Annotated in this window: 97 protein-coding genes and 3 tRNA genes (2 of these 100 cut by a window edge); 49 read left to right on the top strand and 51 right to left on the bottom strand. The window is 32.3% G+C overall.

Annotated elements, in window-relative coordinates:
• Positions 1 to 817, top strand: the 3' portion of a protein-coding gene (locus P0R33_RS08585) for an FAD-binding oxidoreductase (RefSeq protein ID WP_276175048.1). The gene continues 257 nt to the left of window position 1, outside the view; only the last 817 of its 1,074 coding nucleotides appear in the window; the start codon falls outside the window, past its left edge; the stop codon is at positions 815 to 817.
• Here the strand turns inward: P0R33_RS08585 and P0R33_RS08580 are convergent.
• Positions 798 to 1,181, bottom strand: coding sequence for a DUF983 domain-containing protein (locus tag P0R33_RS08580; RefSeq protein WP_276175047.1), 384 nt, complete (start codon positions 1,179 to 1,181; stop codon positions 798 to 800). The two genes, P0R33_RS08585 and P0R33_RS08580, sit on opposite strands and share 20 nt — an antisense overlap.
• 64 nt (positions 1,182 to 1,245) lie before the next feature.
• Here P0R33_RS08580 and abc-f point away from each other — a divergent pair, with 64 nt between their 5' ends.
• Entirely contained in the window at positions 1,246 to 3,159 is a 1,914-nt protein-coding gene (gene abc-f / locus P0R33_RS08575) for a ribosomal protection-like ABC-F family protein (protein WP_276175046.1), read from the top strand.
• Positions 3,160 to 3,421: 262 nt separating this feature from the next.
• On the opposite strand, the gene P0R33_RS08570 is transcribed toward abc-f, so the two are convergent.
• The gene (locus P0R33_RS08570; protein ID WP_276175045.1) at positions 3,422 to 4,384 is read right to left on the bottom strand and encodes an App1 family protein; all 963 of its coding nucleotides are present in this window, start codon (positions 4,382 to 4,384) and stop codon (positions 3,422 to 3,424) included.
• A gap of 60 nt (positions 4,385 to 4,444) precedes the next feature.
• Here P0R33_RS08570 and P0R33_RS08565 point away from each other — a divergent pair, with 60 nt between their 5' ends.
• On the top strand, positions 4,445 to 5,314 hold the full coding sequence (locus tag P0R33_RS08565; RefSeq protein ID WP_276175044.1) for a diacylglycerol kinase family protein: 870 nt from the start codon (positions 4,445 to 4,447) through the stop codon (positions 5,312 to 5,314).
• Positions 5,315 to 5,319: 5 nt separating this feature from the next.
• Here the strand turns inward: P0R33_RS08565 and P0R33_RS08560 are convergent, their stop codons facing one another.
• Positions 5,320 to 6,465: a GNAT family N-acetyltransferase gene (locus P0R33_RS08560; RefSeq protein ID WP_276175043.1), complete on the bottom strand. Its 1,146-nt coding sequence runs from the start codon at positions 6,463 to 6,465 to the stop codon at positions 5,320 to 5,322.
• 115 nt (positions 6,466 to 6,580) lie between these two features.
• The gene (locus P0R33_RS08555) at positions 6,581 to 7,069 is read right to left on the bottom strand and encodes a DUF1761 domain-containing protein (protein WP_276175042.1); all 489 of its coding nucleotides are present in this window, start codon (positions 7,067 to 7,069) and stop codon (positions 6,581 to 6,583) included.
• A gap of 525 nt (positions 7,070 to 7,594) precedes the next feature.
• Between P0R33_RS08555 and P0R33_RS08550 the strand changes: the two genes are divergently transcribed.
• Complete coding sequence (locus tag P0R33_RS08550) at positions 7,595 to 7,900, top strand: hypothetical protein (RefSeq protein WP_276175041.1); 306 nt, start codon at positions 7,595 to 7,597, stop codon at positions 7,898 to 7,900.
• A 106-nt stretch (positions 7,901 to 8,006) separates the two neighbouring features.
• On the opposite strand, the gene P0R33_RS08545 is transcribed toward P0R33_RS08550, so the two are convergent.
• The gene (locus P0R33_RS08545) at positions 8,007 to 9,101 is read right to left on the bottom strand and encodes an exopolyphosphatase (protein WP_276175040.1); all 1,095 of its coding nucleotides are present in this window, start codon (positions 9,099 to 9,101) and stop codon (positions 8,007 to 8,009) included.
• Between the two features lie 296 nt (positions 9,102 to 9,397).
• On the opposite strand from P0R33_RS08545, the gene P0R33_RS08540 reads away from it, so the two are divergent.
• Together P0R33_RS08540 and P0R33_RS08535 are read left to right on the top strand one after the other, a co-directional pair.
• Positions 9,398 to 10,027 carry a hypothetical protein gene (locus P0R33_RS08540; RefSeq protein ID WP_276175039.1) on the top strand — a complete coding sequence of 210 codons (630 nt, stop codon included), beginning with the start codon at positions 9,398 to 9,400 and terminating at the stop codon, positions 10,025 to 10,027.
• Between the two features lie 53 nt (positions 10,028 to 10,080).
• Positions 10,081 to 10,368, top strand: coding sequence for a hypothetical protein (locus tag P0R33_RS08535; RefSeq protein ID WP_276175038.1), 288 nt, complete (start codon positions 10,081 to 10,083; stop codon positions 10,366 to 10,368).
• Here the strand turns inward: P0R33_RS08535 and P0R33_RS08530 are convergent.
• The 6 genes from P0R33_RS08530 to P0R33_RS08505 form a co-directional block, all read right to left on the bottom strand.
• On the bottom strand, positions 10,359 to 10,877 hold the full coding sequence (locus P0R33_RS08530) for a hypothetical protein (RefSeq protein ID WP_276175037.1): 519 nt from the start codon (positions 10,875 to 10,877) through the stop codon (positions 10,359 to 10,361). The two genes, P0R33_RS08535 and P0R33_RS08530, sit on opposite strands and share 10 nt — an antisense overlap.
• A 329-nt stretch (positions 10,878 to 11,206) precedes the next feature.
• Positions 11,207 to 11,587, bottom strand: coding sequence for a hypothetical protein (locus P0R33_RS08525; protein WP_276175036.1), 381 nt, complete (start codon positions 11,585 to 11,587; stop codon positions 11,207 to 11,209).
• 228 nt (positions 11,588 to 11,815) lie between these two features.
• A tRNA-Met gene (locus P0R33_RS08520) sits at positions 11,816 to 11,888 on the bottom strand.
• 91 nt (positions 11,889 to 11,979) lie between these two features.
• A complete protein-coding gene (locus P0R33_RS08515) occupies positions 11,980 to 12,504 on the bottom strand; it encodes a DUF4269 domain-containing protein (RefSeq protein WP_276175035.1) in 525 nt (174 codons plus the stop codon).
• A 3-nt stretch (positions 12,505 to 12,507) separates the two neighbouring features.
• Positions 12,508 to 14,034 (bottom strand): glycosyltransferase family 39 protein, encoded by a 1,527-nt coding sequence (locus P0R33_RS08510; RefSeq protein WP_276175034.1) that lies wholly within the window; start codon positions 14,032 to 14,034, stop codon positions 12,508 to 12,510.
• A 144-nt stretch (positions 14,035 to 14,178) separates the two neighbouring features.
• The gene (locus tag P0R33_RS08505) at positions 14,179 to 14,727 is read right to left on the bottom strand and encodes a DUF4494 domain-containing protein (protein ID WP_276175033.1); all 549 of its coding nucleotides are present in this window, start codon (positions 14,725 to 14,727) and stop codon (positions 14,179 to 14,181) included.
• 407 nt (positions 14,728 to 15,134) lie between these two features.
• Between P0R33_RS08505 and P0R33_RS08500 the strand changes: the two genes are divergently transcribed.
• The gene (locus tag P0R33_RS08500) at positions 15,135 to 15,380 is read left to right on the top strand and encodes a hypothetical protein (protein ID WP_276175032.1); all 246 of its coding nucleotides are present in this window, start codon (positions 15,135 to 15,137) and stop codon (positions 15,378 to 15,380) included.
• A 180-nt stretch (positions 15,381 to 15,560) separates the two neighbouring features.
• Positions 15,561 to 17,033 (top strand): glycoside hydrolase family 130 protein, encoded by a 1,473-nt coding sequence (locus P0R33_RS08495; RefSeq protein WP_276175031.1) that lies wholly within the window; start codon positions 15,561 to 15,563, stop codon positions 17,031 to 17,033.
• Between the two features lie 4 nt (positions 17,034 to 17,037).
• On the opposite strand, the gene P0R33_RS08490 is transcribed toward P0R33_RS08495, so the two are convergent.
• Both P0R33_RS08490 and P0R33_RS08485 read right to left on the bottom strand, forming a co-directional pair.
• The gene (locus P0R33_RS08490) at positions 17,038 to 17,814 is read right to left on the bottom strand and encodes a TIGR03915 family putative DNA repair protein (RefSeq protein ID WP_276175030.1); all 777 of its coding nucleotides are present in this window, start codon (positions 17,812 to 17,814) and stop codon (positions 17,038 to 17,040) included.
• The gene (locus P0R33_RS08485; protein WP_276175029.1) at positions 17,814 to 19,079 is read right to left on the bottom strand and encodes a putative DNA modification/repair radical SAM protein; all 1,266 of its coding nucleotides are present in this window, start codon (positions 19,077 to 19,079) and stop codon (positions 17,814 to 17,816) included. Before P0R33_RS08485 ends, P0R33_RS08490 begins: the two co-directional genes overlap by 1 nt.
• A gap of 296 nt (positions 19,080 to 19,375) precedes the next feature.
• Between P0R33_RS08485 and P0R33_RS08480 the strand changes: the two genes are divergently transcribed.
• Complete coding sequence (locus P0R33_RS08480; RefSeq protein ID WP_276175028.1) at positions 19,376 to 19,621, top strand: hypothetical protein; 246 nt, start codon at positions 19,376 to 19,378, stop codon at positions 19,619 to 19,621.
• 146 nt (positions 19,622 to 19,767) lie between these two features.
• On the opposite strand, the gene P0R33_RS08475 is transcribed toward P0R33_RS08480, so the two are convergent.
• The 4 genes from P0R33_RS08475 to P0R33_RS08460 all read right to left on the bottom strand — a co-directional run bounded on the left by P0R33_RS08475 (position 19,768) and on the right by P0R33_RS08460 (position 22,954).
• Positions 19,768 to 20,967, bottom strand: coding sequence for a PQQ-binding-like beta-propeller repeat protein (locus P0R33_RS08475; protein WP_276175027.1), 1,200 nt, complete (start codon positions 20,965 to 20,967; stop codon positions 19,768 to 19,770).
• A 114-nt stretch (positions 20,968 to 21,081) separates the two neighbouring features.
• Positions 21,082 to 21,153 (bottom strand) — tRNA-Glu (locus P0R33_RS08470).
• Positions 21,154 to 21,437: 284 nt separating this feature from the next.
• Positions 21,438 to 22,427 (bottom strand): hypothetical protein, encoded by a 990-nt coding sequence (locus P0R33_RS08465; RefSeq protein ID WP_276175026.1) that lies wholly within the window; start codon positions 22,425 to 22,427, stop codon positions 21,438 to 21,440.
• Between the two features lie 11 nt (positions 22,428 to 22,438).
• A complete protein-coding gene (locus tag P0R33_RS08460; RefSeq protein ID WP_276175025.1) occupies positions 22,439 to 22,954 on the bottom strand; it encodes a hypothetical protein in 516 nt (171 codons plus the stop codon).
• Positions 22,955 to 23,082: 128 nt separating this feature from the next.
• On the opposite strand from P0R33_RS08460, the gene yiaA reads away from it, so the two are divergent.
• Together yiaA and P0R33_RS08450 are read left to right on the top strand one after the other, a co-directional pair.
• Positions 23,083 to 23,556: an inner membrane protein YiaA gene (yiaA, locus tag P0R33_RS08455; protein ID WP_276175024.1), complete on the top strand. Its 474-nt coding sequence runs from the start codon at positions 23,083 to 23,085 to the stop codon at positions 23,554 to 23,556.
• Positions 23,557 to 23,778: 222 nt separating this feature from the next.
• A complete protein-coding gene (locus tag P0R33_RS08450) occupies positions 23,779 to 24,237 on the top strand; it encodes an SRPBCC domain-containing protein (RefSeq protein WP_276175023.1) in 459 nt (152 codons plus the stop codon).
• Between the two features lie 60 nt (positions 24,238 to 24,297).
• On the opposite strand, the gene P0R33_RS08445 is transcribed toward P0R33_RS08450, so the two are convergent.
• Together P0R33_RS08445 and P0R33_RS08440 are read right to left on the bottom strand one after the other, a co-directional pair.
• Complete coding sequence (locus tag P0R33_RS08445; RefSeq protein WP_276175022.1) at positions 24,298 to 24,834, bottom strand: porin family protein; 537 nt, start codon at positions 24,832 to 24,834, stop codon at positions 24,298 to 24,300.
• An 88-nt stretch (positions 24,835 to 24,922) separates the two neighbouring features.
• Positions 24,923 to 26,059 (bottom strand): helix-turn-helix transcriptional regulator, encoded by a 1,137-nt coding sequence (locus P0R33_RS08440; protein ID WP_276175021.1) that lies wholly within the window; start codon positions 26,057 to 26,059, stop codon positions 24,923 to 24,925.
• 268 nt (positions 26,060 to 26,327) lie between these two features.
• On the opposite strand from P0R33_RS08440, the gene P0R33_RS08435 reads away from it, so the two are divergent.
• Entirely contained in the window at positions 26,328 to 28,340 is a 2,013-nt protein-coding gene (locus P0R33_RS08435; RefSeq protein WP_276175020.1) for a M13 family metallopeptidase, read from the top strand.
• A gap of 117 nt (positions 28,341 to 28,457) precedes the next feature.
• Here the strand turns inward: P0R33_RS08435 and P0R33_RS08430 are convergent, their stop codons facing one another.
• On the bottom strand, positions 28,458 to 29,753 hold the full coding sequence (locus P0R33_RS08430; RefSeq protein WP_276175019.1) for a nucleoside hydrolase-like domain-containing protein: 1,296 nt from the start codon (positions 29,751 to 29,753) through the stop codon (positions 28,458 to 28,460).
• A gap of 389 nt (positions 29,754 to 30,142) precedes the next feature.
• Between P0R33_RS08430 and P0R33_RS08425 the strand changes: the two genes are divergently transcribed.
• The 5 genes from P0R33_RS08425 to P0R33_RS08405 all read left to right on the top strand — a co-directional run bounded on the left by P0R33_RS08425 (position 30,143) and on the right by P0R33_RS08405 (position 35,243).
• Positions 30,143 to 30,970, top strand: coding sequence for a hypothetical protein (locus P0R33_RS08425; protein WP_276175018.1), 828 nt, complete (start codon positions 30,143 to 30,145; stop codon positions 30,968 to 30,970).
• Positions 30,971 to 31,873: 903 nt separating this feature from the next.
• Positions 31,874 to 32,215: a hypothetical protein gene (locus P0R33_RS08420; RefSeq protein WP_276175017.1), complete on the top strand. Its 342-nt coding sequence runs from the start codon at positions 31,874 to 31,876 to the stop codon at positions 32,213 to 32,215.
• A gap of 2 nt (positions 32,216 to 32,217) precedes the next feature.
• Positions 32,218 to 32,790, top strand: a complete 573-nt coding sequence (locus P0R33_RS08415) for an ABC-three component system protein (RefSeq protein WP_276175016.1) — start codon at positions 32,218 to 32,220, stop codon at positions 32,788 to 32,790.
• Positions 32,777 to 33,298: an ABC-three component system middle component 5 gene (locus tag P0R33_RS08410; RefSeq protein WP_276175015.1), complete on the top strand. Its 522-nt coding sequence runs from the start codon at positions 32,777 to 32,779 to the stop codon at positions 33,296 to 33,298. The genes P0R33_RS08415 and P0R33_RS08410 overlap by 14 nt, the downstream gene beginning before the upstream one ends.
• The gene (locus P0R33_RS08405) at positions 33,288 to 35,243 is read left to right on the top strand and encodes an AAA family ATPase (RefSeq protein ID WP_276175014.1); all 1,956 of its coding nucleotides are present in this window, start codon (positions 33,288 to 33,290) and stop codon (positions 35,241 to 35,243) included. The genes P0R33_RS08410 and P0R33_RS08405 overlap by 11 nt, the downstream gene beginning before the upstream one ends.
• Positions 35,244 to 35,489: 246 nt before the next feature.
• On the opposite strand, the gene P0R33_RS08400 is transcribed toward P0R33_RS08405, so the two are convergent.
• From P0R33_RS08400 to P0R33_RS08380, 5 genes are all read right to left on the bottom strand, one after another.
• On the bottom strand, positions 35,490 to 35,954 hold the full coding sequence (locus P0R33_RS08400; RefSeq protein WP_276175013.1) for a JAB domain-containing protein: 465 nt from the start codon (positions 35,952 to 35,954) through the stop codon (positions 35,490 to 35,492).
• 183 nt (positions 35,955 to 36,137) lie between these two features.
• A complete protein-coding gene (locus P0R33_RS08395; RefSeq protein ID WP_276175012.1) occupies positions 36,138 to 36,986 on the bottom strand; it encodes a restriction endonuclease in 849 nt (282 codons plus the stop codon).
• A gap of 135 nt (positions 36,987 to 37,121) precedes the next feature.
• Positions 37,122 to 37,835: an endonuclease/exonuclease/phosphatase family protein gene (locus P0R33_RS08390; RefSeq protein WP_276175011.1), complete on the bottom strand. Its 714-nt coding sequence runs from the start codon at positions 37,833 to 37,835 to the stop codon at positions 37,122 to 37,124.
• 69 nt (positions 37,836 to 37,904) lie between these two features.
• Positions 37,905 to 40,778: a type I restriction endonuclease subunit R gene (locus P0R33_RS08385; protein ID WP_276175010.1), complete on the bottom strand. Its 2,874-nt coding sequence runs from the start codon at positions 40,776 to 40,778 to the stop codon at positions 37,905 to 37,907.
• A 100-nt stretch (positions 40,779 to 40,878) separates the two neighbouring features.
• A complete protein-coding gene (locus tag P0R33_RS08380) occupies positions 40,879 to 41,805 on the bottom strand; it encodes a site-specific integrase (RefSeq protein ID WP_276175009.1) in 927 nt (308 codons plus the stop codon).
• Between the two features lie 73 nt (positions 41,806 to 41,878).
• On the opposite strand from P0R33_RS08380, the gene P0R33_RS08375 reads away from it, so the two are divergent.
• Entirely contained in the window at positions 41,879 to 42,949 is a 1,071-nt protein-coding gene (locus P0R33_RS08375) for a restriction endonuclease subunit S (RefSeq protein WP_276175008.1), read from the top strand.
• A 4-nt stretch (positions 42,950 to 42,953) separates the two neighbouring features.
• Here P0R33_RS08375 and P0R33_RS08370 read toward each other — a convergent pair whose 3' ends face one another.
• The 3 genes from P0R33_RS08370 to P0R33_RS08360 all read right to left on the bottom strand — a co-directional run bounded on the left by P0R33_RS08370 (position 42,954) and on the right by P0R33_RS08360 (position 46,497).
• A complete protein-coding gene (locus tag P0R33_RS08370) occupies positions 42,954 to 44,240 on the bottom strand; it encodes a restriction endonuclease subunit S (RefSeq protein ID WP_276175007.1) in 1,287 nt (428 codons plus the stop codon).
• 47 nt (positions 44,241 to 44,287) lie between these two features.
• Positions 44,288 to 45,847 carry a type I restriction-modification system subunit M gene (locus P0R33_RS08365; protein WP_276175006.1) on the bottom strand — a complete coding sequence of 520 codons (1,560 nt, stop codon included), beginning with the start codon at positions 45,845 to 45,847 and terminating at the stop codon, positions 44,288 to 44,290.
• Positions 45,848 to 46,089: 242 nt separating this feature from the next.
• Positions 46,090 to 46,497, bottom strand: coding sequence for a helix-turn-helix transcriptional regulator (locus tag P0R33_RS08360; protein ID WP_276175005.1), 408 nt, complete (start codon positions 46,495 to 46,497; stop codon positions 46,090 to 46,092).
• Between the two features lie 173 nt (positions 46,498 to 46,670).
• Here P0R33_RS08360 and P0R33_RS08355 point away from each other — a divergent pair, with 173 nt between their 5' ends.
• Genes P0R33_RS08355 through P0R33_RS08335 form a run of 5 tightly spaced genes read left to right on the top strand, consistent with a single transcriptional unit; the run spans position 46,671 to position 49,408 of the window.
• Positions 46,671 to 47,537, top strand: coding sequence for a hypothetical protein (locus tag P0R33_RS08355; protein WP_276175004.1), 867 nt, complete (start codon positions 46,671 to 46,673; stop codon positions 47,535 to 47,537).
• 8 nt (positions 47,538 to 47,545) lie between these two features.
• Positions 47,546 to 47,896 carry a hypothetical protein gene (locus P0R33_RS08350; protein WP_276175003.1) on the top strand — a complete coding sequence of 117 codons (351 nt, stop codon included), beginning with the start codon at positions 47,546 to 47,548 and terminating at the stop codon, positions 47,894 to 47,896.
• Between the two features lie 12 nt (positions 47,897 to 47,908).
• A complete protein-coding gene (locus P0R33_RS08345; RefSeq protein WP_276175002.1) occupies positions 47,909 to 48,448 on the top strand; it encodes a hypothetical protein in 540 nt (179 codons plus the stop codon).
• A gap of 1 nt (position 48,449) precedes the next feature.
• Positions 48,450 to 49,010, top strand: a complete 561-nt coding sequence (locus P0R33_RS08340) for a hypothetical protein (RefSeq protein ID WP_276175001.1) — start codon at positions 48,450 to 48,452, stop codon at positions 49,008 to 49,010.
• A 56-nt stretch (positions 49,011 to 49,066) separates the two neighbouring features.
• The gene (locus tag P0R33_RS08335) at positions 49,067 to 49,408 is read left to right on the top strand and encodes a hypothetical protein (RefSeq protein ID WP_276175000.1); all 342 of its coding nucleotides are present in this window, start codon (positions 49,067 to 49,069) and stop codon (positions 49,406 to 49,408) included.
• Positions 49,409 to 49,652: 244 nt separating this feature from the next.
• Here the strand turns inward: P0R33_RS08335 and P0R33_RS08330 are convergent, their stop codons facing one another.
• Positions 49,653 to 50,810 carry an IS3 family transposase gene (locus P0R33_RS08330; RefSeq protein ID WP_276174999.1) on the bottom strand — a complete coding sequence of 386 codons (1,158 nt, stop codon included), beginning with the start codon at positions 50,808 to 50,810 and terminating at the stop codon, positions 49,653 to 49,655.
• A gap of 2 nt (positions 50,811 to 50,812) precedes the next feature.
• Entirely contained in the window at positions 50,813 to 51,949 is a 1,137-nt protein-coding gene (locus tag P0R33_RS08325; RefSeq protein ID WP_276174998.1) for an IS3 family transposase, read from the bottom strand.
• A gap of 391 nt (positions 51,950 to 52,340) precedes the next feature.
• Between P0R33_RS08325 and P0R33_RS08320 the strand changes: the two genes are divergently transcribed.
• The 3 genes from P0R33_RS08320 to P0R33_RS08310 all read left to right on the top strand — a co-directional run bounded on the left by P0R33_RS08320 (position 52,341) and on the right by P0R33_RS08310 (position 53,735).
• Positions 52,341 to 52,517 carry a hypothetical protein gene (locus tag P0R33_RS08320; protein ID WP_276174997.1) on the top strand — a complete coding sequence of 59 codons (177 nt, stop codon included), beginning with the start codon at positions 52,341 to 52,343 and terminating at the stop codon, positions 52,515 to 52,517.
• Between the two features lie 152 nt (positions 52,518 to 52,669).
• On the top strand, positions 52,670 to 53,104 hold the full coding sequence (gene mobA, locus P0R33_RS08315) for a conjugal transfer protein MobA (RefSeq protein WP_276174996.1): 435 nt from the start codon (positions 52,670 to 52,672) through the stop codon (positions 53,102 to 53,104).
• Between the two features lie 370 nt (positions 53,105 to 53,474).
• A complete protein-coding gene (locus tag P0R33_RS08310; RefSeq protein ID WP_276174995.1) occupies positions 53,475 to 53,735 on the top strand; it encodes a hypothetical protein in 261 nt (86 codons plus the stop codon).
• A gap of 1,622 nt (positions 53,736 to 55,357) precedes the next feature.
• On the opposite strand, the gene P0R33_RS08305 is transcribed toward P0R33_RS08310, so the two are convergent.
• A tRNA-Met gene (locus tag P0R33_RS08305) sits at positions 55,358 to 55,430 on the bottom strand.
• Between the two features lie 117 nt (positions 55,431 to 55,547).
• Here P0R33_RS08305 and era point away from each other — a divergent pair.
• The 3 genes from era (at position 55,548) to P0R33_RS08290 (ending at position 60,910) form a co-directional block, all read left to right on the top strand.
• The gene (gene era / locus P0R33_RS08300) at positions 55,548 to 56,429 is read left to right on the top strand and encodes a GTPase Era (RefSeq protein ID WP_250833917.1); all 882 of its coding nucleotides are present in this window, start codon (positions 55,548 to 55,550) and stop codon (positions 56,427 to 56,429) included.
• A 256-nt stretch (positions 56,430 to 56,685) separates the two neighbouring features.
• Positions 56,686 to 57,996 (top strand): ribosome biogenesis GTPase Der, encoded by a 1,311-nt coding sequence (der, locus tag P0R33_RS08295; protein WP_229354261.1) that lies wholly within the window; start codon positions 56,686 to 56,688, stop codon positions 57,994 to 57,996.
• Positions 57,997 to 58,162: 166 nt separating this feature from the next.
• Positions 58,163 to 60,910: an outer membrane beta-barrel protein gene (locus P0R33_RS08290; protein WP_276174994.1), complete on the top strand. Its 2,748-nt coding sequence runs from the start codon at positions 58,163 to 58,165 to the stop codon at positions 60,908 to 60,910.
• Between the two features lie 241 nt (positions 60,911 to 61,151).
• Here the strand turns inward: P0R33_RS08290 and P0R33_RS08285 are convergent, their stop codons facing one another.
• The 9 genes from P0R33_RS08285 to P0R33_RS08245 all read right to left on the bottom strand — a co-directional run bounded on the left by P0R33_RS08285 (position 61,152) and on the right by P0R33_RS08245 (position 69,362).
• Positions 61,152 to 61,907 carry a DUF2490 domain-containing protein gene (locus P0R33_RS08285; RefSeq protein WP_276174993.1) on the bottom strand — a complete coding sequence of 252 codons (756 nt, stop codon included), beginning with the start codon at positions 61,905 to 61,907 and terminating at the stop codon, positions 61,152 to 61,154.
• 133 nt (positions 61,908 to 62,040) lie between these two features.
• Positions 62,041 to 64,587 carry a TonB-dependent receptor gene (locus tag P0R33_RS08280; protein ID WP_276174992.1) on the bottom strand — a complete coding sequence of 849 codons (2,547 nt, stop codon included), beginning with the start codon at positions 64,585 to 64,587 and terminating at the stop codon, positions 62,041 to 62,043.
• A 257-nt stretch (positions 64,588 to 64,844) separates the two neighbouring features.
• Positions 64,845 to 65,258, bottom strand: a complete 414-nt coding sequence (locus P0R33_RS08275; protein ID WP_276174991.1) for an Rrf2 family transcriptional regulator — start codon at positions 65,256 to 65,258, stop codon at positions 64,845 to 64,847.
• Positions 65,259 to 65,268: 10 nt separating this feature from the next.
• Positions 65,269 to 66,048 carry a tetratricopeptide repeat protein gene (locus tag P0R33_RS08270; protein WP_276174990.1) on the bottom strand — a complete coding sequence of 260 codons (780 nt, stop codon included), beginning with the start codon at positions 66,046 to 66,048 and terminating at the stop codon, positions 65,269 to 65,271.
• A gap of 35 nt (positions 66,049 to 66,083) precedes the next feature.
• Positions 66,084 to 66,917, bottom strand: a complete 834-nt coding sequence (locus P0R33_RS08265) for a TPM domain-containing protein (RefSeq protein WP_276174989.1) — start codon at positions 66,915 to 66,917, stop codon at positions 66,084 to 66,086.
• Positions 66,918 to 66,920: 3 nt separating this feature from the next.
• A complete protein-coding gene (locus tag P0R33_RS08260; protein WP_276174988.1) occupies positions 66,921 to 67,358 on the bottom strand; it encodes a TPM domain-containing protein in 438 nt (145 codons plus the stop codon).
• 31 nt (positions 67,359 to 67,389) lie between these two features.
• The gene (locus tag P0R33_RS08255; protein WP_276174987.1) at positions 67,390 to 67,971 is read right to left on the bottom strand and encodes a LemA family protein; all 582 of its coding nucleotides are present in this window, start codon (positions 67,969 to 67,971) and stop codon (positions 67,390 to 67,392) included.
• A gap of 33 nt (positions 67,972 to 68,004) precedes the next feature.
• Positions 68,005 to 68,337: a MerR family transcriptional regulator gene (locus tag P0R33_RS08250; protein WP_125722513.1), complete on the bottom strand. Its 333-nt coding sequence runs from the start codon at positions 68,335 to 68,337 to the stop codon at positions 68,005 to 68,007.
• A gap of 47 nt (positions 68,338 to 68,384) precedes the next feature.
• Positions 68,385 to 69,362: a M23 family metallopeptidase gene (locus P0R33_RS08245; RefSeq protein ID WP_276174986.1), complete on the bottom strand. Its 978-nt coding sequence runs from the start codon at positions 69,360 to 69,362 to the stop codon at positions 68,385 to 68,387.
• Between the two features lie 278 nt (positions 69,363 to 69,640).
• Between P0R33_RS08245 and alaS the strand changes: the two genes are divergently transcribed.
• Positions 69,641 to 72,283 carry an alanine--tRNA ligase gene (gene alaS, locus P0R33_RS08240; protein ID WP_276174985.1) on the top strand — a complete coding sequence of 881 codons (2,643 nt, stop codon included), beginning with the start codon at positions 69,641 to 69,643 and terminating at the stop codon, positions 72,281 to 72,283.
• Between the two features lie 285 nt (positions 72,284 to 72,568).
• Here the strand turns inward: alaS and P0R33_RS08235 are convergent, their stop codons facing one another.
• Entirely contained in the window at positions 72,569 to 74,314 is a 1,746-nt protein-coding gene (locus tag P0R33_RS08235) for an ABC transporter ATP-binding protein (protein WP_276174984.1), read from the bottom strand.
• Between the two features lie 295 nt (positions 74,315 to 74,609).
• Here P0R33_RS08235 and P0R33_RS08230 point away from each other — a divergent pair, with 295 nt between their 5' ends.
• The 4 genes from P0R33_RS08230 (at position 74,610) to P0R33_RS08215 (ending at position 83,965) form a co-directional block, all read left to right on the top strand.
• Positions 74,610 to 75,569, top strand: a complete 960-nt coding sequence (locus P0R33_RS08230; protein WP_276174983.1) for a GSCFA domain-containing protein — start codon at positions 74,610 to 74,612, stop codon at positions 75,567 to 75,569.
• 175 nt (positions 75,570 to 75,744) lie between these two features.
• A complete protein-coding gene (locus P0R33_RS08225; protein WP_276174982.1) occupies positions 75,745 to 80,856 on the top strand; it encodes a translocation/assembly module TamB in 5,112 nt (1,703 codons plus the stop codon).
• The gene (locus P0R33_RS08220; protein WP_276174981.1) at positions 80,840 to 83,155 is read left to right on the top strand and encodes a BamA/TamA family outer membrane protein; all 2,316 of its coding nucleotides are present in this window, start codon (positions 80,840 to 80,842) and stop codon (positions 83,153 to 83,155) included. The genes P0R33_RS08225 and P0R33_RS08220 overlap by 17 nt, the downstream gene beginning before the upstream one ends.
• 180 nt (positions 83,156 to 83,335) lie before the next feature.
• On the top strand, positions 83,336 to 83,965 hold the full coding sequence (locus tag P0R33_RS08215) for a DUF4230 domain-containing protein (protein WP_276174980.1): 630 nt from the start codon (positions 83,336 to 83,338) through the stop codon (positions 83,963 to 83,965).
• A 185-nt stretch (positions 83,966 to 84,150) separates the two neighbouring features.
• Here P0R33_RS08215 and P0R33_RS08210 read toward each other — a convergent pair whose 3' ends face one another.
• A complete protein-coding gene (locus P0R33_RS08210) occupies positions 84,151 to 85,914 on the bottom strand; it encodes an aromatic amino acid hydroxylase (RefSeq protein WP_276174979.1) in 1,764 nt (587 codons plus the stop codon).
• 114 nt (positions 85,915 to 86,028) lie between these two features.
• Positions 86,029 to 86,415, bottom strand: a complete 387-nt coding sequence (locus tag P0R33_RS08205) for a group III truncated hemoglobin (protein WP_276174978.1) — start codon at positions 86,413 to 86,415, stop codon at positions 86,029 to 86,031.
• Positions 86,416 to 86,794: 379 nt separating this feature from the next.
• On the opposite strand from P0R33_RS08205, the gene P0R33_RS08200 reads away from it, so the two are divergent.
• Positions 86,795 to 89,212, top strand: a complete 2,418-nt coding sequence (locus P0R33_RS08200; protein WP_276174977.1) for an RICIN domain-containing protein — start codon at positions 86,795 to 86,797, stop codon at positions 89,210 to 89,212.
• Positions 89,213 to 89,299: 87 nt separating this feature from the next.
• On the opposite strand, the gene ilvA is transcribed toward P0R33_RS08200, so the two are convergent.
• The 5 genes from ilvA to P0R33_RS08175 form a co-directional block, all read right to left on the bottom strand.
• Positions 89,300 to 90,544 (bottom strand): threonine ammonia-lyase IlvA, encoded by a 1,245-nt coding sequence (ilvA, locus tag P0R33_RS08195; RefSeq protein ID WP_276174976.1) that lies wholly within the window; start codon positions 90,542 to 90,544, stop codon positions 89,300 to 89,302.
• 256 nt (positions 90,545 to 90,800) lie between these two features.
• A complete protein-coding gene (locus P0R33_RS08190) occupies positions 90,801 to 91,340 on the bottom strand; it encodes a DUF4136 domain-containing protein (protein WP_276174975.1) in 540 nt (179 codons plus the stop codon).
• A 133-nt stretch (positions 91,341 to 91,473) separates the two neighbouring features.
• Positions 91,474 to 93,450, bottom strand: a complete 1,977-nt coding sequence (locus P0R33_RS08185; protein WP_276174974.1) for a urocanate hydratase — start codon at positions 93,448 to 93,450, stop codon at positions 91,474 to 91,476.
• A 496-nt stretch (positions 93,451 to 93,946) separates the two neighbouring features.
• Positions 93,947 to 94,921, bottom strand: a complete 975-nt coding sequence (locus P0R33_RS08180) for a D-glycerate dehydrogenase (RefSeq protein WP_276174973.1) — start codon at positions 94,919 to 94,921, stop codon at positions 93,947 to 93,949.
• 11 nt (positions 94,922 to 94,932) lie between these two features.
• On the bottom strand, positions 94,933 to 95,112 hold the full coding sequence (locus tag P0R33_RS08175; protein ID WP_095928730.1) for a DUF5522 domain-containing protein: 180 nt from the start codon (positions 95,110 to 95,112) through the stop codon (positions 94,933 to 94,935).
• A gap of 115 nt (positions 95,113 to 95,227) precedes the next feature.
• On the opposite strand from P0R33_RS08175, the gene P0R33_RS08170 reads away from it, so the two are divergent.
• The 4 genes from P0R33_RS08170 to hemL all read left to right on the top strand — a co-directional run bounded on the left by P0R33_RS08170 (position 95,228) and on the right by hemL (position 98,769).
• Entirely contained in the window at positions 95,228 to 95,554 is a 327-nt protein-coding gene (locus P0R33_RS08170; protein WP_276174972.1) for a hypothetical protein, read from the top strand.
• 75 nt (positions 95,555 to 95,629) lie between these two features.
• Positions 95,630 to 96,538 (top strand): pyridoxal-phosphate dependent enzyme, encoded by a 909-nt coding sequence (locus tag P0R33_RS08165; RefSeq protein WP_276174971.1) that lies wholly within the window; start codon positions 95,630 to 95,632, stop codon positions 96,536 to 96,538.
• Positions 96,531 to 97,430, top strand: a complete 900-nt coding sequence (locus P0R33_RS08160) for a glucosaminidase domain-containing protein (RefSeq protein ID WP_276174970.1) — start codon at positions 96,531 to 96,533, stop codon at positions 97,428 to 97,430. Before P0R33_RS08165 ends, P0R33_RS08160 begins: the two co-directional genes overlap by 8 nt.
• Positions 97,431 to 97,482: 52 nt before the next feature.
• Positions 97,483 to 98,769, top strand: a complete 1,287-nt coding sequence (gene hemL / locus P0R33_RS08155) for a glutamate-1-semialdehyde 2,1-aminomutase (protein ID WP_276174969.1) — start codon at positions 97,483 to 97,485, stop codon at positions 98,767 to 98,769.
• A gap of 54 nt (positions 98,770 to 98,823) precedes the next feature.
• Here hemL and P0R33_RS08150 read toward each other — a convergent pair whose 3' ends face one another.
• Positions 98,824 to 99,264 (bottom strand): hypothetical protein, encoded by a 441-nt coding sequence (locus P0R33_RS08150; RefSeq protein WP_276174968.1) that lies wholly within the window; start codon positions 99,262 to 99,264, stop codon positions 98,824 to 98,826.
• Positions 99,265 to 99,493: 229 nt separating this feature from the next.
• Between P0R33_RS08150 and P0R33_RS08145 the strand changes: the two genes are divergently transcribed.
• A complete protein-coding gene (locus tag P0R33_RS08145) occupies positions 99,494 to 100,507 on the top strand; it encodes a 2-hydroxyacid dehydrogenase (protein ID WP_276174967.1) in 1,014 nt (337 codons plus the stop codon).
• Positions 100,508 to 100,522: 15 nt separating this feature from the next.
• Positions 100,523 to 101,119 (top strand): hypothetical protein, encoded by a 597-nt coding sequence (locus P0R33_RS08140; RefSeq protein WP_276174966.1) that lies wholly within the window; start codon positions 100,523 to 100,525, stop codon positions 101,117 to 101,119.
• Between the two features lie 208 nt (positions 101,120 to 101,327).
• Here the strand turns inward: P0R33_RS08140 and lysS are convergent, their stop codons facing one another.
• Complete coding sequence (gene lysS / locus P0R33_RS08135) at positions 101,328 to 103,031, bottom strand: lysine--tRNA ligase (RefSeq protein ID WP_276174965.1); 1,704 nt, start codon at positions 103,029 to 103,031, stop codon at positions 101,328 to 101,330.
• A 278-nt stretch (positions 103,032 to 103,309) separates the two neighbouring features.
• On the opposite strand from lysS, the gene P0R33_RS08130 reads away from it, so the two are divergent.
• The 5 genes from P0R33_RS08130 to P0R33_RS08110 all read left to right on the top strand — a co-directional run bounded on the left by P0R33_RS08130 (position 103,310) and on the right by P0R33_RS08110 (position 107,574).
• On the top strand, positions 103,310 to 104,035 hold the full coding sequence (locus P0R33_RS08130) for a hypothetical protein (protein WP_276174964.1): 726 nt from the start codon (positions 103,310 to 103,312) through the stop codon (positions 104,033 to 104,035).
• A 57-nt stretch (positions 104,036 to 104,092) separates the two neighbouring features.
• Complete coding sequence (locus P0R33_RS08125) at positions 104,093 to 104,896, top strand: hypothetical protein (protein ID WP_276174963.1); 804 nt, start codon at positions 104,093 to 104,095, stop codon at positions 104,894 to 104,896.
• Between the two features lie 68 nt (positions 104,897 to 104,964).
• Entirely contained in the window at positions 104,965 to 105,717 is a 753-nt protein-coding gene (locus P0R33_RS08120) for a hypothetical protein (RefSeq protein WP_276174962.1), read from the top strand.
• Positions 105,718 to 105,722: 5 nt separating this feature from the next.
• Positions 105,723 to 106,421: a lipoyl(octanoyl) transferase LipB gene (lipB, locus tag P0R33_RS08115; RefSeq protein ID WP_276174961.1), complete on the top strand. Its 699-nt coding sequence runs from the start codon at positions 105,723 to 105,725 to the stop codon at positions 106,419 to 106,421.
• Between the two features lie 301 nt (positions 106,422 to 106,722).
• The gene (locus P0R33_RS08110; protein WP_276174960.1) at positions 106,723 to 107,574 is read left to right on the top strand and encodes a nuclear transport factor 2 family protein; all 852 of its coding nucleotides are present in this window, start codon (positions 106,723 to 106,725) and stop codon (positions 107,572 to 107,574) included.
• Positions 107,575 to 107,646: 72 nt separating this feature from the next.
• On the opposite strand, the gene P0R33_RS08105 is transcribed toward P0R33_RS08110, so the two are convergent.
• Positions 107,647 to 108,312 carry a ribonuclease HII gene (locus tag P0R33_RS08105; RefSeq protein ID WP_276174959.1) on the bottom strand — a complete coding sequence of 222 codons (666 nt, stop codon included), beginning with the start codon at positions 108,310 to 108,312 and terminating at the stop codon, positions 107,647 to 107,649.
• A 590-nt stretch (positions 108,313 to 108,902) separates the two neighbouring features.
• Between P0R33_RS08105 and P0R33_RS08100 the strand changes: the two genes are divergently transcribed.
• The 3 genes from P0R33_RS08100 to P0R33_RS08090 form a co-directional block, all read left to right on the top strand.
• Complete coding sequence (locus P0R33_RS08100) at positions 108,903 to 112,016, top strand: TonB-dependent receptor (protein WP_276174958.1); 3,114 nt, start codon at positions 108,903 to 108,905, stop codon at positions 112,014 to 112,016.
• A gap of 9 nt (positions 112,017 to 112,025) precedes the next feature.
• Complete coding sequence (locus P0R33_RS08095) at positions 112,026 to 113,606, top strand: RagB/SusD family nutrient uptake outer membrane protein (protein WP_276174957.1); 1,581 nt, start codon at positions 112,026 to 112,028, stop codon at positions 113,604 to 113,606.
• Positions 113,607 to 113,786: 180 nt separating this feature from the next.
• Positions 113,787 to 115,343, top strand: partial view of a putative porin gene (locus P0R33_RS08090; RefSeq protein WP_276174956.1) — the 5' portion only. 417 nt of this gene lie beyond the right edge of the window; only the first 1,557 of its 1,974 coding nucleotides appear in the window; the start codon lies at positions 113,787 to 113,789; its stop codon lies off the right edge, out of view.

Genomic DNA, 115,343 nt, shown 5'->3' with positions numbered 1-115,343 from the left:
TATTCTTAGAAAGTTTTTTTCAATTGAAGAACAGAATAATTGGTTTGCTGCTTCAGATAAAATAAATTTAGCTCCTTTTTTATCAACCAAATTAATCACCAAAAAATATCAAAGTATTGATTCTCCCCATGATTATGGAGAAGTTCTGCATACAGGTTATGTTAAAACTAGACAATTATTAGAAAGCTACAAAGAATATTTAAAGGAGAATAATTTACTTCTGGAAGAATCTTTCCATAGTTCTTTCTTAGAGATTCTTGATTCAGGAATTCAATATAAAAATATTAAAGCTCGTCATATCATATTTGCGGAAGGTTTTGGATTGCACAAAAATCCTTATTTTAATTATCTTCCTTTGGATGGAACGAAAGGGGAATTGTTTTTAATAAAAGCACCTGATTTGAAATTAGATCTGATTGTTAATACAAGTGTTTTTATTCTGCCAGTTGGAGGCAGTTTGTTTAAAGTTGGAGCGACTTATAATTGGCATGATAAAACAGATCTTCCTACCGAAGAAGGAAAAAAAGAACTTGTAGACCGCATTAAGGAAATCATCACTTGCGATTTTGAAATTGTAAAACATTTTGCTGGCGTAAGGCCAACAGTTGCAGACAGAAGACCTTTAATTGGTACGCATGAAGCTTATAGCTCAATTCACGTTCTAAACGGATTAGGAACGCGAGGAGTGATGCTAGGTCCTGCATTGGCAAAAATGCTATATGAAAGTATTGAAAACGGAACGCCTATAGACCGTGAAGCAGATATTAAACGTTTCCATAAAAGATATTTGAAATCTCTTATTCCCGACCGGCATTAGGATCATAAGAAACAAACATATTAATATATAAGTTTCTTGATAAGCGAAGGACAAAAGGAAACAGAACCACAAGCGTTAAAATAATAGCTAAAAACGATTGTTCGATTGTAGCGCAAAAAAAAACAAAAGAAACAATAAATGCTGCAATTCCAACTGCTACATTCAATGCGTAACTAACATACATTGCACCGTAAAAAAATGAAGGTTCAATTTGATATTTGAATCCGCAATGGCTGCAATTTTCATTCATTTTTAGAACTTTAGTCAAATGAAGCGGATTTTTGTCTTCATACATGCTTTCTTTTTGGCATTTTGGACAACTTCCTGTTAAAATGCTATTTAGTTTCGATCCTTTTTTTAACATTTGCAAAAATTTTATCAAAGGTACATTTTTACACCTTTATTTCTTGTAACAACAGTCACAAATTATGCTTAATATACACAATCTTTCGGTTTCTTTTGGAGGAACATATTTATTTGAAGAAGTTACTTTCCGTTTAGGAGCTGGAGACCGAGTTGGTCTTGTTGGTAAAAACGGAGCGGGTAAGTCTACAATGCTAAAAATGTTGGCTGGAGATTTTAAACCAGACTCTGGAGTTATTTCTCAAGAGAAAGATATCAAAATGGGTTTTTTACGTCAGGATATTGATTTTGAACAAGGAAGAACTGTTTTAGAAGAAGCTTATGAAGCTTTTACAGAAATTAAAGTTGTAGAAAAAAAACTTGAAGAAATCAATCATCAATTGGTTACTAGAACCGATTACGAAAGTGAAGAATACGGACAAATCATTGAAGATTTATCTGATTATACACATCGTTTTGAGCTTCTAGGTGGTTACAATTACGTAGGAGATACAGAAAAAATCCTTTTAGGTTTAGGTTTTAAAAGAGAGGTTTTTAATAATCAAACCGAAACATTCTCTGGAGGTTGGAGAATGCGTATAGAACTTGCAAAACTTTTATTGCAGTCTAATGATGTGTTGCTTCTGGATGAGCCAACGAACCACTTAGATATTGAAAGTATTATTTGGTTAGAAAGTTTTCTTAGAAATTATCCAGGAGTTGTGGTAATCGTATCACACGATAAGATGTTTTTGGATAACGTTACTAATAGAACAATCGAAATCTCATTAGGGAAAGCATACGACTTCAATAAACCGTATTCGCAATATTTAGAATTGCGTCATGAAATTAGAGAGAAGCAATTAGCAACTCAAAAAAATCAGCAGAAAAAGATTGAAGAAACAGAAAAATTAATTGAGAAATTCCGTGCCAAAGCTTCAAAGGCTTCCATGGCACAATCTTTAATTAAAAAATTAGATAAAGTTGAAAGAATCGAAGTTGACGAAGATGATAATTCGGTTATGAATATCTCTTTTCCTGTTTCGAAAGAACCTGGAAAAGTAGTAATCGAAGCAGAAAATGTTACCAAAGCGTACGGCGACAAAACGATTTTAAAAAATATTAGTTTATTAGTAGAAAGAGGAAGTAAAATTGCTTTTGTTGGACAAAACGGACAAGGAAAATCGACTTTCATTAAAGCTTTAGTAAATGAGTTTGAGTATACTGGAAATATCAAATTAGGACATAATGTACAGTTAGGATATTTTGCTCAAAATCAAGCAGAATATTTAGACGGAGAAATTACTTTGCTTCAAACAATGGAAGATGCGGCAACCGACACAAACCGTATGAAAGTACGTGATATGTTAGGTTCGTTTTTATTCCGTGGAGATGATGTAGAGAAAAAAGTAAAAGTGCTTTCTGGAGGTGAACGTAACCGTTTGGCACTTTGTAAATTGTTGTTACAGCCAATTAACGTATTGCTGATGGATGAGCCTACGAATCACTTAGATATTAAATCTAAAAATGTTTTAAAGGCTGCACTTCAAAAATTCGGAGGAACATTATTATTGGTTTCTCACGACAGGGATTTTCTTCAAGGAATGTCAAACATCGTTTACGAATTTAAAGATCAAAAAATTAAAGAGTATTTGGGTGATATTAATTTCTTTTTAGAACAGCGCAACCTTGAAAATATGCGCGAAGTAGAGAAGAAAGATGTTGTAAAAGCTACTGCAACAAAAGAAAACACGAAAACTTCTTATGAAGATCAGAAAAAAGGGAAAACGCTTCAAAATAGATTGAGTAAAATTGAAAGTCAAATTCAACAATTAGAAAAGCAAATTCAGCACGACGATAAAATGCTGGAAACCAACTATGATAAACACATAGAAGACGCTTCATTCTTTACCGCTTACAACAAAAAGAAAGCTGATTTAGACCAATTGTTGACTGACTGGGAAATCGTGCAGGAAGAGATCGATAATTTTAATGCTTAATTTTTTGTTTCAGGTTTCAAGTTTCAAGTTTTGAACTGAATCATATTTTAACGCAAAGCACGGTAAGTTTTTTTGACTTGCGAGGTTTTTTAAAAACATAAAGTTCGCAAAGCTTTTATTGATAAAGCTTTGCGAACTTTGCACATTGTAAATACAAGGTATAAAAAATTTAGCGTGCTTTGCGTTAAAATTTACTTGTCAATATGAAACCTGAAACCTGAAACCTGAAACCTGAAACCTGAAACCTGAAACCTGAAACAAACTACTTAATAATCCCGATAGATCTAGAATGTTCAATTGCTTGGCTGCTGTCTTTAAAATAACAAACAGAAACATTTAAACTTTCTAAATTTTTTAAAATTTTAGTCACTTCTTTTTTCTGAGATTTACCAGTTTGTCTAATATAAACCGCTATAACAGTTACTGGAAATATTTTGCAGATTCGCTCGTACAAAACTGGATCGTGTTGCGAATCGTCGCCCATTAAAACGTATTTCAAAGTAGGATAAAATTCTACAACATGTTTTATTTTCTCATATTTATGATCATGGTTTCCTCTGCCACTCATAAAAAAATCGGTAATTCCTCTTTTAATATCTTTCAGTAGAAAAACAGCCTTTGGCAATTTGTTTATTTTAGTAAATTTTGCAATAAATCGGTACAAATTCCATTCACTGCTTGAGATGTAGAAAAAAGCATTCACTTCTTCTGTATTCTGACGTCCAGCGGAACTCAATGCTTGATAATGCGAAACAACATCTTTAAAAACTTTTCGGTCGTTTACATTTCTAAACAATAAAATGTAAATTTTTTTGAAAAAGTTATTCGTGTGTGAAATCAAAAAAGTATCATCAATATCCGATATAATTCCGAGTTTTCCTTTGTGAGGCCGAATAAAACTGCCTTTACAGATTGTAGTTTCATTGTTGTATTTTAGACTTACTTCGTACGGCATCCATCCAAAATGAGTTTCTTTCTCTAACGGAATACAAAAATTGAAATAACCGTCTTCTAAAGTTTTAGTATGAATTGTTTGGTCATTATAATGAAGATAAACGTCAAAGTTTTTAATGGTTTTTATTCTGAATAAATTGAGAATTGAGCGGGCATTTTTTAAGTTTTTCCTCTGAAAATCATAATTGTTTTCTCTTCTTAAAACGTGTCCCATTACAATTAATTCTTGTTCATTAGCATAACCTCGATATAATTGTAGAATTGGTTTCATTTACGTACATTTATGTATACTGTAATTTACTCAATTTAAATTATTTTTAAAAATAAAATTTTGAAAAAGAATATCCTATTTGTTGTCAATCCGATATCGGGTGACCTTGATAAAACCGATTTAATTGGTTCTGTCGAAGAATTTGCAACCACAAATCATTTTGATCTGGAAGTTTATGAAACGACTGGAAAAAATGATATTAAAAATATTCAGACGCTTTATGATAAATTCCTCCCAGAGCGAATTATTGTCGCTGGTGGAGACGGAACTATCAAAATGGTTGCTGAAGCTGTTGAAGAACATGATGTTATTATCGGGATTTTACCGGCCGGTTCGGCAAACGGGCTTTCGGTAGACTTAAATCTTCCTGAGGGAATTGAACAAAATTTAAAAGTTGCCTTTTTAAATCATTACATCGAAATGGATATGATTTGTATTAACGGCAAAAAAAGCATCCATTTAAGCGATCTTGGTTTGAATGCCAACTTGGTTAAAAACTACGAGGAAAGCGATGTTAGAGGCTTTTGGGGATATGCCTTGCAAGCTTTTACGACACTTAAAGAATCAGAAGAGCCTTTTGTGGCAACTATTTCTGCCAATAATAAAGTTGTAGAACATACAGCAAGAATGATCGTTGTGGCTAATTCGCAAAAATACGGAACTGGCGTAATCATAAATCCAAACGGTTCTATGAATGATGGAAAGTTTGAATTGGTGATTTTAAAAAGTCTCGATTTATTATTAATCGGAAAAATTATTACTGGCAATATGCCAATTGATTCAGACGATATTATCATTATTTCGACAGATAAAGCAGAAATAAAAACCGATTATCCTGTAAATTTTCAAATCGATGGCGAATATTGCGGAGCACAGAAATCTTTAGAAATTCATATTTTACACAAACAAATGAAAATCGCTGTGCCTTAGATTTTTTATTTAAATGGATTTCTTTCCTGCCATTCTGTTTTCGGTTCCAAATAATTAAAAAACCTAGAAATGTTATGGTTAATTAATGCATTACTGTGCGTAATTAAACCATACATTTTTACTGGTTTTGCTCCAACAGAACTTTTGATTTCTAGCGCTGTTCTGGCAAAAACAATTTCTCGAAAGCCTTTTTTAATAGAATAGGCGATCATATCGTACAGCATATTTAAATAAAGCATTTTTTCGCGCTGAACACTTTCGTCATAACCTAAAAAATAAGTATCCATTACGTCGCCGTTTTTTATCAAAGTATTGAAACCAATTAATTTTTCATCTAAAAAATAACCGTAAAGAAGAAAACTTTCTCCCATAATTTCTTTGAAAAAACTAAAGTGATTTCTAGCTAGAAAAAAAGTATTAAAAGGCGCATTTTTAGCCACATGAAAGTACAAATCATAAATAATATCTTCGTATTGCTTAATATCAGAAAGAGACAATTGCTGTTTTACAATCCCTTCCGATTTTTTTCGTGCACGTTTGTATTGATCTCGGTATTTTTTAGACAAAGCATCAATGTAATCTTGCTCTGTTTTCCAGTTTTCATTGATGTCAAAAATCATATTTGGCTGAGTTGAAAACGTATAATTGTTTTTAAATTCAGCTTGTAAAGGTTCGATTTCTTTTGCAGTAAAATCTTTTATACTCGTTATATGAACTTTTTTTCCGCTTTCTTTTAAATCTTTCTTCAGTTGATTAATTGCTTTATGAAGAGTTTTAATCGCCTTTGATTGCTTGATTTTTGGATCAAAAACAAAAGCGTTCTGTCCAGTTAGCATATTATTACCAACAAATAAAACATGCGATGCGAAGTTCTTTAGAGCAAAATTACGAACAGACGTTTTTAAGCATTTATCGCGCTCTCCAAAAGATTCTAGTTTTTCAGCAAATAAAAATTGCGTTAGAACAATTCCGATCAGTTTTGTTTCTTCAAAAATTCCAATAAAATGGCAAGTCATATTTACTGGAGAAGAGTTTTCCAGAACTTCAAGATATTCTCTTGTCAAAAAGATATTATTTTCAGCAAGCGAATTCCATTCTGTAGGCAGCAGAGAAGCGCTTTTGTAAATTTGGAAAGAAAAAGTTGTGTTCAAGAGAGTCGACTAATTTCGTCAAAATTAGATAATAATTGCAATAACTAACTTTCTTTAAGTTATTATTAAGAAAAACTCGTTCGATTCTTAAACCAAACGAGTTTCTATATTTAGTTTATGCGAAAGCGCAGATAATTCCGCCCATTAATGTTAGTGAAACCATCCAATATCCTGCGTGAATGAAAATATATTTCCAAGATTTTCTTTCGAATAATCCATTAATTCCGATAAGCGGAAAAGCAAAAAACAATCCAGACATAAATCCGTGTAAAGCTCCATGTTTGAATGTTCTGTAAGCGGTGCCATAATCTGCCATAAAAGCAGCAAAAGAAGGTTTAGCGCTTGCTATCAATGGCGGTCCGCCAACCATTCCTACTGCTCCAGATTGATGAATTGTCAAAGACATTAAAGTCATTGAAATCATTAAAGCAAAAATGTACGTAAACCCAAAAATTTTGAGCATATTTCCGCTTCTTAATTCTTCTTGTGTGAAGTTGTTTTCTCTCATCCAGATTGTTCCGAACACTTTTGGGTTGTACCAGATAAAACCAATAACAAGCGTTACGACAGCCGAAATTAAGAATGCGTAAAAGTTAATTTCCATAATGTGAGGTTTTTAGAATTAGTTAGTCAAATGTAGTTAAAAATAGATTATGTTGAATATGTTTATAAAAGTAAGTTAAAGACTGTTAAATATTTTTTTATTAACAGATTGTCGACATTATGAGTATTATATCTATGAAATCCATAATTTAGCCTACGAATTAAGAGACAAAATCGTTCTGTGGAAAATCTCGATATTTTTCTAAACGAAAACAAAAGCAGAAATGTCTTTTAGCACAAACATAACCAAAAAAATAAATTACAATTGTTACCCAAAATTAATCGTGCTTATGAATGAATTTTACACTCGTTAAAAAAGTTGATTAAATATATTTAGTTAATTGCAAAACCGTAACTCGTTTACGGTTTTTTGTTTTTTTAGAACGCATGATATTTCAAAAAAAATAACATTTAATTTAGAAAGGTTTTTTTATGTTTGTCTAAAAATTTTATAACTTTAATATAAACATTTAAGAGAGAAAGCCGAGTGATCGGCTGTATTACTAACCAATAAAAAACAGAAATTATGACACTACAATATCAAGGTGAACAATACGGAAAATCTGCAATTTTTACGATTAGAATTATTGGTAATAATTTATCAAAAAGTAGTTCAAATTATCAGATTGATCTTTTGGTAAACGATAAAAAAGTACCAACTTTTACAACTGAAATTCACCAAAGTCTTTCAAATTGCTTAAAAGAAATTTATTTGTTTAGAAAGCACAACGGAATCAAATTTGACGAATCATCAGAAAAGATTGTTTCGCTTTATGTTCCTTATGATAGAGTTTTGTTCAACCACAATAAATATGCTTTATTCAGAGCATAATTTTTCTCAAAATAAGATTTAAAGACCATCTTAAAAATGGTCTTTTTTTATATAAAAAAAGCTTCAGAGAAATCTGAAGCTTTTTAATTTATGATAAGACAAATACTTAAAAATTAGTATTTACTTTTTTAGAACGATCTGCGATATAAGAAATCAGCCAAGTAACTTGTCCGTCTTTTACGAAGTATACTTTCTTTGCATTTAAATTTGGAATACCTTCAAGACAAGTTGTCAAAATATTGTTTGCCGAAATAAGATATGCCTGATCATACGTTTTTAAAACTCTCTCTGCTTCTTTATTCGTTTTAGCAAGGTTGGTAAACTTGTTAAAATTATTCTTTAAAATAGCATCATAATTAATGATGTCTTCCATTGTTAAAGTAATATAATGTTCTTTTACGTTTTCATTATAATACAACGTTGAAAAAGCCCAAACAGCTCCACCAGATAAATAAACTTTATCTTTTTTAGCCAAAAGCGGATTTGCATCAATCATTTCTTTTACTTTTTTGCGAAGAATCGGATTAAAATCAAAAGATTTTTCCTGATATGTTGACATATCATTTGCTTGATTTGGATTTACAACCGTTTTCTTTACAGCATCTGTAAGTGTCATCGTTCCAAAATCTAGTTCTAAAGGAACAAACTCTAATTTGTTATCCTCAAGTTCATCAATATAACCGCCTTTTGTAGTTTGAGCTCCAATATCTAAAAGGAAAGCGTTAGCATAATCAACAGGAGGCATAGCGCCTTTTACTAACGTTTTAGCTTCTTCATTAACATTTAAAACATCAAGATTTTTGTCTGTCAACATTTTGATTTTGTTTTTCAAAACATCAACATTGCTTGCAGAAGCAAAAACGGGTGCCGCAACGATAAAGATATTTTCGTCAAGAATTTTATAATCGGTTCTAATTTTCTTCAATTGATCTACAACAATAACACTTGTTTTGTTGATGTCTTCTGGAGTCAATTGACCGTTAGCACCGATATGATCTGCAAATGGAATTCTATCTGTCCAGAAAGAAAGAATTTTGTAATCGGCTTTTCTGATATTATTTACATCAAGAACAGAAACTTTTATAGCTCTACGTCCGATTTCAATTCCAGCATAAATGCTTTTTTGAGAGAATGAATGAATAGAAACAAAGAAACTTGCTAGAATAAAAAGTAAAATTTGGGGTTTGTTTTTTGTAAGCATTGTGTTATAATATAATTTAAAATAAAGAATGTTCAGTAGGTATTTTCGAGCGCAAAGATACTCATACCAAATCATTTTTTAAATGCTCCTTTTTTAAAATAACGCAAAAAGTTTGCGATTTCTCTGAAACTTAACATTGAAGAATGAAAAATCAAAAAAATCATGTTCGATTATGGGAGTTTTTTTATGAAATTTGTGATGTGAGTTAAATAGATTCTGAAGTTAATGATTAGTTGTAAATTAACGTGATGCAAATAATGTATTGGTTAATAAACAAATGCAAGGATATAATAATTATGCAAACAATCAAGAAATACTCGGTTTTGATATGTATGGTCATTTCAATTATTTTGATAGTAATAGCCGCTTCACTTTATCCAGGAGGTTCATTACTCGACAAAAATTCTATTGGATTTGGCTGGTCAAAAAATTATGTTAGCAATTTGTTTGCGACAAAAGCCATAAATGGTCTAGAAAATCCTGGTAGAGTTTGGGCGATTATCGGAGTGGCTTTTCAGTCAGTTGGTTATGGCGTATTTTTTATTCATATGTCAAAAAAAATAGTTTCAAGTTGGGCTAATATTTTAAAATATATAGGTTTTGCTAACATCTTATTTATTTTTTTGATAGCAACACCTTTGCACGACGTAGGAACAATATCGATTGTTTTAACCTTGATAGGCTTATTTATAATTACTATACTTATGCTAAAGTCAAAACTTCATTTTCTTAAATTTTTTTGCATTATTTGCTTATTGACTTTTTACTGTTTCTTTATCTTATTTGGATTTGGTTATTTGGCTTGGGCTATCATAATGCAGAAAGTATATAATGCAAGTGCCATACTTTTAGTTTTAGGATTAGAGTATTTTACTAAATCTGAAGACTTTGTGCAAATAAAATCGACAGAGCAAAAATTGAAGTAAAAACATTTGCTAGCGCGAACAAAGGATTTTTAAAATTGTAAAAGAATTAAGACATGAGATTAATCAAAGTTATCGATATAATAATTATTCTTCTAATTGGTATTGTTTTGTATCCTATCGTTATATATGTTGTTGAAAATTATCTTATTTTCGGTAGCTTACCATTGTTGCCATATCACTATTATATTCAAGTTTGGTTATGTTCTCCGTTATTAATTTTATTTGGTTTATTAGAAGTTTTTGAATTTAAAAGAAAAATCTTCGGAATGAGTATTGTGATTATTGGGATTACTTGGTTTTTAATTATTCTTTTTGAAATTTACGGTAAAAGTTATTTGTAAATGTAATCTCCAACTATTTTGACAACTTCCCATTTGCTTTTGTTTTTTTTCATAATAACAACTTGAGAAGTTCCACTGCTTTCAAAATATATTTTTAGATAATAAAAAATTATGTATTTTTTATTCCTGTAATGCATTGGTTCTGAAAGGATAATCATTTCATTAATTCTACTATCCTTATGCTTTCTTAGAAAAGATTCTTTTAAAGTTAAACCGGTTCCTTTTTCTAAAATGAAATTGTAATGAGGAAAATCTTCCTTTTTCCAATATTTTTTTATAGTATCACCAGCATATTCTTTATACATTTTCTTCCAGTGTTTTTCGACAAATAAACCGTCTGTATAGTCTATGGAATCTGTTGGATAAGTAATATGTTTGCTTCCTTCACCGCCGTTAAAAATTCTTAGAGCTTGTTTGTTTAATTCTTTATCACTCTGTAAAATATACACTTTATTCTTATTCAGATTTTGAGTGTCTAAAAATGCATTTATGGAATCATAATTTTCCACGTATAATCTGCTAGAACAAGATATGAGGAGAAAAGGAATTACTAAAAATATTTTTTTTAGGCATGTCATATATTTACTTTTTGCAACGTGTTCCTATTGGCGCATTTTTGCCATATTATAAATACCAGCTCTCTGAAAAGTGTCTTATGAAAAGCTGTGCGAATGTCTCCGACTTCGCACTCGCAATCTGCATCAAGCTTAAGTAAAAATCTAAGATAAACAAAAAAGCTCCAGATTTCTCTGAAGCTTTTACTTAGTAGCCTAATGGGACATTTTCAGGATGATTTATATAAAATAAATATCAAACAATATTAAATTAGGTTCGAATATTATTCAAGTAATAGGATGATTTTTTTATTACCTTTTATAAGAGTTAATGTGTCACTATTTTTATTTTTATAAATTTCAAAAGGAGCAGAAATGTCGGATATACTAGGTATGTATTTTTTATTTGTAGGTCTCCAAATAGCCTTGTCTTTAGATATCGAATAGTCATTTCCTAAAATATGAGTATCGCTACGGACAAAAAACTTATCATTTAAAATATAAATTCCTCGTTCATTGTATGCAACTTTTATTTTCATTTTGACACTAGTTGCAGTGTTAATTTCAATTAATTCTTTTTGTGATTTTGAATCTGCTGACAAAAAATATATTGAGAAAATAAGTCCCAATATCATCATTATAATTACAATCTTACTATTTTTCATAGTCTATTATCGTATTTGTTTATTTCCTTTGCTCGCTTGAGCGTCCCGCTCGTGAGCAGATTGAAATCATGATTGTTAAGATAAACAAAAAAAGCCCCGCTCTTCGAGGAGTTTAATGAAAGCGCTGTGCGAATGTCTCCGACTTCGCACTCGCAATCTGCATCAAGCTTAAGTAAAAATCTAAGATAAACAAAAAAGCTCCAGATTTCTCTGAAGCTTTAGTCTGTGTAGCGGGAACAGGACTCGAACCTGTGACCTTCGGGTTATGAGCCCGACGAGCTGCCTACTGCTCTATCCCGCGATGTTTCGGGTGCAAAGATACACACTAAATGCGGTTTTGCAAGCTATTTTTGTATTTTATTTTTTAGAACAGCTCAAAAACGTGATTTTTCTTAGACTTTATAATCTAATAATTCCTCGTAAACATTTCCGTTTAAGCCTAGTAACAAACCAAAAGCAGGTTCCGTTTTTATGCCGCTTTCTTTCAATTTAATGATTTCTAATCGGAAGTTTTCGTCTTTTGACTGAAGAATTTGAGCTTCAACAAGCATATGTCTGTAACCATTTTGCGCCTGAGTAGGAATGTTTTGTCCGAAAATTTCAATTTCAAAACCGTCAATATGGAAGTTTGTAATAACAGATTCTTGATTATTAATTAGATTTTCTCGAATGGTAAAATGGCTTTCTTGCGCAAATAAACCTTTAATTTTTTCTATGAATTCTGATTTGTTTTTCCAGCAACAGATAATATCCAAATCGCTATTTTCTACGTCGATATTTATCGGAATTGTACCGACTAGAATAGGATCAAAATCTGTAAGATTTTCTAAAACACGGTATTTCGTTAAAACCGCAAATGCCGATTGCTGTTTCTGATTTCCTGTTTTTAAATAAGAAATGTCGGTGAAATCAATCATTTATTACTTTTTATAATTTTTCTCTTCTTTAATTTCTTGTTCCAATCGTTTATTGATGTCGATTTTAGCATTCGTAAAAACAAAAATTGTTGTTCCGTATTCTCTTGCATATTGGTTTGTAATCTGACCGCCAATAAAGGCTTTTTCAAAATAAGGACCAGTTTCTTTCAATTCTTCGTTGTTTTCGTCAAATTTTTTTACACGAATAAGATTTTTGTATTGAATTTTGAGATTGAACCAATTTACATAATCGGCATTGAAAGAAACGGCTTTAATTCCTTTTTTCGAATAATAATTAATCGCTCCGGCTTGTCCGTAATTATCGCAAATCACGATAGTTTCTTTTTGGTTTGGAATCAGAGCGAACAAAGAATCTGTTTTTCTTGCCAATTCTTTCCAACCCAACATATCGGCAAAATCTTGAGGCAATTGGTGATCTTTTCCATCTTCCCAACGAAGCATTCCTAGTTTTTGGTATTTCTCAGAATGTGCAACTATATATTCGGGACTTTTATTTGGAAAAACAATGTCATACATCGGAATAAAAAATAAAATCGGAAGAGCAATAAAAACTGGTTTTAAATAACGTTTCCAGCCTTCGTTTAAAACTTCAGACAAAAAAACAGCGCCAAAAGCAATATAAATCGGATACAAACCAATTACATAATACGCTTTTGCCTTGAAGTAAATAAAAATGAAAAGAGTAAAAACAAACGAAGCAAAAAAGACTTGGAATTTTTTGAGAGGTTTATAAAAAATCACGGCATAAAGTCCAGCTAAAATGACCAATAAACCGCCAATAAAAAAGAGGATCTGTTCTTTTATAAAACTTGCCAAATCAACATTTACCAATTGCGTTTCTGCCAATTCTCTCATATGATGCACAATCGGAAACTGATTTCTGTATTGCCAAACCAGATTGGGTAGAATGAGCATTAGACCAAAAATTAAGGCAAAATAAAATTGCTTTTTTATCAGCATTTTTCTTTGTCTAGAAAGTATAATGGCAGGAAATAATCCGAATAGTAAAAAGAGGATGTTGTATTTGTTTAAAAAACCGAAAGCAAAAATAATAGCTCCAAAATAAATCCATTTTGTATCTTCAGAAATGATATATCGAATCAGAACATAATAAACTGCTGTCCAACACAAAACATCTAAAGAATTCGGTTGATATAACGTGTTAAGTCGCAATAAACACGAAAATAAAACACATAAAGCGCCTAGAATCAAAGCGTAAAGATTTCCTTTTAAAAGTTCGATTGTTTTCCAGACAAGCAAAAGAGTCAATGCGCCAAATAGAGCAGGGAAGAACTTAACCCAGAAAACAGAGTTTCCAAGTAACAAAATAATGCAAGAAAACCAGGAAGTTACAGGCGGAACCGATAAAAATCCCCAAGCAATATGATTGGCTTGATCTAAATGCAGATATTCGTCTCGCTGTAAATCGTATTCGGGACTAATTAAAACATATTGCAAAATAAATTTTAAAAAAATAAACCCGATTAAAATCAGTGTTTTTTTGGTCATGAAGTGTTTGGTTTTGTGGTAAGTGGTTTCAAGTCAGTTTAATGGTGTTACGAATATAAGATTTATTTTGATGTGAAAAACGTTGGCAACGTTGTTGAAACAAATAAAAAAAGCTCCAGATTTCTCTGAAGCTTTTGTGAATTTTTATTCTTCTGTTGCGGTTTCAAATTCCATGTAATCGACAATTTCTTCTTCTGGTCTTTCTGGTTTTGAAGCTTTTAAAGCATTAAATCTTTCCAGCATTTCTGTTTCTCCTTCTTCGCCACTGAAATAAGGAAAAACATCCATAATTGGTGATTCTGAAATTGCAGGAATAGAATATTCGCCCATTGTATTTTTCATTACATGAATCGTATTGTCAAACGCTTCGCGAACATCATTTGCTTGAACTAGCATATACATGCTCGTTTTACGCTCTTTACCGCTTTCTTCATCGTAAGCAATTAAAGAAACTTTAGACTTAAACCATCTGTCTGCATTTTCAAACGGATGAATTTCGGCGTAATTTGCCACTTTTATATTCGTGATTTTAAATTCTTCACTAATATAAGCTGCCATTTCTTCGTTGATTCTTTTTTCAGCTTCTGTATAAGACAAAGCATCAACCAAATAAGGTTCTGTTAATACTTTTTGTCCGCCAGTTTCGTCTGTTTTTCTATATTTTACTTTGCATTCGTACCAAACTACACTCATCTTCTTATAAATTTTAAGGATGCCAAAGATAAATTTTACAGGAAAATAAATAGTTAAATATCGAAATAGATATTCACAATTTTGATTGCTTTTTGGTAATGTTTTGAGATTGTGAAAGTTGTGTTTTTTTATTCGAAATGTTTTGTAATCGTATTCATTCCTTTTTAATTATAAAAAAATAAAACTGATTTTTTCTTGTAAATAATTGTTTTTCAATGTTTTATTTTTTGTGTATTTAAAACTTTAAAAAAAATGAATTTTACTCAAAACCAAATTCTCAAAATGAACGTAAGTGTGGGAATACAGTGGTTGGGAATGAGGCAAATTCAAAAGATAGTAGTTTTTGGAAGAACAGAATCTTACCGCATTCCTAGCCATTGTTTTTTATAATTTGACCACAGTAGTTTATGACAGGAAAATTAAACGTTCAAAAGTTAAAAGAGACTTTAAATTATCTGGAAAGCAAACAGCGCGAATTAAAAAGACAATCTGATACTGATACGCGCAGTCTGGAATCGATGATAAAATATTTAAAAAAAGATATGATTGATCAATATAATTTAGCCGATCATCATTTGACGATAAAGCAAGAAATGAAAAATACTGAAGCTTTTATCGAGCACGTAAACAGTATTATTGAAATCAATTTTTAAAACCGCTTTTTATAGTCGAATTTTACTTTTATTTCCCTTAAATTTTATTCCAAAAAAGCATGGCATATTCGATGAATTCGAAGTTTTAATAAAAAATTAAGTTTTTTTCTTTAACAAAAATCACTAACTTGTTGTAGAATAAATCATTCACTTAATATTATTTTCTTAAAAAATGCCACTATGCGAGTATCAGTAGTTCGAAAAAGTATAAAATTTACACCAGATTCCAGAAGAGTTGTTGCCAGATATTTTATGAATGGCATCGAACGAACCCAACAAATGGTGCTTCGGATAATGACGCTCGAAGAAAAAGAAGTTTTGCAGACTTTAGAACAAACGCTTCGCGAATTTGCAAGACGCCACAGAAATATTTCGGCAGTTTTTTTTAGACATTGTGAAAGAATAAGACCTATTATAGAAGAAATGCAAATTGATTTTGATTCGCTTTCTTTAGACAGAAAAATGCTTATTGGTTCTTATTGTACAATGGAATACGCGATTGAATCTGCGGCCATTTTTAACCCATCAATTGTAGAAGATTTTGATCAAACGGGTTTAGAATTTGGAGAAAAACGTGTTATTATTTCTTTTCGCGCCACGGGCGAAGGTCATATTTCGTCTATTGTTTTTAGAAGAGGAATTTTAGATCGAGATAATAATCTTCAAATAATGAAAATCGGTAATCATATTGATAAAGCCGAAATTGAACATAAAACGCTATTTAATAAAGAACGATTTCTAACCAAATTATCTGAAATGCATACTACGGACAAATACATTGTCCAGATTATGCAAGATCTTCCCGAAGAGTTTGAATTCGCAATTTTAAAAAATATGCTTACGAGTGCTTTGAGCGATCCGACAAATAGAGAAGAACGCAAAACGGCATTGCAGGAAATTTTATGGCTGGCAAATTCATTTTATGACTTACAATTTAAACACGATTCTGATATTACCGAACGTGTTATTTTTCCAATTTCCGATTCAGAAAGCCGTGGAATTGAAGATGCGCGTTTCGTTCGTTTTGTCGATGATGACGATTCTGTTCGCGTAATGGCAACGTATACAGCCTATAACGGGCATACAATTCTGCCTAAATTAATTTCTACCGAAGATTTCTACAGTTTTAGAGTAATGCCGCTTCATGGCGAAGGTGCACAAAATAAAAATCTGGCTTTATTTCCACGAAAAATAAAAGGCAAATACGCTATGTTGGCGAGAATCGACGGTGTTAATAATTACATTATGTATTCAGACAGAGCCACGCAATGGAATACGCCAATTCTGTTGCAGCAACCTCGTTTTACCTGGGAATTAACACAAATAGGAAATTGCGGTTCGCCACTTTGGACAGATGAAGGTTGGCTTGTAATTACACACGGAGTTGGTACAATGCGTCGTTATTGCATTGGCGCTTCGTTATTTGATTTGGATGATCCGTCAAAAGAAATTGGAAGACTTTCTGAACCTTTGCTTTCTCCGTTAGAAGACGAACGCGAAGGTTACGTGCCAAACGTGGTTTATTCTTGCGGAGCAATTATTCATAATAATAGTTTGATTTTACCTTATGCGGTTTCCGATTATTCTTCGACTTATGGAGTAGTTGATATGAAGGAATTATTAAATGCTTTGAAGAGAAGTAACAACAAATAGAATTCTATTTTTTTAGGTTAGGTATTTTTTCGGTTAAATTTTTCCAATAGCGTTTTGGCATGTGCTGAACATGAAGTTTGGTGTTTTTTCTGGATTCTATATTTACACTTTTAAAATAATTTCGCCATAAATTCTGGAAAAATTCTTCGTCTTCATCTGAAATTTCGGCTAGAAATTTTGAAGACGAAGGATTAGAATCGAAAGTTAATTCGACAGTTGAAACATTTTCAAGATCATAATAGATGCCGTATTTGCGTTTGGTGTCATAAATGAGCCATTTCTGGTCTGCATAACGATTCTTGAAATGTTTTTGAATAAGCGGTAAAACATTGCAATCGGGCTCAACAATGGCGTAATATAAGTTGTCTTTTGTTAGTTTAAAACGAACAAAAGCTTTCATTCTGTGGCTTTCTTTCCCGGTTAAATGAGCAGCTTTCTGAATATTTAAAACAGCATTATTGCTTAAATCTCCTTCAATGTTTTTTGAACTTGAAAAAACATAGGTCGCAAAACGAAATAAACTTTCTTCGATTTGAGGCAATTCAGAAAAAAAAGCATGATACATATTGGTAATTCCGCTTGGTGAAAGGCGTTGTTTTAAACCTTTCAAAACGCGATTCGCTTTTGCATTATCGGTTTCAACAAAATGAGTTTTTGAAAAAAATAAGGCATTAGAATTTTCATCTTTAGCAAAAAAGACATCTTCGAATTTGTATTCATAAATCTCAAAAACAGCTGTAAGCCAGCCTTCAAAAGTTCCGTCGTAGATTATAAGTGTCATTATTGAAATAAAGAAAGCTGATTAGAAAAATTGTTTTGGTACTTGCTGTTCTGAATATTCAAAATCTGTTCTTTTATTTGAATCGAAGTCAAATCTTTCTGCAAATAAAAAGGAGAAGAAAATGCCACAAAGAATTTCGAACGATTGTAAGCAATTCCTAATTTTTTCAAATCTTCTGGCTGTAATCTTTTGAATTTTCTTGCGCTGACAATTTTTTTGGCGCTCGTAACTCCGATTCCTGGAATACGAAGAATTAATTCTAAATCTGCAGAATTTACATCGACAGGAAACTGATGTAAATTTCGCAAAGCCCATCCTAATTTCGGATCGATATCCAAATCTAAATTCGGCTGATCAAAACCGACAATTTCATTTACATTAAAGCCATAAAAACGAATTAGCCAATCGGCTTGATACAAACGGTTTTCGCGAATCATCGGAACCGGAGTTCCAATTGCAGGAAGTCTATTGTCGTAACTAATTGGAACATAGCCTGAATAATAAACGCGCCGCATATTCATTTGTTCGTAAAAATAATTAGCCATTCCGAGAATTTCTAAATCATTTTCTTGAGTTGCGCCAATTACCATTTGTGTGCTTTGCCCGGCTGGAGCAAAAAGCGGCGCTTTAAAATTTGATTTTTTTTCTTCTTTATGGCCAACAATTTCGTTTTTCAGATATTCCATTGGTTTAATTACATCAGCGTGATTTTTTTCTGGCGCTAATAATTTTAAGCTTTTTTCTGTTGGCATTTCAACATTTACGCTTAAACGATCGGCGTACATTCCGGCCTCTTTTATGAGTTCGTCGCTTGCGCCTGGAATTGCTTTTAGATGGATATACCCATTAAAATTTTCTTCTAGTCGTAATTTCTTTGCAATTCTAACCAAACGTTCCATTGTATAATCTGGATTATCAAAAATGCCAGAACTCAAAAAAAGACCTTCAATGTAATTTCTTCTATAAAAGCCAATGGTAAGATCTACAACTTCTTGAACCGTAAAACCAGCACGTTTTATATCGTTGCTTTTTCGGCTAACGCAATAAGCGCAATCAAAAATGCAATGATTGGTTAAAAGGATTTTTAGAAGTGACACACAGCGTCCGTCCTCTGTGTAGGCGTGACAAATTCCGTTTCCAGTGTCGCCCAATCCTTTGTTTTGATTTTTTCGCTTGTTCTGACCTGCAGAAGATGAACAAGAAACATCATATTTGGCTGCATCTGCTAAAATTGCCAGTTTTTCCATCACTCTTTCATGTACCATTTTGCCTGAATTTTAGTTGTTTTTGAAAAGGATTATCCTTCTTTCAAAACTACTCATTTGGCCTAAAAAGGAGTTGAAAACGATTGTTCTAAATTGTATCAAATTTTCTATAAGCAAAAAAAATGGACTTCCAAAATTTTAACTTTTCAAAATGTAAAAACAGGTATAAATACGGGGTATCGAATTTTTCAATATTTCTATATTGCACCTCTAAAGAAAAAATTGATTAATCCCCCTTAAGATCGATTTTGTCTTATTAGCATTTACGAACATTATTTAACTGAAAAGCTAAAACGATGAAATTTTTAAAAGGACAAAATGTAACCTACATTGCATTGAGCGGGAGATCTTACACTGCCACAGTGGTAGAGAGAAAAATGGATTTTAAAAAAGGATTAATAATAAAATCTACTACTAAAGAAAGGGATTTTCATTATTTAATCGAAATTCAAAAAAATGGAGCAAAAGAGCATCTTCTTTGTGCCGAAAATCAGCTTAGAATTTTAGAGTGTAAAAAAAGAATGACGAAAAAGGCCGCTTAAAAGCGTTGGCTTTTCTATTGCAAATTCGGGTGCTTTTTTATGAGGCATAGCTTTGCATTGGAATAATATGTTTTTCGGATTTCATTATTATTTTATAAAAAACAAAAAAAGCTTCTGAGAACAGAAGCTTTTTTAATAATAATTATTTATCGAATTATCTTTAAATAAGCACTATACGGATTATCTGCAAGAGAAGTTCGCATATAGTACATGTTTTCGTCTTTTTCATTTAAATCAAATTGAATTAATCCCGCATCGCAATAATAGTACAATAAATTGTCTTCTTTTGGAAATTCAAAATTTGAAATAGGAAGCGTTGTTAGTTTTGCTTCAAATGCAATTTCGCCATTGGTTAAATCCAATTCGAAAAGCTTTTTTTTGCGGGTATAACCCCAAATATTCTCATTTTCTTTAACAATGTATTCGATATTATCGTCTTTAAAATCGGTTTTCCAAAGCTGAGTTCCGGTTTTTGAATCGATAGCATACAAAGAAGAAACTTGAGATCCTTGTGCTCCAACATATATTTTATTGTCTTTGCAAATTATACGCTCTTTAATATTGTATTGATTTTCATCAAATTTAAACTGCCAAACCATTTCTAGATTATTCGGATTTAAGGCAAAAAGATTATTTTTTTCACTTGCAATAAATACATTTTGACCGTCTGTTGCAAAGTTTCCTGTCATTTGCTCATCAAATGTTTTTTGGCTGATTGCTTTTCCTGTGTTAGCCTCAAAAACATAAACATTTGATCCGCTTTGTGTGAAGATTTTATTGTCAAAAACAAGCGGTGTAGTATCATTAATTGCAGTGTCAAATTTGTAGTTCCATGCTAAACTGCCGTCTTTTAAATCAAGAGCATATAAGTTACTGCTCTGATTTTGATTTTGAGCAATAATGAACAATTTTCCATTGCTTACAACTGGAGTTTGATCTTTTAAAACAATTTGATCTGTAATAGAACCTAATCTTGATTTCCAGAAAACAGCGCCAGTTTGATTGTCTATGGCGAAAATTTCACCATTAATAAACGGAACATAAACTACGCCATCTTGCAATGTTATTTTATTGGCGCACATTTCAGAACTAGCATCAGTTGCTTTTACAGTCCAAACAATAGTTTCTGCATCTAAATCCCATGAGAAAAGAGAACCGTCATAATCATAAATCAGCATTGATGCATCATCTAGTGAAACTTTTTTAAGCGGTTTTAAGGCTTTATTAGTCACCATATCTGTCGCAGTCAAAGATTTGTTTGAATAATTAGTTTTACTCGCAGGCGTTTGGGCGAAGATGTTTATAACAGTAAATACAAATAAAAGGGCAGTAAGTTTTTGTTTCATCACTAGATTTGGTTTCAGTGTTGTTTTTATTATGATTTTTTCTCAAACATTTTAGGCGGAGTAAATATAAACAAAAAAAGCTCCAGATTTCTCTGAAGCTTTTCTCTTTAGAAGTAGTCCGTGGGGGAATCGAACCCCCCTTACCAGGATGAAAACCTGGCGTCCTAACCGATAGACGAACGGACCTGCTTTTCTAATGCGGGTGCAAAATTATAATTAATTTTGAATTGTACAAGAGACTTTTAAGAAAAATTTTCTTTGAATATTTTTAAAATATAATTTTTGAAGAAAATTAGAAACAAAGAAATTGAGTTGTATAAAATGTATTTGTTTGATTAATAATTAATTTGTTTTGCTTTTCTTAAAAATAGTATAAAAAAATTTTGTGTCTTTTATTGAGAAAAAAAAATAATAAAATTGATATTTTTTTTAGTTTTTAAAGAAAATTCTTGCTTAGTTTTTTACGTTACTTAAAAATCTGGAGTAAGAAAATAGGTTTTTAAAAGCTCCAAAGTTGTTTCGTAAACCGGTTTTCGTCTTACTTTTGCAAGTAGCCAAGATAAAAAACTCATTATAAAAATATCTTTTGGACCGTTTTCTGCCGAAATTATAAAAGCTTCAAGTGAATTTTGAAATTTTTGTGTCTGTATAATTTCAGGTTTCATTACATATTGCTCTATAAAAAGAAGATAATGTATAACGCGTTCTTCATCTACGGTTAAAAGATATTTTTTATATCGTCTTTTAAAACTCTTTATTCGAGACAAGGCTAGTTCTGCGTTTTCTTGCTGTGCGTGAAGAAGGATTTCGACAAGACATTTTTTTATAGTCCAATCCATTCCCATTTTCTTTTCGTACCAACTATCTGTATGACTTAATTTTGCCATTTCTTTTACAGCATTTCGTCCCGCATTTTGCTGTATGTAAAAAACAATAAGCATAAGACGAATGTCATTACTATCGTTTGGATCTGCTTTTTTGTTTGTAGAAAGCGCTTTTTCGGCAATTTCTATTGCCTTTTGAGAATTACCAATATAATTTTGATTAAATGCTAATAATAAAAAATACCTAAGACAGAAACGCTGATAATATTTGCCAGCCTGTTTTTGAAGCTCCATAAACATCAAATCTAGATAATTTAATGACTCTTTAAATTGTCCGTTTCGGAAATAGTAATTAGCGATAAAATACAAGATGAAAATATGATAATATAAATGTCTGTCTGTCTGATTGGTTTTTTTGCTGATAAATCGATAGCTTTTTATGACAAAAGGTTGTACAAGCGCATAATTGTTGTTTATAGAAGCGTATTCATTGGCGATAAATAATATTTGATACAGAGATTTAAAGGTTAATCCTTGTTTTAAAGATATTCCATGTGTTTCAATGGTATTTTTTATAATAGACTGAAAATCTACAATTCTGCCTTCGTGATAAATAGCGGCAAGTTCGCGGCGCAAAACGGCATAACCTAAATTAAGTTGTTGCTCATATTCGAGCCGTTTTTGTTTGTTTTAAACTTGTTTATTGTTTTCTCAATTGGTTCTGAAAGATTAAAATGAGCAAATTGTATCTGAGTAAGATAGATTTCATTGAGAAGGCTGAAATGCTCAATATCCAATGCGATTTCTTCGGCTTTTACCAAACATTTAAAAGCTGTTTTTATAAGCTTATGTTCAAAAAACAAACGACTTACAACAAGAAGACGAAGTACTGTGTTTTCTTGCGAACTATCATTTTCAAAACTTCTATTTGCCATGAAATCAATCATGTTGTCATAAAGTCTTTTTCTCAAAGCGTGATAAGCATCAGTGCTTTTTTTATCTTTTAAAAACTTTTTTTTGTTATTTATATCGTCAGTTTTTAATGATTCGAATAAATCTATGTTGCTAACATCTTTACGTTTATTTTTTTTTGATAAATATTGTATGAATCCCTTTTTATCAGTTTCATTCATTATATCTGTTATTTCTTGAAGCGCATTCATAAATATTGTTTTATAATGATAAAAGTAATAAAAATGTAGTTTTAAATCGTCAGTTTTTTATGTAAATTGATTTTTAAAATTTCTTATTCCTGCTGACATTTGCTTCATAATTATAAAACATAAAAATTATGGAACCGCTAAAATCAAATGAATTAAACAACAATTCAGAATCAAAAGATGCAAGATTAAATAATGGAAGTAGTCCTTTAAAACCAAGTGCGGCTTTTGTCGGCGCATCTTGGATGACATTACTTATAGGGATGACCTCATATTGTATCGGACTTTATAATTCTGCAATGGCTTACAATGAAAAAGGATATTATTTTACGATTCTCCTTTTCGGACTTTTCTCTGTAATATCTGTACAAAAAAGTGTTAGAGATAGGCTAGAAGGTATACCTGTAACCGATTTATATTACAGTATAAGCTGGTTTAGTACCATAGCTTCGATCGTATTGCTGATCATTGGTCTTTGGAACGCTGATTTATTACTTAGCGAAAAAGGATTTTTCGGAATGTCTTTCGTACTCGGACTTTTTTCTGCTCTTGCTGTACAAAAAAACACCAGAGATTTGAAGCAATTTGAATCGGCTAATATATAGTTTTAGCGGGCCTCATTACTGTCACAAATTGTGCAGTTTTGGGGTTTTCTAAATTTAATATAGTAAGTATGTTTTGTCTTTTAAATGATTTTTAAAATTTAAAAATAAGATTAAAACATTGTTTTATAGTTTCTTAGTTGCAATTTTGCGTAACTTAATATGCAGAAAGAATTTAAGTTGGTAAATTTGATCTAACGGATTAAAAACTAAATAAAAAAAGCAATGCAAAAATTACAATTCAAAAAAGAAATTAACGCATCGGCTCAAAAGGTTTATGAAACGATGCTTGGCTTAAAAGACAAGGCCACATACGAATATTGGGTTGCCACTTTTAATCCGACTTCTACTTATGAGGGAAGTTGGGACAAAGGAAGCAAAATCCTTTTTGTTGGAGTTGATGAAAATGGTAAAAAAGGCGGAATGATTTCACAAATTGCAGAACACAAACCAGCCAATTTTGTTTCCATTCGACATTACGGATTTTTGGTCGGAGATACTGAAGTGACAACAGGCGAAGAGGTAGAAAAATGGGCGGGAGGACATGAAAATTATACCTTTCAGGAAAATAACGGCATTACAACTGTGATTGTAGATATGGATACTATTGACGAATATTTGGATTATTTTCAAAACACCTATCCAAAAGCTTTGGAGAAATTAAAAGAGATTTCAGAAAAATAAGAAAACTGCGCAAATGTCTCCGATTTTGCGCAGTTTTTATATGAAGTTGAATTATTAGTTTTATAAAAAGAAATAACCAACAGATACTTGAAATGCTCCATTTCTATTGTCAGTATCTACCTTAGTTATTCCCAAGTTATATCTTACACCAAAATTAAGTCCGTTTTCTAGTTTAAAACCTACACCAAAATTAGCACCAAAATCAAAAGTAGTGTATGAGTTTGTTACCTTTATTTCTTCGTTTTTAGCAGAAAGTAAAAAACCTATTTGTGGTCCAGCTTCAAGACTTAATCCTTTTGTTACATAGTATTTTCCCATTAATGGAATATTCAGATAATTCATAGCAATAACATCGGTATTGAAGCTATATCCCTGACGCGAATACATTATTTCGGGTTGAAAAGAAAATTTTTCAGAAATTGGAATTTCCGATACAACGCCAACATGATACGATGTTACATAATCAATGTTATTGGTGTTACTTCCGTTGACAGTTGAAAAGTTAAAACCTGATTTAGCTCCAAATTTAATTTCTTGGGCATTAACATTTGCAAGTCCTAAAACTGTAAAAACAGCTAACAATAAAATTTTTTTCATAAAAAGTGTTTTGAATTATTTGAAGCCAAAATTGGGATAAGAAAAATTAGAAAAGGTTTCAAAAGCTTAAAACTGTACAAATCGGTACTTATTTACTTGCGTTTTTGTACTCATTTGGGGTTTGGCCGGTTATTTTTTTAAAGGCTTTGTAAAAAGTAGTTTTTGAAGTAAAGCCAGATTCTAATCCCATTGCAAGCAAATTATAATTTTCATATTCTGGGTTGGAGATCATTTCCTTGACAGCTTCAACTCGATAGTTATTTATATAATTGGCAAAATTATCTCCCGTAATCGTATTTACAATCTGAGAAACGTAACCAGCACTTATGCCTAATTCTTCAGCAATTTTTTCTCTGCTTAATGTACTGTCTGTATATATGTGCTGATCTTTACATAGAAATTCAAGTTTTTGAAAATAAATATTATCCGGAGTTATAGATTCATTGTTTTCTTCTTTTATAAGAATACTATCAATCTCGAAGTTGCTGTAAGAAACTGCTAAATCTTTATTTAAAAAATTATGAATGCCAAGTTTGTCTACAGCCAATTTATATTTAAAAATTCCAACATAAGTGGTCCAGTGAATTAAGAATGTTCCAAACAAGGCGAGAATCTTCATTGTGAACGAAACATCATATTTGAAAAATATCGCAACAAATAGAACTATAACCCATAAAAATAATAATGTAAAAACAATCGACCATAAGATTAATAGCCATCTTTTTTCATGTATGTCTTCAGAGTGTTTAATGAAGCTGAATGAATAAAATAATAAAGAAGGGATAAAAGTAAATGCAAGAAAAAGTTCGATTTGACTCAGCTTGTCAATTATTGCAATACCAGAATCAGGAATTGTATAAAAACCAGCAACTTCATCAAGATCGTAAATAATATTGAGTATAGCGGAATATAAAAATGGGAGAAATAAAAGTAACAGAATTTTCTTTTCTTTAATACGGTGGTCTACTTTATTTATGATAAAGAAAAAGATAAAAACAGGCAGAAGAAATGCCCATTCAATATCGTCAATAAAGTGTAGAAATGGAAAAGAATTATAGACTTCTCCAATTTCAAAAACCAGATTTAACAAAAGTATAGAAAGAGTAAATATAGCGCTTGCTAAATATTTATTTGAAGTGCTATTAAACAGAGGTGATTTTAAAATAATGAAGCCTAAAACGATTCCTTGAAAAATAGCGATATTTAGAAATGTGATATAAATCAATTTTTTAAGATAAAAGTTGGTTTAAAATTTGCTTTTTGGATATTATGGTATTTTATAAAACGTAGCGTATTTCATATGAAATGGCTTGGCGAATTTATAGTAATACGAATGAATTTTTTTACAGATTAAGAAATGATTAACTAAAATTGTAATGATTTTATTAAATGGCTCTTTTAAGAAAAACTTTATAATTTAAAACGGAATTATTATCTTGTTCTACTAAATTAATTATCCGAAATTATATTCATTTTAATAGAACCATCTGATTATGAAAAAATCATTACTGCTCTTTATTGCATTTTTAGCTTTAACAGCGTGTTCAAAGCATGAAAGAAAAAAAAATATTGCGATTACAGGAATAGATTCTACTTTACGCCCTGGTGATGACTTTTTTAGATATGTAAATGGCAAATGGTATGATTCGATATCAATACCTGCGTCTCAAACAGGAGTGGGGGCTTATATGTTTATGAATTTTCCGCAACGAATTCGCTTGCGAGGAATATTAGACAGTATTTCGCAAAGCAAGAATCCAGCAGGAAGTATTGCGCAAAAAGTAGGAGATTTTTATGCATCCGGTATGGATACTATAACCATAGAGAAACGCAGTTTTGAACCGATCAAACCTTTGCTTGCTAAAATTGAAGCAATTAACGATTTACCTTCTCTAATGAATTTTGTAGTTAATGAAGTAAAAGCAGACAATTCTTCTATTATAGCTTTTGGAGTATCAACCGATGATAAAAACAGTAGCATGAATATTGCCCAAATATATCAAACAGGTTTAGGGTTGCCAGACAGAGATTATTATTTCAAATCAGATTCGTCGACTGTTGCTATACAGAAAGCCTACAAGGGATACCTTACCGCATTATTTCAACAAACAGGCAGTAATGCTAGTGAGGCTAAAAAGAATGCTGATTTGGTTTACAGTATTGATAAACAACTCGCTGTTTCGCACAAAACAAAAGTGGAACTTAGAGATGTGCAGGCAAATTACAATAAAACGGCTGTAGCAGATCTTGTAAAAAGACATCCGAACATAAATTGGACAACTTTTTTAAATAATTTAGGGGCAAAGACAGATTCTATTAATGTGTCTCAGCCAGCTTATTATGATGCTCTTAATAAACTTTTAAAAACCATTCCATTAAATAATTGGAAAATCTATTTGAAAGCAAATTCTATAGAAAGATATGCAGATTATTTGAGCAAACCTTTTGTAGATGCTTCATTCGAATATACAAAAGTGCTTTCTGGACAAGCTGTTCAAAAATCACGTGGCGAAAAAATGGCTAATGTTATTGATAATTACTTAGGTGAAGCATTGGGAGAATTGTATGTGAAGAAGTATTTTTCAGAAGATGCTAAAAAACGTATGCTGGTTCTTGTGAATAATTTGCAAAAAGCTTACGCTAAAAGAATCGATAATTTGCAATGGATGAGTCCTGTTACGAAGCAAAAAGCTAAAGAAAAACTATTCGCCATTACAAAGAAAATTGGGTATCCAGATAAATGGAGAGACTACAGTAATGTAAGTGTCGCTAGAGGCACCTATTTTGAGAATGTGGTTTCGGCTGCTAAGGCTGGATATCAATTTCAATTAGCAAAATTGGGAAAACCGGTTGATAGATCACAATGGTATACAACACCACCAACCGTTACGGCTTATAACAATCCTACAGCAAATGAAATTGTTTTTCCTGCAGGTATTTTACAGTCTCCGTATTTTGATAATGATGCAGATGACGCGCTTAATTATGGTGGAATCGGAATGGTTATAGGTCACGAAATAACTCATACTTTTGATGATCAAGGCGCTCAATATGACAAAGATGGTAATTTGAAAAATTGGTGGACAAAAGAAGATTATGCACAGTTTAAATCTAGAATACAACAAGTTATCAATCTGTATAATACGTATACTGTTTTAGATAATTTACACATTAATGGAGCAATGACGGTTGGAGAAAATACAGCAGACATTGCCGGAATAGCCGTTGCTTATGATGCTTTTAAAATGACAGAACAAGGAAAAGGAAATGTGAAAATAGACGGTTTTACTCCAGATCAACGTTTCTTTATTTCTATAGCCCGAATATGGAGAGTAAAAATGAAAGACGAGTTCTTACGTTTGTGGATTAACAATAACCCACATTCACCACCAAATTGGCGTGTTAATGGTCCGCTAATGAATACGACGCCTTTTTACGATGCATTTAATGTAAAGGCAGGAGATAAAATGTTTTTACCAGAGAAAGACAGAATAACGATTTGGTAGTAATCTTATTGCATGAGCATCTTGTTCGTGAATGTTTAATAAAAAAGCTTCAGAGAAATCTAAAGCTTTTTTATTGTAAAACCCTTTAAGATTTTGATTAGTAAAGGAATTCTAGATTCAGTCATTTAACCATTCCCATCTTTTACTCCAGTCTAATAAAATTTCATCTCTCCATTTTGAAATTGTTTTTCCTCCTTGAATTTTACCAAAATAAAGATCCGAATCGTGTTTATCTGTAAACCAATTATTGCCTAATTGATAATCTTTTTGACTCTTTTTTCCAGGCCATAAGTTTGTTGCAACTAATGCGCCAGTTCGTCCGTTAATTTCTGGAATATCAGAAGACAATTTATAATTTAAGACTTCTGCTTTTTTAGGAATATATCTTATGGCATAAACATCATTTCCGATATAATATCCTGGCCATTTCTGAATTGTTTTTCCATAAGGAACTTCCATCCAAAAGCCTATAGATTCTTTTTTTGCTTTTGATTTTGGTACATTAAATCGTAGTTCCATTATAGAACAGAAAGCTATTGTGTCTTTAATAGTTGTTGTTCTGTCAAGTACCGTTCGGGGACTATAATTGAATTTTTCAAAACTACATCCCCAGCTTTCGCGTGTTGGATCGTTGGGATCGCCATCCATCATGTAGAGCAGGGAAGGTGTGTCTCCCATTTTGACTTCTCCTTTATAATAGTTGATGAAATCTTTTCCTAAAAAACTTTTGTCTTTAATGTGTTTGGAATAATAATCTGAAATAACCACATTATCAGGTTCATCACTAGGAGAAAATAACCCATAATAAGAAGAATTGTTTTCGATAAACCATAAATTAGGAAAATTGGCAACAATATAAGCATAACTATTCGCGCTCCATTTTTTATTTGGACCACCTATCCAATACACTTTAATATTATTCTGAATATTTGGCGCATCGTGTAGAGCTTGTGCTAAATCTTCTAAACCTCCCCAGCATAATATCCATAAAGGTTGCGAACTTTTTTTCTGAGCACTTTTTATTATCCAATCGGATCCTTCTGTGGCTTTCGAATAACCAATAAAAGAAACATTTCCGTGATAGCCTTGTTTTGTTATAGAACGCAGATAATCAGGAGATGCAAATCCAGAATGGTGTTTTTGAAGTTTCGGAAGATCTTTTTCATATAAATCAATCATTCGAATTATTTTCTGTTTGCTTCCATTTCCATAAGATGGAGACGAAATTAAACCTTCAATTTCAAATTTATCACTATACATTAGTAAATGCGTCATGGATTGATTGTCATCTGGATCTGTTCCGCCAATATCTGTACTAATAAGTATTCTGGGTTTTACAGGTACTGGCTTTTGTCCATAAACAGAAGTAATGAAAAGGCTTAATAGACAAATAGAATAATATTTTACTTTCATGATTTGATTAATTTATAAATTAATGTAATCGATTACAATTGCTAATATAGAGCTTTTATAACGAATTTTAAAATGTTTTAAGTTATACCTGTTTTTTTGATTTTAAAGAATAAAAAAGTGTTTGGCTAATAAGGATAAATAGAAATAAAAAAACTCCAGATTTCTCTAAAGCTTTTGCTTTGCGAAGCATTTAATTATCTAACCGATTTTTGAAGATTATTATTGGTTTGTATTAAATGTAAAAGAATTATCAATATATTTATTTGAAATAAAGTATTACGCTTGTAATTTTTATCAATGTGAAATAGAGTGTTTTTTATGTTTATTTCGCATATAATTAGTTACTTATTTTGTTAAAAATCTTACAATACGAGAGAAAATTAAAAAATATGAAACATTCGATTTTATTCATTTTTTTCTTTTACCAAATAAGCTGTATCGGACAGACTATACAGAAAATACTTGTCAACGATTATAAGTTAAATGATAATACTGTTTCAGAGATTAATGAGACTAAAACATATTTTGAGAAATCAGGAACAAGCATATATAATCGGACCTATTATTATAATCCGAAAGGATTTGTTACAAAAATGATAGGATTAGATACAGAAGGTGAATTGAGTGTAAGAATGAGTTACGAGTATGATAACCTTGATAATTTGATACAGATAAAAGATGAAAAATGGAATAATTCATTAGGATATTCATTAACTACGACCAATTTTCGTTTTGAGTTATTAAACTTGGTAGGAATTGAGTTAATTGGAAATGGAGGTAAAATAGAGGATAGGTTTATTGTTCAGACAGAAAATGGATATCCAGTTAAGATCACCTCGTATAATCGTGATAATATTTTGGTTGGATATGAAATTGCAGAATATAATTATAACAAGAATGAAGTTTTAATTAAAGTGTTTAACAGTCGGGAAATTCAGTTTGGTAAAACCATTGTCTTAAAACTTAATTTAAATAATGATGTTAATTTTAAAGTTGATGGAGTTGTAAAAAACGAATTTGGCGATATAACTCAAGAATTAAAACCAACGTGTCTATCATGTGACGAGTTAGCAACTTTTAAGTATGTGTACAAATATGACAACAATAAAAACTGGATCAGTAAGGTGACTTATGAACAAAAAGGTATAATTGCGGAAAAGATTTTGAAAGAAAAGAGAAACTTAAAATATAGAATTACAAAACCTGAAAAGCACTAACCCTTTAGTTTTCCAACTCCTTGAAGAGTGTCTTATGAAACGCTGTGCGAATGTCTCCGACTTCGCACCCGCAATCTGCTTAAGCTTAAGTAAAAATCTAATATAAACAAAAAAGCTCCAGATTTCTCTGAAGCTTTTTGTCTTAGTAGCGGGAAGCAATCAATTATCTAACCAAATTATCATGGATTATTATCGTATTTTAGAATGTGCATCCTAATTTTTCTGTGTTTTATGTTTGTATAGCCTTTAAATAAGTTCTAAAAAATATCAATCAAATTAAAAGTACTTTTGATTATTTTAATGTAAAAATTATAAATTTGAAAATAAATAATGCTTGAAATTTATCATACATATCTCATTTCAAGATAATGAAATTTTAGAGTTGCTTGAAAAAGAAAACAGCCATTAACAGCAGTTTGTAAGATTCGGTTTTTAAACTAAATCCGTATGTGAGAAGCTAATTAATTATTTCAATGCCTTGAACCTTAGTTTAAAAGGTTTTTTGCTGAATGAACAAATTCTAAGCAAGAATGAAGATTGGTTAAAAGCTTATAGTTTAAACAGCATTGCTCCTGTATCACAGCTTTTTTTGAGAGAAATTTATGAAGTTAAAATATTAAAATTTATTTAATCAAAATTAGGTATTTATACGTGTAATTATGTAAATACTAAAGACGACTTTTACAAGCAAAAATAATCTCTCCTTTTTTTGACATGCTTAAGATACATGGGGGATAAATGAAGTTTTCTGTTGAAATGTCTCTGTAAAATTTTAAATAAGATGTATTAATTCTGCTTTGAAGAACTGGATTGAAGTTTTATTTAAATTAAGTATTAAAAATAGTGTAAACTATAAATTTTGATTTTTCTGTGTTAATTTAGAGTAGTATAAAATATAAAAAAATGGAAATAATTAATTTAGCGACTACAGCATTAGCATTAGCTTCCCCATTTATAGAGAAAATTGGAGAAGGTTCAGCAAAAAAGATTGGAGAGGATATTTGGAATCTTCTAAAAAAACCTTTCGTCAAGAGGGGGAAAGATATTGAAACAATGGATAAGGAAGATATTCAATCTACTTTAATTGAAGTCTTAAACGAAGATGCAGAATTAAAGAGCGAGCTGGAGAAAATCATTGTCAATTCACAAACAAAAATTGATACTCTAAATCAAACAATAAATAATACTGGTAACATTGAAAAACAAGTAAACATTGGAAATGTTAACGGAAATGTCACATTGTAAATATGCCCCAAGAAATTAATAATGATGGTTTAATTGATCAGCAAAATAACTTTGCAAATGTCGAAAGTATATATTTAGCTCCAAAATCTAAGTGGCAGAGGAGGTTTGAAAAACTTCAAGAAGAAGTAAGAAATGATGAAAGATATGAATCTTTTATAGATGATTTCCTTAATTACAATACTATACAAGACGGAATTGGTCTAGAACAGAAGCTTATTGATGCTAATTTTACTAATATTGAAATAATAAGGGCATTAAAACTCAAAGAAAAATATTCAAAAAGAGTAGTAAAAGGTGAGATGTTTCAGGCACAGCAAGAAATAGATGTCGAAATTTTTTCTTTGGTAGATAATAATTTTTACGCTTATGTCTTTCCGCAAATTGAATCAAATGCTCAAAAAGCTGATATACTTGTTCTTTTGAGAGAGAAGGTAATTCAGCCTATTCTTGATGTATTAAACCGAGAAGGTGAGGCAGATAATTTTTTAAATTACAACGCAAACGATATTTATGGAATGGTGTATTTTCTAACAGGAAAATGTCATTTAAATTGGAAGAATTATGATATTATATAATAATGCATTCGATTTATATCACACTATTTTTAGGATGTTACATCTCTTAAGCAAAGTCAATCCTGATCAAAAAATAGAGACAGACAAAATAAGAATATGGGACTATTATCTTTTATTTCCAAATGAAATATTTAAGATAAAACCCTTAAGAAACGAAAAAGAGTTTAAAGCTATTTTGAAACAACTGCATGTAATAAAAAACAATCCTTATCAACAAATCTACGATGAGCGTAAAACACTTCAAAAAATCAAGCCGTACCAACATTCAGCTCTTATTTGTTTAGCATCATACAATATAATAGATAAAGATTCTTTATTAGAAAATTTTATAAAAATAAATTCTGTAGAACTTTTAAAAAAGTATTCTCAATCTGTTGGAGAGCTATCACCTAGAGAAAAAAATATAATAACAATTGTAACTTCAAGTTTTTATGATATCTCTTTATTTGGAGAGAAAGGATTGAAAAGCAGGAGTAATTTAATGGAAAGTAGGTACGATGAGAAATAATTTATATTTAAGACGTCTTGTCGTTTTTACAAATGAAGGAAAGGTTGCTTATGACGAAAAATTCCATAATGGAATTAATATTATATGTGGTGATAATAGTAGTGGAAAATCAACGATAACACATTTTATCTTTTTTGCTTTAGGAGGTGAATTTAATGATTTCGTTCCTGAAGCTAGAGAGTGCCAAGTAGTTTTTGCTGAAATACAAGCAAATGATACAATTGTCACTTTAAAAAGATACATTGAAATTAATGAAAAAACAAAGAATATAAATTCAAGAATTGCAATGAATTTTTTTTGGGGCGATTACGAGGAAAGTCAATCACCCCCTCCAAATAAATATTGGCAAAAATTTCAATATAATACAACAGTTGAAAAGCGAAGCTTTTCGAATGTGATTTTTGAATTATTAGGGCTTCCAGAAGTTAAAGAAGAAAATAATATAACAATTCATCAAGTATTAAGATTATTGTATATTGATCAAGAATCGCCAACTAGCTCTTTATTTGTATATGAAGAATTTGATAAGCAATCTGTAAGAGAAGCTGTATCTGATTTATTGCTAGGGGTCTACAATCAAGACCTATATACTTTAAAACTCAACCTTTATAATGCCGAAAAACAACTTGATGAAGTTAAGAATGAAATTCGTTTAACGAAAAGATTTTTTCAAAATGCTTTTGCTTTAGATAAGGAACATTTAAAAACACAAATTGAGAATAAAGAGGCAGATATTTTAAATTTGAACGAAGAAATATCACGAATTAGAAGTAATGTTGAAGAAGTGCAGTATGACTCAACAAAACAATTAGAATTTCAAATTTTACAAGACGAAACAGCAGGTAAACGAACAACCGTTATTGAATTACAGAACAAAATTGAACTTTTCAAAAATGAAATAATTGACTCAGATTTCTTTATAGATGCATTAAATGACAAATATAGAGCATTGAACAACTCCGTTTATACAAGAGAATTTTTAGGCAATATTCCTTTAGATTATTGTCCTGAATGCCTAAATAAACTTGTTCATTCAGGCGTAGAAAACAGTTGTAAGCTTTGTAAACAAATTTCCGACGATAGCTTTGGTATAACTCAAGCCAAGAGAATGCAATTAGAAATCAAATTTCAAATTGATGAATCTACCAAATTATTATCATTTAAAAACAAACAATTAAAAATTTTAGAATCGAATCTTGAAAAAGAGATTTCTGAATTAAATAATCTACAAAAAAGAGTAAATAATTCAATTACAGATGTAAGGCCTTTTGAACTAGAAAAACTTGATACTCTGAATTTTCAAAAAGGATTAGCAGAGGGTGAAATCCTGCAATTTAGAACAATGTTGGAGCAAGCAGATATATATGATAAACTTTTAGAAGAGAAAACTACATTAGATAAAAATATCGGAACTTTTAAGTATAAAATTTTCACAATTCAAGAAGCCCAAAGAAAAATTAAAAAAGATACTATTTTAAACATCCAAACAGAAGGAGTATATCTTCTTAATAATGATTTCGACAGGCAGAGGGAATTTACAACTGCAGAACCAAAGGATCTAATCATTGATTTCTCGAACAATTTGGTTTATCTAAAAACCGACAATACCGAAAAGTTTAAACAATATCAAAAATTTTCAGCGAGTTCTAATTTCTATTTAAAAATATCGGCAAGATTTGCTTTATTTCTTGCTTCTCTAACTGTAGATAGTATGCGTTATCCTAGATTTATTTTCGCAGATAATATGGAAGATAAAGGTATTGAAAAAGAAAGAGCCCAGAACTTCCAGAATATTCTAATTAAAAGAGTCCTTGCTTTAGATCCCAATCAGGAAAGTCAATTGATTTATACTACTTCATATATTACGGATGAACTTTTAGAGTCTACTTATATAGTAGGAGAATATTATACGAAGGATAATCCTAGTTTAAAGAACATAGAATAGTAACGAGAGAAACTCTTCTGACTACTATTTACTTTATATTGGATATTTAAAAAATAAAAGCGATAAATTATGGGTGTAAAAATACCTCGTGCTGAATTTATATCGTGGGAGTGAGATGCATTCAATTATCTAACCACTTTATTAATGATTATTATATGATTATTGCACTCGCATCTTAAAATATTTATTGAAAAAGCTTTTACATTTTTTGGAATCTTTTACAGATAAAAATAGTGATGAAGGCGCTTATAAAGCGCCTTCATCAGCGAAGGAATAGTATGATTCAGAAGTTATAATTAATGAATCCAGTAGTGTAATATCAAGGAGTTTTCCGGCTTCTTTTACTTTTTTAGTTATATTTTTATCAGCTTCAGATGCTATAAGATTTCCTGAAGGATGATTGTGAATTATCATCAGTGAAGTAGCATTTGCTTTAAGAGCTGCTGAAAATATTAATCTGATATCTACAACAGTTCCTGCAATTCCTCCAGAAGAAATTTCGTAAATTCCAAGTGCCTTGTGAGCTTGATTCATAAATAATACTTTGAACTGCTCAAAGAATTCTATTTTATTATAATCCCACGCTGAAAGAGCGAGTTTATATGCATCTTTCGAAGATTTGATTTGCGGTCTTTCAGAGTTTTTTACCTTTGTTTTATAGATAAGTTCAATTTCAGATACAATCTGCCAGTTTTGATTTAAAGTTTCCATAATTTCTATATTTTAAATTAATTATGGAACATTCACCGGGAATCGTGTAGCAAGCGCAAAAAGCAACGCAATAAAGCAGGATTTTTTTCCTGCATTTATGGGGGAATTTTTTGCTAGCGCCCGCACGCGATTCCCGAACTTTGTGATAAAATTAAATTAGTTATTAGGAGAATATCAGGTTGTTTAATTAAAGCTTTTGAAAAACTCTTGGTCAATTTCAAAAACTGTAACTGGCTTTAAACCAAGTTGGTATTTTTCAAAAAGTTCAACGAGTCTATCACCGTCTATCAGTTCAATCGGTGTAACTCCATCACGATTTGCTTCACCCTTTGCTTCTTTCGTAAAACGACCTGTAGTTATTATAAGCCCTTTTTCACCTCGTCCCTGCATTGCGCCCCGAAAATCGCGAACATGATGCGGAGAAACAGTTTCTTTATAACGCTTGCATTGAAAAACGATGTTTAATCCAACAACATCATTAAGTTTTACAATTCCTTTTCCATCAATTCCTTGATCACCAGAACCACCCGTTATAACTATTTCGTTAATTCCGATTTCAGTTAATAAGCGTTTACAAAGTTTTTCAAATCCGCTTGGAGTGAGATTTTGTATGATGTTTATTAATCCGATCGAATGTTCTTCATCTTCGGTTGCTATATTTTCAAATTTTGGTTCAGCCTTTTGTGGTTTTGATGAAGAAGTCTTTTTGACGCTATCTTGAACTTTTTTAAATAATTCATAAACATCATCATTGTCTCTTAATTTTTTATCTAAACCTTCTTTTGTTAATCTCCATATTCCTCTTTGAGCGTTATCAATTAATCCAGCTTTAAACAAATAAAATCTAGCCCATTGAATTTGATTTCTAATTCGCGATTGCCCATTTGAAGTTGTTTCTTCCAATTCGGTTTCTGTAATTTCCAATTTATCTATTACTTGTTCTATTACATCCGATGAATTTCCAGCGCCTCCGTTGGATTGAAGCGTTGTCAGAACTGGATCGATATATTTTAAAAATTCTGGTCCTTTCATATTCTTTAATGTGTCCTTAAAATATTTTAATAGTGTGGATTGTAAGTACTCGCAAATTATTTCTCGTTTTTTGTTCAATTTATCATCGTTGTCTTAGCTAATTGCTTAAATTTTTTACGCTATATCGGGTTTTATCTATACTAAATCGAAGGTAACACTTAACGGTTTATGATCACTATATTTAGTCCACCTTTCATAACTTCCAACCGTAACATTTTTTAATCTCTTGATTAGGTTTAAAGAAGCAAAACAATAATCAATATGATATGGTTTGTCAATATTTCTGTGCATAAAAAGGGTATGATCTTTTTCACGCCCCTGAAATTGATTATGAAAATGATGATAAGTGCTGAAAATATTTTTTCTTTTTAAATAATCAACAAGGTTTGAATGATTGTAAACTCTATTTGGTTTATCCCAAACGGAATTACTATTAAAATCCCCAATAAGAATTACATTATTATTGTCTAATAAATTACTATAAAAGTGAACAGCATTCCAAACCTGCTCGGTATAACAATCATGTTTCTCGGGTTTTTGCGACCATATAGCAAAAACTGTCAAATTAATTTTTTCATAGTAAATAGATAATGGCAAAACATATTTGAAGTCTGGATTATGAATATCGAGTAGTTTAATTTTAAAGTTACCATATGAGAAAATTCCAATTCCTTTATTTGGATTTTTTCCGTACCAAAAGATGTCATTTGGTTTTCTCGTCATATTTCCAAATATAAGCCGTTCTTGATTTTCGCATTCAGGTACAATCAGAATGTCTGGCTGTTCCTTTAAAATAAATTCCGCTTTTTTACGGAAAGCCATATTACAATTCCAAGTTATTATCTTCATTATAACTGCTATCTTAAGTGATTTGATTTTTTATTTAGCAAATGCTATTATCCTAATCGAACTTTTAGTTTATATTCCAGATATACCATTAACAAAAGTATCTACGAAATCTAAAATTTTATTCAATATTCGGTCACCCACTTCCTTAGATTTTAAAACGCTAGGTCTTCCATCTATGCGAAGGTCTAAAATTTCTTTCCTTAAAGGCTCTCGCTCGGTAAAAAGATAATTTTCTATCAATTTTTCAGTTTTTTCATCAGAAAGATTTTCCGTTTTTACTAAATCTTTTAGCGCTTTATCTTGTTCTTCATTCCAGAATTTTTCAAATTCTTCTGGTATAATATCGGTATCCGAAATGTGCGGTAAGCTTTCTTGAATAAATTTCTCAATCAGTTCTCTCTTACTTCTTAATGAAACTTCTGTGTTCAATAAGTTCGAGATTTCTTTTTCAATAATTTCTTTATCTTTTGAACTGTGCTTTAATTTATATTTAATTAATAGTTGAATAATATAGGTAACATTTATTGTATCGCGTCTAATCAGCTCAAGTTCAAAATCGATGTCATTTAGAATAGATGTTTTTTCTATTGGAGAGCTGTTGCTTAGCTTATCTTTTAAATCCAAATACTTACTGGTGTAATCTGCAAATAGCTGCTCCTCTATTTCCAAATCATTCCAAGTAAATTCGGAATAATGGCTCATTTTTTTGTGTAAGCGTATAAGTGCTCTGAATGTTAAAATGAACTGTAATTTATCTTCTTCTGAATACAAATGATCGACAGCATCAATTTTAGGAGCAATTTCAAGCAATTTTTTAGTTACCTCGTTGAATTTTTCAGTATAAACTTCATAAGGTTCTACAATGATTTCATCAATTGCTTCCTTGTTACTAAATAATGCAATTGCTTCATCTGTTTTATCTTTTAAATTTCTAAAACATACAATGTTACCCTGTGTCTTATTTTTGTCTAGTGTACGATTTGTACGGCTAAAAGCTTGAATAAGTCCGTGGTATTGGAGATTTTTATCGACATATAATGTATTCAGATTTTTACTATCATAACCTGTTAAAAACATATTTGCTACTAATAAAATATCCGTCTCATGTTTAGGATGTTTTGATTTTCTAGCAACTGCATTATAATAATTGTAAAAGCCTTCGGTATCCTTAATATTCTCTGCCGTTCCGAATAATTCATTAAAATCATGTACATAGACTTCCAATAATTCTCTACGATGTGGTTTTAATCCATATTCCGCTTGTGGTTCTGTAGCTATATTCAATCGACTAGCCAATTGGTCCTCTATCTCTTCTTCGTTTTGAGTATAACTAAAAATTGTAGCTATTTTTAAATTGTGCTCACCATTCAGCCTCTTACGTTTAAAAATTTCATAGTACTCAATAATGGCATCAATATCTTGGACGCACATCATCGCACAGAATTTTTTGGATTGTGTTTTCTGATCGTGGTGCTGAATTATATAATCAACAATTGCTTCTTTCCGTTCAGGAGCTTCAAAAACTTCTGTTTCATTAATTTTTTCAACCTTCAAGTCAATTATATTATCTTTTTTCTTAAAAGTTTGAATATATTCAATTGAGAATCGCAAAACATTTTCATCTCTGATAGCATCAGTAATTACATATTTGTGAAGGCATTTCCCAAATAAACTGGCTGTGGTTTTTTCTCCATTAGCATTTTCTGCCAAGATGGGTGTACCCGTAAAGCCAAATAATTGAATATTTTCAAAATAGCTAACAATGTTTTGGTGTGTATCGCCAAATTGTGAACGATGACATTCGTCAAAAATAAAAACCATTCTTTCATTTTTAAGAGCTTTCATTTTAGTTAAATTTCTAACCGAAATGGCATTATTAAGCTTTTGAATGGTTGTAACAATAATTTTTACATTTGGATCATTGAATTTCTTTATAAGATCATCTGTGTTAGTTGCTGAGCTTACTGAGCCTTTACTAAAACTATCATATTCCTTATTAGTTTGATAATCCAAATCCTTTCTATCTACTACAAAAACTACTTTTTTAATAGCAGTTATTTTTGATAATATTTGGCTGGCTTTGAAACTTGTTAAGGTTTTTCCACTTCCTGTAGTATGCCAGATATATCCATTTTTCTCAACATTGTAGCCATTTAATATTTCGTTTTCCGTTACTCTCTTTATAATACTTTCCACGGCATAGTACTGATATGGGCGAAGAACCATTAGTTTTTTATCAGTTTCGTTAAGTACAATGTATTTACATATCATTTTACTTATATGACAAGGCTCTAAGAAGGCATCAGTAAAACCATTAAGAATGTTATTGAGAGGATTATTGTTCTCGTCTGTCCAATGGAAAGTTTGCAGATATTCCTGTTTATGTGTACCAAAATTGCTGAAATACTTTGTATTTACGCCATTACTGATTATGAACAGTTGTACAAAATGAAATAAGCCCTTCCCTGCTCCAAGACTATGCTTCTGATAACGGCTTATTTGGTTGAAAGCCTCTTTCATCTCCAGACCCCTACGTTTCAGTTCTATTTGCACCAATGGAAGCCCATTAATTAGTAAAGTAACATCATAACGATTTTCGTATTTACCTTCCTGAGTAATTTGATTCGTAACTTGGTATTCATTTTGACACCAATGCTCTACGTTAAGAAATTCAAAATAAAGATTTTCTCCGTTATCTCTTAAAATATGATGTTTCGTTTCACGTAATATTTTGGCTTTCTCAAAGACTGAACCCTTGGTAATGATATTCATTACTTTTTCAAATTCAGCCTGACTAAAGTGAATATTATTGTGCTTTTCTAGTTGCGTTTTTAAGTTTTCCAGCAACTCTCTTTCATTTGCAATAGTCTTATATTTATATCCTAATTTTTGTAATTGGATTACAAGTTGTTCCTCTAAGATTTGTTCAGACTGTTTGCTCAAAATAATTATGAATTAGGAGTTATTTAAATTAGCTTTAATGTCGCAAATTTAACAAAATAAAGAGGTTTCTGTCATTTCTCCTAATTCATAATGTAAAAGTTTACTTCAAAGTTTTAAACATTTGTTCGATTGCTTTCTTTTTCTGCTCCATATTTGGATGGACATAGAGATTCAAGGTTGTACTAATATTCGAATGCCCCAAAAGAACACTAACAGTTTTGTAGTCGCAATTACTTTCAATACATCGAGTAGCAAAACTATGTCTGAGTCCATGAAATTTTAAATCTGGCATTTTCAAATTTTCCATTAAATTTTTATAGTAACTACGATAAGTTCTAGGTTCTGTCGGCTTGCTATCATTGGTCAAAACATAAAAAGATGGATTAACAATTTTCTTAAATGGTTTGAGAATCCTTAATAAATCTTTGCTTATAGGAATTTCACGAATGGAATTTTTTGTTTTTGGAGTGTCTAAAATGAGTTCCGTTTTTCTTTTTCCGTCTTCTATCGTATAAATGCGCTGAATGGTTCTGTTAACACTGATAACGCCTTTGTCTGTATCTAAATCTTCCCAAGTTAGGGCACAAACTTCTCCTATACGCATTCCAGAGCTTAAGCAAATATAAACGCCTAAATTTCGAAATGTAAAATGATCTTGTATATAATTCATGATTTTTTTCTGATCAGAACGGTTTAAAACTTCAATTGTATGTTTTTCTCGTTCTGTTGGAAACTGTATCTCAAATGGAGTGTAATTCACCCATTTATGCTTAGCACCATATTTTAGAATCATTTTCAGAACAATTAAAATATCCTTGATTGTTTTTTGGCTTAAACCTGAATCCAATTTCTGAAATACAAATTCTTGGACTTCTGCTTCTTCAATAGAATATTTAGTGCCAAATATTGGCAGTATATGATTTTCTATTAAGAGTGTATAAGCTGAAAAACTTGATTTTTTTACGTATTGTTTTTTGTTTTTTTTCCATAGGTCGATTACATCTAAAATTTGTTTTTGATCATTCATTATTATTTATTTTTATGAAATCCAAAGGAAAGAAATAAAGAATTTAGGATTTTATTACACTAAGGTTCCTAATTTGAGATTCTCAGAGTTTGTAGAAGAATGGAAAAGACTAACCATAGGTAATATTTTGACTATTGGGAGCGGTCGTGACTATAAGCATTTATCAGCAGGTGCTATACCGGTCTATGGTACAGGGGGATATATGGTTTCTGTTAATGCTTATCTGCATGACGGAGAAAGCGTTTGTATTGGGCGAAAAGGAACAATCAACAAGCCCTTATATTTGAATGAAAAGTTTTGGACAGTAGATACTCTTTTCTATACGCACTCTTTTAAAAAAGTACTTCCAAAATTTGTTTACAATATTTTTGAACAAGTTAATTGGTTAAAGTATAGTGAAGCATCTGGTGTTCCAAGTCTTTCAAAAACTATAATTGAACAAATTGAAGTAAATATTCCTGAAATTAATGAACAGCAAAAAATTGCCTCTTTCTTATCTTTAATAGATGAACGTATTCAAACCCAAAACAAAATAATTAGGGAGTTAAATGTATTAAAGACTAATACTGCAAAAAGTATCTTCTCACAAGATTTGAGATTTAAAGATGATAATGGAAATGATTATCACAAATGGGAAGTGAAAAAAATAAAGGATGTTGGAAAACTTTCCGTTGGAGGTGATTTGAACAAATTAGATTATCAAAAAGAAAAATCAGAAAAATATACCTATCCAATTTATGCAAACGGTGAGGGTTCTGGGTTATATGGATATTCAGCCTCATTTCAATATCCAGAAAATTGTGTTACTGTGAGTGGTAGAGGAAACTTAGGAACAGCAAACGTACGATTTGAAAAATTTTGTGCAATTGTAAGACTTATAGTAATTTATCCTCATTTCGATATTCATCCTAAATACCTGCAAGAGATTATAAATACCATAAATTTTGCTATTGAAAGCACAGGGGTTCCTCAATTAACAGTTCCTCAAATTTCAGATTATTTAATTACAATTCCTTGTTTTGAAGAACAAACCAAAATCGCTGATTTTCTTTTATCTATAGACTCAAAAATTGATATTGAAAACCACCTATTACAAAAATTAGAAGAACAAAAAAAATTTTTACTATACCAAATGTTTGTCTAAAAGTTTATACAAACATTTGGTGTAACAGGTATTTCTTCTGATTTTCAAACTGTTCTAAAATTGCTTTTTCAGTTTGGATTTTTTTGTCAATTTTGGATAAAAGAGCGGCTATTCGTTTTTGCTCTTCTATTGAAGGAAGATTAATTTCAATATTAAAAAAATCTGAAACTCCTACATTTAAAAGACCATGATTTCGAGCACCTTCCTGTGCTATTTTTTCTATTTCCGTATTTTGAATTCCTGATTCAAAATACTGTTCCATAAAATTTACATTTACCAATCCATTAAACCGAAAGCAAATGTATAATGTTGAAACAATTCCCTTATCATATTTTTTCAGCCTTTTAATTGCTCCCATTGGATAACCTTTAGAATAACTTTTATTGTAAGCAAAATCATTTTGTTTTAAAAGATAATATCCCGAAACATTTTTAGCTGAAACAGACTTGTTAAAAAAGTCCAGTTGACTAATTAGCCCAAGTTGTGCAGAGATAGTCAAAACATTTTGATTGTTTTCCGCATTCTTAAATAAAACTCGATCAGAAATATCTTTCAATTTATAAACTTTCCATTTAGAAAATTCATTTCCCAGTTCATCCTTAAACCTTATTTTTTGTTTAAATATTTTATTACGACACTGTTGGATTAAGGTTTCTAATTGTTCAATTATTTTGTTTTGGGTTTGAATTCGAAAGTCAATTAGTGATAAAAAAATCGTTATTTTATGTTGTTCTAAAATATTTGGAAAAGTAATTTCAATATTTGATAAACGTCCAGCATTTATACTTAAAACCTTAGAACCTTGTGCTTCTTTTTGTATCTTTAATCTAACAGTATTTGATTTAAATAAATAACCATTAAATCCCTTCTGAAAATAATTTGCTTTTGGTCTTGCTAAAAGTGTATGCAATCCAGAAAGTAATTTTTCATTATTCAATTTTAGAATTTCAATACTTTTTCCAACATCATTTAAATCTTCCGAAGCATCTGCAAATATAATATCTCCTTCTCTGCAATAATTTTCATCAGCAATTCTTCCAAGATTTATATCTTCATTGATAAAAGGAACAACCTCCTTAGTAATATTAAATAAAGTCTGGAATTTAGTATGAATATCTCCGTAATGAATATTCTTTACAATTCCTGCTTCGTAATTTAAAATCTCACGAGAAAAGGAATTGGTCACTTTGAAGCTCATAACATCCCCCAATTTCTTAGTTTTCCATTCTTCAGTAAACCCCGGAAATCTCAAATTAGGAACGTTACCTACTTTTAATTTTTTATTCGCCATCTCAATTATTTATTGTTTGTTATTAAAAACATTAAGGATTTAAGAAATTAAAAAACTAGTCCTAGTTCTTTAAAATAAATATCTATTTCCTTATCGAGAGTGGCTCTTTTGGCTTCAAGTTCTTTAATTTCAAACATTACTTTTTGGATATCAATTTCTTCTTGCTCTTCGAATGTATCTACATAGCGAGGAATATTTAGATTAAAATCATTGTCAGCGACTTCTTTTAAACTAGCCAAATGACTATACTTTTCAATTACAGTTCTATTACGATATGTTTCTACAATCTTAGTGATATGATTGTCTCGCAACATATTTTGATTTTTAACCTTTTCGAATTCTTTGCTGGCATCTATAAATAAAATATCATCAGGTGTTTCTCGGCATTTTTTGAAGACCAAAATACATGTTGGGATGCTCGTGCCATAGAAAATATTGGCTGGTAATCCAATTACTGCATCCAAATAATTCTTTTGTTCAATGAGATATTTACGAATGTGTAATTCTGCAGCACCACGAAACAAAACTCCGTGTGGCAGTACAATTGCCATCGTACCATTTTCTGCTAAATGATAAATCATATGTTGCACGAAAGCAAAATCAGCTTTACTTGCAGGAGCTAACTTACCATATTGGCTGAAACGATCATCATTAAGAAATAAAGGATTTGCACTCCAATTTGCAGAAAATGGAGGATTTGCCACAATGGCTTCGAATGGCATATCATTCAAATGCTGGGGGTGTTCTAAAGTGTCCTCTTGCTTTATGTCGAATTTAAGATAATGTACCCCGTGGAGTATCATATTCATGCGGGCAAGATTGTAGGTGGTTCGATTCATTTCCTGCCCATAAAAATTATTGACATCTTTTACCTCTCTCGCTACACGCAACAATAGTGATCCAGAACCACAGGTTGGATCATATACTGATTTTAATCTATTTTTACCTGTTGTAACAATTTTTGCCAGAATTTTAGAAACCTCTTGTGGCGTATAAAATTCTCCTGCCTTTTTACCTGCACCGCTAGCAAACTGACCAATTAGATACTCGTAAGCATCACCTAATACATCTAGTTCAGTATGCTCCAATTTAAAATCAATCTCGTCAAGATGCACCAAAACTTTTACTATGATTGTATTTCTTGCTTCAGCAGTCCTACCTAAATTATTACTATTTAAGTCCATGTCTGAAAAAAGATCTTCAAAATCTTCTTCACTTTGAGTACCCATTGTACTCAGCTGAATATTGGTCAGGATTTTTTGTAAATCTTCTAAAATGAAATTATTAGTGCCACTATTTCCTCTTTTTGCAATTTCGCTAAAAAGTTCAGATGGTTTCAAAAAATAACCTAAGTTTTCAAGAGATTCTTCTTTGATTGCTTCAATGTATTCTAGACCTTCTTTAGAGTTTTCGTTAATATTTCTAAATTGAATGTCATCTTGTTCCAAAATGGAATTAGCAAAAATTTCCATTTTTTCGGCTAAATATTTATAAAATATAAACCCTAGTATATAATCCCTAAATTCATCCGCATTCATCTTTCCTCGTAAAGTATTCGCTATATTCCAAAGCTGTTGCTCCAATAGTTTTTTCTGTTCTTCTGACATTTGAAATAATTGTTATTAAGATTAGGGATTAATAGTTCTTAAAAAGGCACTAATGTAATAAACTTTTGGTGTTATGACTTAATAGTTTTACAAAAACTATTGGACATTAATTAGGTTTTGGATCGGCATAAATTTGAATAGCTACTACATCTAAATATTTTAAATATGATTATGGAAATTTTGACAACAAAAAAGAGACTCGAAAGTCTCTTTTTGGAATTAATATATCTTTTATAAAAGCACTATTTCGCTTTTAGTAATTTTTCCAGATATTCAATTTTATCCTGCTCCGATTTTAATAATCTTTCGTATAGCTTTCTATTCTCTTCTACGGATTCCATAAGTTTGTCTAATGGGTGAAAAGTACAATGATGTCCAGCATATATCGGTCCTTTATTCTCGGTAAAAGTATTAAAGTAATTAAATACACCTTCTTCTGAAAAGTTTTTAATTGCTTCTACGCTTACACCCAATGCGCTTGCTACTTCTATTAATTTATCTTCCTCGATAGTTTCGCTGTTTTCCATAATAGAAATCGCCTGCTGGTTTGTTCCCATAGCCTGTGCCAGCGCTTCCTGTTTCATGTCTTTCAGTTCACGGATACGGCTGATTTTACGCCCCATGTGGTGTGGTTTTGTTGATGTACTCATAGCTCAAAGATAATAATTAAGAATAAAAAAGTAAGTCTGCTGTATGATATAGAAATATAGCTGTACGGTACAATACAAATTGATACGGTACAGTACGACTAATCACTTACTTGGCTGTGTGTTAAACAAAAATACAATTTTTCAAACAAGTATTAATTAAAAAAAGTAAAATTATGAAAGCAATTGAAATTTCACAGCAAAAAGAAGTAATTCAGGCAATTACAGAGCACGTCAAAACATCAGCAGTTTATTGTTTCGGAAGTAATGATACGGCTTACAGCTCAAACAGGAAGGTTTATTCCGACTATGGGATGCAGAAAGAACATCTGCATTTGTACCTTTTGGTTTTCGTATCAGAAACCATAGAGAATGCAAGCAATGACATAAGCGATAAGATAAAAACGAAGACTCAAGGGGCTTTGACCGCAACGATTCTTCTGCACCATGTGCAGAGCCTGAAAAGGCTAGGACAAGACCAGCAGTTTTTCTTCTGGCAGATCATGCAGAATGCTGAGCTTTTATTTCAGGACATAAACAATCCACCGTATTTAAACATCAGCGAAACCCCAACACGAAGCTTAAAACTGACATCAAACTATGTTGCAAACAGGAGCAATATTGCCATCACAATCTGGGACTTGGTTTACAATGACGATGATGCTTCAAATTCGTATGAGCTGAAAATGTTTGCACTTCATCAGATAGTGGAGCAGACCTGCCTTTCCCTGATTCGTTCCTTTACAGGGTACACCCCAAGCCATTTTGCAATGGAGCATCTGTTCAGTCTCTGCGAATATTTTTCCAGTATTACTGCAGATTTCTTTCCACGCCAGACCAAGGAAGACAGGGCTATGTTCAGCCTGCTTAAACAGCAGTCCCATGTACTTCGTTTCGCCAAGCCTAACGACGTTGATTATCTCTATTACCAGCTTATGGAAGAAAGATGCGGAAAATTTAGAAAGCAGGCTGATATTCTGATACAAGATCAGCTTGACAGGCTGGAGAAAGCTGAAAAGGAAGAGCCTGAGAAAATAAAATAGCAGAAATTATGGAAACAAATGAAACCACAACTGCGGATAAATTTATCAAAGAGCTGAAAGAGAGTTTCTTCTTCAGAACCCTGACCCCGCAGAAAGACAAAGAAGGCGGTTATTATGCAAGCCTAAAATTTACAAGCTACATCAATCTGATGTTTACTGTACAGGATCTTCTGAAAATAGCCCTCCACACGCTTGAGAATTCCGATCTGGAAAACTCCAGCCAGATTGAAGATCCCGCTTTCCATCTTACAAGCATTCTGGAAATTGCAGTACAGCTCCTGCCATGCTCTGAATCCGAAGGGCTTGATAAACTGCACAAACTTTATTTAGAGATCAATAAGGAAAATGATAACGGATAATCTCTGGAAATTATGAAAAAGAATAAAATATCTTTCGAAACAAGATTCTGGGCAGGCTTCAGAACGGGAAACCCATTCAGCGCATTAGAAGAGGTTCTTGATTTTGCCCATCTTGATTATTATAAACAGAACCTAACCCAAGCGGTTCTCCACTGTTATAAGGGTAAAGTATATAAGGAGGAATCTCCCTGCAACGTTTTTGTTTTTTACACAGCTGTGTGTTCGTTTGTGAGAGTCTGCTACTGGATGCTGGATAAAAGCAAGAAATGGAAAGTAAAAGAATCAACCCGCTCTGAAACGGTATTTCATCTCTCTTCCCTGACCAAAGAAGAATACGACAATCCTTATCTGGCGATTCAAAATGCATTTGAAGAGAAAACACTGCAGGAGTTTGAATTCTTCTTGAGCGAAATCACAGAGCTTTCATTATCCCCTTTCGGTTCAGATCCCGACTCTGATATAATCACTCCGTATATCCACTTGATAAAACTTCTGGATGCAGGAGAGCTTATCAATGAAAGAGGAATTGAAAAAACAAAAAAAGTAACGTGATATGAAAAAGAATATAAAATCATTTGAAACCAAGTTTTGGGCAGGCTATGAGATTAAAAATCCTTTTGAGGTTATGGATGCTTTTTTTGACTTTGCCCATCTTGATTCATATAAGGAAGTGCTCAGTGACACATTTCTGTATATCCATAAAACAGAAGTATGCAGGATAAGATATCCCGGACAGGTGTTTGTTTTTCACAGTGCTTTCAGCTCTTTTGTTAAAGCATGTTTTCTTCTGCAGTACAAAAACAGAAAATGGAAAGTGAAGGAATCATGCGCCTATAAGTCAAAACTTGACATGGCTTCACTGACAGAGCAGGAGTATGAGAATCCATTCGCAGTATTTCAAAAAGCATTTGAGGAGAATACCATTGATGAATTTGATTTTTTTCTTTTTGAAATCTCGCACCTGTCATTGTCCCCATTTACTGAGGAGTTTGATTATGACCTGATCACGCCATATATCTATCTTGTCAAGATGCTTGACGCGAGCCAGCTTATGCGTGATAGAGGGATTGAAAAAATAAAAAAAGTGAGCGTTAGTACAGACCATGCAGAATAATGACATTACTGCATCATTTCGTAGATGATCGATATTAACTGATAAAATATATTGATATGAAAAAAAATAAAATCAAGTTAAGGGATACGGTTGAGAATCCAGAGCATTATTTTGTAATGCTCAAACCTGCATCAAAAACAAGAAAAGACATATACAATCTCAACATAAATGTTAAGGGGTATTCTGATCTTTTTATTCTGATTTTGGATTTGCTAAAAGCAGGAATGCTGGCTTTAGAGGGAATTGAAATAAGTGAGAACAATCACAAGCAGACTGAACGATATGTCTACAGCCTTCTTAAAGTGATTGAAATGCTGATTCCATTGGAAGAGGGTGATCTGCTGGACATCCTTCACAGGAAGCATTTAAAGCAGAATAAAAAAAGCAGTGCGGACTGATTTTTCTGTGTTAATAATTTTAAAAACGCCGACTTCGGAGGCGTTTTCCAGCCCCGCAGGGCAAGTTGTTTTGAGATGCTGAATTCATTTCAAGCATCTCAAAACACAACTTGCAGTTGTCTGGCGACAACATTTTTAGGAATGGATTTTAATGGAAAGGGCTTGATGCCCTTTTTTTATTGTAGTGGTTTAAGTTATTATTGCGAAGCAAAATGCAGTGCCAGATTATTAACACACACTGTGATTATATTAGATGTAATCTATCGAATTCTTCGATTGTTTTATTGTCTAAAAATGAGTGCCTTCTATTTTTATTATACCAATTTTCAATATATTCATATACATCAGCTCTCATCTGTTTCCTAGCTAGAAGTTTATTGCCGTTAATTAATTCTCTTTTAAAAGAGCTGAAAAAACTTTCACAAACAGCATTGTCATTATGATTTTGCCTGCGACTCATACTACGTATTACACACTTATAAGAGTCTAATGTAGTGGCGAAAATTTTATTAGCATATTGAACACCTCTATCGGAATGGAAGATTAGATCCTTAGTAATTTTTCTGTTCTTAACTGCCATCTTCCAAGCGGGTAAAATTGTTGCTTTGGTACTCATTTTGGTGCTTAAAATCCATCCTATTATTTTTCTATCGAATAAATCCATAACAATGGTAAGATATAAAAAGCCCTTTGTTGTTTGTATATAGGTTATGTCTGAAACCCAAGCCTTAGCAGGCTCACTAACTGTAAATTCTCTATTTAAAACATTTGGCACTATATAGAAATTATGATATGAATCAGTTGTTACCTTAAACTTTCTTTTAACTTTTCTACGCAAGCCCAACATTCTCATGTATTTTTTTACTGATGAGTTTTTTATTTTAAACCCTCTGGTTTGAAGTTCTTTTGTGATTTTTGTACATCCGTATGCTCGCTTGAATTCATAATATATGGATGTAATTTCTTGTTTTAGTAAAATAACTCGAGATTCTGTATCTGTAAGTTCTTGTTTTTTCCTTCTGTAATATGTGGTTTCCGAGACTTGTAGAGCATCTAGCATTTTTGCAATTGAAAATTTAGATTTGTTTTCTTCTATAAAGTTTTTAGTCATTATTTTTCCCTGAGAAACATATTTGATCCCTTTAGTTATTATCTCGAGAGTAATTTTTGAATTTTTAATTTTTTTTTCAAGGTCAGTGATTATAGCTTTTTCAGGTGTCATTTTAGGGTGACCCGATCCACAAAAACTTCCTGTTCCAAATTTTTCAAAGTCTTGTCGCCATTTATACAAGTAATCTGGAGCTATTCCCAGCTCTCTTGCAAGGCTTGCAGTTTGCCTGTTCCCTCGCTTATAACTTAATTTAACTGCATTCTCTTTGAAATGGCGTTCGTATTTTTCCATAGTCAGAAGTTTGATAATTTACAGCAGAATATATTTTCATCAAGATTTTCAATATACTCGAGTATTTTCTTTTCCATTTGTTCTTTAGTCAGAAGCATATTTAAATCAACTAGTTCAGATTTAAGTAAGATAAAAAAGCTTTTAAGTATCTCATTATCTAAGTGATTTCCTTTTCGACTCATGCTTCGTGTAATATTTTTATATGAGTCTAATTTACGAGTAAGCACCTTATTGGCATATTGTATACCTCTATCGGAATGAAATATTAGTCCCTTCTTGGTTTTACGATTATGTACTGCCATTTCCCAAGCAGGCATAGAAGTTTCCTTTATTGTCAGGCCTTTACTCAAATTCCATCCAATAATTTTTCTGTCGAATAAATCTATAATAATTGTTAGAAATAAAAGTCCATTCAATGTCTCTAATCTTGTTATACCTGATAACCAAACCTGAGAAGGTCCGTCAGTATTAAATTGGCGATTTAGCACATTTGGAAAGATGTAATGATTGTGAGGAATAAATGATGAGCTGGATCTTTTATGTTTGCTGCTAAGCTTACTGACAAGCCCCATTTTTTTCATATATTTCGATACTGAAAATTTATTTAATTTAATACCTCGGCTTTCTAATTCTGCAGAGATTTTCCCATTGCCATATCTGCCTTTATATTCATAAAATATAGATGTTATTTCTTTTTCGATTAAAGCTTTTTGAAGTTGTGTAGGAGAAAAAATTTTATCTCTCCATCTGTAATATGAAAGCTCGCATATGCCTAAAACTTTACACATCTGCCAAAGGGGATATTTGTCTAAATTCTTTTCAATAAAATGAAAAATCATTGGTTTCCCTTCAATAATATACTTACTTGCGCTTCTAAAAATCTCAATTTGAAGTTCTGCATATTTAAGTTCTTTCCTAAGTGTTCTTTTAAGTGCAGAATATCTTTTTTGTTCGGAGGTTCTAAAATGACCTCCCCCACAAAAGCTATCTGTTCCATATTTTTCAAGATCAGCTTGCCATCTGTAAATATTCGTTGTCGCTATCCCAAGTTCTTTTGCTAGTTTACGACCATTTGTTTTAAGCGCTAATTTGACTGCATTTACTTTGAAATCGCGGTCGTAAATTTTACGTTTTACCATTTCTTAAATTTCAAATTCTATACTTATGTGAATTTAAGAAATATAATGGTGTTGATATATAAATATTAAAGATAATATTTTCTAAGTGTTTTATTATGTGTGTGTTAAAAATCAATTAGGCTTATTTAAATCTTAGAGTTGTAATCTGTGCATATAATTATTTATGCATGCAGGTAGACATGTCCTAACATATTCAAGCAGTCAAGCAGTAACGCAATCAAGTATTCAAGTGCCCAAGTAAGTAGGTAAGGATGTATGCAAGTTGGCATTCCTGCCTGCAAGCCAGCAGGCAGTCACGCAATCAAGCGTGCAAGTATACACAAAGGTAAGCAGGGGCTCAGCCAATCCAGCAGTACAAATAAAAAATATTTTCCAAAAGAAAACAGAAAAAATGAAAAAAGAAAAAGAAAGCAATCTCAAAGGACGGGATTCAGACAGGCCAAAAGGAATCGGAATAAGTCCCGAAGGGTGTCTTGAGAGGAACGAGCAAGGCATTATGCCGAAGTCTTTTTGCCAGACTGTTAAGCCCGTCATACCTTCGGTTTCTTTTTATTATTTCTTTGGATAAAATATAGATAAAAAAATTCCAATATTAATGGTTTAAGACTGGGCTAGGAACAAATAAGCCAAATGCTTCCAACTACTTCCAAACACGTCCAAATTGGATTGTTACTCTGAGTATATATTATATTGGTTTTTAAGAAATTGAAATAAGAAGTTATGGAAAGTGAAGAAAAAAAGAAATGGAACATAGGAGGAAGACCTCCAAAAAAAGATCCCGCCGTCCACCGGTATTCCATCAGTCTTACTGTAGAAGAAAATGCCCGCTTCCTGACTCTTTTTGAAACATCAGGGATGCATGTAATGGCACACTTTATTACAGCGTGTATTTTTCAAAAAGGAATAAAAACAATTAAGATCGATAAAGCGACAATGGATTATTATATGCGCCTGACCTCCTTTTACAGCCAGTTTAGGGCTATCGGGGTAAATTACAATCAGGTTGTAAAGATTTTATATCAAAAATTTTCCGAAAAGCAAGCTTCGGCATATCTGTACAAACTCGAAAAGCAGACAATAGAATTAGCTGTTTTATCCAAAAAGATAATACAGCTCACAGAGGAATTTGAAGAAAAGCACATTAAAAAAACTTGACATGACAGCGAAATTTCAAGAAATATAAGTCTACAGACGTGTTTAATTCGCGTCCAATGTATGAAACATGATTTTCAGTGTGCCATATATAAAGAATTGATAAGATACATCGGTAAGATTTTATTAATTGCTGTTTATCGAAAAAACACCTTTCGGTTATGTTCTAGCCAAGCTTTAATTATTGAAATTGCTGTAAGCCTGCAATTTTCGTTTTGGATATTATGCCTTTAAAAGACAAAGAGTACCAGTGGCACTATAAATGTCATAGCTTCAAACATGCATAATTATATTTATTAAAATAAATATAATTAGGTGTAATTAGTAAAGATCGTGAAAGCGGTCTTTTACAGTTTAGAGCAGGAGGTGCACGATGAGAAATGAAAGAACGGATAAAAGAAAAACCACTATAGGCAGGGAGTTAGTAGAGCCACATGCTGAAAGCATAAATATAATGCTCGAACAAAGAGAGAGCGTTTCTGGCAATGAGAAAGAAAAAAGCGAAAAGAATCAGCAAAAATTAACTATTGAAGAATTAAGAAGTTGTAAAGGTTTTGAAACAATATCAGAAGCGGAAGGTCAGGAGATAATTGAAAGCCTGTTTCAATTGGCAGTAATAGTTTATAATTTTTAAAACTAAGAATATGAGTATTGAAAATTTCAAAAAATTTCAAAAAGAAAAACTAACTCAAAAAGATGAGGTAAAAGAAATTTGGGGTTACACTAGGGTAAGCTCAAAACTACAGTTAGTAAATAATAGTCTGGAGGAACAGCGCAGTGAAATAGTTCAGTTCGCATCTAGGAATGGCTATACACTTAAGAACATACTTGGAGGTACTTATGAAAGCGCCTCGGGAGATTTCACAAGAAAAGAGTTTACAAAACTATTGGAAGAAGTTAAAAGCTCAAAGCAGAAACCTTTCGCGATTGCCATTAAATTTATCAGCAGGTTCTCCAGAACAGGAGGCAACGCTATCACTATCGTACATGAACTAGTAGATAAGCTGGGTGTTCATTTGATTGAGACATCATCAGGGCTATGCACCAATGATGAATACAGTAAATTGGATATTTACAGCAAGCTCTTGGATGCCAGAAGGGAAAACATGGACAGATTAGAGAAAACAATTCCTGGCATGAAAGCACTGCTGAGGTCAGGGAACTGGCTTGGCAAAGCTCCCAGAGGTTATACAATGCGGGGAAGAAAAGTAGGAGATTATGCCTTAATGCAGGACACGCAGTCTATTACAATCAATCAGGAAGGAGAGATTTTAAAAAAGGCTTGGAAATGGAAACTTGCAGGGGAAAGAGATTATGTGATAAGACAGAAACTTGAAAAATTGAATTTGATTATTTCAAAACAAGGGATTAGTTCCATGTGGCGTAATCCATTTTATTGCGGAATATTAGTTAATGCACTAATTGAAGAACCAGTGAAAGGAAACTGGGCGGGATTAGTTAGTGAAGAAGATTTCCTGAAAGTTGATAATATGCTTTCGGAAAACAACGTAATTACAATTAAAGAATATTGTAAAACTAAAGTCAATGAGTTTAGACCCCTTACAGGATTTTTAAGATGCGAGTGTGGTTGCCTGCTTACAAGTTATGAGGTTCGAAAAAAGAAAGCACACTATTATAAATGCCAAAAATGTAAAAATGCCAGTTTTAATGCTCTGACCACTCAAAAATCAAAAATGGAAGGTTTGAATGATTCTTTCGAAAGATTATTGGCAAAGTATACATTAAACTCAAAATTTGTAGAGCCTTTTAAAATACAGTTAAATAAATTCTTTGATGCTGTGAACGCAGAGGCTAAAGAGGAAACGAAAAGCTTGCTTGTAAAGAAAAAAGATATTGAAGCTAAAATTGAGAATTTGGATAAACGTTATTTTGAGAATACAAATTTTGGAGATGATAAATACAATAGATATGCGCTTCAGTTTGAGACCGAATTAAAGATGATTGAAAGCCAGATATACTCCAATGCCAAAAAAATATCTAACCACAACAGACATATCGATAAGGTAGTAGAAAAAGTCTCTAACATCAGTAAATACTGGAGAGAGGGAGATATAGAGAGTAAAATAAGAATTCAAAACTTGGTGTTTCCAGAAGGATTGTCAATTAGGGCTGAAAACAGGCAATATCTAACCAATAAAGTAAACCTTGTTTTTAGGTTGGTCTCAACGTTTACAAGGCTTGACGTAAGTAGTAAAAAACAAAAAACCCATCAAAATTTTGATGGGTTATTCTCTGTAGCGGGAACAGGACTCGAACCTGTGACCTTCGGGTTATGAGCCCGACGAGCTGCCTACTGCTCTATCCCGCGATGTTTCGGGTGCAAAGATACGCCGTTTTTTGAGAAATCCAACGAAAACTTTAAAAAATGTTTTATTTTCTGTATTGACTTGATATGACTACCTTTGCAAAATAAATAAAACAAAAAATGTCACATAAAGCAGGTTTCGTAAACATTATCGGAAATCCAAATGTTGGAAAATCAACATTGATGAACGCTTTCGTTGGAGAGCGATTGTCTATCATTACATCAAAAGCACAAACTACGCGTCATAGAATTTTAGGAATTGTAAACGGAGAAGACTTTCAATTGGTTTTGTCTGACACTCCTGGAATCATCAAACCAGCGTATGAAATGCAGGAATCGATGATGAACTTCGTAAAATCGGCTTTTGAAGATGCTGATATTTTAATTTACATGGTCGAAATAGGCGAGCAGGATCTTAAGGACGAAGCTTTCTTTAATAAAATCATTCATGCTAAAATTCCGGTTTTATTACTTTTAAATAAAATCGACAATTCGAATCAGGAACAATTAGAAGAGCAAGTTTCTTTTTGGAAAGAAAAAGTGCCAAATGCAGAAATCTTCCCGATTTCGGCTTTGCAGAATTTCAATGTACCAGAAGTTTTTGGAAGAATTATCGAATTATTGCCAGAATCTCCGGCTTATTATCCAAAAGATCAATTAACTGACAAACCAGAACGTTTTTTCGTAAACGAAACCATTCGTGAGAAAATCTTATTGAATTACAGTAAAGAAATTCCATACGCAGTTGAAATCGTAACAGAAGAATTTTTTGAAGACGAAAAAATCATCAGAATCCGTTCGATTATTATGGTAGAACGCGAAACTCAAAAAGGAATTATTATCGGACATAAAGGTGCTGCTCTTAAAAAAGTTGGAACCGATGCCCGCGCCGATCTAGAGAAATTCTTCGGAAAACAAATTCACATTGAACTAGTCGTAAAAGTGAACAAAAACTGGAGAAGCAATGCTAATATGTTGAAAAGATTTGGTTATAATCAATAAAGTTTATAATTGTTTTAAGTTTCAGGTTTCAAGTTGAATGGCAGACATAAAGTTTGACACTTGAAACATCAAACTTGAAACAAAAAACAATAAAAACTTAGGTACTTAGTCCCGATAGTTATCGGGATAGCAATTAGCAACTTTTTTTAACTACCTTTGCAAAAAATTTAAATAAAGCATTTTAGATTACAAGTAATTAGATTTTTAGGAAGCTAAGAATCTGAAATCTAAAGTCTAAAATCAAAAAATCAATAAAATGAGTAATAACATTGTTGCGATAGTAGGAAGACCTAATGTAGGGAAATCAACCCTGTTTAATAGGCTGATACAGAGAAGAGAAGCTATTGTAGATTCAGTATCTGGGGTTACCCGCGATAGAAACTATGGTAAAAGCGAGTGGAACGGAAAAGAGTTTTCTGTTATTGATACGGGTGGATACGTTCGCGGATCTGATGACGTATTTGAAGGTGAAATCCGTAAACAAGTAGAATTGGCTATCGACGAAGCCGATGTTATTATTTTTGTTGTTGATGTTGAAGAAGGAATTACACCAATGGACGAAACGGTTGCTAAATTGTTGCGTAAAGTAACAAAACCAGTTTTGTTGGCTGTAAATAAAGTAGATAACGCAATGCGTGAGAAAGATGCGATTGAGTTTTATAATCTTGGATTAGGAGATTATTATACTTTCGCAAGTATTTCTGGAAGTGGAACAGGAGATTTATTAGATGCTTTAATTGATGCTTTCCCTGAGAAACCAGAAGTTGAGGTTAAAGAAGATTTACCTCGTTTTGCTGTTGTAGGTCGTCCGAATGCTGGAAAATCTAGTTTTATCAATGCTTTAATTGGTAAAGACCGTTATATAGTTACAGATATTGCAGGAACAACTCGTGATGCAATTGATACTAAATTTGACCGTTTTGGTTTCGAATTTAACTTGGTAGATACTGCCGGAATTCGTCGTAAAGCAAAAGTAAAAGAAGATTTAGAATTTTATTCTGTAATGCGTTCTGTAAGAGCAATTGAGCATGCAGATATTTGTATATTGGTTATTGATGCAACTCGCGGATTTGAAGGCCAGGATCAGAGTATTTTCTGGCTGGCTGAGAAAAACCGTAAAGGTGTTGTAATCTTGGTAAACAAATGGGATTTGGTAGAAAAAGATACCATGTCAACTCGCGATTACGAAGAGAAAATCAAGAAAGAATTGATGCCTTTTACCGATGTGCCAATTTTGTTCGTTTCTGCTTTAACAAAACAGCGTTTGTTGAAAGCGCTTGAGGCTACAGTTCAGGTTTTCGAAAATAGAAAACAAAGAATCGCAACTTCAAAATTCAACGAATATATGTTGAAAGTGATTGAAGCTTATCCGCCGCCAGCAACAAAAGGAAAATACGTAAAGATTAAATATTGTATGCAATTACCAACGCAAACGCCTCAGTTTGTATTTTTTGCTAACTTGCCTCAATATGTAAAAGAACCTTACAAAAGATATTTAGAAAATAAAATTAGAGAAAATTGGGATTTTGCAGGAGTTCCAATTGATATTTATATCAGAGAAAAATAAAATAAACATAAAAAAGAAGTCCCCAAAATAGGGGACTTTTTTATGTTTTGTGTCTATATAATTACGGGATCAATTTTTTATTGGCATTATATTTGAATAAATGTAAAAAATACAATTAAACCTTTTGCAATTATTTAAGTCTTACTGATCTAACTAACCTAATTTTATGACCAAAATTTATTCATTTCTATTGTTTTTAGCTTTTGTTTACTCGGCAAATGCCCAAAATAATATCGTTATCAAAGGAACAGTGGTTGACATCAACACACAACTTCCTCTTGAACTTGCCACCGTTTATTTTACAACCGTAAAAGATTCAACAATGATTGAATATGCTACAACGGATAAAAACGGAAATTTTATTATCAATACTAAAAAGTATGAAAAACCAGTCTTCTTAAAAGTCAACTACACAGGATATCAGGCTTATTTCGAAGAACAAAAAGGACTTACAGAAAGTAAAGACTTCGGAAAAATATACATGATTGAAAATGCAAATGTTCTAAATGAAGTTATAGTAAAATCGGAAGCTCCACCAATTACAATCAAAAAAGATACTTTAGAATTTAATGCGCCTTCGTATAAAGTTCGCCCAGATGCGAATGTTGAAACTTTATTGAAGCAATTACCCGGATTTGATGTTGATAATTCTGGAAAAATCACAGTAAATGGTCGAGAAGTCAATCAAGTTTTGGTTAACGGAAAAGCATTTTTTGATAAAGATGGAGCCATTGCGATTAAAAATCTTCCAGCCGATATTATAAAGAAAGTCCAGGTTTCTGATTTTAAAACAAAAAAAGAAGAACTGGCAAAACAAGAATCGACTTCAGATTATTCGAGTATAAATATCACGATTGACGAAAAGAAAAATAAAGGATATTTTGGAAAAGTGCTCGGCGGATATGGTTCAGACGAACATTACGAAAGCAGTTTGATGATGAACTTCTTTAAAAATAAACAAAAAATCAGTGTTTTAGCTTCTTCAAATAATATCAACTCAACAGGTTTTTCCATGGATGAGGTTTTTGATAATATGGGAGGAGGAAGAAATTCAAAAGGAGGTCAAGGCGCAGGAAATGGCGGAAAAGGAATTACACAATCTACTTTGGCTGGAATCAATTATTCTGATGATTGGACGAAAGATTTGGAGTTTATGAGCAGTTATAATTTTACAAATGCCGTAACTAAAAATGATAGTAAATCGAATCAAGTTAGTTTTTTGCCAACAGGAAATATTATAACAGAAGCTGATTCTAAAACTAAAAATGAAAATACAGGAAACAATGCCAATTTTCAGTTAGAATACAAAATAGATCCAACTATGCGTCTTGTTGTGGCTCCAAATTTAAATCAGTCTAATTCGACAAATAATAATTCTTCGTTTACTTCTTCAGTAGATGAAAATGGTGAAGCGCTAAACGAAAGTACATCAACTTCTCATACAAAAGGATCTAATACAAATTTTGCTAACAGTATTAATTTCAATAAAGTATTCGAAAAGAAGTCGCGAAATCTGAGCATTGTTTTTAATAACAATAACTCTAAAAATGACTCGAACGGAATTAATATTTCTGAAACCATTTTTCATCAAGACGGGAAACCAAATGATGAAAGAAATCAGAACGCAAAAAACAATTCGAAAAGTGATTCTTACGCAATTGATTTAGAATATACAGAGCCAATTACAGATTCGCTTCGTGTTCGTTTTGGAACTGATTTCAATTGGCAGAATTCCATCAACGATCAAAAGACTTTTGATTTTGATGAAACTACAGATCAGTATTCAAATTTAAATGAATCTTTGACAAATTATACTTCATCAAAGCAAAATTCGATTACGCCTAAGGTTGGAGTTACTTTGCAGAAAAATAAATTTACGCTTAATTTAAATTCTAGAACTTCAATTGTAGAATTTGACAATCATTCTTTTTATCTAAATCAGGCAACAGATTTGAATAAAAGATATATGCTTCCGTATGGAAATGCTCAATTAAGATATAAATTCAATCGTTCGAAAAATTTGACTTTTAAATATGATTACTCTAATGCGCTTCCGTCAGCAACGCAATTAATGCCAGTCGCGAACTTGAACAATCCGTTGAATAGTGTAATTGGAAACCCAGATTTAAATCCGATCGAGAAAAATAGCGCTAGTGTAGATTTTAAAAATTTTGATTTTAGATCTCGTTCTGGTTATAGTGTTTATTTGAGAGGAGATTATTATAATAATGATGTTGTTTCGACTTCAATTTATGATGATAGCGGAAAAAGAAATACGACTTACGTGAATATCTCAGGAACTTATTCTGCTTCGATTGGAGGAAACTGGAATCAGCAAATTAAAAAAGATGCCCATACTTTAAGATATGGTTTGCGTTTGAGCGGTAATTATAATTTTGATAAAGGATTTACAAATGCCGTTTTATACAATGCAAAATCTATCGTAGTTACGCCAAGCGTTTATGCTTCTTATGATTATGGAGAAGTGCTTTCGATTGCGCCATCGTATAGTTTGTCTTACAATGAAACAAAATATGAAAACTCTTCGCGAGATGCAACTTCCAACGTAATTCACAGGATTAATTTGCAAACAACATCGTATTGGCCAGCTAATTTAATTTTCGGAAATGATTTTGGATATACTTATAATTCAAATATTTCAGATGATTTCAAAAAAGATTTCTTCCTTTGGAATACTAGTTTGTCTTATGGTTTTATGGATAAAAAATTATATGCTAAAGTGAAAGTGTATGACGTTTTAAACCAAAATCAAAGTGCTACAAGAACTATTTCGTCAACTTCTATTCGTGATGAAGAAAATACAGTTTTAAAGCGTTACGTAATGTTTTCTTTAGCTTATAAAATCGGAAACTTTTCTGAAGGTAAAAAGGCAAGAAGACAGAGAGGATCGTGATTTTTTTTAAAAGGTTCTAAGGATCTGAGAAGCTAAGGGACTAAGGTTTTTAGAATCAAAGACTCATAAAAAAATGGCAAATCAATTTTGATTTGCCGTTTTTTTATAGAAAAATCTAAAATCTAAAATCTAAAATCTAAAATCTAAAATCTAAAATCTAAAATCTAAAATCTAAAATCTAAAATCTAAAATCTAAAATCTAAAATCTAAAATCTAAAATCTAAAATCTAAAATCTAAAATCTAAAATTTCCGATTAATTCTATGATAAACAGTAAATCTAATAATATCACGATCATAGAAATCTACACCGCTGGAACGCCTTTGGAAATTCTTTAAATATCCCAATTCTAAACCAATATTTGGATTAAAATGATAACGCAAAGCAACATAAAAGCGATTTTGGTCGAAAGTATTGTTGCGGTTATCTTTTCCTTGATTAAATAAAATTTCATCAGAAATAGTTCCTTTTACACTTCGTTTTTCTTTTTCCCAAATCGTAAACATAGATTGCAAGCGATATCTAAATCGAAAAGCAAAAGAAAATTCATTTAAAAGTCCAGTTTTATCCGCTTTTTGAATGAAACGTTCTTCAATTTGAAAACGGTTATGAAAAGTAATCTTCGCAATATCATTTATAAAAGTAAGATCTTGCTGTGCTCGATATTCAGGAACAGAGAAATCAGGATCTACTTTTTCGCTCTGAGTATTGACGTGAAAATAAGCAAAACCAGCGCCAAAATCCATTATTTTATTGGCACGATAGCGCGCTTGCGATCTTATTACAAAAAGATTTTCGTGAACAGGATTTACAAAGCTTCGATTGTCAAATTCAGAATGAATCGCCCATTTTTCAGATAATGGAAAAATATTATAGTATCGAATCCAAGTTAATGTTTGTTGGTCGATATTCTTTTGATTTTGCCCATTAATAAATTGGCAAACAAGAATTATAATAAAAAGTAACCTAGAAGAAATATTCAATTGCGATAAATTCAAGCTGCGAATTTATGTAAATGATCTTATTTCTATTCATTTAAAAATTTGATTTGAAATCTTTTTTGTGATTTGAATAAAAAAAACGAGATGCATTTTAAAATGCATCTCGTTTAATACTAAACTAATTAACCACTTACAATGAATACTTAAGCGTAACACCGTAAGTTCTTTGATCACCTAATACACCAGCATATTGTCCTGTATTTCCTCCTGCAGGCAATAATTGCTCGTAGTAATCTTTATTTAAAAGGTTACGTCCCCAAAAGTGAACAGATAAACCTTGTGATGCACGGAAACCTAAACGAGCATTAAAAATAGCGTAACCTTGTACAACTAAATATTTTGAAGCTGAAGGGCTTGAAGAAAATTCAGAACGAGCATAAGAATCAAGAGCTAAGAAAATTTTTCCTGCATTTCCAAAGAATTTAGCACGATCAGAAAGTTCTCCTCCTAAAGATCCTGCCCATCTTGAAGCACCTGGCAAAGCAGATCCAGAAACATCTTTAAAAGATACTGGAGCTCCAGTTTCTTCTAACGGAAGCGGTGCATTAGTAAATTTCACATATTTACCATCTGTGTAAGTTGCTGCTCCATTTATTGTTAAGTGCTCACTGAACACAAAACTTGCATCTAATTCTACACCTCTTACACGAACTTTATCAGCATTTGCAAGATAACCTCTATTTACTCCTAATTCAGCTGCTTGAACGTTTGTCTGGAAATCTTTAATATCTGTATTGAAGAAAGCTATATTTAAAATTGAATTTTTGAACGGAGAAGTTTTTACTCCAAATTCATAATGATACACTTTTTCTGGTTTGATAACCGCAAGATCTAATAATGGTTGTCCAGCAGAATTTGTTGGAAGACCAGCAACATTTACACCAACAGGTTTGTAACTTTTTGCAAAAGTTCCGTAAGCATTGATTTTGTCTGAAGCCTTAAATGTAACTGTAATATTTCCAGAAAAATCCGTATTATCAATAGCAGAATCAAATGCCTGATCAGAGTAAACTGATTTTTTCAAAGCTAATAATGCAGGATCTGTTGTTTGCAAACCTCCATAAGTCGTACGAGCATAATGAGCATCTTTTTTATCAAAGTTATATCTTAAACCTGGTAAAACGTGAAGACGATCTGTAACAGCCCAATCAATTTGTCCAAATACCGCAGCACTAGAAGCTCTAATTCTTGCATCTGTTTTGATTCCGTAACCTTCAAAAAGCCCCGGAGTTTTCCATAAAGCGCTTGTTGAACTTTGAGCAAATCTCCATTGAGCGCTTCCAGATTCTTCTGTACCGTCAGTTTGTGATGTTTGGTCGATAAAGAATACTCCAGCAACACCGCTAATTTTAGATGTCAATTGACCAGCGTAACGAACTTCTTGTGTAATTTGTGTTTGTCTTGTTGGATTTTGAGATTTAGCCAAAACCTGCAATCCTGTAAAATCTCTATCATTTGATGGATCCCAGTTCCAGAATCTCCATGCAGTTGTAGAAGTTAATGTTCCCCCGCCAATTTTAGTGTCAACGTTTAAAGAGAAACCTCCCATATCTTGATTAGAGCGCCAAGGCGTGTCATGATCTATTTTACGATCAAAAGCATTCAAGCTTGGCAATTGATAATTTAGGTCTTTAATAATAGCATCAAATTGACGGTAAGCTGCTCTTTGCGTTGGCGCTACACCAGCAACAACCTGCGCATATCCATCAGGACGCTGTGTTGTAATATCTGCCGCAAAAATAACATTTGTATTTACGGTTGGAGTCCAAAGTAATTGACCTCTAATTCCTTGATTGTTTAAAGTATTTGTAGCTCTTCCCGTTGCAACATTATCAACTAAACCATCTCTTGAAGTTCCTGAAAAAGAGATTCTTCCGGCAACTTTATTTCCTAATGCACCAGTTAAAGAAGCTTTTGCTTGCAAGAAAGAATAATTTCCGTAGCTCACTTCAAAGTCGGCGCCTGAAGTAAAACTTGGTTTACGAGTTGTAATATTAAATGCCCCAGAAGTTGTGTTTTTTCCAAATAAAGAACCTTGCGGACCACGTAAAACCTCAATTTGTTCAACATCGATAAAATCAAGAGTAGTAGCGGCTGGACGAGCATAATAAACACCGTCAACATAGAATCCAACACCTGGATCAATTCCATCATTTGTTAATCCGAAAGGAGAACCTAAACTACGAATATTGATTCCTGTATTTCTTGGGTTTGAAGAATATAATTGTACAGAAGGAACTAATTCTTTAATACGGTTAACGTTGAAAGCTCCAGTTTGTTCTGCTTGTTTTCCTGTAATAACAGAAATCGCAATTGGAACATCTTGCACTTTTTCGATACGACGTCTTGAAGAAACTACCACTTCAACAAGTTCATTTTCTTCTTTAAGCGCAACTTGAATTGGATTTACTGGTATTGAATTCAGATCTAGTTCAACAGTTTTGTATCCAACATATTGAATTAAAAGAGTTAAGGGCAATCTTCCTTTAGAGTCGATAACAAATTTACCGCTATTGTCTGTAATTGCGCTGTTGGTTGTTCCTTTAATTACGACGTTTACAGCTTCGATAGGTGTGTTTTCTGTTGTTGTTACTACACCTTCAATGTTTTGTGCAAATGAGATAGAAAAGGTTAAAAAGAATAATATTGTAAGTATATTTTGTATTGATGTTTTCATTTTTATATTAAGTATATGTGATTAGTAGAGTTTAAAAGAAAAAAAATATTTTTTTAAATCAGCACATACACATCATAGATGAATTTCGTATTACAGAAGCGGAGAGTCTTCTTTGTTTGTTTTGCAAAATTTTTGATACACTTGATCGACTAAAATGTACTTTCATGTTAAAACTTTTGTAAATGGTTAGTTAATTATTTTTCTGCAAATATATATAATTAATTCTATCGATTTACTAGGGATTAGAAAATATTTTTTTATTTATTCACAAGTGAAGCTATTGTGATGCCTTCCATTGCCTTCAAAGTTTTGTCTCTAATTAACATTAAACCGTGACGCAGACTGCATTCAGACTCGGTTTTACAATCAGAGCAAGGCTCATAAAAATTTAAAGAAGCACACGGCAAAAGTGCAATTGCACCGTCAAATAATCGGTGAATTTCTGCCAAAGTAATGTCATTTTTGGATTTTATCAGATAATAACCGCCAAATTTTCCTTGTTTGCTGCTCACAAAACGACCGCGTTTTAGGTCTAATAAAATTTGCTCTAAAAACTTTTTAGGAATATTAGCTCCTTCAGCAATTTCCACCGTTCTGGAAATGTGATTTTCGTCTTGTTCTGCTAAATAAAGTAAGGCCTTAAGGGCGTATTTTGCTTTATGTGATAACATTTATTCCTTGTTAAATTTTACAATATTCTATTATTAATTCTTGTGCCGGTAAATACCCAAAATTAAACGCTTTTTTTAAATCTGCGCAATAATTTCCTTTTATTTTGAAATTAATGAAATAAAGTGCTCTATTAAAATAAGTTTCAGCATTTTCTGGCGCCAAATTTACTGCTGTATCAAAATCTGATAAGGCATCTTTTGCGTGTATCATCGCTTTAGAAACAGCTCTATTTTGAAAAGCATCAACAGATTTTGGATCAATTTTAATTACTTGGTCAAAATCTGCAATTGCTTCTTTATGCAAATTTAATTCTTTTCTCAATAATCCACGGTTTTGGTATGCCGCTGCATTGTCTGGTTTTAATGCAATACTTTTAGAATAATCTTCAATTGCACCTGTACGATTAAAAATTTTTCTATTAGCAAAAGCTCTATTAAAATAGGCTTTCTGCGAATTTCCATCTAATGCAATGCATGTTGAAAAATCGTTAATTGCATTTTGGTAATCTTTCAGTTTTAGAAATAAATTTCCTCTGCTGAAGTAGATATTAAAATCATTAGGATTTAATGAAACTGCTTTGTCATAATCAGAAATCGCATCGACTAAATCATCATTTAAGAAATGGTAATATCCTCTATAGTAATAATTCTCAGCATTTGGAGCGATAGCAATAGAAGCATTTAAATCTTCAATTACCTTATTGTTTTGTACTTTATCGGTTTCAAAATATTCCTGAGAATAAGAAGTGAAATAAGAACAAAGAATAAACAGATAAAAACTAACTTTCATAAGCAACAGAATCCTAAAAAGTGAAACAAATAAATTTACCAGCTTCCGCTAGAACCTCCTCCAGAGAATCCTCCGCCGCCAAATCCTCCACCGAAGCCACCGCCTCCGCCAAAACCACCGCCAGATGATCCTCCGCCGAAACCTCCAAATCCGCCTCCGCCGCTTCTTCCAAGATTACTCAGAATAATAACATCCAGAAGGCTTGGGCCGCCTCCACCGTTATTGCCAGAATTGCCGCCTCCGCCTCTTTTATTTCGAGAAAGTAGTATTAACACAATTACAACAATCACTATAAAAGGAAGTATAGGAAAATCTTTTTGTTTGGTTTGTTTGCGCTCGCCCTTATATTTGCCGGTAAACACGTCAAAAAGAGCATCGGCACCTTTGTCAAGTCCGCGATAATAACTCCCGGCTTTGAACTCAGGAATTATAATATTACGAATAATAGTTCCGCCAATACCTGCAGTTAATCTGTCTTCTAAACCATATCCAGGATTAATAGCAATTTTTCTTTCGGCTTTAGCCAATAAAATAATCACACCATTATCTTCTTTAGCTTGACCAAATCCCCAAGTTTGAGCCCATTTTGTGGCCAATTGACTAACGTCTTCTCCTTTTAAACTTTCAATTGTAATAACAACAATTTGAGTTGAGGTTGAATCTGAATAACGAATTAGTTTTTCTTCTAGCTGTGATTTTTCAGAAGCACTTAAAACGTTGGCATAATCGTAAACTGAAGTTTGAAAATCTGGTTTTTTAGGAATATCAAATTGTGCCAAAATGATATTGCAGGTAAAAAATGTGATAAACAAAAGAGTAAACTGAAAAATCCTTTTGGAATTTGAGATTTTAATTTTGGAATTTTTCATCATTTATCCTTTTGAGATTTCGTTAGATAATTCGTTAATATCATCTTCCAGAGATGGAAAATATTTTTTAAGCTGTTCTCCGGCATTTAGAATTCCGTCAACAATTCCTTGTTTAAAATTTCCAGATCTAAAATGATTGGTCATCACATCTTTGGTGCAATCCCAAAAATCATCAGACACCAAATCGTTAATTCCTTTATCGCCACAAATCACGAAGTTTTTATCTTCAACTGCAAAATAGAGTAGAACCCCATTTTGTAATTTAGTTTCATCCATTCGTAATTCATGAAAAACTTCTAAAGCTCTATCGTAATGAGCTTTAGAAGATGATTTTTCTATATGAACTCTAATTTCGCCAGAAGTATTATTTTCAGCCATGCGAATAGCTTCAACAATTTCTTGCTCTTCTTCTTTGGTTAAAAAATCTTCTACTTTTGACATGTGAATGATTTTAGAGTTAAGATTGTTGATTTTAGAATTTTACTTCAACTGGTTTGTCTGCACCTGTAGAAGCTTCAAAGTATGGTTTTTCTTTGTAATCTAAAAACCATTTGTTAGGAATTGAAAGAACATAACCGTTATAATCTTGAACCGATTCGTTAAATCGAGTTCTTGCAGTTAAAATTTGGTTTTCTGTACTAGCCAATTCATCTTGTAATTTCAAGAAATTTTCATTTGCTTTCAATGTCGGATATTGTTCAACAGAAACTAATAATCTTGATAAAGAAGAAGATACGCCACTCTGAGCTTGGTTAAATTCTTTTAATTGCTCTGGAGTAACATTGCTTGGATCAATTGTAACAGAAGTTGCTTTGGCACGTGCTTCTATAACGGCAGTCAAAGTTCCTTTTTCAAAATCAGCTGCTCCCTTTACCGTATTAACTAAATTTCCAATAAGATCATTACGTCTTTGGTAAGCTGTTTGTACATTTCCCCATTCTTTGTTAACTGCCTGACTTTTTTGCAAACCAGTATTTTTTATTCCAATTGACCAAAATGCGATGATAGCAATAAGTGCTATAATAATTCCTACAGGGATTAACCACTTTTTCATATTTGTTTTGATTTAAGTTTATTTCTATTTTAATTACAATTCGTTTTTAATGTCATTCAATTGCGTTTTAATCGACTCTAATTTACGTATTATTTCGAATTTATCTAACGTTTTCTTCTGACCTTCTTTTAAGTGTATTTTAGCGCCATCAAGCGTAAAACCTCTCTCTTTTACCAGATGATAAATCAATTGTAAATTAGTAATATCTTCTGGTGTGAACATTCTGTTTCCCTTTGCGTTTTTTTTGGGTTTTAGAATATCAAATTCGCTGTCCCAAAATCGTATCAAAGAGGCATTGACATTAAAAGCTTTGGCTACTTCGCCAATACTGTAATATCTTTTGTCTTTAGAAAGTTCAATATGCATGATTTGTTTTTTACTATTTTATTTCAAAAATACTATTTTTTGTAATATTAATCTAATGATTGATTTTCTTGGTTGGCCATTTGCGAAATCGCGACATATTCTACAGCCGAAATATTTCCGTAATAAAAATTCAGCGGATTGACCACTTTTCCATCTTTATGAACTTCATAATGACAATGCGGACCTTCAGACCTTCCTGTACTTCCAACATAACCAATTACATCACCACGTTTGACACGTTGTCCGGGTTTACAGTTGTATTTGCTTAAATGCGCATACAAACTTTCATATCCAAAACCATGCCTGATCACAATATGGTTTCCGTATCCAGAAGCGGTATTGTCTGCTCTTTCTACGACACCATCTCCCGTTGCGTAAATTGGAGCGCCTGTATTGGCGGTAAAGTCCATTCCGTTATGCATTTTTCGCACTTTCGTGAAAGGATCAATTCTATATCCAAAACCTGACGCGACGCGTTTTAAATTCTCATTTCGAACTGGCTGAATGGCAGGAATCGCTAATAATAAATTTTCTTTTGCTCCAGCCAATTTCAAAATATCATCTAAAGATTTCGATTGAATTGCCAATTGTTTTGTCAATTTGTCTACTCTTTTTGTCGTATTCAGAACCAATTGCGAATTATTGTAACCTTCTAATGCTTTATATTTTTCTGAGTTTCTAAAACCAGCTTTTCTAATAGAATCTGGAATTTCAGCTTTATTGAAATAAACTCTGTAAATATTGTTGTCACGCTCTTCTAATGCATCTGCAGCTTCGTCAATTTCGTCCAGTTTTTTATTTAGAATGGAATATTGAATCTTTAAATTTTCGATTTCGCGAGCTTGTAAACGATCTTTTGGGGTTTCGAAATAGGGTGTATTTATTAAAAGGACAAAAACTAAAAAACCAAACAGCGCCGAAGCGACTAAAAACAATAAGGCATAACCAATTTTTATTCTTTTTCGGGTTTTTATTTTCGTATACGCCAGATTTTCTGAGTCGTAATAATATTTTACTTTCGCCATATTTTAAAATACGCTATTTTTGCTCCCTGTAAAATAAGTTAGTCGAAAAAAATTGCAAAATGTTTCAGCAATCAGACGCTTTTTTTACAAGAAATAATGATTAGATATTGGGGACTATTTTATCATTAGATAATGCGCAAAATAGACAATTTATTGTTTATAATTTAAGTTTTTTAATTACATTATAAAAAACTTAACGCATCATCAAATGAATAAATTATCTAAATGGCTAATTTTCAAATCGACACATTAAACAGACACATTTTTCTAATTTAAATATGAAATCACAAGACGTACGTAAACAATTTTTAGATTTTTTTGAGAGTAAAGGGCACACTATTGTTCCTTCAGCTCCTATTGTACTTAAAGACGATCCAACCTTAATGTTCAATAACTCGGGAATGGCCCAGTTTAAAGAATTTTTCTTAGGTAATGGAACTCCAAAAAGTCCAAGAATAGCCGATACGCAAAAATGTCTTCGTGTTTCAGGAAAACATAATGATCTTGAAGAGGTGGGTATTGATACGTACCACCACACTATGTTTGAAATGTTAGGAAACTGGTCTTTTGGTGATTACTTCAAAAAAGAAGCAATTAACTGGGCTTGGGAATTATTGACAGAAGTTTATAAAATTCCTAAAGAGAATCTTTATGTTTCTGTTTTTGAGGGAAGTAAAGAAGATAATGTTCCGTTTGACCAAGAAGCTTGGGATATCTGGAAAACATTAATCGACGAAGACAGAATTATTTTAGGAAATAAAAAAGATAATTTCTGGGAAATGGGAGATCAAGGACCATGTGGACCTTGTTCTGAAATTCACGTTGATTTACGTTCTGCGGAAGAAAAAGCATTGGTTTCTGGAAAAAGTTTAGTAAACAATGATCACCCGCAAGTAGTTGAAATCTGGAATAATGTATTCATGGAATTTAACCGTAAAGCGGATGGTTCTCTAGAAAAACTTCCTGCTCAGCACGTAGATACAGGAATGGGATTTGAGCGTTTGTGCATGGCTTTGCAAGGAAAAACATCAAACTATGATACTGATGTTTTCATGCCTTTAATTAGAGAAATCGAAACAATTACAGGAGCAAAATATACCACTAATGACGTAACAGGCATTAGTGAAGAACAAAACAAAATGAATATTGCAATTCGTGTTGTGGCAGATCACGTTCGTGCTGTAGCATTTGCTATTGCTGACGGACAATTGCCTTCTAACACGGGTGCAGGATATGTTATTCGTAGAATTTTGCGTCGTGCAATTCGTTACGGATTTACTTTCTTAGGAACAAAAGAGCCATTTATTTTTAAATTGGTTGAAACTTTAAGCGAGCAAATGGGAGATTCTTTCCCAGAAATCAGAACGCAAAAAGCACTTTGTTCGAATGTAATTCGTGAAGAAGAAAACTCATTTCTAAAAACATTAGATCAAGGATTGATTCTTTTAGATGCTGTAATTTTAAATAACAATGGCGGTGATACTATTGATGGTAAAAAAGCATTTGAATTGTATGATACTTACGGTTTTCCAATCGATTTAACAGCTTTAATTCTTTCTGAAAGAGGATTGAAATTAGACGAAGCTGGATTCCAGGAACAATTGCAATTGCAAAAAGAAAGATCTCGTGCAGCTTCTAAAGTAACAGCAGGAGACTGGAATGTACTTGTAGAAGATGATATTCAGGAATTTGTTGGATATGACAGATTATCTCACCAAGTAAAAATCACGAAATATCGTAGAGTTGAAAGTGCAAAAGATGGTGAAATTTTCCAATTGGTTTTCAACGCAACTCCTTTTTATGGAGAAAGTGGAGGGCAAACTGGAGACAAAGGATATCTTGAAGTTCAAAATGGTGATATTGTTTATATTATCGATACGAAAAAAGAAAATAATCAAACAATACATTTAGCAAAATCGTTACCAGAAAATCTTACTGGAACTTTTAACGCTGTTGTAGATGCTTTGCAAAGAGCTAAAACCTCGTCAAATCACTCAGCTACACACTTGTTACACCAAGGTTTGCGTAAGATTTTAGGAACTCACATTGAACAAAAAGGTTCGATGGTAAGAAATGCTTCTTTACGTTTTGACTTTTCGCATTTTGCTAAAGTAACTGATGAAGAATTAGTTGAAGTAGAAAACTTCGTAAATGCAAGAATCCGAGAGAGTTTGCCATTAATCGAAAAAAGAGCAATTCCGAAAGAACAAGCGTTAGAAGATGGAGCAATTGCTTTGTTTGGAGAGAAATATGGAGATTTAGTCCGTACCATTAAATTCGGAGATTCTGTCGAATTATGCGGAGGAACTCACGTTGCAAATACATCTGATATCTGGCATTTTAAAATTATTTCTGAAGGAGCTGTTGCAGCAGGAATCAGAAGAATTGAAGCGATCACAAGTGAAGCTGCTAAAGAATATTTTGAATCTCAAGCAGTTTCTTTAAACGAAATTAAAGAAGCGCTTAAAAATGCTCAAGATCCAGTGAAATCGATTTTGGCTTTACAAGACGAAAATGCTCAGTTGAAAAAACAATTAGAAGCTTTATTAAAAGATAAAGCTAAAAACATGAAAGCTGATTTGGCTAAAGAATTGCAAGAAATCAATGGAGTTCAGTTTTTAGCAAAACAAGTTGATTTAAATCCAGAAGGAGCAAAAGATTTGGCTTACGAATTAGGAAATTCTCATAATAACCTATTTGTAGTTTTCGCTACAGCTCACGAAGGTAAACCAATGTTAACTTGTTATATTTCAAAAGAAATTGTGGCTGAGAAAAACCTAAACGCTGGACAAGTTGTTCGTGAATTAGGTAAATACATTCAAGGTGGTGGTGGAGGCCAACCTTTCTTCGCAACAGCAGGAGGTAAAAATGTTGACGGAATTGCTGAGGCTTTGGCTAAAGCGATTGATTTCGTGAAGTAATTAAAGATGCTAAGGTTCTAAGATACTAAGGGACTAAGTTTTTAGAATATTCAAACAATAAACCCAACAGATTTTTTAAATCTGTTGGGTTTTGTATTTATAGCATTTTGTCATTTCGACTGAAAGGAGAAATCACACGCGGAAATCCGCAAAGGAAGTCGCCAATCTTTGTCGATATACTAGTGTGATTTCTCCTTTCAGTCGAAATGACAAATAGTACGTTTAATTATTCGAATAAAAAACTTAGAACCTTAGCTTCTTAGTATCTTAGAACCTTTAGAAAAACTATTTACGCTCACCAATTTGCTGACGCCACATTGCATAATACAAGCCTTTCTCAACAATTAAATCTTCATGTTTACCTTGCTCGATGATTTTACCTTGTTCTAAAACAAAGATTCTATCAGCATGCATAACAGTCGATAAACGGTGGGCAATTAAAACTGTGATTCGGTTTTTGTCTGAAATATTTCTAATTGTAGCATTAATTTCTTCTTCAGTAATCGAATCCAAAGCTGAAGTTGCTTCGTCAAAAATCAATAAATTCGGATTTCTTAGAATAGCTCTTGCGATAGATAAACGTTGTTTTTCTCCACCAGAAACTTTGATTCCGCCTTCGCCAATTGTAGTGTTTAAACCATCTTCGGCACGTCTTAAAAGTTTATCGCAACTTGCACGTTTTAGAGCGTCGTATAAATCTTCGTCGGTTGCGTTTGGTTTTACAAATAATAAATTTTCACGAATTGTTCCTGAGAATAATTGTGCATCTTGCGTTACAAAACCTAATTGTTTTCTTAAATCGAGTAAATCAATATCTGTAGAATCAATATCATTGTAGAGAATTTCTCCCTCTGCAGGTGTGTACAAACCAACTAACAATTTAACCAAAGTTGTTTTACCAGAACCAGATGGCCCAACAAAAGCAACAGTTTGCCCTTGTTTAATTTCGAAATTGATATTTTCTACCGCTTTAAATTTAGCAGTTCTATGTTGAAAACTAACATTCGAAAAAAGCAATTTCTGTATAGCACCAACATGTTTTGGTGTTTTAGGTCGAAATTCTTTTGGTGCATTTAATAAGGTTTTAAAATTCTCCATTGAAACTTTGGTTTCATTCAAAGCAATAATAAAGTTTCCTAATTCTTGCAAAGGCCCAAAGATGAAAAAAGTAAAAAATACCATTGTCAATAAATCTCCGACAATTATTTTTCCTCCGAATAAGAAATAATACAATGCAAAAACCACACACGTTCTTAAAAAGTGAACGGTTGTACCTTGAATAAAACTCAAACTTCTTATAAACCGAATTTTTTGTAATTCTAATTGAAGAATTTTAAAAGTATTTAAATTAAGGCGTTTTTCTTCTTGATAGGTTAAACCAAGACTTTTTACCAATTCTATATTTCGTAAACTTTCGGTTGTAGAACCGGCAAGTGCATTGGTTTGGTTGACAATTTTTCTAGAAACGATTTTAATCTTTTTGCCTAAGTATAAACTCACCAAAGCAATAATTGGAGCTGTAATTAAAAAGATAATGGAAATTCTCAAATCAATTCGAGCTACATAAACGATTACGAAAATGAAACCAATAATAGTCTGGAAAATTAAAGAGATAGAAAGCGTAATTAGTTTTTCTGAATCAATTCTAACTTTTGTCAGTTTGCTTAAAGTTTCGCCGCTTCGCTGATCTTCAAATTCGGCATACGGAAGGTCAAGTGATTTTTTGATTCCGTCCGTGTACATTTGAGCACCGGTTCTCTGAATCACAACATTGGTAAAGTAATCCTGAAAATTTTTTGTAATTCTGGAAATCATTGCCGCACCAAGCGAAAGACCAAGCCAAAAAGCTAAAGATTTAATGAAACCTAATTCGTTTCCTTTATATTTTGAAAGCCCAACACCACAATCCTGCATTAATTTTCCTGTAATTACAGAATCTGATAAACTGAAACAGATGTTGATAGTAGCCATTATCAAAGCAAAAAATAAAAGCATTTTGTGTTTGATGATGTAAGTATATAATAATTTCATAAGTGATTTAAAAAAATGGAAGATGCAAAAGTAAGCAATTGTTTTAGTTTGTGGAGATGCTTTTTGTTATTAAAAATGTAAATTTTTTACAGATGAAGCTATAGTATAAATCTTGTTTTCTTTTTTTGTTAAATGGTATTTTTAAACTCATCAAACAATAAAAATTCTTTCTGAATAAAAGTTGTTTACTAATTTAGTTTTTAAATAAAGGCAATCCCTAATTGACTAATGGTTGATTGAGGGATTTTGTTGATCGAAAATGAGGATTAAACTGTATTTTTGAATAAAAAATTTTATGCAATTCAGAACCCAAATACCAATTTCAAAAAGTAATAATCCGATCGACTATAATTCGAAAATACTTTCTATTGGTTCTTGTTTTGCTGAAAACATGGCGGAGAAATTTGATTATTTTAAATTTCAAAATGAAACTAATCCGTTTGGAATTATATTTAACTCCGTTTCAATTGAGAAATTATTTAAAAGAGTTTGTAAACAAGAATTGTTTGAAGAAAAAGACGTTTTTTTTCATAATGAACGCTGGCATAGTTTTGACGTGCATTCCGATTTAAGTAATTCAGATAGGCAAGAATTGTTGGAAACATTAAATAAAGCTGTTTCAGAAACGAATAAAAAATTAAAAGAAGCGACTCATATTATAATCACCTTCGGAACTTCTTGGATTTATAGAAATATGGAAAGCGATGAAGTAGTCGCCAATTGTCATAAAGTACCTCAAAAACAATTTTCAAAAGAATTATTATCGGTTAATGAAATCCAAAAAAGTATTCAAAATACAATTGAATCTATCGAGGCCTTAAGCCCCAATATCAATTTCATTTTCACGATTTCTCCCGTTCGTCATATCAAAGATGGTTTTGTAGAAAATCAGTTAAGTAAATCGCATTTATTTACAGCTTTACATCAAGTTTTAAAAAGTCATAACTCAAAACTCAAAACTCATAACTATTTCCCGTCATACGAAATCATGATGGATGAACTTCGTGATTATCGTTTTTACAACGAAGATATGCTGCATCCGAACCAAATTGCAATCGATTATATTTGGAAACTTTTTAGTGAGAATTATATATCGCAAGATAGTTTTTCACTTATGCAGCAAGTTGATGAGATTCAGAAAAGTCTGCGCCACAGAAGTTTCAATCCAGAATCGGAGCAGCATCAAAAATTTCTCGCTAAGTTGCAGCAGAAAATTAGAATTTTAGAAAATAAGATTTCTCATATCAAATTCTAAGAAAAAAACTTCGTGCCTTAGTGCCTTTGTGGCACAAAAAACAACGATTTGCAGTAAAATTTTAGAATAATTCCTCATAATTATGTAAATTGTTAAGGTTTAAATTTTACATTTTTGTAAAATGTGTAACCTTGCTTTTTTCAGAAGCAATTAATCTAATCGATTTTATTGACGTATGAATAAGAAACCCGTTTACTTTCTTAAAAAAACTCTTCGTGTACTGCTTTGGTGCGTGGTTTCTGTAATTACATTATTATTGCTTATAATCATTTTAATTCAAGTTCCATCCGTTCAGAATTTCGTTAAAGATAAAGCGATAACTTACCTTGAAGGAAAGATAAAAACCAAAGTTGCATTAGAACATATTTCCATAAAATTTCCTAAAGATGTAGTTCTGGAAGGTTTTTATTTTGAAGATCAAAAGAAAGATACATTGCTGGCTGGTAATCGTTTAGAGGTCGATGTTGATCTTTTTAAACTCGTTAGCAGCGAACTAGAAATCAATTCGGTTTCGCTTGAAAACGTAAAAGCCAATATTTCTAGAAACAAAGACGGTGTTTTCAATTTTGATTACATCATAAAAGCATTCGAATCTAAAGAACCAAAAGTAGAAGATCCAAATGCAAAACCTTTTAAGATTTCGGTTGTAAAAGTAAATCTCGATCAAGTTAAATTCAACTTTAAAGATGATTTTGCTAAAAATGATATTCGCGTAAACCTGACGCATTTTGATACCAAATTCAAAGAATTTGATTTGGATAAAATGAACTTTAACATTCCAAATATTAATTTAAATGGGTTGAAAGTTGTTTTAGATCAAGATGTTGTGGAGAAAATTGCCGAAGTTTCGGTGAAAACTGTTGATACAATTTCGAAACGTCCAGATTTCAATTTAAATCTTGGAAAAGTGGCACTTTCTAAAATTGATATTTTATACGATAATAAAGATTCAAAACTTAATTCAGGAATTCGTTTAGGGAATCTGAATTTAGTTGCCAATAAAATTGATTTAAATAATCAGCTTTTAGATTTTGATACTTTCGAAATAAAAAATCTGAGCGGAAATCTCAGATTAGGAGCAAAAGACAAAGAAATTCAAACTCCAAAATTAGATTCAACTTCTATAAAACAAGCAGGTTGGAAAGTAAAATTAAACGAAACTAATCTAGAAAATATAGCGTTTAAATTTGATGATATGCAATCGAAACCTAAAACCAAAGGTTTAGATTATTCGCATTTAGATTTGAGTAAATTCAATTTCAAAGCCGAAAAATTATATTATGGAAATGATACCATTTCTGGAAATTTAAAAACATTAACCGTAAACGAAAAAAGCGGATTAGAAATTCAAGCTTTAAAAACAGATTTCTTTTATGGACCTAAAAATGCTTCTCTAAATAATTTGTATTTGAAAACGCCGCAAACGCTTGTACAAGATAAAGTTAAAGCAGAATATAAATCACTTGAATCACTTCAAAAAGATTTAGGAGATCTTGCTATTGATGCCAATTTAAAAGAGTCTAAAATTGGTTTCAAAGACATTTTATTGTTTGTGCCCGATTTACAAAATACAAATCCGTTTAAAAGTAATCCAAATGCGATTCTTTATGTCGACAGCCGTGTAAGCGGAAAAGTAAAAGATTTGAATATTTCGAAATTTGAAATGAGCGGAATTGGTTCTACAAAAGTTTCCCTTTCGGGGAAAATCGCTGGGTTGCCAGATGCACAAAAAGCGTATTACGATTTAAATATCAAAAAGATTTCGAGCACGGCAAAAGACATTAATATGTTTGTGCCAGCGGGAACAATTCCGAAGAATATTCAAATTCCTTCTCAAATAAGTTTGCAAGGAAAATTTAAAGGTTCGGTACAAAGTTTCAAAACCAATTTAGCTTTAAATAGCAGTTTCGGAAACGCAAAAGTTGATGTATTATTCGATCAAAGAATTAAAAAAAGAGAAAAATATGATGCAGAAGTTTATCTGCTAGATTTCGATTTGGGAAGATTAATTAAAAACGATTCGATCGGAAAAATTACGCTTAAAGCGAAAGTTAAAGGAATAGGATTAGACCCGAAAACGGCAAATGCAGCAATCGACGGTTTGGTACAAAAAGCAGTTTTTAATAGATACACTTACAAAGATTTAGCTTTAAAAGGAAATATCGAAAACGGCTCTTTTGCAGTAAAATCTGGAATGAAAGATCCAAATCTAAATTTTGATTTAACGGCTTCGGGCGATACAAAAGATAAATATCCGACCGTAAAATTGAAACTAAACTTGGATATTGCCGATTTAGAAAAACTCAATCTACACGCCGGCCCGATGAAACTTCGCGGAAATGTCGATGCCGATATTACAAATAGTAATCCTGATTATTTAAACGGAAAAGTATTTCTTTCGAATGTTCAAATTTTACAAGATAAAGAACCAATTGTTCTGGATTCGGTTCGCGTAATTGCTTTTGCAGATAATTCTCGAAATAATATCAAAGTTTCTTCTCAGTTTTTAAAAGCAGAAGTCGACGGAAAATATAAATTGACGACACTTGCTGCTGCGATGAAAAAATCTTTGTCGAAATATATCGACTTGAAAAATCCGAAAGCAAAAGGAGAATCAGACGAGCAAAGATTAGCTTTTACACTTACCGTAGACAATGATCCAATTTTGTTTAAATTGGTTCCGAAACTAACAGGTTTAGAGCCAATTAAAATTACAGGAAAATACAATAATGTAACAGATTCTTTGGAAGTTAGAGGAACAATTCCGAGAATTACTTACGGAGATAACACCATTTCTGACGGAAAAATCAATATAGAAGCCAAAGAAAATGCTTTAGAATATTCTATTTCTATTGCGACAATTGAAAGCGGTTCTTTAAAAATTCCGTTTACAAGTTTAAAAGGACAAGTTCAGAATAATATTTTAGATTATGCACTTGAAGTTCAAGATGCTAAACAAAAACAGCAATATTATATTGCGGGTGAATTTAAAGCGGAAGATTCTAAAAACATCTTAAAATTAGATGCCGAAAACTTTATCTTAAACTACGATAAATGGAATGTCGATCCAGAAAATGCTATCGAATTTGGAGAAAAACGACTTTACGTCAACAAGTTTAATCTGAATAATAACGGAAATGAATTAAAAGTTCAATCGCAAGGAACTCAAGATAATGCGCCATTGCAAGTCGATTTTGTAAACTTCAAAATCGAAACCATTATGAATATGGTTAAAAAAGACGAATTGTTAATGCAAGGTTTGATTAACGGAAATGCATTGGTAGAAAATGTAATGACGAATCCGACTTTTACATCCGATTTAAAAATTGATGATTTTACTTTTAAAGGAGATAAAGTTGGCGATTTAGAAATAAAAGTAGACAATAAAACGGCGAATACACTTGCTGCAAATGTAAGTTTAAGCGATGAAGGAAACGATCTTAAATTAACTGGCGATTATAAAATAGATGCTGGAACTTTTGATTTTGATGTCGATATTAATAAACTGAACATTAAAAGTATTCAAGGTTTTAGTATGGATAATATTACCGAAGGATCGGGATACTTATCTGGGAATTTTAATATTACTGGAAATACAGAAACGCCAAGAATTAACGGGGAACTTAATTTTAACGACGCTGCTTTTAGAGTAACTCAGCTGAATTCTTATTTTAAAATTGGAAAAGAAAAAATCACGTTTAATAACGAGACCATTTCATTTGATAAATTCTCTCTTTTTGATGAAAATGACAACGAATTGTACGTAAACGGAAATATAAAATCGGCAGATTTTAGAAAATACAACTTCGATTTACTGGTTGAAGCCGATAATTTTAGAGCCATTAATTCGAAAGCAAAAGACAACGATTTATTCTACGGAGATTTATTTTTAGATACAAAACTAAATATTAAAGGCGATTTGGATAGTCCAGTTGTCGACGGATCAATCAAAATCAATAAAGAAACCAAATTTACGGTTGTAATGCCGCAATCAGATCCTTCTATCGCAGATCGTGAAGGAATTGTAGAATTTGTAGATGAAGACAATGTATATCTCAAACAAACTGTAGATATGCAGAATAAATTGAATCAATCTGAAATAAAAGGAATGGATGTCAATGTCGCGATTTCTATTGATAAAGAAGCAGAATTAACTTTGCTGATTGATAAATCAAATGGCGATTATTTGAATTTAAAAGGAGAAGCAGAATTAGTTGGCGGAATCGATCAATCTGGAAAGACAACTTTGACAGGGAAATATGAGTTTTCGGATGGTTCTTATCAAATGAATTTCAACGGAATAAAAAGAAAATTCGATATCCAGAAAGGAAGTTTTATTACTTGGAATGGAGAACCGACAATGGCGACTTTAAATATTACGGCAATTTACAAAGTCAATACAGCTCCGATTGATTTGTTAGGAAATCAATTGAAAGGAGAATCTCAGACGGTTCAAAATACATACAAACAAAAACTTCCTTTTCAGACTTTACTGAAAATGAATGGAGAATTATTGAAACCAGAAATTTCATTCGGAATTGTACTTCCTGAAGGAAATTATAATGTTTCTTCGGATGTAGTAGAACTTACACAAGCAAAATTAAAACAGTTAGAACAAGATCCAGCAGAATTAAATAAACAGGTTTTCGCACTTTTATTATTGAACAGATTTGTGGGAGAAAATCCTTTTTCGAGCGAAAGTGGCGGTACAAACGCAGAATCTTTTGCCAGACAAAGTGTGAGCAAAATTCTTTCTCAGCAATTAAATAATCTTGCAGGAGATTTAATTACAGGATTTGAAGTTAATTTCGATTTAGAATCAACCGAAGATTACACAACTGGAACGATGCAAAACAGAACAGATCTGAATGTTGAAGTTTCTAAAAAATTACTAGACGATCGATTGAAAGTTACCGTTGGAAGCAGTTTTGGTGTTGAAGGCCAAGAACGTGCCAACGAAGAAAGCACCAATATTGCGGGAGATGTGGCTTTAGATTATCAATTAACAAAAGACGGACGTTATATGGTTCGTGCCTATCGTAAAAACCAATATCAGGTTGCGGTTGAAGGACAGGTTATAGAAACTGGAGTTGCTTTTGTAATTACAATGAGTTACAATAAATTCAGAGAACTTTTTCATCGTACAGAAGAAGAAAAGGAACTAATTAGAGAAGAAAAAATTCGTAAAGAGAAAGAAAAGCAAAAAAAGAAAGCGGATAAAGAAAAAGAAAAACTGCAGGAGAACGAAGATGAAAATCAAATTAAAGGAAATGAGCAAAAAACATAATCATATAAGAGCCTATTTTATAAAGTGTACGGCACTCCTTGCTTTATTTTTTGTTTTGGGATGCAGTAATACAAAATATCTTCCAGAAGGCGATTTGCTTTATACAGGCGGTTCGGTTACCATTAAAGATTCGATTATGAAAAAGAAAGATCGAAAAGCTTTAGAAACAGAACTAGAAGGCTTATTGCGTCCAAAACCGAACAAGCAGATTTTTGGTTTGCGACCAAAATTGTTGATTTATAATCTTGCTGGAGAACCCAAAAAAGACAAAGGAACGAGATATTGGTTACGAAATAAAGTAGGTGAAGCGCCAGTACTTTTCAGTCAAGTTGATTTAGATTATAATGTTTCGGTTTTGAGAAACTTTGCTGAAAATAGAGGTTATTTTAAAGTTAGAGTTAGTGCCGATTCAACTGTTAGAAATAAAAGAGTTAAGGCAGAATATACCGTTACGCCAAAAAAACAATACATTATAAAAAGTGTTATTTTTCCAGACGACTCTTTAAAAATGTCTAAAATTATTGCAAAAAGCCACAGAAGAAGTTTATTGAAAGTTGGAAATCCATACGATTTGGATGTTATTAAAGCGGAGAGAGAAAGAATCGACGCGCGATTAAAGGAGAAAGGATATTTTTATTTTAATCCAGATTATATTTTGGCAAAGGTTGATAGCAGTAAAGGAGATCACGAAGTTAAAATCAGACTGGTTATAAAAGATGATACGCCAGTTAAGGCTTTGACAGCTTATAAAATTGACAAGATTTTTGTCTATCCAAATTATTCCCTTACTAATGACAGCGCAGTTTATAGAAAAAGAAATATTACACAATATAAAGATTTTACCATAATTGATACCGCTGATACTTTTAAACCAAGAATTTACGACCGAACAATTTACTTTAAAAAAGGCGATGTTTACAATAGAAAAGATCATAATTTAACTTTAAATCGATTTGTAAATCTTGGAACTTTCAGTTTTGTGAAAAACGAATTTAAGTCTTCAGATTCTATTCCGAATGCTTTGGATTCTTATTATTATCTAACGCTTTTGCCTAAAAAATTTATCCGTGTTGAAGTAATCGGAAAAACCAATTCGGCAAGTTATACTGGAACGGAATTAAATTTAAACTGGAACAATCGAAACTTTTTTAAAGGAGCAGAATTATTTACTGCTTCGGTTTTTGGTGGTGCCGATTTTCAATTAGGCGGAGCCAATAAAGGCAAGAATATTTACAAGCTCGGAGGCGAAGTTAGTTTGACTTGGCCGCGATTTATTTCACCTTTCAATATAGAAGGAAACAGCGAATTTGTACCGAGAACAAAAGCGACAATACGTTATGAATATCAAAAAAGAACTCAATTATATGCCTTGAATTCTTTTAATACTTCTTTTGGTTATTTGTGGAAAGAAAACATTCGTAAAGAACACCAATTGAATGTGATTGACATTACTTATGTAAGTCCAAACCATGTTACAGAAGAATATCTCGCAGATATTCAAGAAGATCCTGCTTTGGAACGGGTAATTGAAAAACAATTGATTTTTGGTCCGACTTATAATTATACATACACCAATACGATGCAAAAACGTCGAAAAAACACCATCTATTTTAATGGCGAATTAGACTTAGCTGGAAACATTACAGGTTTGGTTACAGGAGCAGATTATCCTAATAATGTTAAAAATATATTTGATGTTCCTTTCAGCCAGTACGTAAAAATAAAGACGGATTTTAGACATTATCTAAAACTCGGAAAAGAAAGCGAATTGGCCAGCAGATTAATTGTGGGAGCTGGATTTGCATATGGAAATTCGAATGTGTTGCCAACTTCAAAACAGTTTGTTGTTGGAGGAACAAATAGTATTCGAGCTTTTAGAGCGCGAACTTTAGGTCCGGGAAGTTATGTTATTCCGCCGCCGACAAATAATAATTTTACTCCAGATCAGTCTGCCGATTTAAAGTTAGAATTCAATACAGAATATCGCGCTAAATTATTTAGCATAGTTAGAGGAGCTGTATTTATAGATGCCGGAAATATTTGGCTTCTTCACGCCGATCCTAATAAACCTGGAGCTGAAATCTCAAAAGATTTTATGAAAGAATTGGCTGTTGGAGCGGGAGCAGGTTTACGTTTCGATTTGTCATTTTTGGTTTTAAGAACAGATTTAGCCATTCCGTTAAGGAATCCAGCCTTGCCAGACGGACAAAGATGGGTTATTGATGATATTAATTTCGGAAGCAGTTCTTGGAGAAAAGACAATCTTATTTTGAATATTGCTATTGGATATCCGTTCTAAAATTTTTTGCCACGAATTACACTAATTTTCACGAATTCACTATGCTATATTTATTGATTAATTTCAATTTGAAATTCTATAAATTCAAAATTAAGTATTCAAAAAATTAGTGTAATTAGTGAAATTCGTGGCAGAAAAAACTAAAAAAAGAAGTAAATTGCTCTTAAATATTTTATTAGAATGCAAAACTTGATCAAAAGAATTATTGGAGTTGGTGTAATCGTTTTATTAATTGTTTTGGCTTTTAAATATTGCCAGTTCAAAAAAGAAGACGATTCAGATATTGAATATAACACCAATTTAATTCAGCAGCAGATTCTTAATGTTGGGAAATTGGTTGTCACCGAAGGTCATTTTTCTGAGGTTATTACCTATAAAAATCAGCAGAAATATTTAATGGATATGGTTTCTTTCGAAAAGAAAGCATTAATCGTCGTTAATGCTGACGTTACAGTGGCTTATGATTTGCATCAGATGAAATATGATATTGATGAAAAAAATAAAACGATTACGATTTTAAATATTCCAAAAGAAGAAATCACAATAAATCCTGATATTAAGTTTTATGATGTAGAACAAAGCAAACTGAATCCGTTTACTGGAGACGATTATAATAAAATCAATAAATCGGTTAAAGCCAATCTGGCTAAAAAAATCGAAAAATCTACTCTTAAAACAAATGCCCAAAATAGACTAATTAGCGAATTGTCTAAGATTTTAATACTGACCAATTCAATGGGCTGGAAACTTCAATACAACGGAAAAACTATTGAATCTGAAACAGAGTTGACTCAGGATTTGAAGTTGTAATTTTTGAGGTTCAAAGGGGCAAAGGAACATAGTTACAAAGGTTTTTCGCAATCTTGTCATTTCGACGAAGGAGAAATCACACTCGTATATCGACAAGAATTGGTGTTTTTCTCTGTGGAATTTCTAGTGTGATTTCTCCTTCGTTGAAATGACAAATAGTTACTTCGTAAAAATAAATTTGCGTCTTAGTGCCTTTGTGGCAAATTATCAAAAATCAAATCCAAACCGCCAGAAATTAAATGCGCAATTTCAGGACGTTTTGTTTTCAATTGATCTAAATGAACTAATACTTCCTGCAAAAGCTGTTTTTGATCAGAATCTTTTAAAAGTTCAGCAATTTCAATACTTAAAAGCCAATCATTAGAATGATTGATTTTCAGTTTTTCAAAAACAGATTGAAGCTCGATTTTATCTTCTTTATTGTTTCTAATATTTCGAACCGATGCATATAAAATCTCCAATTCATCGCGCTCGTCAGTATGTTTAGCTTTAATTGTTTTTGTTGAAGGAACAATATTAATTAAGTCAAAACTATTTACATCGGCTGGACCAGAGAAAGCAGAAATTACTTTTTTACCAATTGCCATGTCATAATTACCCCATTCAGGCTCAAACAAAACAGTTTCTCCGTGAGTTACGGTGCAATTTTTAAAACTGATTAAAATAATTTCTCCGTGAAGATTTCTCGATCCTGTAATGATTTCGCCTTCAACAATAATATTGCCTTCAAATTCAAGTTTTATCTTTTCGCCTTCTACAATACTGTAAGCCTGTAAATCCATCGGACTCATGTCTTCAATCGCGAGATTAAATCCTTTCAATTTCCCAATCGGACTTCCAAATCCGTGCGGGTGAGTTAAAGTTCCGTGACCTACTAATTCTTTTTCGCGATTAGAAAGCGCCGTTTTTCCAGTAGTTTGAATGTAAACAGGTTTTCCTTCTTCTTCAATAACATTTGTAAAAACTCCAGAAATTTGTAAGCCTGTACTCAATTCAATAGTTCCTAAAGCATTCGATTGAATTAGTTTTTTAATTCCAGAAAGTCCTCCAGTTCTCAAAGCCATTTTATTAGCAAACTCTTCCAAAATCAGACTTAAATGAGAAAAAGTAGGCGTTACATAAAGTTGAGGTTGCAACTGTGTAATATCAAAATTCTGATTGGCAGCCGAAATGTCATAAGGAATTTTCTTCACGTTATCGGTCATACAATGTGCACTTTCTCCAATTGAAGAAAGCAATCCAGCGCCATAAATTTTTGGATTTTCAACAGTTCCAATCAAACCGTATTCAACTGTCCACCAATGTAAATTTCGAATTTGAGCCATTTCAGATAATTCGCCCATATCATTTTGTAAATCGGCAACGGCTTTTTCAGCTTCGCCAATTTTTTCTTGTGGAGTGTCTTCGGCTTCTTTTAAAATAGAAAGTAAACGAATCGCTTCATACATTTGATAATCTTTATGAGAAGAAATCGCTTTACAGCCAATTTCGCCAAAACGTCTTAAATATTCTGCATATTCAGGATTGGCAATAATAGGCGCGTGGCCAGCACCTTCGTGAATGATGTCTGGAGCGGGAGTGTATTCAATATGTTCTAATTGACGAATATCTGAAGCAATAACCAAAACATTATAAGCCTGAAATTCCATAAAAGCATTTGGTGGAATAAATCCGTCAACAGCAACCGCTGCCCAGCCAATTTCGCTAAGAATTCGGTTCATGCCGTACATACTCGGAATAGAATCCACCTCGATTCCCGTTTTTCGTAAACCTTCCAAATAAGAATTATGCGCCACTTTAGAAAGATAATCGACATTCTTGCGCATAACATATCGCCAAACCGCTTGATTGATAGGAGTGTAATCGCTATAATCTTGAGGTTTAATAAATTGCTGTAAATGTTTAGGCAATCGATCTAAAAGCGGATTAGTTTCAATATTTGGATTCATTTCGAAAACGTTCTAGGTTAAAATGTAAAATTACAAATTTAAGCTGCTTTTTTTGTGATTATAATCACAAAAGTTTTGTTCGAAACGAGTTTTTTTGATTTTTTCGAATTTTATCTACTGTTTTTCAGCATTTCTAAAATATTCAATTTTATGACTAAACATAAAAGCCATATTTGTAGCACGCATTTTAGCTTCTTCTGTAATTGGGCCCGCAAACTGCGAATCAATTGTTGAATTAAAAATGGAAATCCATCGGTCAAAATGTGTTTTATCTACTGGTAGTTGCTTGTGCGGTGGAAATGGTGTTCCTGAATAAGCTCGGACATCGAATAAAATGGTTTGCCAAAAATTATACATTTTTTGCAAATGCGGTTCCCAGCGATCTTGCAGTTTGTCATTAAAAATAGGACCGATTAAATCGTCTTTTCTAACATTGCCATAAAAGCTGTCAACCATTTGCTTAATGTCTTCTATTGTGGAAATATCTTTAAGAGCTGTCATTATTTCTGTATTTAAGTCGTTGCAAAAATACAATTTATCTTTCTTTTACTTTCCTGATATTTATCATTAACCCCTTTAATTACTCATAAAAAAAGCATTTTGTAAGGATTTGTATAGATTGATAGTTTTTTGATGAGTTATTCTAATTTTAACAGGTAAGTTTTTTATGATTTTTAATTTTTTAAAGTATTGATTTTTAATGTTTTAAAAAATAATTAGATGAGTTTTTGTTATATCAAAATTTTGAATTTGATGTGTATTTGTAAAGTATTATAAATGAGAATATTGCAAAAATACTCATAATATTGCGGTGTTTTAGTAAAATAAAACTGAATAAATGAGAAAAAACTAATTATCAAACCACAAAACCACAAAAAAAATGCACAAAACTACTCAAACACCTACCAATCGGGTAAGTAAAACGTTGCAGCTAATAGTTTGCAGTTCGCTTTTATTTTTAAACAGCTTAAATGCTCAGACCGTAACTCCATGGATGACCACTGGAGATCAAACTAAATTATTGCAACAGCAAGCTTCAGTAAGTTTCGGAACTAATTCGGGATCAAATCCTTCTACAGTAACAGTAAATGCAGGAACAACGTATCAAACTATGGACGGTTTTGGTTACACGTTAACCGAAGGAAGTTGCGAAGTAATCAGCGCGATGGCTGCGACGCAACAAAATCAGTTATTAAACGATTTATATAATCCGACAACTGGATTAAATGCGAGTGTTGTCCGTATCAGTATTGCAGCTTCAGATTTAAGCAGTTCTTCCTACAGTTACAACGAAACTTCTGGCGATACAAATATGAACAATTTTAGTTTGAATGGACCAGATTTGACGTATTTAATTCCGATTATAAAGAAGATTCAGCAAATTAATCCGAACATTAAAATTTTGGCAACACCTTGGTCCGCTCCAAGATGGATGAAAACAAACGGTTCTTGGATTGGAGGTTCTTTGCAAACGCAATATTATGCTGCTTATGCGAGATACTTCGTAAAATATTTTGATGCTATGAAAGCACAAGGTATTAATATTTGGGCAATTACACCGCAAAATGAACCAGAAAATCCACATAATGAACCAAGTATGTTAATGAATTCTACCGAACAAAAGAATTTTATCAATCAACAACTTGGACCTCAAATGGCAGCAGCAGGTTATGGAAATGTAAAAATCATTGCTTTTGATCATAATTGCGACAATCCGGATTATCCAATCGATGTTTTAAATAACAGCAGTTATGTCGATGGAGCGGCGTTTCATTTGTATTTAGGAAATATTGCGAATATGTCAACTGTAAAAACTCAAACAGGTAAAAACATTTATTTTACAGAACAATATACTGGCGCGGGCGGAAGTTTTAGCGGAGATTTTGGCTGGCATATGCAAAATGTTGTTATTGGAAGTACAACCAATTGGTCTAAAACAGTTTTGGAGTGGAATGCTGCCAATAACCCTAGTTTTGGTCCGAGAACTCCGGGAGGATGTACAAGTTGTTTAGGAGCAATTACGGTTAATAACAGTACAAGTTATACTAAAAATGTAGCGTATTATATTATTGGTCAGATTTCGAAATTTGTAAAACCTGGAGCGGTAAGAATCGCTTCTTCAAGTACAAATGGTAGCATTGCTTCGGTTGCATTTAAAAATCCTGATGGATCAACTGCGCTTCTTGTTTATAACTCTGGTGGATCTTCAAATACTATAAAAGTGGTTTCAGGTTCATCAGCTTTTAATTATGCAATTCCCGCGTCATCTGCGGTTACATTCAATTGGGGCACGTCGAATCCAATTGCGGTTACAGGAGTAAGTGTAAGTCCGACTTCTGCAACAATTACGGCTGGACAAACACAACAATTATCAGCTTCGGTTTCTCCAAATAATGCAACAAATACTGCTGTAAATTGGAGTTCAAGCAATACTTCAGTTGCAACCGTAAATTCAAACGGACTAGTTTCTGCCGTTTCTGCAGGAAATGCTATCATTACCGTAACAACGGTTGATGGAGCTAAAACAGCAACAAGCGCAATAACAGTAACAGCTGCCACAACTGGTTTTCCAGGATATTATAATATTATTTCAAGAAATAGCAATAAAGGTTTAGATGTTGCCGATAATTCTACAACGAGCGGAGGACGTATTCAGCAATATGATATAACAAATGGAGGAGGAAATAACCAGCGTTGGAAATTTGTTTCGGCAGGAAGCGGTAATTATTACATTATTGTAAAATCGACTGGAATGTATTTGGCTGTTGAAAATAATGGAACGGCAAATGGACTAAAAGTACAGCAAAAATCATTTTCAAGTTCTAATGAATTTAAATGGACAGTAGCTACTCTTGGCGGAGGATATTATAAAATTACGAATGTAAATACAGGCAAATCTCTAGATGTTGAAAACGTTTCTACAGCAAATGGAGCAAATATTCAAGTTTGGGATTATTCTGGAGGATTAAATCAGCAATGGCAACTTGTTCAGGTTGAATCTTCAGCGGCAAAAAAATCTTTGGCTGCTCAAGAAATTCCAGTCGAAGAGAAGAACTCAAATGATATGACGATTTTTGTTGATAAAAACAATAATCATTTAAAAATCGATACTAATCACGAAGGAGTTGCTGACGTTGAAATATTCAATGTAACAGGACAACCAGTTTTGAAAAAGATTATAAATTTTATAAAAGGAAATCAAAACGCGATTGAGATTTCAAGACTTCCAAAAGGAGTTTATATTGTAAAAGTAAACGATGGTCAAGGATCTTATTCTAAAAAAGTATTAAAGCAATAAGTAGAGTCCAAGATTCAATTAGTAATTTTTTATTGGATTTTTAAAAGGCTGTCGTCCCATCTGACAGCCTTTTTATGTTTTAATGAATTATCCAATTAGCTGCGTAAACAAATCCTGATTGTCATTCAAATATTGAAATTCAAAACCATTTTCCGTCATTTTCAATTTAATTGGCATAATGTCATTTTTGTTTTTTAATTCTAAACCAACGACTACAGAACCTTTTTCACGGCTATTTTTCTTAGCAAACTGAAAATACGTAATGTCGTCATCTGGTCCCAAAATATTATTTACAAATTCTTTTAAAGCTCCGGGACGTTGCGGAAACTGAATCATAAAATAATGCATTAAGCCTTCGTAAAGTAAAGAACGTTCTTTTATTTCAGCAGTTCTTTCAATATCATTATTGCTTCCGCTAACGATGCAAACTACATTTTTGCCTTTAATTTTTTCCTTATAAAAATCCAAAGCCGCAATTGTTAAAGCTCCCGCAGGTTCAACAACCATTGCTTCTTCGTTATACAAACGCAAAATTGTCGTACAGACTTTTCCTTCGGGAACCAAAATTATATCTTCTAAATTGTAACGACAGATTTCAAAAGTTTTGTCTCCAACTTGTTTTACAGCTGCTCCATCAACAAATTTGTCTATAGTTTTTAAAGCTGTATTTTGATTTTCTTCAATTGAGGTTTTCATTGAAGGCGCACCTTTTGGCTCAACTCCAATAATTTTAGTATGCGGACTTAAATGCCTGAAAACTTCAGAAAGTCCCGAAGCTAGTCCGCCGCCGCCAATTGGTACAAAAACATAATCGATTGGTTCCTTATAGCTTTCTAAAATTTCTAAACCAACTGTACCTTGTCCTGCAATTACTTTTTCATCATCAAAAGGATGAATAAAAGTTTTATGATTTTTGATTGCATCTGCGGTTGCAGAAGCGTAAGCATCATCAAAAGTATCTCCTGTTAAAACAATTTCTACAAACGATTTTCCAAACAATTGTACTTGTTTTACCTTTTGTTTTGGAGTGGTTTTCGGCATATAAATTTTCCCTTGAATCTTTAGGAGATTACAAGAATAGGCAACGCCTTGAGCATGATTTCCAGCACTGGCGCAAACAATTCCGCTTATTTTTTCTTTTTCATTTAAAGAAGAAATCTTGTTGTAAGCACCTCTAATTTTATACGAACGAACAATTTGTAAATCTTCTCTTTTTAATAAAATAGTAGATTCAAATTCGTCTGAAAGATTTAAATTTTGTGTTAGAGGCGTTGCTGCAACTACATCTTCAAGTTGCTTTTTTGCATTAAGTACTTCGTTAAATAGATTCATAGTGTTGTTAATTTTTGCCACAGATTAAAATGATTAGAATGATTTTTTAATCTGTGAAAATCCTTTAATCTGTGGCAAATAGATTATTTTTTAAAATAAAAAACCTCCCGATGTGGGAGGTTTTTATAAATTATATTTTACAAACTTATATAACACCTCGCCATTATTGCTTAATTGCAATAATGCTAATAATAGCGATAATAATGTTGTTAAAGTTTTTCATTTTTTTAGCTGATTGAATAGCAAAAGTAAATAATTATTTTTTTACAGGCGGATATTGAGCTAAAATTTTGTTTACAAACTCAGCAATTTTTTGATCTTTTTTATCTATGTTTCTAGTTAAAGTACCTTGACCTTCACCTTGCCAGATCATTTCTTTCTTTTTAGCATCTATCAAATCGATGTATAAAGTGCCTTCTGTAGAAGTTGAAACAGTTGTTTGGTTTCCTCCGTACATCATCCACGGATTCCAGCCCCAACCCCAACCGTAACCCCAGCCAGCACTAAATTGGTTTACATTTACTTGTTCTCTAGATTTAGTAAAAATATTTACCAATAAATCAGGATTTTCACTTTTGGTAAGACCTTTAGCTTGCATTTCAGCATCGATGGCATGTAGAATACGTCTTTTATCCAAATCAGAAATCTCTACTTTATCAATTCCGGGCTTAAAGAAAGCATAAGTCTTATAAGGCGCAAAATCGACAGTTTTGTCGTAATCAGAATATACAGTAACACTGCTGCATGAAGAAAGAATCAAAAGCAGTAAAATCGGAACTAATTTGAATGTTTTCATATTATTGGAAATTTAATGTTCTCTTTATATATCTGTCAGGCTGAGCGAAGTCGAAGCCCCTCTATTTCTATAAGCCTTCTCCCGAATTCTCGGGACGCTCAGGATGACATTTTTTTAATTATAATCTCTTTAGCTAAAGCAAACCTTCATCTACAAAATTAGGCAAAGTAACTTTAAGTAAAGGCTCAACTTCCATGGCTCTTTTTATCGCAAAAACAGCACCGTCATTTCGAGCCCAGCTTCGTCTAGAAATTCCGTTATTAACATCCCAGAAAAGCATTGACGCTAAACGTTTTGAAGCTTCTTTAGAACCATCAAGAACCATACCAAATCCGCCGTTTATAACCTCTCCCCAGCCAACTCCGCCGCCGTTATGGATTGATACCCAAGTCGCTCCTCTAAAACTGTCTCCAATTACATTATGGATCGCCATATCTGCTGTAAAACGAGAGCCGTCGTAAATATTTGAAGTTTCTCTATAAGGCGAGTCTGTTCCTGAAACGTCATGATGATCGCGTCCTAAAACAACAGCGCCAATTTCGCCTTTTGCAATTGCCTGATTAAAAGCTTCTGCAATTTTAATTCTTCCTTCGGCATCGGCATATAAAATACGAGCTTGAGAGCCTACAACCAATTTGTTTTCTTGCGCGCCTTTAATCCATTTGATATTATCCTGCATTTGCTGCTGAATTTCATCTGGAGCAGTTTCGGCCATTTTTTCTAAAACTTCGCAGGCAATAGCATCGGTTTTTTGTAAATCTTCTGGTTTTCCTGAAGTACAAACCCAACGGAAAGGCCCAAATCCGTAATCAAAACACATTGGTCCCATAATATCTTGAACGTAACTAGGATATTTAAAATCGATATTATTTTGAGCCATAACATCAGCACCTGCGCGTGAAGCTTCTAATAAAAAGGCATTTCCGTAATCGAAAAAGTAAGTTCCTTTTGCGGTGTGTTTGTTAATAGCATCTGCATGACGACGCAACGTTTCCTGAACTTTTTCTTTGAATAATTCCGGATTATTTGCCATCAAATCATTTGCTTCTTCAAACGAAATTCCAACTGGATAATAACCTCCAGCCCACGGATTATGAAGCGAAGTCTGATCGGAACCTAAATCAATTTTGATGTTTTCCTGATCGAAACGTTCCCAAACGTCCACAACATTTCCTAAATAAGCAATTGAAACCGTTTCTTTATTGGCTTTCGCTAAAGCTACTCGGGCAACAAGTTCGTCTGTAGAAGTTACAACTTCATTAATCCAACCTTGTTCGTGACGGATTTTAGTAATTTTTGGATTTACTTCGGCGCAGACCGTAATACAACCCGCAATGTTTCCTGCTTTTGGTTGTGCGCCCGACATTCCGCCTAGACCAGAAGTTACAAATAAACTTCCTTCTGGATTCTGTTTTATTTTTCTGAAACCATTTAAAACCGTAATCGTAGTTCCGTGCACAATTCCCTGTGGGCCAATATACATATAACTTCCCGCTGTCATTTGTCCGTATTGCGAAACGCCTAAAGCATTCATTTTTTCCCAATCGTCAGGTTTTGAATAATTTGGGATTACCATTCCGTTTGTAACCACAACTCTTGGCGCTTCTTTATGCGAAGGAAATAATCCCATCGGATGTCCGGAATACATTGTCAAAGTCTGTTCATCTGTCATTTCAGACAAATATTGCATCGTCAATAAATATTGTGCCCAGTTTTGAAAAACGGCTCCATTTCCGCCATAAGTAATCAATTCATGCGGATGTTGCGCTACGGCATAATCCAAGTTGTTCTGAATCATATGCATAATCGATTTTGCTTGCAATGATTTTCCTGGATATTCATCAATTGGACGCGCATACATTTTGTAATTAGGACGAAGACGGTACATATAAATACGTCCGTAAGTTTCTAATTCTTCTGAAAATTCAGGAATTAATTCGGCGTGATGTTTTGGATCAAAATAACGCAAAGCATTTTTTAGCGCCAGTTTTTTCTCTTCAGCCGAAAGAATTTCTTTTCGTTTTGGCGCATGATTAATAGCTGGATCGTATGCTTGCTTTGGAGGTAATATATTTGGAATTCCTTGTTGTATTTGTTCTTTAAAAGTCATTTTTTAAGATTCTAAGATGCTGAGATTCTAAGTTACTAAGATATTGAGCTTAGATTAACAACAGATTAATTTTTTGTTTTTTTTAATTATGTCGCCCCGCTGGGGCTTATATATGACAAACGTTTAAATGATTTCTATAAATATTTTGCTCCTCTGGAGCTGATGAAATAAAGCCTTGGAAAGGCGGAATATTTATAGAAAATAATAATCACTCGATACACAAGCTCCAGCGGAGCAGAATATTGGCCGACGAAATTGCAATTTAAAATTTGGAATTTATTTCAATTGTCTCATTTTCAAATTGACTTATTGGCAAATTGTCGCATTTTTCTAATTAAAAAAACTAGGGATAACGGATATCCGACCTATGATAGGATTTGTGGATCGTAATCCTAAATTTTCTCGAACGAATATCCATGTATGATATTTTAGATTAAAGATTGGTGATTTTAGATTTTCAAAAATTATCTAATTGACTAATTATCTCATTTTCTAATTAAGAATAAACCTCTTCATTAACACAAAACGGCATTTTCTTACCTTCAATAACAGCAATTACATTTTGTGCTGCACAGACTGCCATTCCGTTTCTGGCTTCGTATGTTGCTGAACCAATGTGTGGTAAAACACAACAATTGGGAAGCGACAATAACGGATTATCTTGTTTCATTGGTTCTGGGTTGGTAACATCAAGTCCCGCGCCCCAAATTATATTATTAGTTAATGCGTTAAATAAATCATCTTCATTATGAAATTTTCCTCTTGCTGTATTGATGAAAATTGAATTCGGTTTCATTTTGGCAAAAGCATTTTTATTGAAAATCTCATTGTTTTCTTCGCTGTAATTAGAATGAAGGCTCAAAACATCACTTTCTGAAAGTAAAGTTTCAAAATCTACCAATTTGGCATCCAATTCTTTTTCGGCATTTTCATTATGAGAGCGATTATGGTAAATAATTTTCATCCCAAATGCTGCTTTACATTTTTGAGCCATTTCAAAACCAATTCTTCCTAAGCCAAAAACACCTAATGTCTTGCCATAAAGTTCCTGTCCTAAATTGGCTAATGGATCAAAACTTCCCCAATCGTTGTTTAAAATTCTTTTATGATTGAAAAATGATTTTCTCGCAACGCTCTGCATCAAAAGAAAAGCGACATCAGAAGTAGCTCTGCTTAAAACATCAGGCGTATTTCCAACAGGAATTTTTCTGCTATTTGCTGACGGAATATTGACTGAATCAAATCCAACAGAAAACAAAGCGATGCCTTTTAAATTAGGGCATTGCTGAAAAAAATCTTCATCCAAATTGTTGGTTCCAACACTCAAAAGAATATCATTTTTCTGGCAGATTTCTATAAATTCTTTTCTAGATAATATATTTTCTGTTGGATTTATGGTCAGGTTTATGCCTTTTTCCTGAAGTAATCTAAGACCTGCTTCAGGTATATTTTTATTGATAAAAACGTTCATTTTGTGGTGTTCTAATTTTTATTTATTCGTCCAGTTTTTTTATCATATCCGTAAGGACAATGACGACAGCCACTTTTGCAGCAATAGCCTCTTTTTAAATGATGTTTTTCGGTAAAGCATTTGTAACCTTCGGGCGTATAATAAAAATCTTCGCCTTCGATTAATTTATTTTCATTACTTTGCTCTTTCATAAATCTGCTTCGCGTTCTTTTTAATAAACTTTAAAATCAAAAATATAAATATTTGATTGTGATTTTATTGAAATCGAACAATTTTATAGCTACAAATTTATAAATTTTACAGCCAATGTTTCTGATTGTTGCCAAATATTTAATTCCGAAAGGATATCGTGGAATGGCATTATTTCCGTTTGTGTTGGTAAAATATGATTTTGATAAATCAAATGAAGTTTTCGTTAATCATGAAAAAATACATTTGAGACAGCAAATCGAATTGCTGATTATTCCGTTTTTTATTTGGTATGTTTTGGAGTTTTTTATTCGTTTAATTCAATATAAAAACAAAGATTTAGCCTATCGAAATATAAGCTTTGAAAGAGAAGCTTATGCAAAAGAATCTGACATAAATTATTTAAAAAACAGAGGATTTTTTCAGTTTTTAAATTATATATAAAGCAATAAGCATTAAAAGTATTAAGACAAAGATTATCACTTTTGACTTTCGACTTTTGACTTTCAACTATTAAAAATGAATCCAGTTTTCAATCAAAATATAAATATTCAATTTCCAAATGATATTTCCCTGACTATAAAGCGTGAAGATCTTATTCATCCTTTTGTTTCTGGGAATAAATTTCGAAAATTAAAATACAATTTGCTTCAGGCGAAAGACGAAAAGAAAGAAACTTTATTGACTTTTGGAGGCGCATTTTCCAATCATATTGCGGCTGTGGCGTATGCAGGAAAAGAGCAAGGATTCAAAACTATTGGAATCATTCGCGGAGACGAACTTCAAGATAAAATTGAAGAAAATCCAACTTTGAAATTTGCTCAAGAAAACGGAATGCAGTTTGAATTTGTTTCTCGCGAAGATTATCGTTCTAAAAATGAAAAATCTTTTATAGAAAAGTTAAAAGCTAAATTTGGAGATTTTTATCTGGTTCCCGAAGGAGGAACAAATGAACTCGCGGTAAAAGGCTGCGAAGAGATTTTAACTGAAGAAGATTCTGCTTTTAATTACGTTTGTTGTGCTGTTGGAACTGGCGGAACTATTTCTGGATTAATAAATAGTGCAAGGCAAAATCAGAAGATTTTAGGTTTTCCAGCGTTAAAAGGTGACTTTTTAAACGATGAAATTCGTATTTTTGCCAAAAAAGATAACTGGAATTTAATTTCTGACTATCATTTTGGAGGTTATGGCAAGGTAAATTTAGAATTAATCGAATTTATTAATGCTTTCTTTGAAGAAAATAAAGTGCCTTTAGATCCAATTTATACAGGAAAGATGGTTTTTGGCGTTATAGATTTAATCGGCAAAAATTATTTTCCTGCACATTCAAAAATATTACTCATTCACACTGGTGGATTACAAGGAATTGAAGGAATGAATATAAAGTTGAAGCAGAAAAAATTACCAATACTCAAAACCAATGATTAAAAAAATTGTATTACTTTTCGTAATATTAGCTTTTGCAAGCTGCTCATCGAGTAAGCCAGCCATCGCGACGACTAAAAAAGCGGCAGCGGTTCAAACCCGAACAGCTTCAACAAAAAGAGGTGCTCCCGTAAAACCAATCGGTAAAAATTATCCTTCTACAAATAATACAACTGAGGTTATTCAATCGACATCCAAAACAGTTGTTACCAGCGATTTAATCAATAATTATGTATTGCAGTTTAAAGATATTGCAATGGGAAATATGAAAACGTACGGAATTCCTGCGAGTATTATCTTGGCGCAAGGAATTTTAGAATCGGGCGCGGGAAGAGGAGATTTAGCGCTTGAAGCGAATAATCATTTCGGAATCAAATGTCACAAAGATTGGTTGGGTGAAAGTGTTCGCCATGATGACGATTCGGCTCAGGAATGTTTTAGAAAATATCCTCACGCCTCAGAATCTTACAGAGATCACGCTTTATTTTTAGTTGGAAAAAAACGTTATGAAACTTTATTTACATACGAAAAAGACGATTATAAATCGTGGGCAAAGGGTTTGAGAGCAGCGGGTTACGCAACAGATCCAAAATATCCAGATAAGTTAATTAGTTATATTGAACGTTATAATCTTCATCAATACGATTGCCAGGTTACAGGAAAAAATTATACTCCTATAAATACATCGGCTCCAACAAGAAGTTCGACTTCAGTTGCAAATTCAGATCCGAAGATCAATATGAATCAATACGATCCTAATTTATACGAAGTTCAAAAAGGAGATACTTTGTATTCTATTTCAAAGAAATTCAATTTGTTGGTTGAGGATTTAAAGAAGAAAAATAATTTAACTGATAATGCTATTTCAATAGGGCAGAGGCTAAAGGTGAAATAATTATCAATTGATAATTGACAATTAACAATTATCAAGAAATCTAAAATAAAAAATGTTATATAAAAGAAGTAGTCAGCTTTTTGCTGAAGCAGAAAAAGTAATTCCAGGAGGAGTAAATTCACCAGTAAGAGCATTTAAAGCAGTTGGCGGAACTCCAATTTTTGTAAAAAGTGCCAAAGGGGCATATTTATTTGATGAAGACGGAAACAAATTAATAGATTATATCAACTCTTGGGGGCCAATGGTTTTAGGTCACGCTTATCAACCAGTTGTAGATGCGGTGATCGAAAAAGCAAAATTGGGAACTTCATTTGGAATGCCGACAGAATTGGAAACAGAAATCGCAGCTTTGGCCGTTTCTATGGTTCCAAATATTGATAAAATTAGATTTGTTAATTCGGGTACAGAAGCTTGTATGAGCGCAATTCGTCTGGCTCGTGGATTTACAAAAAGAGATAAAATTGTAAAATTTGCAGGTTGTTACCACGGACATTCAGATTCATTTTTGATTCAGGCAGGAAGCGGTGCGGTAACTTTTGGTTCACCAAATAGTCCAGGGGTTACAGAAGGAACTGCAAAAGATACTTTATTAGCAAAATACAATGATTTAGAGAATGTAAAAACTTTAATCGAAGCTAATAAAGGAGAAATCGCAGCCATTATTATCGAAGCAGTTGCGGGAAATATGGGTTGTATTCCACCAGCAAAAGGTTTCTTGCAAGGTTTAAGAGATTTGTGTACAGCAAACGGAATCTTATTGATTTTTGATGAAGTAATGACTGGTTTCCGTTTAGCTCGCGGAGGAGTTCAGGAATTGTATGGAATTGATGCTGATATCGTGACTTTCGGAAAAGTAATTGGTGGCGGACTTCCAGTTGGGGCTTTTGCTGCACGTGAAGAAATCATGAATTATTTAGCGCCTCTTGGTCCGGTTTATCAAGCGGGAACATTGTCTGGAAATCCGTTGGCTACGGCAGCGGGATTGGCGATGTTGAAAGCTCTTGATAATGATAGAGAAATCTTTACTCGTTTAGAAGAAAAAACAGCTTACTTAGAAGCAGGAATCGATAGAGTTTTAAAAGCAAATAATGTTGTTTTCACAATCAATAGAGTAGGTTCTATGATTTCCGTTCACTTTGATGCGAATCCAGTTACAGATTTTCAAACTGCTGCAAAAGGAGATAATGAAACGTTTAAGAAATTCTTCCACGGATTACTTCAAGAAGGAGTTTATATCGCGCCATCTGCATACGAAACTTGGTTTATTACAGATGCATTAACTTACGAAGATTTAGATTTTACAATTAATGCAATTGATAAGGTTTCTAAAACTTTCTAATAAATAAAAAACAAAAAAGAGGCTTTTTAAAGCCTCTTTTTTTTATGAACCAAATTAGATTTTATCTTCTCTGCGTTCTTTCATTTTGTCACGCATTTTGTCTTTTTTCTCTTCTTGCAAAGTTTTCCATTTTGTGTATTGGTCAGCTTTTAAGATCGATTTCATTTTAGCGTCATTTGCAGCTACTTCATCTTCCATTTGTTTTTTGAAAGCCGCTTTTTCTGCCGCAGTTGGTTTTGTATTACTGTCTTTTTGATCTTTTCTCGCTTCTCTAAATTTTTCAGCTTTAGCACTTCTATCAGCTAAAAGTTGTTTCACCTGAGCTTGTTGATTGGCATCTAAACTTAATTCTGAAGTAAGTTTTTGAAGTTGTTTTTCGTTACGTTGTTCCGGTGTCATTCTTTCTTTGTGTTCACGCGCCGGTTTTTGATCTGCGTCTTGTGCAAAACTTGCTATTCCAACCAATAGCATAGCAGCAATTAATAATTTTTTCATCGTTAAGTTTTTTTAATTGTTTATAGTAATTAGACTTTTTTTGATTAATTAGGTTTAAATTGATTTTCAGAATTATAGTTTATTTAACAAAAACGAAAATTAATTGTTTGAAATTGTTTAGGTTAGTAAAACTTTGTATTGTAAACGAAAAGTTAAGTTTGATTGGTGTTTCACCTGAAAGGTTTAAATAATTTTCTTAATTTTAAGGAACTATTCAAAATCAAACTCTATGAATCCAGCAAACAATAAAATCGCTTTTTTTTCTACACAGCCTTATGATAAGACGTTTTTTAACAAATACAATGAAGAATTTGGCTTTCGATTAGATTTTTTTGAAACACAATTAAATCCGCAGACTGTAGCTTTAATTGAAGAATGTGAGATTGTTTGTGTTTTTGTTAATGATATTGTAAACGAAACAGTTATTAAACAATTAGCAGAAAAAAAAGTAAAAATAATTGCTTTGCGTTGCGCTGGTTTTAATAATGTTGATTTAGAAGCGGCTAAAAAAAATAATATAAAAGTTTGTCGCGTTCCTGCATATTCTCCACAAGCTGTTGCAGAACATGCGATGGCGATGATTTTGACTTTAAACAGAAAAACGCATAAAGCGTATAATAGAGTTCGCGAGCAAAATTTTTCCCTAAACGGATTATTAGGTTTTGATTTATTCGGAAAAACAATTGGAATTATTGGAACAGGAAATATTGGTAAAGCATTTTCTAAAATTGCATTGGGTTTTGGCTGTAAAGTTTTGGTTTATGATATTGTAGAAAGTGACGAAATGAAAAAAGACGGCGTTTCTTTTGTTGGTTTAGAAGAGATTTTCAAATCTAGTGATATCATTTCGCTTCATTGTCCGCTTAACGATCAAACGAAACATATAATCAATAAAACTTCACTTTCTTTTATGAAGGAAAGCGTTATGATTATCAACACCAGCCGTGGCGGATTAATCGAAACATCATCGGTTATTGAAGGTTTAAAAGAAGGTAAAATAGGTTATTTAGGAATTGACGTTTACGAACAGGAAGAAAAATTGTTTTTTAGAGATTTATCGGCAGATATCATTCAAGACGATGCAATTCAGCGTTTAATGAGTTTTCCGAATGTTTTAGTAACGGCGCATCAAGCGTTTTTTACAAATGAAGCTTTGACGCAGATTGCTTTAGTTACCTTTAATAATATAAAGTCTTTATTGGCTAAAAATGATATTGAAAATAAAGCGGCTTTGTTGGTATAATTTAAATATCAGATTATGAAAAATAAAATTTTAATTCTAATTGGAATATTGGCATTGCATTCTTGCCAAAATAAAAATGATTCGAAAAATATTGTCAAAACAATTATTCAAGATACTTTATCCAAAACAGTAGGAGGAACGGCAAATTTAAGTGATGCTCCACCAAGAGATGATAAAGCAGTTGAGCTAATCAGAACGCAGTTAAATATTTTATTAAAAAGTGATTTACCTACATTAACAAAAGACGATCGTTACTTTTATTACGAAGAATTTGATTTAAATAACGATAAGAAAAACGAATATTTTGTTGGTTTCTCCAACTCATATTTCTGCGGAAGCGGAGGCTGTTCAGGATATATTTTAAATAATGATGGAAGTGTAATCAATAAATTTACCGTAACTGATTTTCCAATTTATGTGACGACTTCATCAACAGAAAAATTTTATGATTTGATATTTGAAAGCGGAGGAAAATTTCATCTTTTAAAATTAAAAAGTGGAAAATATCCTTCAAATCCATCTGTTCAGGAGGTTTTAAAAGGTAATGTTCCAAAAGAAAGTACAAAAGTTTTGGATGTTAATTCTAAGAAATTGGAGAAGTATTCGTTTTAAATTCCAATTTTAATTTATTTAAACTGGAATAAAGTCCAGCTCTACAATATGATTTGTTCCTTCGGAACTAGAAAAGAGCTTCAGCTCGATTTATATTGTAGGGCCGGACTTCAGTCCGGTTGATGGTTGGGAATATAAATTCTAAATAAAAACCCGATAGGTTTTATAGCCTATCGGGTTTGAAATATTATAAAATTCAATTTAAAATTTACCCCACCAATTCCACAAATTTAAACTCGCCGTCAACGACAACTTTAGTCAAACCGTGTTTAGATAAGTTTTTCATAGATGCATCCCATTTTTTACCGCTTAAGTTAGCTGTAATTTTTAGCTGCGTTAGATCCATTCTATTTTCATTTTTAGTAAGCAAGTCAATGATGAATTTTTCTTCATCAGATAATTCAATCTGAGCTTGTTTTTTCTCAGGACGCATTTGAGGGAATAATAAAACTTCTTGAATAGAAGCATTATTTGTTAAATACATAATCAAACGATCCATTCCAATTCCCATTCCAGACGTTGGAGGCATACCATATTCAAGCGCTCTTAAGAAATCCTCGTCGATAATTCCGTTTGCTTCGTCGTCACCTTTTTCAGAAAGACGCATTTGATCTTCAAAACGTTCTCTTTGATCAATTGGATCATTTAATTCAGAATATGCATTTGCAATTTCTTTACCACAAACCATCAATTCAAAACGCTCAGTCAACTCTGGATTATCGCGGTGCTCTTTACAAAGCGGAGACATTTCTTTTGGATAATCAGTAATGAAAGTTGGCTGAATATAATTTCCTTCACATTTAGCTCCAAAAATCTCATCAATTAATTTTCCTTTACCCATTGTTTCGTCAACCTCGATTCCCATTCCTCTTGCGGCTTCAAACAATTCTTGTTCTGTTTTTCCAGAAATGTCAAAACCAGTAAAATGTTTGATAGAATCTGTCATCGTAACGCGTGCATAAGGCGCTTTAAAGTTGATTGTGTGCTCGCCAAAAGTAACTTCGCTTGTACCATTTACAGCAACGGCACAATGCTCCAATAAACCTTCAGCAAATTCCATCATCCAGTTGTAGTCTTTGTAGGCTACATATATTTCCATTGCAGTAAACTCAGGGTTATGCGTTCTATCCATACCTTCGTTACGGAAATTTCTAGAAAACTCATAAACGCCTTCAAATCCACCAACAATTAATCTTTTTAAATATAATTCATTTGCAATACGCATGTAAAGCGGAATATCAAGCGAGTTATGGTGCGTAATAAATGGTCTTGCCGAAGCTCCACCAGGAATTGACTGTAAAACCGGAGTGTCAACTTCCAAATATCCAGCGTCGTTAAAATAACCACGCATTGCAGTAAATAACTTAGTACGTTTAATGAAAGTTTCTTTAACCTGCGGATTTACAGTTAAATCTACATAACGCATTCTGTAACGTAACTCAGCGTCGTTAAAAGCATCGTGTACATTTCCTTCTTCGTCAACTTTTGGTAACGGAAGCGGACGTAACGTTTTACTTAAGAAAGTAAATCCGCTTACACGAATACATTTTGCACCAACTTGCGTAGTAAACAATTCTCCTTCAATACCAATAAAATCACCTAAATCGGTTAATTTTTTGAAAACTTGGTTGTACAAAGTTTTATCGTCACCTTCACACAAAACATCACGATTCACGTACAATTGAATACGTCCTTCGCTGTCTTGTAACTCAGCAAAACAAGCTTTACCTTGATCACGAACACTCATCAAACGTCCTGCAACGATAACCTTCTTACCTTCCTCAAAAGTTTCCTTTATCTGCTTCGAAGTATGATTTACAGGAAAAAGATTAGCTGGATAAGGATTGATTCCCAGATTGCGTAAGTTTTGAAGTTTTTCTCTTCTGATGATTTCTTGTTCTGATAATGCCATTTTGTGCTCTTTTTTTAAGTGTGCAAAGATAAAGAAAAGAATGCAAATTTTAGAATGCAGTTTTTAGATTTTTTGAAGCATTAATTTATTGGATTTCAATCACCTTTTGTCCCGCTATCCGTTTCAATCTTTTATGCCGAACACCGGTATAAAAGGATTTCCACTTCTATCGGGGCTAGATTAGACCTTTTTGTTTTTATTAGACCTTTATATTGTAAGAAATTAAATAAAAAACAGATTATCTTAGCAACTCAAAACCTCAGAACTTTTCCAAAAAAATGAAATACCTATCAAGTTTATTATTTATAATTTTATTTACAAGTTGTCAAATTACAGAAACTATTACCATCAATTCTGACGGAAGCGGCGATATAAAAGTCGAACAAATTAGAGACGAAAACAGTTATATGCAATTGGCTGGCGAAGAATATTCTAAAGAAAATGTTTTTCAGGATACAACTTACGTCTTTAAAGAATATATCGATAAGTACAGTGAGAACTTCGCAAAATATACCGCTGAAGAACAGCAGTTATTTAAAAAATATGAAAATGTAAAAGTGCATCTTAAAAAAAGTTCTTTTGAGAAAGAATATAAAAATGAGTTTTCGCTTCACTTTAATAAAGTCTCTGAAATTCCAGATCTATTTAAAACAGAAAATTATGCTTCAGATATTCAACACAATTATGCTTTGACCGCCGAAAATCATTATTATAAAATAGAATATAATTTTGATGGAAAAATTTTCAAGCGTTCTGTTTCTATTACAAATATTGCTGAATTAGAAAAAGCAAAACAAGAATCGGAGAAATTCTTAACTAAATACGGTTCTTCAAAATTGGTTCAAAATTATATTTTAAAGTATCATTTTCCTTTTAAAATAAAATCAGTTTCAAATTCAAAAGCAGTCATCAGTTCAGACAAAAAATCTTTAACATTAGAATTTTTGCTTTCTGATTTTTCCCAAAATCCTGAAATAACAAATTTGGAAGTGATTTTAGAATAAAACTTCAAATAATTTTTAAAAGAAGGTATCTTCGCCATATAACCTAAATCTATTTTTATGAAAAGAATTCTACTTAGTTTTTTTATTGTTTTTTGTGTTGCAAGCTGTACGCTTAAAGAAAAGGTCGTGATGAACGAAGACGGATCCGGAACTTTTTCTTATGGATTTGATATGTCTCCGATGTATAAAATGGGGATGAAAAAAACAGATTCTACGAAAGTCAATAAAATTGTAGATACTACTTTTACCTTCAAAGATATGCTTAACAAGTTAAGTGACAGTATTTCTAAATTGCCAAATGCAGATAAAGAGAAAATCGAGATGCTGGAGAAAGAAAAAGAGAAACTTAAAATTTTGGAGAATTTTAAAGTTAGCATGAAAGTAAACGACGAGAAAAAGCAATTCGAATACACTATGTCTATTGATTTTCCTAAAGGAACAGATTTTAAAACTATTGCAACACCTGCCGAAAGTTTAGAAGCGTTGGCGGCGACAGACAAAAAAAGATTAGGAGCTTTAAGTGCCGCGCCAAAACCTGAAGAAAAGTCTAATACCACCATTTTTTATGATGGAAAAGTTTTTATTAAATCGGTAACATCTTCTAAAGACGACAAAAAAACTAAAAAGAAAAAAGAAGCTAAGAAAGAAAAGAGTGATGATCCGTTCTCAAAACAAATGAATGAAATGCTGAAAGAATGTAAATATATAGCAGAATATCACTTTCCTAAAAAGATTAAAACTATTTCAATCAAAAATGCAGTGATAGCATCAGATAGAAAAAGTTTTATTGTCGAAATTCCGCTAGAGAATATGCAGGAAAGCAGTGTGGATTTTGGTTTCAAAGTGGAGTTTGAACAATAATTAGAGGTTTTTAATAAGATGTATTTTTAAAAATAGTCTTCGTATCTTTGATAAAAAATTGTACTACGATGAAATTATATAAATTACTTAGTTTTTCTTTTTTAATAGCAACATTGACGAGCTGTACTTTTACCGAAAACATTTACATCAATGACAACGGAACTGGAAAATTTTCTGTAGATATGGATGGTTCTTCTTTAATGGAAATGGCTGGAGATCAGATTGCTGGTCAAATGGGAGAAGATGCTAAAAAAGATATCGATTCGACTTTTACATTCAAGCAATTATTTGAACAGAAAAAAGACAGTATTGCCAAATTGTCTCCTGAAACTCAAAAAGAACTTAAAAAACTAGAAAACTTTGTTGTAACGACCAAAATGAGTTCTTCCAAAAAGCAGTTTTTAATGACTTTAGGAACCGATTTTAAAAATGTAAACGAATTACAAGATATTCTTCAAACTTTAAGCACATTTCAAAAACTAGAAGGCGGAGCTGGCGCAAGTCCGCTTGGAAGTGGTTTTGGAGATAATAACAGTAAATTAAGTTACACTTACGACGGAAAGAAATTTACAAGAAAAGCAGTAATCGATCAGCAAAAATTGGCTGCAAAACCTAAAGATTCTGCTGGAGATATGTCTAAAATGATGTTTGCATCTTCTAATTATATTGTAAAATATCATTTTCCAAAAAAAATAAAGAAAGTCTCTAATCCAAACGCTTTGTTTAGCGACGATCGAAAATCACTTACCATTCAATACTCTTTTACGGATTATATGGAGAATCCAGACAAACTTAACTTTGATGTTGAGTTTGAAAAATAATTAAAATGAACAAAAATATCCAACTTCAGGATCTGGGAAAAAGAGATTATAAATCGACTTGGGAATATCAAGAAGAAATTTTCAAAGATATAGTCGATTTAAAAATCAAGAACAGAAGAGAAGAACTTGATCTGCCAACTCCAAATTATTTATTGTTTGTTGAGCATCCGCACGTTTATACCTTGGGTAAAAGCGGCGATTTAGAAAACTTATTATTAAACGAAAAACAACTAGAAGCCAAAGGAGCGACTTTCTACAAAATAAATCGTGGTGGTGATATTACGTATCACGGGCCTGGACAAATTGTAGGTTATCCTATTTTGGATCTAGAAAACTTCTTTACCGATATTCATAAATATTTGCGTTTTCTAGAAGAATCTATTATCCTGACATTAGCAGAATACGGTTTAGAATCGGGCAGAAGCGAAGGCGAAACTGGAGTTTGGCTTGGTGCAGGAACTCCATTTGCACGTAAAATTTGCGCAATGGGCGTTCGCGCGTCACGATGGGTAACCATGCATGGATTTGCCTTAAATGTAAATGTAGATTTAGGATATTTTGACAATATTATTCCGTGCGGTATTCGCGGAAAAGGCGTTACTTCTTTAAACGTTGAACTTGGTGTTCAAAAAGTTGACGAAGAAGAAGTAAAAGCCAAAATTATTAAACATTTAAAAGATTTATTTGAAGCAGAATTCATCTAAAATAAACTTCTAAATATTATAAGCCGCTTCTAGTTTTTGGAGTGGTTTTTTTGTTTTTTCTCTTAAAAAATGCAATATTTTCATTCTAAAAGCTCTTTTTTGAATTTGAAATAGAGTTTGAATAATTAAATAGAAATCGGTTTTTTACAAAAATATATTTCAAAAAAATGAAAAAACAATTGGCAAAAGTTAAGATTTTGAAAGGATGCTAAATTATATAACTTATGTAATTGTCTAGTGTATTTGTGCTAAATTTGAAAACATCGCAAGTAAAGTTTAATCAAATCTAACCAAATTCCTTATGAGAAAAATCTACTTATTATGTTTTCTATTTATTCTTAATGGTCTTTTTGCTCAGAAGAAAGATAAATTATATCCAATTACTGCTTACGAAAAAGCATGGCAGGAGAAAAATAGTGATGCTCGATTGAAAATGATTAAATCGATTTGGCTCGAAGACAGTACTTTTGAAGATCCTTCGGCATCGATAAAAGGAACGGCAGCTTTTAATAATGTGATAAATGAATTTTATAAAAAATTTCCAGATGCTATTTTATCATCAGGTCCAAAGATTGTAAAAGATAATTATGTGACTTGGGAATGGAAAATTGTCGACTCGAAAAATAAGCTTATAATAGGTGGTCGAGATTTCGCAAGATTAAATGGAAAAGGACAAGTAAGTAAAATTATTGGTTTTTGGGATAAAGATGCTGCTTTGTCTGAAGCTGATCTTCTGAAAAATCTAGAAGCTGACAATATAAAAGTAGTTGCAAAGTACTATGAATGTCTTTTTAAAACAAGAGATTTTGATGCAATGGCAACTTTGATAGAAGATGGAGCGACTTATTATCAAGCGACGGGTTTGCCTTATGGTGGAACTTTTGTTGGTTTTAGCGAATGGACTAAAATGTTTGCCAAATCAACAGAATTTTTTGAATTACAAATAGAGAAAGAACCAACTTATTTTAGTGATGCTTCTAAAAATGAAATTATTATTTATTTTACAATAAGTTGTAAATCTAAAAAATCAGGAAAAACGATGTCGATGCCAATTTCTGAGCATTTTGATTTAAAAAATGGAAAAATAACAGCAGTTAGACCTTTTTATTACGATACAAAACAGTTTGCAGAATTTCTGAAAAGTAAGAAGTGATAATAAATAGTGAATAGTAAAAAGTGACTAGCAATTAGTTAAAAAAAGCGACCTAATTTTAGGTCGTTTTTTTTATTCGAAAAAATTTAATTCGAGTTGTTCTGGCAAAAGCCTAAAACTCATTCTGTGGTATTTTGTAGTGCCATATTTTTTAATTGCTTCTCGATGTTCTTTAGTCGGATAGCCTTTGTTTTTTTTCCAATTGTACATTGGAAATTCTTCATGAATTTGATCCATATATTCATCACGATAGGTTTTGGCAAGTACAGAAGCGGCAGCAATGCTTAAATATTTTCCATCTCCTTTTATAATACTCTGATTTGGAATTGATTTTAGTAACGAAATTTCTTCAGCGGTAAATATTTTTCCAAACGTATTTTTGAGTCCTAGCTTTGCATTTATAGCGCGATTTCCATCCACTATAATATATTCTGGAATATGCTTTAGTTTTAAAATGCATTCTTGCATTCCTTTCATAGAAGCGTTTAAAATGTTTATTTCATCAATTTCATCTGGAAATAAATGAGTAACCGCAAAACATAAAGCTTCTTTTTCTATAATTGGTCTTAAAAGCGCTCTAGTTTTTTCAGACAGCTGTTTACTGTCGTTTAATATTTGATTCTCAAAATGTTCTGGTAAAATTATAGCTGCGGCTGTAACTGGACCCGCAAGACATCCACGGCCAGCTTCGTCAGTTCCAGTTTCTAAAATAAATCCTGAGAAATTTTTTTCGAGCATTTTATTTTCTTTTGAATCGCAAATATTATGATTTTTTGAAAATTGACCTAAAAAATAAAGTTCTAAAAAAATATCTAAATGTGGTTTTATAATAATTTAGTTTTTTTTTGTAAGAAAAGAACTCTTTATGTTGGTTTTGTTGTTTTAGCTGTGGAACATTTTTTTTAGATTTTAGAATCTGAGAATCAGATAAAAACGTAATGATTTTCTTTAATATGGAAGAGAATGAATATTTCTTTTTTCTATGAATGAAAGAATTTAGAAGACGAAAATGACGAAAAGCAAGATTAAAAAATTTTCCCCATTAACTTTTTGTTAAGATATTATTTATAAATATCATGTTTGTAACTTAAAAAAATGCGATTTGTTACACTTTAAAATGTTAATTATTTGTTAAAATTAGAAAGTGATAAAAAGAACGTTTTTAACCGTTTTGTTAAATATAACTACGTATAAGCGTGAAATTGTTGCTTTATTTATTTTAAGTGTTAAGGAAACATTAAAATAACATTAGAAAGCGTTAATAAACGGCTTGGTATTTTAAGAAATAATTATGATGTTTGCGAAATACTAATTCAAAATAACTTAAAATGAAATTAAAATTAAAATGGATTTGTACGCTCCTTGTAGCGTTGTCTATGCAGTTTTCTTTTGCTCAGGAGAGAACTGTAACTGGAAAGGTATCTGATAAAACAGGTGTTGTTCCAGGTGTAAATGTCCAAGTGAAAGGATCTAAAACAAGTACTCAAACAGATTTTGACGGAAGCTATTCTATCAAAGCTAAAACAGGAGATGTTTTGATTTTTTCTTACGTGGGTATGAATAATAAAAATGTTACTGTAGGAACATCTAACACAATTAGCGTTGAATTGGAGTCTGAGGCACAATTAATGAATGAAGTTGTGGTTGTTGGTTACGGTGTACAGAAAAGAAAAGAGGTAACAGGATCTATTTCTAAAATTGCCGGAAAAGACATTTCTAACTTGGTTACTCCATCTTTCGAAGGTGTTTTAGCAGGTAGAGCAACAGGGGTTCAGGTTTTAACAAATACTGGTCTTCTTGGTGCTGCACCAAAAATTAGAATTAGAGGTATTGGATCTATTTCTGGTAGTACAGAGCCTTTAATTGTTGTAGATGGTGTGCCAATTTACTCTGGTGATATTGGAGGTGTTTCTGCTACAAATGGTTTAGCAGATATCAACCCAGAAGATATCGAGTCTTTTGATGTGTTAAAAGATGGTGCTGCTACAGCAATTTACGGATCTCGTGCAGCAAATGGGGTAATTTTAATTACAACTAAAAGCGGTAAAAAAGGTGCTTTAAAAGTAAGTTATTCAAGTGTTTTTGGTGTTGCAAGTGCTGCTAAAAAATATGACTTGTTAGAAACTCCTGATTTCTTAGTGATTTCTAATGAGAAAAGAACAAATGCAGGACAAACTCCTTGGGCAGTTGGTAATACATACAATACAGATTGGCAAGCAGCAGTTTTAAGAAATGCTCCACAAGTAACGCATAATCTTAATTTTAGCGGAGGATCTGAAAAAACTAAATACTATTTGTCTTTAGGTCTTTCTGATATGGATGGTATTAACTTGGCTAATAGTATGAAAAAATATTCTATTAGAGCAAACGTTGATCAAAATATAAACAAATGGTTAAGTATTGGTACAAACTTAGCTGTAAGTAGAACAGAGTATGATGGATTGAACAGTAATGCTAGTGGTCTTTCTGGAAACATCTTTAATACTATCAGACAATTGCCTAATACCCCAATTTATGATGCTTTAGATCCAACAGGTTACAACCTTTCAGCAAATAATGCTACAGTTGGACAGTGGGATAATACAGCAGCGGTTGGAGATAACATTACAAACATTTTATATGTTTTAGATCACAACAAATATAAATCTACAACAACGAGAATTATCGCAAGTGCTTATGCAAATGCGCAAATTACTTCAGACTTAAGTTATAAATTACAGGTAAGTGCTGATAACGCAATGACTGATGGTTTTCAATATTGGAACCCTATTCATGGTGATGGACGTGGATCTAATGGTTTAGTTTACCAAGATAACAGAAACCTTTTAAGATGGAACTGGCAAAATATCTTGAACTACAAACATACTTTTGCTGAAAATCACAACATTGGTTTAACAGGAGTTGCTGAATACCAAAAATCTAGAGACAAATTGTTATGGGGGCAAGGAAGTGACATTATCAGTGATTTCTTTGATGAGAATCTTGTAACAAATACTTTCAATACTAAAGATGCAGGTGGTGGAATTTCAGAAAAAGGTATTATTTCTTACTTAGGTCGTTTTACTTATAACTTTAAAGAAAAATACTTCTTACAGGCTTCTCTTAGACGTGACGGAATTTCACAATTCGAATCTGATGTTAGATACCACAACTTCCCTGGAGTTTCTGCAGGATGGACAGTTTCTAAAGAAAGTTTTATGGAAGGAATTAGCGGTGTGCTTTCTGATTTGAAATTCAGAGGTTCTTATTCTGAAGTAGGTAACGTTGATGTATTAAATGGTGCAGCTTATCCTTCAAAAGATCTTACAATTGGTTCACCTTACGGTCCATCAAATGGTATTGGTTACTATCAGTTTAGTAATCCTCTATTACAGTGGGAAACTTCTACTAAAGTTGACTTTGGTGTAGATTTAGGATTCATGAACAATCGTTTAACGTTAGCGTTTGATTATTTCAAAAATGATATCGATAACTTAGTTTTAGCAGCTCCAACTTCTCCTTCTATTGGTATTCCAAATAATACAGTTAACCAAAACGTTGGTAAAATGTATAACCAAGGATATGAGTTCTCTCTTAACTTTAAGGCAATCAATACTCAAAATTTCTCTTGGGATATTTCTTCTAACTTAACGTTAACGAAAAACAAAGTTACGGCTCTTTACCAAGGACAATCTATTGTAGGTGGTTCTTCTACAGATACAAATATTGCCCCAAACATTATTATTGCTGAAGGTGAGTCAATCAACTCTTTATATGGTTTCAAATATTGGGGAGTTAACTCTGCAAATGGTAACCCAGTTTATTACAAAGCAGACGGAAGTTTAGTACAAGGAAACTTAAACACTCAAACTTATTTCAAATTTGATCCAAACAATCCAGGAGGACCAATGGATACTACAACAGCAGCTACTTTAAGTACAGCTGATAAGAGAATCTTAGGAAACACATTGCCAACATACTATGGTTCTGTATCTTCTAATATGAAATATAAAAACATCGATTTTGGTTTCATGTTCAGATTTAGTGGAGGAAATGACATCTTCAACTCTACAAGAAGAGAGTTGATGAATCAAAATTTCAACAACAACGGAACTGAAATTTTAGGAAGATGGCAAAGTGCAGCTAATCCTGGAGACGGATGGACACCTAGATTATATGCAAGTTCAAATACATTTACTAACCTTTCTGGAAGTGCTAGTACACGTTTTGTTGAAAAAGGAGATTTCATCTCACTTGATAACATTACTTTAGGTTATACATTACCAAAAGTATTATTAGACAAAATTGGTGTAGATACATTTAGACTTTTTGTTCAAGGCCAAAACATCTGGTTAATTTCAGATTACAAAGGTTTGAATCCTGAAATGGAAACTTCTGGAGTAGATATTAATGGTACACCACGTGCTAAAGTGGTTTCAGTTGGATTAAATGTAAGTTTATAATAAAGAAATATGAAAAATATAATAAAAACAATTTTACTTTCTGCAGTGGTACTTGGGATGAGTTCATGTACAGAAGAAAAAGTAATCGATTTAAAGCCGATCAACAATATTTTAAGTCCTGACGCTTTTACTACACCGACATTAATCTCAACATATATGAATGGGGTTTATAATGCGGCTGCAATCGGACAATATAATGCTGCACCAACTAGCCCGAACGGTGGTCGTGGTTATGTATGGGGAGCTGCTTATGTTGAACAAGGTGAAGCTAGAGGAGAAGATGTTGTAAATATGGCAACTTTCTATGAGTTAACTTATAGAGGTACTTATGATCCAACAACGGCTAACAACGTTTACTACTGGGTTGATGGTTACAGATTAATCAACAGATGTAACCTTATGATTGAAGGAACTAATGAAGCTGTTGCAAAAGGTATTATTACTAAGGCAATTGGGGATAATTATATTGGGCAATCTAAATTCTTAAGAGCAATTACACACTTAGAATTGTTAACTTACTTTGCTAGACCTTATAATTTTACTGCTGGTGCAACTCACCCTGGTATTCCTTACAGAACGGTTGGAGTTAATACATTTGAAGAAATTGATTCTGAATCTGCAAAGCCAAGAAATACGGTAGCAGAATGTTATGATAGAATTTTAGCAGATTTAAATGATGCTGAGGCTTTAATTACTTCAGGAAGCAGCACAGCTTTTGCATCTAGACCAATTGGAAGAGCTTCTAAATGGGCTGCAATCGCTTTCAAAACTAGACTTTATCTTCAAAAAAGAGATTGGGCAAATGTTTTGGTTGAAGGAGCTAAATTAAACGGAGCTTTCGCTTTAACTGCAGATCCATATGCGCCTTTCCAAAATACTACAGGAGTTAATGCTAGTAACTCAGAGTCTATTTTCTCTATTCAGCATTCAGCTACAGCTAATCCAGGTGTAAATGCTGCTTTAGCTAGTATTTTAAAAGATAGAGCTTTAGTTTGTATTAGTCCAATTATTTGGAGAGATGCACAATGGTTAGCTGATGACAAACGTAGAGAAGACGGAAAGTTTATTTACACAGCTTCTGGTATTAAATATACTAACAAATATACTGATGTTACGAACAGAACTGACGCTGCTCCAATTATCAGATATGCTGAAGTTGTATTAAATATGGCTGAAGCTCAAGCTCGTCAATCTAATTTGCCAGCTGCTTTAACTTTGTTAAACTCTGTTAGAAATAGATCTCTAGCAAACCCAACAACTCAAGCTTACACAGCTGCTTCTTTTACAACAAACGCAACTATGGTTGCTGCTATTCTTAAAGAAAGAAGAATTGAGTTTTTACAAGAAGGACGTAGATGGACTGATATTCACAGATTACAAGGAGATCCAATAGCCGCAGTTGCTACAAGTGGTATTCCTGCTAAAATGGCAAATGCTGCACCTACAGCTCCTGCATTCGTTTTAGGAAATACTTATGTTATTGCAACTCCTATTGCAGCTATTCCTGCAGCTGACCGTAGATTTTTATGGCCAATACCTCAATTAGAAATGAATACAAATCCAGGTTTAGGACAAAATCCTGATTGGTAATAGGTAATTATTTTGAATTTTTTTTGGAAGCCCCGTATACTTTTGTATACGGGGTTTTCGTTTCAAAATAGCGAAACAATTTTCACTTTATATTATATATTATGTTTTTTCGTTAATACGTTTTTATCTTTACCTTTGCTCAACAAATTTTGTCAAAATAAATTTATACAAAGCCATCAAATGAGAATATTCATTTTCCTATATCTATTAGTTGTACCAACTTTATTGTTTTCTCAAGAAAAAAAAGCCGCTCCTAAAAAGGATTTAGATATGAATACGGAATATTCTAGTATTACAGATACCGTAAAGAAGAAAAAAGCCAAAATAGCAACTATAGACCAATATAAGATTGTCACTTTGGAACATGACACTATATATGCCGACACGTCGTTAACTATAAAAAGTGCTTACAGACAGAATCATCTTAGAAAAGATCTTTTCGGACTTTTAGAATTTTCTAATATCGGTCAGCCATTAAATACCTTGCAATATAGTTTGACAAGTTTTTCTCCGTATCCAGAAATTGGTTTTACAGGAAAACATTCTAATTATATGCAAGCAGATCAAATTCGATATTATTCGGCCGCAACGCCATTTACAGAATTGTTTTTTAATACTACAATTAATAAAGGACAGAACGTAGATTCTTTTATTACTTTAAATACATCCAAAAATCTTAATTTCTCAATAGCCTATAAAGGTTTAAGATCTGAAGGAGATTACATAAATCAATTGGTTAGTGCTGGTAATTTCAGATTTACAACCAGTTATGCTACAACCAGCAGACGATATGCAATCAATATGCATTTTGCCAATCAGGATATAATGAACGAAGAAAATGGAGGAATCACAAATGTTTCCAATTTTGAAAGTGATGATCCAGATTTCAAAAATCGACAAAGATTGCAGGTTTATTTAACTGATGCAGAAACGCTTTTAAAAGGTAGGAGATTGTTTTTTGACCACGCTTTTAGGGTAAATCCAAAAGACGGAAATAACAATTTGTATTTAACACATCAGTTTAATTATGAATATAAAAATTATCAGTATAAGCAGCAGACAATAACGTCTTCTATTACAGATAATAATAATGTTACCACCACAGTAAACCGTTTCGGAGATTCGTATGTTGCAAGCGGCATCAATGATGAAACAAAATATGAAAGACTTTATAATAAAGTAGGTGCAGCGTATGAAAACTCTCTTTTAGGAAAGTTTAATTTTTTTATAGACGATTACAGATCTAATTATCAATATGAAAAAGTAATTGTGGATTCTTTGAACAATGCGATTCCTGCTAATTTGTACTTGCAATTTAATAATGTGGGAGGACAGTACGAATACCAAAAGAACAAATGGAATGGTAGATTTCTGTATTCAAGATCTATTACAAATCAATCTCTTTCTGATTTAGATGCCAAATTGAGATATGATTTAAACGAAAAAATTAAGTTTGATTTTAGATATCGTAATATCAATAAACTGCCAAATAATAATTATAATTTATATCAAAGTAGTTGGGTTTCATATAATTGGTCACATAATTTCAAAAATGAAAAAATAAACTCATTAAGTGCCGAAATAACAACTCCTTGGTTAACGGGGCAAGTTCAATATACTGTGCTGAAAGATCACTTGTATTTTAGAGATACATCGTCAGTTGCAAATGTTCAAATTGTTACACCACAACAGTATGGTAATGTGATAAATTATTTAGAAATAAAAGCAAGCCGTGAG

It is taken from the genome of Flavobacterium sp. YJ01 (assembly GCF_029320955.1).
Classification (GTDB): Bacteria; Bacteroidota; Bacteroidia; order Flavobacteriales; family Flavobacteriaceae; genus Flavobacterium.
This window is presented reverse-complemented; position numbering and strand designations above follow the sequence as displayed.

What these genes read in the sequence shown, in the direction of transcription:
- era (WP_250833917.1), top strand. Translation starts at nt 55,548, where the DNA reads ATGTCACATAAAGCAGGTTTCGTAAACATTATCGGAAATCCAAATGTT.
- lipB (WP_276174961.1), top strand. Translation starts at nt 105,723, where the DNA reads ATGAACAAAAATATCCAACTTCAGGATCTGGGAAAAAGAGATTATAAA.
- alaS (WP_276174985.1), top strand. Translation starts at nt 69,641, where the DNA reads ATGAAATCACAAGACGTACGTAAACAATTTTTAGATTTTTTTGAGAGT.
- P0R33_RS08205 (WP_276174978.1), bottom strand. Translation starts at nt 86,415, where the DNA reads ATGACAGCTCTTAAAGATATTTCCACAATAGAAGACATTAAGCAAATG.
- P0R33_RS08245 (WP_276174986.1), bottom strand. Translation starts at nt 69,362, where the DNA reads ATGGCGAAAGTAAAATATTATTACGACTCAGAAAATCTGGCGTATACG.
- P0R33_RS08170 (WP_276174972.1), top strand. Translation starts at nt 95,228, where the DNA reads ATGTTTCTGATTGTTGCCAAATATTTAATTCCGAAAGGATATCGTGGA.
- P0R33_RS08105 (WP_276174959.1), bottom strand. Translation starts at nt 108,312, where the DNA reads ATGCTCGAAAAAAATTTCTCAGGATTTATTTTAGAAACTGGAACTGAC.
- P0R33_RS08280 (WP_276174992.1), bottom strand. Translation starts at nt 64,587, where the DNA reads ATGAAAACATCAATACAAAATATACTTACAATATTATTCTTTTTAACC.
- P0R33_RS08570 (WP_276175045.1), bottom strand. Translation starts at nt 4,384, where the DNA reads ATGAAACCAATTCTACAATTATATCGAGGTTATGCTAATGAACAAGAA.
- P0R33_RS08480 (WP_276175028.1), top strand. Translation starts at nt 19,376, where the DNA reads ATGAAATTTTTAAAAGGACAAAATGTAACCTACATTGCATTGAGCGGG.
- P0R33_RS08505 (WP_276175033.1), bottom strand. Translation starts at nt 14,727, where the DNA reads ATGAGTGTAGTTTGGTACGAATGCAAAGTAAAATATAGAAAAACAGAC.
- hemL (WP_276174969.1), top strand. Translation starts at nt 97,483, where the DNA reads ATGTTATATAAAAGAAGTAGTCAGCTTTTTGCTGAAGCAGAAAAAGTA.
- P0R33_RS08190 (WP_276174975.1), bottom strand. Translation starts at nt 91,340, where the DNA reads ATGAAAACATTCAAATTAGTTCCGATTTTACTGCTTTTGATTCTTTCT.
- P0R33_RS08430 (WP_276175019.1), bottom strand. Translation starts at nt 29,753, where the DNA reads ATGAAAGTAAAATATTATTCTATTTGTCTATTAAGCCTTTTCATTACT.
- P0R33_RS08350 (WP_276175003.1), top strand. Translation starts at nt 47,546, where the DNA reads ATGGAAACAAATGAAACCACAACTGCGGATAAATTTATCAAAGAGCTG.
- P0R33_RS08210 (WP_276174979.1), bottom strand. Translation starts at nt 85,914, where the DNA reads ATGAATCCAAATATTGAAACTAATCCGCTTTTAGATCGATTGCCTAAA.
- P0R33_RS08175 (WP_095928730.1), bottom strand. Translation starts at nt 95,112, where the DNA reads ATGAAAGAGCAAAGTAATGAAAATAAATTAATCGAAGGCGAAGATTTT.
- P0R33_RS08370 (WP_276175007.1), bottom strand. Translation starts at nt 44,240, where the DNA reads ATGGCGAATAAAAAATTAAAAGTAGGTAACGTTCCTAATTTGAGATTT.
- P0R33_RS08165 (WP_276174971.1), top strand. Translation starts at nt 95,630, where the DNA reads ATGAATCCAGTTTTCAATCAAAATATAAATATTCAATTTCCAAATGAT.
- mobA (WP_276174996.1), top strand. Translation starts at nt 52,670, where the DNA reads ATGGAAAGTGAAGAAAAAAAGAAATGGAACATAGGAGGAAGACCTCCA.
- P0R33_RS08330 (WP_276174999.1), bottom strand. Translation starts at nt 50,810, where the DNA reads ATGGAAAAATACGAACGCCATTTCAAAGAGAATGCAGTTAAATTAAGT.
- P0R33_RS08490 (WP_276175030.1), bottom strand. Translation starts at nt 17,814, where the DNA reads ATGACACTTATAATCTACGACGGAACTTTTGAAGGCTGGCTTACAGCT.
- P0R33_RS08485 (WP_276175029.1), bottom strand. Translation starts at nt 19,079, where the DNA reads ATGGTACATGAAAGAGTGATGGAAAAACTGGCAATTTTAGCAGATGCA.
- P0R33_RS08425 (WP_276175018.1), top strand. Translation starts at nt 30,143, where the DNA reads ATGAAACATTCGATTTTATTCATTTTTTTCTTTTACCAAATAAGCTGT.
- P0R33_RS08275 (WP_276174991.1), bottom strand. Translation starts at nt 65,258, where the DNA reads ATGTTATCACATAAAGCAAAATACGCCCTTAAGGCCTTACTTTATTTA.
- der (WP_229354261.1), top strand. Translation starts at nt 56,686, where the DNA reads ATGAGTAATAACATTGTTGCGATAGTAGGAAGACCTAATGTAGGGAAA.
- P0R33_RS08450 (WP_276175023.1), top strand. Translation starts at nt 23,779, where the DNA reads ATGCAAAAATTACAATTCAAAAAAGAAATTAACGCATCGGCTCAAAAG.
- P0R33_RS08200 (WP_276174977.1), top strand. Translation starts at nt 86,795, where the DNA reads ATGCACAAAACTACTCAAACACCTACCAATCGGGTAAGTAAAACGTTG.
- P0R33_RS08110 (WP_276174960.1), top strand. Translation starts at nt 106,723, where the DNA reads ATGAGAAAAATCTACTTATTATGTTTTCTATTTATTCTTAATGGTCTT.
- P0R33_RS08140 (WP_276174966.1), top strand. Translation starts at nt 100,523, where the DNA reads ATGAAAAATAAAATTTTAATTCTAATTGGAATATTGGCATTGCATTCT.
- P0R33_RS08130 (WP_276174964.1), top strand. Translation starts at nt 103,310, where the DNA reads ATGAAATACCTATCAAGTTTATTATTTATAATTTTATTTACAAGTTGT.
- P0R33_RS08320 (WP_276174997.1), top strand. Translation starts at nt 52,341, where the DNA reads ATGAAAAAAGAAAAAGAAAGCAATCTCAAAGGACGGGATTCAGACAGG.
- P0R33_RS08290 (WP_276174994.1), top strand. Translation starts at nt 58,163, where the DNA reads ATGACCAAAATTTATTCATTTCTATTGTTTTTAGCTTTTGTTTACTCG.
- P0R33_RS08260 (WP_276174988.1), bottom strand. Translation starts at nt 67,358, where the DNA reads ATGTCAAAAGTAGAAGATTTTTTAACCAAAGAAGAAGAGCAAGAAATT.
- abc-f (WP_276175046.1), top strand. Translation starts at nt 1,246, where the DNA reads ATGCTTAATATACACAATCTTTCGGTTTCTTTTGGAGGAACATATTTA.
- P0R33_RS08185 (WP_276174974.1), bottom strand. Translation starts at nt 93,450, where the DNA reads ATGACTTTTAAAGAACAAATACAACAAGGAATTCCAAATATATTACCT.
- P0R33_RS08540 (WP_276175039.1), top strand. Translation starts at nt 9,398, where the DNA reads ATGCAAACAATCAAGAAATACTCGGTTTTGATATGTATGGTCATTTCA.
- P0R33_RS08355 (WP_276175004.1), top strand. Translation starts at nt 46,671, where the DNA reads ATGAAAGCAATTGAAATTTCACAGCAAAAAGAAGTAATTCAGGCAATT.
- ilvA (WP_276174976.1), bottom strand. Translation starts at nt 90,544, where the DNA reads ATGAATCTATTTAACGAAGTACTTAATGCAAAAAAGCAACTTGAAGAT.
- P0R33_RS08255 (WP_276174987.1), bottom strand. Translation starts at nt 67,971, where the DNA reads ATGAAAAAGTGGTTAATCCCTGTAGGAATTATTATAGCACTTATTGCT.
- P0R33_RS08125 (WP_276174963.1), top strand. Translation starts at nt 104,093, where the DNA reads ATGAAAAGAATTCTACTTAGTTTTTTTATTGTTTTTTGTGTTGCAAGC.
- P0R33_RS08365 (WP_276175006.1), bottom strand. Translation starts at nt 45,847, where the DNA reads ATGTCAGAAGAACAGAAAAAACTATTGGAGCAACAGCTTTGGAATATA.
- P0R33_RS08420 (WP_276175017.1), top strand. Translation starts at nt 31,874, where the DNA reads ATGGAAATAATTAATTTAGCGACTACAGCATTAGCATTAGCTTCCCCA.
- P0R33_RS08475 (WP_276175027.1), bottom strand. Translation starts at nt 20,967, where the DNA reads ATGAAACAAAAACTTACTGCCCTTTTATTTGTATTTACTGTTATAAAC.
- P0R33_RS08345 (WP_276175002.1), top strand. Translation starts at nt 47,909, where the DNA reads ATGAAAAAGAATAAAATATCTTTCGAAACAAGATTCTGGGCAGGCTTC.
- P0R33_RS08460 (WP_276175025.1), bottom strand. Translation starts at nt 22,954, where the DNA reads ATGAATGCGCTTCAAGAAATAACAGATATAATGAATGAAACTGATAAA.
- P0R33_RS08160 (WP_276174970.1), top strand. Translation starts at nt 96,531, where the DNA reads ATGATTAAAAAAATTGTATTACTTTTCGTAATATTAGCTTTTGCAAGC.
- P0R33_RS08225 (WP_276174982.1), top strand. Translation starts at nt 75,745, where the DNA reads ATGAATAAGAAACCCGTTTACTTTCTTAAAAAAACTCTTCGTGTACTG.
- P0R33_RS08145 (WP_276174967.1), top strand. Translation starts at nt 99,494, where the DNA reads ATGAATCCAGCAAACAATAAAATCGCTTTTTTTTCTACACAGCCTTAT.
- P0R33_RS08415 (WP_276175016.1), top strand. Translation starts at nt 32,218, where the DNA reads ATGCCCCAAGAAATTAATAATGATGGTTTAATTGATCAGCAAAATAAC.
- P0R33_RS08310 (WP_276174995.1), top strand. Translation starts at nt 53,475, where the DNA reads ATGAGAAATGAAAGAACGGATAAAAGAAAAACCACTATAGGCAGGGAG.
- P0R33_RS08395 (WP_276175012.1), bottom strand. Translation starts at nt 36,986, where the DNA reads ATGAAAGGACCAGAATTTTTAAAATATATCGATCCAGTTCTGACAACG.
- P0R33_RS08435 (WP_276175020.1), top strand. Translation starts at nt 26,328, where the DNA reads ATGAAAAAATCATTACTGCTCTTTATTGCATTTTTAGCTTTAACAGCG.
- P0R33_RS08525 (WP_276175036.1), bottom strand. Translation starts at nt 11,587, where the DNA reads ATGAAAAATAGTAAGATTGTAATTATAATGATGATATTGGGACTTATT.
- P0R33_RS08340 (WP_276175001.1), top strand. Translation starts at nt 48,450, where the DNA reads ATGAAAAAGAATATAAAATCATTTGAAACCAAGTTTTGGGCAGGCTAT.
- P0R33_RS08390 (WP_276175011.1), bottom strand. Translation starts at nt 37,835, where the DNA reads ATGAAGATAATAACTTGGAATTGTAATATGGCTTTCCGTAAAAAAGCG.
- P0R33_RS08535 (WP_276175038.1), top strand. Translation starts at nt 10,081, where the DNA reads ATGAGATTAATCAAAGTTATCGATATAATAATTATTCTTCTAATTGGT.
- P0R33_RS08550 (WP_276175041.1), top strand. Translation starts at nt 7,595, where the DNA reads ATGACACTACAATATCAAGGTGAACAATACGGAAAATCTGCAATTTTT.
- P0R33_RS08405 (WP_276175014.1), top strand. Translation starts at nt 33,288, where the DNA reads ATGAGAAATAATTTATATTTAAGACGTCTTGTCGTTTTTACAAATGAA.
- P0R33_RS08400 (WP_276175013.1), bottom strand. Translation starts at nt 35,954, where the DNA reads ATGGAAACTTTAAATCAAAACTGGCAGATTGTATCTGAAATTGAACTT.
- P0R33_RS08230 (WP_276174983.1), top strand. Translation starts at nt 74,610, where the DNA reads ATGCAATTCAGAACCCAAATACCAATTTCAAAAAGTAATAATCCGATC.
- P0R33_RS08555 (WP_276175042.1), bottom strand. Translation starts at nt 7,069, where the DNA reads ATGGAAATTAACTTTTACGCATTCTTAATTTCGGCTGTCGTAACGCTT.
- P0R33_RS08220 (WP_276174981.1), top strand. Translation starts at nt 80,840, where the DNA reads ATGAGCAAAAAACATAATCATATAAGAGCCTATTTTATAAAGTGTACG.
- P0R33_RS08410 (WP_276175015.1), top strand. Translation starts at nt 32,777, where the DNA reads ATGATATTATATAATAATGCATTCGATTTATATCACACTATTTTTAGG.
- P0R33_RS08510 (WP_276175034.1), bottom strand. Translation starts at nt 14,034, where the DNA reads ATGACCAAAAAAACACTGATTTTAATCGGGTTTATTTTTTTAAAATTT.
- P0R33_RS08215 (WP_276174980.1), top strand. Translation starts at nt 83,336, where the DNA reads ATGCAAAACTTGATCAAAAGAATTATTGGAGTTGGTGTAATCGTTTTA.
- P0R33_RS08495 (WP_276175031.1), top strand. Translation starts at nt 15,561, where the DNA reads ATGCGAGTATCAGTAGTTCGAAAAAGTATAAAATTTACACCAGATTCC.
- P0R33_RS08150 (WP_276174968.1), bottom strand. Translation starts at nt 99,264, where the DNA reads ATGAAAAAATTATTAATTGCTGCTATGCTATTGGTTGGAATAGCAAGT.
- P0R33_RS08120 (WP_276174962.1), top strand. Translation starts at nt 104,965, where the DNA reads ATGAAATTATATAAATTACTTAGTTTTTCTTTTTTAATAGCAACATTG.
- P0R33_RS08270 (WP_276174990.1), bottom strand. Translation starts at nt 66,048, where the DNA reads ATGAAAGTTAGTTTTTATCTGTTTATTCTTTGTTCTTATTTCACTTCT.
- yiaA (WP_276175024.1), top strand. Translation starts at nt 23,083, where the DNA reads ATGGAACCGCTAAAATCAAATGAATTAAACAACAATTCAGAATCAAAA.
- P0R33_RS08380 (WP_276175009.1), bottom strand. Translation starts at nt 41,805, where the DNA reads ATGAATGATCAAAAACAAATTTTAGATGTAATCGACCTATGGAAAAAA.
- P0R33_RS08545 (WP_276175040.1), bottom strand. Translation starts at nt 9,101, where the DNA reads ATGCTTACAAAAAACAAACCCCAAATTTTACTTTTTATTCTAGCAAGT.
- P0R33_RS08100 (WP_276174958.1), top strand. Translation starts at nt 108,903, where the DNA reads ATGAAATTAAAATTAAAATGGATTTGTACGCTCCTTGTAGCGTTGTCT.
- P0R33_RS08580 (WP_276175047.1), bottom strand. Translation starts at nt 1,181, where the DNA reads ATGTTAAAAAAAGGATCGAAACTAAATAGCATTTTAACAGGAAGTTGT.
- P0R33_RS08335 (WP_276175000.1), top strand. Translation starts at nt 49,067, where the DNA reads ATGAAAAAAAATAAAATCAAGTTAAGGGATACGGTTGAGAATCCAGAG.
- lysS (WP_276174965.1), bottom strand. Translation starts at nt 103,031, where the DNA reads ATGGCATTATCAGAACAAGAAATCATCAGAAGAGAAAAACTTCAAAAC.
- P0R33_RS08360 (WP_276175005.1), bottom strand. Translation starts at nt 46,497, where the DNA reads ATGAGTACATCAACAAAACCACACCACATGGGGCGTAAAATCAGCCGT.
- P0R33_RS08445 (WP_276175022.1), bottom strand. Translation starts at nt 24,834, where the DNA reads ATGAAAAAAATTTTATTGTTAGCTGTTTTTACAGTTTTAGGACTTGCA.
- P0R33_RS08515 (WP_276175035.1), bottom strand. Translation starts at nt 12,504, where the DNA reads ATGATTGATTTCACCGACATTTCTTATTTAAAAACAGGAAATCAGAAA.
- P0R33_RS08500 (WP_276175032.1), top strand. Translation starts at nt 15,135, where the DNA reads ATGACAGGAAAATTAAACGTTCAAAAGTTAAAAGAGACTTTAAATTAT.
- P0R33_RS08250 (WP_125722513.1), bottom strand. Translation starts at nt 68,337, where the DNA reads ATGCATATTGAACTTTCTAAAGACAAAAGATATTACAGTATTGGCGAA.
- P0R33_RS08265 (WP_276174989.1), bottom strand. Translation starts at nt 66,917, where the DNA reads ATGAAAAATTCCAAAATTAAAATCTCAAATTCCAAAAGGATTTTTCAG.
- P0R33_RS08235 (WP_276174984.1), bottom strand. Translation starts at nt 74,314, where the DNA reads ATGAAATTATTATATACTTACATCATCAAACACAAAATGCTTTTATTT.
- P0R33_RS08325 (WP_276174998.1), bottom strand. Translation starts at nt 51,949, where the DNA reads ATGGTAAAACGTAAAATTTACGACCGCGATTTCAAAGTAAATGCAGTC.
- P0R33_RS08180 (WP_276174973.1), bottom strand. Translation starts at nt 94,921, where the DNA reads ATGAACGTTTTTATCAATAAAAATATACCTGAAGCAGGTCTTAGATTA.
- P0R33_RS08095 (WP_276174957.1), top strand. Translation starts at nt 112,026, where the DNA reads ATGAAAAATATAATAAAAACAATTTTACTTTCTGCAGTGGTACTTGGG.